Genomic DNA, 90,475 nt, shown 5'->3' on the forward strand with positions numbered 1-90,475 from the left:
GCCTGCGCCCGACGCCGGATCGCGTGCGCGAAACCCTGTTCAACTGGCTCGCGCCCTATGTAGCCGGGGCCAAGGTGCTGGACCCGTTCGCAGGAAGCGGCGCACTGTTTCTGGAGGCATTGTCCCGCGGCGCGGCCATGGGCCAGGCGCTGGATGCCAGCAACGTTGCAGTATCAAGCCTGAAGGAACACCTCGGCACCCTGCGCTGCACCAACGGCCAGGTGCAGACCGCCGACGCGCTGCGTTATCTGGAAACCCAGGTCGCCACGCCGTTCGATCTGGTATTTCTCGATCCGCCGTTCAACCAGAACCTGTTGCCAGCCGTCTGCACTTTGCTGGAAGAACGCCAATGGCTGGCGCCGGATTCGTGGATCTACACTGAAAGCGAGACCGCGCCTTCGACGCTGGGCCTGCCGGGCAACTGGCGCCTGCACCGCGAGCAGAAATCCGGGCGGGTGTACTACGCGTTGTGGCAACGTATGGCAGTCAACTGAACGTATTGAACAACCCTGTGGCGAGGGAGCTTGCTCCCGCTGGACTGCGCAGCAGTCCCAAAAAAGGGCCGCTTCGCGCCCCAGCGGGAGCAAGCTCCCTCGCCACAAAAGGTGTGTGCACTCTGGAAACTGAACGCTTCACCCCCGCCTTCGGCCTCGGCAATCCGCACCTGCAAACCTTGTGGGGGCCGCTGTGGCGCAAAACCGTCCACCTTGATCGCCAGCGCGAACGCCTGTGGCTGGACGACGGGGACTTCCTCGACCTCGACTGGCATGGTCCGCACAGCGCCGACGCGCCGCTGGTGCTGGTATTGCACGGGTTGACCGGTTCTTCCAATTCGCCCTACGTCGCCGGAATTCAGGCCGCCCTCGCCGCACAAGGCTGGGCCAGCGTCGCGCTGAACTGGCGCGGTTGCTCCGGCGAACCCAATCTGCTGCCGCGCAGCTACCACTCCGGTGCCAGCGAAGACCTCGCCGAAGCCATCCAACACTTACGTGCCAAACGCCCGCTGGCGCCGCTGTATGCGGTCGGTTATTCCCTCGGCGGCAATGTGTTGCTCAAGCATCTCGGCGAGACCGGCAGCGACAGCGGCGTGCTCAGTGCGGTGGCGGTGTCGGTGCCGTTTCGCCTTGATCAGTGTGCGGACCGGATCGGTCAGGGTTTCTCCAAGGTCTATCAGGCGCATTTCATGCGCGAGATGGTCGCCTACATCAAGAACAAGCAACGGCAGTTCCAGCACGACGGGCGCGAGGATGGCCTGGCGGCTCTGGCGGCGCTCGGTTCGCTGGAGAACATGCGGACTTTCTGGGACTTCGACGGCCGGGTCACCGCGCCGCTGCACGGTTTTACCGATGCCGAGGATTACTATCGCCGGGCGTCGAGTCGCTACTTTCTCGGCGAGATCCGCACCCCGACCCTGATCATTCAAGCCGCTGACGATCCGTTCGTATTCCCCCACAGCCTGCCGACGGCCGAAGAGCTGTCCGCCACCACGCAGTTCGAGCTGCAGGCCAAGGGTGGACATGTCGGGTTTGTCGATGGCACGTTGCGCCAGCCCGGTTACTACCTGGAACGGCGCATCCCGCAATGGTTGGCCCGTGTGACGTCATGAGCGACCAGGGCGAGTCGATCCGTTTCTGGCAGACCGCGCCACTGGCCGGGGTCGAGTTGCTGTCGGCGCGTTACATCGAGCATCGCTTCGCCCCGCACGTCCACGAGGGTTATGTGATCGGCATGATCATGGCCGGCGCCCAGCGTTATCGCTATCGCGGTGCCGAACACCTGGCCGGCAGCGGCACCCTGGTGCTGATCAACCCGGACGAATTGCACACCGGGCACAAGGGCACCGAGGACGGCTGGCTATACCGGGCGTTTTATCCCGATACCGGAAAGATCGTTTCACTGCTCGAAGAACTGGAACTGCCCACCGCACCGATGCCGGCGTTTGGCGCGACGCTGTATCGCGACCCGGATCTGGTCAACGGTTTCTGTCAGCTGCATCGCTTGCTGGAAAGCCCCGCCACCGCGCTGCAACAGCAAACGGTATGGCGCGAGATGATGATGCTGCTGTTGCAGCGGCATGCGGCGGTGCAGATCAACGGTAAACCGGGCAAGGAACACCGCGCGGTGGTGATGGCCAAGGAGTTGCTGCATGCGCAACTCGCTGCGCCGCCGTCGCTGGAAGAACTGGCGGCCGCAGTGAATCTGTCGCCCTTCCACTTCGCCCGGGTATTCCGCCGCGCCACCGGCATGCCACCGCACACCTGGCTGATGCAGCAGCGCATCGCCACGGCCCGGGGTTTATTGCAGCACGGTTGCCTGCCGGTGGAAGTCGCCATGCAACTGGGCTTTGCCGACCAGAGTCATCTGAGCCGGCAGTTCAAGCAGGTGTATGGCGTGGGGCCGGCGGCGTATCGCAGTGCCAGACAACCTGTTAGCGGCGATTAACCCCTGTGGGAGCGGGCTTGCTCGCGAAAGCGGTGTTTCAGTCGACAATGATGCCTGCTGATACACCGCTTTCGCGAGCAAGCCCGCTCCCACATTGGGGGTATGGTGACTTTATTCGCCGGTGGCGATGCCCCGAGAAGGCTCGTTGATCCACTCACTCCACGACCCGGCATACAACGAACCCAGCGGATACCCCGCCAGGCACAACGCGAACAGGTTGTGACACGCCGTCACCCCGGAGCCGCAATAGGCGACCAGTTCCGCAGGTGAACGCTCGCCGAGTTTCGCGGCAAAGCGCTGCTTGAGCTGCTCCGCCGGCAGGAATCGCCCGTCGCTGCCGAGGTTTTCGGTAAACGCTGCGCATTGCGCGCCGGGAATGTGCCCGCCGATCGGGTCAATCGGCTCCACCTCACCCTTGAAACGCGGCAAGGCCCGGGCGTCGATCAGGGTCAGGGACGGCTGACCGAGGCGTTGCTGCAATTGCTCGGCACTCAGCAGCAGGTTCATGTCCGGCTGCCCGCTGAAGTTGCCCCGGGTGACCGATGGCGCATCCAGGCTCAGCGGCAGACCGGCCGCGTGCCAGGCCTTCAGCCCGCCGTCGAGAATGAATACGCCGTCGCGCTTGCCCAGCCACGCCAGCAACCACCAGGCGCGGGCCGCATAGGCACCGGGGCCGTCGTCGTACAAAACCACATCGCTGTCGGCATTGATGCCCCACGCCTGCAGACGCTCGATCAGCACCGCCGGCTCAGGCAGCGGGTGACGTCCGGTGACGCCTTTGATCACCTTGCCGCTCAGGTCACGCTCAAGGTCGGCGAAGCGGGCGCCGGCGATGTGCCCTTCGGCATAGCTGCGCTGCCCGTAGTCCGGGTCTTCGAGGGCAAAACGACAATCGAGAATCACCAGCCCCGGCTGCTCCTTGCGGGCATCCAGTGCATTCGGGCTGAGCAGTTGCGCAATCGGCATAACGGACTCCTGTGAGCGACTTCGAAATGGTTTACCGCCCTTCCTCGAGGGCCTGGGCCAGCGGCACGTAGAACTCGTCGAACAAGGCATTCACCTCTTCACGGGCCTGATCGGTGACGAATCCGGCTTCCAGCACCAGCACCTGATACACGCCACGCTTGATGGCCTGTTCGCTGAGGTGATTGGAGTTTTCCCGGGTGGTGCACAGAAAGCGCACCCACGAGGTGAGGATGATCCAGGCATTGATCGTCAGGGATTCGATCTGCACCCGATCCATCTTGAGGATGCCGGCGGCGACGAAGCCCTCGTAGATCGCCATGCCCTGGATCACGCAGCGCTGGGAAAAACGCCGGTAGCGCGCGGCCAGGTCCGGATCGCTGTCGAGCAGGTGCTCGAGATCGCGATGCAGAAAGCGGTAGCCCCACATCGCCGACAGCAGTTCCTTGAGGTAATAGCGCTTGTCTTCGACAGTGGCGGCACGCCCCTGCGGCGGGCGCAGAAAGCTGTCCACAAGCGTCTCGTACTCACTGAACAGCACGGCGATGATCGCCTGCTTGTTCGGGAAGTGGTAGTACAGATTGCCCGGAGAAATCTCCATGTGGGCGGCGATGTGATTGGTGCTGATGCTGCGCTCGCCCTGCTGATTGAACAGTTCGAGGCTGTTCTGCACGATGCGCTCGCTGGTTTTTATTCGTGGGGCCATGGCTTGAGCTTTAATTCAGAGTGCGGTGAGGGGCATCTTACGACCTAACCGGAACGGGATAAAACAAAGCTGTGTCGGGAAGTCATTTGACTTTCTAGAGCATAGACTCTAGAACGTCATCACTACAATAAATCCGGAGCCGACGATGACTGCCGACATTGCTTATCTGCAAACGCTGCAACAGCCCCTGGAAGAGCTGGATCGGCTGTTCGCGGCACAGCGCGCCGCCTATGCCGCCAACCCGATGCCGCCGGCAGATCAGCGCCAGCAGTGGCTCAAGGCGTTGCGCGAATTGCTCAGCCATGAGCGGCAGGCGCTGGTCGAGGCCATCAGCGCGGATTTCAGTCATCGCAGCGCCGATGAAACCTTGCTCGCCGAATTGATGCCCAGCCTGCACGGCATCCATTACGCCAGCCGCCACCTCAAAGGCTGGATGAAGTCGTCGCGGCGCAAAGTCGGCATGGCCTTTCAGCCGGCGTCGGCCAAAGTCGTGTACCAGCCGCTTGGCGTGGTCGGCATCATCGTTCCGTGGAACTACCCGTTGTATCTGGCCATCGGTCCACTGGTCGGCGCGCTGGCAGCGGGCAACCGGGTGATGCTCAAGCTCAGCGAATCGACCCCGGCCACCGGCCAGTTGCTCAAGACCCTGCTGGGACGGATTTTCCCCGAAGATCTGGTCTGTGTGGTGCTTGGCGAGGCCGACATCGGCGTGGCGTTCTCCCGCCTGCGTTTTGATCACCTGCTGTTCACCGGCGCCACCAGCATCGGCAAACACGTGATGCGCGCTGCGGCGGAAAACCTGACCCCGGTGACCCTCGAACTGGGCGGCAAGTCCCCGGCCATCGTCTCTCGCGACGTGCCACTCAAGGACGCCGCCGAACGCATCGCCTTCGGTAAAACCCTGAATGCCGGGCAGACCTGCGTCGCCCCCGATTACGTGCTGGTGCCGCAAGACCGCGTCGGCGCGTTCGTCGAAGCCTATCGTCAGGTGGTCAACAGTTTCTATCCAACCCTCGCCGACAACCCGGACTACACCGCGATCATCAACGAGCGCCAACTGGCCCGGCTCAACGGTTATGTCAGCGACGCCACGAGCAAGGGCGCGCTGCTGATCCCGCTGTTCGAACAGGGCCAGGGCCGGCGCATGCCGCACAGCCTGCTGCTCAATGTCACTGACGAGATGACCGTGATGCAGGACGAAATCTTCGGCCCGCTGCTGCCGATCGTGCCGTATCAAGACCTCGATCAGGCGTTTGCCTACATCAATCAGCGCCCTCGTCCTCTGGCGCTTTACTACTTCGGCTACGACAAGCGCGAACAGGATCGCGTGCTGCACGAAACCCACTCCGGCGGCGTGTGCCTGAACGACACCCTGCTGCATGTGGCGCAGGACGACATGCCGTTCGGCGGCATCGGCCCGTCAGGCATGGGCCATTACCACGGCCACGAAGGCTTCCTGACCTTCAGCAAGGCCAAGGGCGTGCTGATCAAACAGCGCTTCAATGCAGCGAAGCTGATTTATCCGCCCTACGGCAAATCGATTCAGAAACTGATCCAGAAGCTGTTCATCCGCTAATCGTCGTCACCGCCGGGTAATAACAACAATGCACCCAAGCCTGACCGAAACACCTGCCCTGTCGCGCCGTGGCCTGCTGAAGTTCAGCCTCGGCGCCACGGCTTTTCTCGCCACCGCCGGCCTCGGCGCCAGCCTCAGTGGCTGTTCATCGAGTGTCGCGGCCAACGGCTTCATCACCTTGCGCGACGGCGACCTGCTGTTTCTGCGCGCACTGATTCCGGTGATGCTCGAAGGCGCCGTGGCCGCCGAGAAAATGCCCGGTGCGGTGGATGGCACCCTGAAGTCGCTGGACTACAGCCTCGATCACCTGTCGCCGGAAATGCTCAAGCTCACCCGGCAATTGTTCGATGTGCTCGGCATGGCGGTCACCCGTGGCCCGCTCACGGGCATTTGGGGCAGTTGGGAAAACGCCAGCCCCGAGGCGCTGCGCCACTTCCTCGAGCGCTGGCAGAACAGTTCATTGAGCCTGCTGCGCATGGGCCACAGCTCATTGCAGCAGATGGTGATGATGGCCTGGTACACCCGCGCCGAGTCTTGGGGCCATTGCGGCTACCCCGGCCCGCCCAAGGTCTGAAATCGAGTCGCGCCGTTCGCGAGCAAGCTCGCTCCCACAAGGGAATGCATTTCAATGTGGGAGCGGGCTTGCTCGCGAAGAGGCCCGCAAGAACAACAAAAACAAGAGAACCTGATCCATGCCCGTACCCGACCCGTTCCGCGAAGGCCTCGCCCGTGGCTGGAAAACCTACAACGGCGCCCAACTGACCGGTGACCTGACGCTGCAAGCCGACGTGGCCATCATCGGCAGCGGCGCCGGTGGCGGCACCACGGCAGAAATCCTCAGCGCCGCCGGTTACAAAGTGCTGCTGATCGAAGAAGGCCCGCTCAAGACCAGTTCCGACTTCAAGATGCTCGAAGACCAGGCCTACAGCAGCCTCTATCAGGAAGGCATCGGCCGCATGAGCAAGGACGGCGCGATCACCATCCTCCAGGGCCGTGCGGTCGGTGGCACCACGCTGATCAACTGGACCTCGAGTTTCCGCACGCCCGAGCCGACCCTCGAGCACTGGGCCAAGGAACACAACGTCAAAGGCCACAGCCCGGCCGAAATGGCGCCGTGGTTCGAAAAAATGGAGCAGCGTCTCGGCGTCGCGCCATGGATGGTCCCGCCCAACGCCAACAACGACGTGATCCGCAAGGGCTGCGAGCAACTCGGCTACAGCTGGCACGTGATCCCGCGCAACGTCCGTGGCTGCTGGAACCTTGGCTACTGCGGCATGGGCTGCCCGACCAACGCCAAGCAGTCGATGATGGTCACGACCATACCGGCGACGCTGGAAAAGGGCGGCGAGCTGCTGTACCTGGCCCGTGCGGAAAAGCTGTTGATCAGCGGCGACAAGATCACCGGCCTGCAATGCGTGGCGATGGACGAGCGCTGCGTCGAGCCGACCGGACGCAAAATCACAGTCAAGGCCCGGCATTACGTGCTGGCCGGCGGCGGCATCAACAGCCCGGCCCTGCTGCTGCGTTCGGATGCACCGGATCCGCATCAACGCCTCGGCAAACGTACCTTCCTGCATCTGGTGAACATGTCCGCCGGGCGTTTCGACGAGGTGATCAACCCGTTCTACGGCGCGCCACAGTCGATCTACTCGGATCATTTCCAGTGGAAGGACGGCACCAGTGGGCCGATGGGCTACAAACTCGAAGTGCCACCGCTACAACCGGCGCTGGCCGCGACGCTGCTCGGCGGCTTCGGCCAGCAGAACGCCGAACACATGGCCGACCTGCCGCACACCCACGCGATGCTCGCGTTGCTGCGCGACGGTTTCCACCCGGACAGCCCCGGTGGCAGTGTCGAATTGCGCGGTGACGGTTCGCCAGTGCTCGACTATCAAGTCTCGCCTTACGCCTGGGAAGGCTTGCGCCGCGCCTTTCACAGCATGGCCGAGATCCAGTTTGCCGGCGGCGCCAAAGCCGTGATGCCGATGCACGCCGATGCGCGTTACGTGAAAACCCTGGCCGAAGCCCGCACTTTGATCGACAGTTTGAGCCTTGAGCTGTACCGCACGCGCCTGGGCAGTGCCCACGTGATGGGCGGTTGTGCGATGGGCGAAGAGCCGAAAAACGCGGTCACCGACAGCCTCGGCCGGCATCATCAACTGAGCAATCTGTCGATTCACGACGGCTCGCTGTTCCCCACCAGCATTGGCGCCAACCCGCAATTGTCGGTGTATGGGCTGACTGCACAATTGGCGACGTCCCTCGCTGATCGGCTGAGAAATCCGTGAAAAAACCGGTTTATCGCGTCGTCTATAGTGCTTTCTTACCCAACAGGCGACTTGGCCGACCGGGACGGCTGCGATACCATCCGACTCCCCAACGGACTCCCGCCAGGACGACGCGATGAACCGAGTGTTGTACCCAGGTACCTTCGACCCTATTACCAAGGGCCATGGCGATCTGGTCGAACGCGCCTCGCGCCTGTTCGATCACGTGATCATTGCGGTCGCCGCCAGCCCGAAGAAAAATCCGCTGTTCCCGCTGGAACAACGGGTTGAGCTGGCTCGCGAGGTCACCAAACACCTGCCCAACGTCGAAGTGGTCGGCTTCTCGACGCTGCTGGCGCATTTCGCCAAGGAGCAGAACGCCAATGTGTTCCTGCGTGGCCTGCGTGCGGTGTCGGACTTCGAATACGAATTCCAGCTGGCCAACATGAACCGCCAGTTGGCCCCGGACGTCGAGAGCCTGTTTCTCACCCCGTCCGAGCGTTATTCGTTCATTTCCTCGACGCTGGTGCGGGAAATCGCCGCGCTGGGCGGCGATATCAGCAAGTTCGTGCACCCGGCCGTGGCCGATGCCCTGACGCTGCGCTTTAAAAAGTAGGAACTGCCGCAGGCTGCGATCCTGGCTTTTGATTTCAGCCCTTGATCGCAGCCGCGTGCACTGCGCTCGCCAATGCGGCACAATTGCGCGCATTGATTTATAGCGCCCGGGCCTGCCGCCCCGGCTGGAGTTAGCATGTCCCTGATCATCACCGACGATTGCATCAACTGCGACGTCTGCGAACCCGAGTGCCCGAACGCCGCCATTTCCCAAGGCGAAGAGATCTATGTGATCGACCCGAACCTGTGCACCCAGTGCGTCGGTCACTACGACGAACCGCAGTGCCAGCAGGTCTGCCCGGTGGATTGCATTCCACTGGACGAGGCGCATCCGGAGACTGAAGAACAGTTGATGGAGAAGTACCGCAAGATCACCGGCAAGGCCTGATCCGGCAATTTTGTAGCGCTCTTTCGGGCCTCTTCGCGAGCAAGCTCGCTCCCACATTTGAAATGCGCTCCAATGTGGGAGCGAGCTTGCTCGCGAAAGGGCCATCAGCAGCAGCGCAAAACCCGGATCAGCTCACTCGCGCTGCTCAAACCCCTCCCCTGTACACCCCAGACACCGCACAAACGCCGCTTTCGCCGGATCCACCACCAGCGCCTGTCCCGCATCGCCCACCCCGCCACCCAGCGCGGTGAACGGCAATGACACCACAAACACCCCCGCACCCAGCACCGTTGCCACCACCAATAAAGGTCGGGCAATCAGCAAATCGCCGATCATGGCGTAGGCGGGAGGGTTCTGGATGGTGTAGCGCGGATCACCACTGCCGTTTTCCGTGGCCTGAACGGCCAGGCTGGAACACAGCAGCAGTGCGGCAAACAGGACTTGCGAGGACTTCATGGCACGATCCTTCGGGCTGAACAGTGAGACAACTCACTATAGACCGTAGGACTTTTTCAGCTTTTTGCCTCAGGTCTGGCAACGCGGACAGAAGACACTGGCCCGTTGACCCAGCTTCACTTCGCGCAGGCCGGTGCCGCAGACCTTGCAGTGCTCACCGCCGCGACCATAGACAAACAGTTCCTGCTGGAAGTAGCCGGGCTGCCCGTCGCCGCCGATGAAATCCCGCAACGTGGTGCCGCCGCGCTCGATGGCTGCAGCGAGAATCCGTTTGATCTCGATCGCCAGCTTCAGATACCGCGCCCGGGAGATGCTTTTGGCTTCGCGGCGCGGATCGATCCCGGCAGCGAACAGCGCTTCGGTTGCGTAAATGTTGCCGACGCCCACCACCACCGCGTTGTCCATGATGAACGGCTTGACCGCCATCGAACGCCCGCGCGACAACTGGAACAGGCGCTCGCCGTCGAACAGATCGGTCAACGGCTCTGGCCCGAGGCGAATCAGCAGTTCGTGATTGAGCGGGTCGGTACTCCACAGCATCGCGCCGAAACGGCGTGGATCGGTGTAGCGCAGCGCCAGACCGGATTCCAGCTCGATATCGACGTGCTCGTGCTTGAGCGCCGGCAACCCGACTTCCACCAGCCGCAGGTTGCCCGACATGCCCAGGTGACTGATCAGCGTGCCGACCTCGGCATTGATCAACAGGTACTTGGCCCGCCGCTCGACCAGCACGATGCGCTGCCCGGACAGGCGCACATCGAGGTCTTCAGGGATCGGCCAGCGCAGCCGGCGGTCACGCACGATCACCCGGCTGACGCGCTGGCCTTCAAGGTGCGGGGCAATACCCCGGCGGGTGGTTTCGACTTCCGGCAGTTCAGGCATGGTGTCCTCGAATCAATGCGCGCCGAGGTCGCGGATCGTTTGTTTGAGGGTTTCGAAGTCGTAATCCGATAGTCCCACATAGTCGAGTACCAGTGGACCGACGGCGTTCCATTCGAAGTCTTCGGTCTGATTGCCCAGCACCCGGTAGGACGCGCAGATGTGCTCGGCCATCTTCAGGATCGCCAGCAGGTTTTTCAGCTGGCTGTTGCGTGACGACTCGTCGCTGAAGATCGCCAAGGCGTTGTGGTGATTGGCAATCGCCGCGCTGACGTGCTCCGGCAGGCGCCACGACTTGGCGGTGTAGTAACCGACCACGGCATGGTTGGTGTTGAACTCGCTGTTTTCGGTGTCCACCACCCGGCACTCGGCGCTGGCATTGGCATAGGCCTTTTCCAGCACCGACATGTAATTGGGGAAACGCTGCAGCATCAACGGCACGCCACAGTCATGGAACAGACCCAAGGCATAGGCTTCATCACCGGCCTGGGTGCCGATGCGCTTGGCCAGGGTCAGGCAGGTCATCGCCACGTCCTGAGCGGTGTCCCAGAAACGGTTGAGGGTGACGATGGTGTCGTCGTTCATCTCGCCCTTGATCGACTGCGCGTTGATCAGGTTGATGATCGAGCGGCTGCCCAACAGGTTCACCGCACGCTGGATCGAAGTGATCTTGTTGCTCAGGCCGTAATACGGCGAGTTGACGATTTTCAGCAGCGAGCCGGACAGACCTGGGTCCTGGGAGATCAGCTTGGCGATCACCTCCAGGTCCGGGTCGGGCATGTACTGCTCCATTTGCAGATCCACCATGATCTGCGGCTGCGCCGGCACACTGATGCCTTGCAGGGATTGTTGAATCTGTTCGGTGGTCAGCTCTTGGGACATAAGTACACACTCTGGGACAGGCGGCGATTCTAACCTCTAAAAACCGCACGACGACACACCAGTGGGCATTTGTCAGGAACTTTCATTCCCGCTCAGGCTTCGGACTTTGTAAGGCCGACCGGACACTCAAGCACCGGCTCGGCGGCAATTTCCCGCAGACTCAGGAGCTTAATCATGGCTAATTCCCTCAGCGGCAAGCGTGTCGCCATTTTGGTAACAGACGGTTTCGAACAGGTCGAACTGACCGGTCCCAAGCAAGCACTGGAGCAGGCCGGCGCCCAGGTCGACATCCTCTCGGCCGAGGCCGGCAAGGTCAAAGGCTGGAACCACGACAAACCGGCGGATGACTTCAAGGTCGATCAGACCTTTCAAGGCGCCAGCAGCGAGCAGTACGACGCGATCGTCCTGCCGGGTGGCGTACAGAACTCCGACACCATCCGCATCGACCAGGATGCCCAGCACCTGGTCAAGACCGGCGCCTCCGCCGGCAAACCGATCGCGGTGATCTGCCACGGCAGCTGGCTGCTGATTTCCGCCGGGCTGGTCAACGGCAAGACCCTGACCAGCTACAAGACACTCAAGGACGATCTGGTGAATGCCGGGGCCAACTGGGTCGACAAGGAAGTGGTCAAGGACGGCCACCTGATCAGCAGCCGTCAGCCGGACGATATTCCGGCGTTCAACCGTGAGTTGATCGACGCGCTCTCTGCCTGACGCGCCTCTGTGGCGAGGGAGCTTGCTCCCGCTCGGCTGCGCAGCAGTCGCAAGCCCTGCCAACCGGTTCTTCCTGATGAATCGAGTTGCATGAATTGGGGCCGCTTCGCAGCCCGGCGGGAGCAAGCTCCCTCGCCACATGTCCAGCGCTGAACCTGCACACGCATCAACACGGTATACTCCCGCTCTTTTTTCCGGAGCGACGTCATGTCCCTGCCTAGCCTGCGCCTCAAAGCCAACGCCGACCGTCGCCTGCGCAACGGCCACTTGTGGGTCTACAGCAACGAAATCGATGTGGCCGCCACGCCACTGCACGGCTTCAAGGCCGGCGATCAGGCGATCCTCGAAGCCGCCGGCGGCAAGCCGCTGGGCATCGTAGCTATGAGCCCGAACAACCTGATCTGCGCTCGCCTGTTGTCGCGCGACATCAAGCTGCCTCTGGACAAGTCGCTGCTGGTGCATCGTCTGAACGTGGCCCTGTCGCTGCGCGAGCGCCTGTTCGACAAGCCGTTCTACCGCCTGGTGTACGGCGATTCCGACCTGCTGCCGGGTCTGGTGGTCGACCGTTTCGGCGACATCCTCGTGGTGCAGATTGCCTCGGCGACCATGGAAGCGCACAAGGATGACGTGATCGCTGCACTGACCCAAGTGCTCAAGCCAAGCGGCATTCTGTTCAAGAACGACTCCGCCGCCCGTGACGCCGAAGGCCTCAACCGCTACGTCGAAACCGTGTTCGGTCTGGTGCCGGAGTGGGTCGCGCTGGAAGAGAACGGCGTGAAGTTTGAAGCGCCGGTGATCGGCGGCCAGAAAACCGGCTGGTTCTACGACCACCGCATGAACCGCGCCCGCCTGGCTCCCTATGCCAAAGGCAAACGCGTGCTCGACCTCTATAGCTACATCGGTGGCTGGGGCGTGCAGGCTGCAGCGTTCGGCGCCAGCGAAGTGTTCTGCGTCGACGCATCCGGCTTCGCCCTTGACGGCGTTGAGCGTAACGCTGCACTGAACGGCTTCGCCGACAAGATGACCTGCATCGAAGGCGACGTCTTCGAAGCCTTGAAAGAACTCAAGGCCAGCGAAGAACGTTTCGACGTGATCGTTGCCGACCCGCCAGCGTTCATCAAACGCAAGAAAGACATGAAGAACGGTGAAGGCGCCTACCGTCGCTTGAACGAGCAAGCCATGCGCCTGCTCACCAAGGACGGCATTCTGGTCAGCGCTTCGTGCTCCATGCACCTGCCGGAAGATGATCTGCAGAACATCCTGCTGACCAGCGCCCGTCACCTGGACCGCAACATCCAGTTGCTGGAACGTGGCGGTCAAGGCCCGGATCACCCGGTACACCCGGCCATCGCCGAGACCCGCTACATCAAGAGCATCACCTGCCGTCTGCTGCCGAACAGCTGATTGGCCATGAAACGGGGAGCCTGCGGGCTTCCCGTTTGCTTACGGCGATGCAATGTCGTCGAATTCCTTGGCTTTTTCCTACAACCAACTTCCTACATGTACGCAGGACATTTCCCTGCGCATTAAATTTTAAGAATTAAAACTTACAAGCCCGCCCGTGCAGCATGCCCGCTCCGACAAAATTAATAGAAATTTCCTACCCAAGTATCGCTTGCCAATAATTCATTACAACCTATTATTAAGTTGTCACCACGACGGTGACATTCACTCTCAATGAACAAGGAGTTCATACTTATGAAAGCAATTACTCTGGAAACCAACAAAATCGCAAACCTGGCCTTCCTGGTTGCGCCTAAAGCCCGCTAAGTGAGCCAGAACGCTGGGGAGTGCCGGCACCCCAGCGTTCTTTCGACCCTTTCCAGAGCGATCTATACAACATGCACATCAATCCTTACTTATTCATATTGCCGCGCACACCCGGACAAATAGTCTGGAATTATAAAGACCATACTCAGCATGAGCTGGACCTGACTTATTCTTGTCGACTTGCACAACTTATCAACAACCCGGAGCAATTCGACAGACGCAACATAATAGACTCACAACTTCTGAATGCGGGCATATTAACCGTTGCAAAAATAGACAGCCCGCCATGGGGCTGGGATGAGTTGTCGAAGATTTATCATATCGGCACCCAGAACATTCCCTGCGAACAGATACCCCAGAATATTCATGAGTGGTCCAGGCAATACCTGAACCATTGCAGCGCCGTGCTGACCACACCGGCACCCGCGCAAGATCGTCCGATACAACAGGACGAACCCCGAATCGCCCTCCCAGCCTCCGCCGCCCTGACCGTTGCCAGTCTTGGCAATGTCCTGCGCCTGAGAAAAACCTGCCGCTCCTTTACTGGCGCATCAATCAGCCTCGGTGACGTCGGCACACTGATGTATCTCTCGCTGGGTTTTCTTCGCCACCGCGACCATGACCGCGACGAGAGCATCGCCGAGGGCCTCGGCGCCCGTCGCAGCAGTCCTTCGGGAGGCGGGTTGAATGCCTGTGAAGGGTTTCTCCTGGCTCGCAATATCGAGGGCCTGGAACCCGGCATCTATGCCTATCACCCGGCAGAACATGCGCTCAGCCGGGTCAATCCCTTGCCCGAACCCGCGCTCGGCCATTTGCTGGCGGGCCAGCATTTCATCAATAACCTGCCGCTGGGTCTGTTCATCACCGCCCGCTTCGACAAGCTCTGGTGGAAGTATGAACACTCGCGCGCCTATCGCATGGCGTTCGTCGAAGCGGGTCACCTGTCGCAGACCTTTCAACTGGTGGCCACGGCGCTGGGCCTGGGAACGTGGCTGACCGGCGCGTTCGCCGATCGTCAGGTCGAAGCCCTGCTCAAACTCGAAGGCAGCGCTGAACAACCGTTGTTCTTTGTCGGCTGCGGCGCCAGCGACGGTCAGGCGATGTGTCAGGAAATGCGTGACCTGTTGCAGGAGACGCGTACATGAACGTGCCAACCGCGGAACAGCCCGAAACACCTGAGTCCTGGATGCTTCGCTTCACGCTTGGCGATTGGGACAACCGCGCTTCGGTGCGTACGAGCCGGCACGACTACCAGTTGCCGGCAGACCTGCAGTTACAACTGCAGACCCGCTTCTGGTTTCCGCCGGCCTTCCTGCCGTACCTGTCCCACCCGGCCATCGAAGCCGCAGGCAGCAGGGTCATGCATCGACTGGCGGCCAATCACCTGGTGCACTTCCTCGACTACACCACGCTGCTTGAACACCGCATCGTCAACCGCGCCGTGGAAACCATCGTCCACGGCGAGTTACCTGCCTACATTCCTTCACGGATGAAAACCGCCGCGCTGCAGCTCTATACCGACGAGGGTTATCACGCGCTGTTCTCCCATCGTCTGGCCGAACAGATCGCCGAACTGCATGGTTTCACCGGCCGACCGCAGATGCCCCTGCGCATTACCCGCCTGACCGGTCTGATCGCCCGAACACCGGAGAGCAAACGCCCACTGGCGTGGTTTCTGCTCGGTTTCGTCTCGGAAACCATCATTGCCCGGGAGCTGCTGGATGTGTGCCGGGAGACGCTGGTGACCAGCGTGAATGACATGTTGCGTGATCACCTTGCTGACGAAGCGCGCCACAGCCGGTTTTTCTCCGAAGTCTTTCACTACCTCTGGCTGACCCTGAACAGCCGTCAGCGCGCCTTCGCGGCCAGAACCTTGCTGGAGACCCTGGCGACCTTCTTCGAAGTCGACGAGCAATGGCTACATCAGAGCCTGCGCCGCGCCGGCATTGGCGAAGGCGCAATCAAGGAGATTCTCGATGACCTGACCAACGAACAGGCCAGCCGCCAGCGTGCCAGATCCGGAGCCACGGCTACGCTTGCTGCACTCGAAAGGGCCGGATTCTTCGCGCACCCCAACAACCGCAAACTTTTCGCCAAGGCAGGACTGATCGATGCTTGAAGGAAGAACGGTGGTAACGACCCGACAACGACGCGGGGCGGTCAGTCTGCTGTTGGCCATGGTGCTGCTGGGAGTGTTTCCGCTGGACGTCCTGCTGCCGTCGTTCCCGGCGCTGGCCGAACACTTCGCCAGCACCCCGACCGACATCGCCCTGTCGATCAGCCTGTTCGCGGTGGGCATCGCCTTTGCCCAACTGCTGATCGGGCCATTGTCCGACGTCATCGGGCGCAAGGGCTTGCTGCTCGCCGGCATGGCTGTCTCGATCCTTGGCGCCATCGGCTGCGTCATGACCAGTGACTACACACTGTTCATGACCTTTCGCATCGTGCAGGCCATCGGCTGCGGCTGTTTCGTCCTGTCACAGGCACTGGTGCAGGACCTGTTCGAGGGCGAACAGCGCGATCGCCTGCGGATCCTGATGGTGACCGCCACCGGGATCTTCATCTCGGTATCGCCGCTGGCCGGGACCTTTCTGCAGGCGACCCTGGGCTGGCGCGGCAGCTTCTGGCTGTTCATCGCACTGGCGGCTGTGGTGTTGCTCAAAGCCTGGGTGTTTCTGGACAACAGTCGGCCCGCTGTCAGAGATACACCGATCCATTTTCTCAAGGCTTACCGACGGGTGCTGGGGGACTTCGACTTCGTTGGCTACTGGCTGATCTCGGCTTTCGCATTCGCCTGCCACTTCTCGTTCATTGTCATTTCGCCGCTGATTTTCATGGATCAATTGCAGCTGTCAGCCTATGACTTCTCGCTGATCCTGCTGATCTACGGCGCGGCCTATGTCGCTGGCGGCATCGTCGCCACGCTGCTGAGCCGGCGCATTTCGCCCGGGCAGCAAATGCTGGTCGGGCTGAGCCTGATCCTGCTGGCGGGGCTGGTGATGCTGTTCATGGCCAGGCACCTGGCGCTCTCGGCGGCCACGGTGCTGATCCCGATGCTGATCTGCACCGCCGGTACGACCATCGCGCGCCCTGCTGCCACTTCGCGGGCCATGAGCCTGTTCCCGGAAAATGCCGGCACTTCGGCCTCCGCAGGCAGCACGATCATTTTCATCTGTGGCGGCCTGATCAGCGCCCTGATCAGCCTGAGCCCAAGCAACCTGCAAGCCACCCTCGGCTACTGTTTTATCCTGCTCAGCTGCATCGCACTGGCGTTGAACAAGCGGATCAGCCACCGCGCCAGAGTCATCGAAACCAGTGCCATCACGCCCTCTGGCAGCGATTGAGCCTGCCGGTCGTCATGCCACACGCACCGTCGGCACTGGAACAACGCTTTGCGCCATTCCCTCCAGACGCCAGCGGTGTAGAATCGGCTGATTCATCGCCATTCATCCCCCGGCGGGTTTATGAGCTCAGGCTGAGGCAAGCGGCGATCCCGCAAAGTCATCGGCAACATCCAGGACACACGGCCATTTCTGAGTGTTCCAGACGTCAATAGAAGCTCACTCCCTTTTGATACCTGATTAGCCGCCCGGAGTGCTCCATGCCAGATTACCGCTCGAAAACATCCACCCACGGCCGCAACATGGCCGGCGCCCGCGCACTGTGGCGCGCCACCGGGATGAAAGATGACGACTTCAAGAAGCCGATCATCGCCATTGCCAACTCCTTCACCCAGTTCGTGCCGGGCCACGTGCACCTCAAGGACCTCGGTCAACTGGTTGCCCGGGAAATCGAACGCGCCGGTGGCGTCGCGAAGGAATTCAACACCATCGCCGTGGATGACGGCATCGCCATGGGTCACGACGGCATGCTGTATTCGCTGCCGAGCCGCGAGATCATCGCCGACTCCGTCGAGTACATGGTCAACGCCCACTGCGCCGACGCCATCGTCTGCATCTCCAACTGCGACAAGATCACCCCGGGCATGCTGATGGCCGCCCTGCGCCTGAACATTCCGGTGATCTTCGTTTCCGGCGGCCCGATGGAAGCCGGCAAGACCAAACTCGCTGCCCACGGTCTCGACCTCGTCGACGCCATGGTGATCGCCGCCGACTCCAGCGCTTCTGACGAGAAGGTTGCCGAGTACGAGCGCAGCGCCTGCCCGACCTGCGGTTCGTGCTCAGGCATGTTCACCGCCAACTCGATGAACTGCCTGACCGAAGCCCTCGGTCTCGCATTGCCGGGCAACGGTTCGACCCTCGCGACCCACAGCGACCGCGAACAACTGTTCCTGCAGGCTGGCCGCACCATCGTCGAGCTGTGCAAGCGTTACTACGGCGAGAACGACGAGTCGGTGCTGCCGCGCAACATCGCCAACTTCAAGGCGTTCGAGAACGCGATGATGCTCGACATCGCCATGGGCGGTTCGACCAATACCATCCTGCACTTGCTGGCTGCGGCTCAGGAAGCCGAGATCGATTTCGACCTGCGCGACATCGACCGTCTCTCGCGCAGCGTGCCGCAACTGTGCAAGGTCGCGCCGAACATCCAGAAGTACCACATGGAAGACGTGCACCGCGCTGGCGGCATCTTCAGCATCCTCGGTTCGCTGGCCCGTGGCGGTCTGCTGCACACCGACCTGCCGACCGTGCACAGCCGCAGCATGGAAGAAGCCATCGCCAAGTGGGACATCACCCAGACCGACGATGAAGCCGTGCACCACTTCTTCAAGGCCGGCCCGGCAGGCATCCCGACCCAGACCGCGTTCAGCCAGTCGACTCGTTGGGAAACCCTCGATGACGACCGTGAAAACGGCTGCATCCGCAGCTTTGAACACGCCTACTCGAAAGAAGGCGGCCTGGCCGTGCTGTACGGCAACATCGCCCTCGACGGCTGCGTGGTGAAAACCGCCGGCGTCGATGAGTCGATCCACGTCTTCGAAGGCAACGCGAAGATCTTCGAAAGCCAGGACAGCGCCGTGCGCGGCATCCTCGCCGACGAAGTGAAGGAAGGCGACATCGTCATCATTCGCTACGAAGGCCCGAAAGGCGGCCCGGGCATGCAGGAAATGCTCTACCCGACCTCGTACCTGAAGTCCAAAGGTCTGGGCAAAGCCTGTGCGCTGCTCACCGACGGTCGCTTCTCTGGCGGTACTTCCGGCCTGTCGATCGGCCACGCTTCGCCAGAGGCTGCGGCCGGTGGCGCGATCGGTCTGGTGCAGGACGGCGACAAAGTGCTGATCGACATCCCGAACCGCTCGATCAACCTGTTGGTCAGCGATGAAGAACTGGCCGCGCGCCGGGTCGAACAGGACAAGAAAGGCTGGAAACCGGTCGAGCAGCGTCCACGCAAAGTGACCACCGCCCTGAAGGCCTACGCCCTGCTGGCGACCAGCGCCGACAAGGGTGCGGTGCGTAACAAGGCGATGCTCGACGGGCTGTAAGTTTTAGCCGCCGAATAAAAATGCCCCGCCAAGTGCGGGGCATTTTTTTGCCCGACCAAAATATCCCAGACACAGAAGATCAAAACGGTGGGAGTGGGCTTGCTCGCGAAAGCGGTCTACCGGTCAAAAAACCTCTTGCCTGACACTCCCTCTTCGCGAGCAAGCCCGCTCCCACAGGGGACTGTCAGTGATTCTGGAATCTGCGCTCCAACACAGAATTGGGTCTTACTGAATTTCCTCGGGTTTAACGATCACCCAGTTCTTGTCCGCCGTCACCGGCAACCCTTCCTTGGCCTGCGCTGCCGCGTTCTTGGTCATCATGCCGTTGAGCTGGGTCATGTATTTGTCTTTGCGGTTGACCCACAAGTGGATGCCGCCCTTGGCCACGTCAACACTGTGGAACAACATGTAACCGTCGCTGGTCGGGGTATCGCCGCCCACCAGTACCGGTTTTTTCCACTCGTCGATGTAGGTCAGGATCGCCGCGTGCTTGCCGGCCATCCAGGTCGCCGGGGTCCACAGGTACGGGGTCAGTTCGAGGCCGAGGTTGGCCTTCTCGTCATACTTGCCGGCGGTGATCTGTTTGCGCGCGGTGGTCAGCTCGCCGGTTTCGCGGTTCTTCAGCAATGTGCTCACGCCGATCACATTCTGCGGTTTGACGTTGTAGCCGTACTTCGGATCTGCCGCGACCATGCGCACCAGCTCTTCGGAGGCGGCGGTCATCACGTAAACCTCAATCCCGTTCTCCATCAGCTTGTTGTACAGCTCGGCCTGACCGGTAAAGACTTTGGGTGGCTGCACCTCAAGGTTCTTGACCACGTCACCGTCGTAATAAGTGGTCGGCACCGGTTTGCCCGAGGCCATCAGCTCATCGACGTAGCCTTTGAGTTCCTTGAGGGTAAAGCCAGAGAACACCTGCGCCACCCACGGGTAGCAGACCATGTCGTCGACTTCGCACAGGCGATAGTAATAGCTGAACAGGCTTTCCTTATGGTCAGCGGTGTCCTTGAACGGCATCAGTTTCAGGGAGGGATCAAGCGTCTCGCGGGTGATCAGCCCCTTGTTTTCCATGAACGGCAACAAGGACTCTTCGAGGTCATAGCGGTAGCTGGTGTTGTCCATGTCGAACACCGCGTAGTTACCCTTGTTGGCGTTGGCCGCGATCATCGCGTCCAGTGCCTTGGCCTGATCCGCCGGCCAGTGCTTCAGATCGGTGGCGAATGCGTGAGCGGCCAAGCCCAGTCCAAGAACCACAGCGAGCATTTTCGGTGCGAACTTCATCGGCGTTTTCTCCCTGACTGAAAGACATCGACGCTAACAAATAAGTGTGACAGTCCTCGTCTGTCAGCGACCGCTTACGTCTCCTCAACGCCAGCTGCATTGCCGAGAGCGACAGGCGCTTATTCCAAAAACGACGGACGACCTGCGATTTCGGTATTAATTCATTGGAAATCAAACTGTTAGGCTTGCCGGTTCGCAGTTGCCCAAGAAGGCGACTGGCACAAGTCTTATCGGAGTCTTCATGAATCTGCCGCTGATCCTCAATCTGCTGGTGTTCCTCGCCCTGCTCTTCGGTCTGGCGCAAACCCGCCACACTACGTGGAGCCTGGCGAAAAAAGTCCTGCTCGCGCTGGTGCTCGGCGTGGTATTTGGTGTTGCCCTGCACACCGTTTACGGTGCCGGCAACCCGGTGCTGAAAGCCTCGATCGGCTGGTTCGATCTGGTCGGCAACGGTTACGTGCAGTTGCTGCAAATGATCGTGATCCCGCTGGTGTTCGCCTCGATCCTCAGCGCGGTGGCACGGCTGCACAACGCCTCGTCGCTGGGCAAGATCAGCTTCCTGACCATCGGCACGCTGTTGTTCACCACCGCGATCGCGGCGCTGATTGGTATCGGCCTGACCAACCTGTTCGGCCTCACTGCCGAAGGTCTGGTCGCCGGTACTCAGGAAATGGCCCGTCTGCAAACCATTCAGACCGACTACGCCGGCAAGGTTGCCGACCTGAATGTGCCGCAGCTGCTGCTGTCGTTCATTCCGCAGAACCCGTTCGCCGACCTGGCCCGGGCCAAGCCGACCTCGATCATCAGCGTGGTGATCTTCGCCGCGTTCCTCGGGGTCGCGGCGCTGCAACTGCTCAAGGATGATGTCGAGAAAGGTCAGAAAGTGATCAACGCCATCGACACCCTGCAAGCCTGGGTGATGCGTCTGGTGCGTCTGGTGATGAAGCTGACCCCGTACGGCGTGCTGGCGCTGATGACCAAAGTGGTCGCCGGTTCCAACCTGCAGGACATCATCAAGCTCGGCAGTTTCGTGGTGGTCTCGTACCTCGGTCTGGGCCTGATGTTCGTGGTGCATGGCCTGCTGGTGTCGGCGGCCGGGATCAATCCGCTGCGATTCTTCCGCAAGATCTGGCCGGTGCTGACGTTCGCGTTCACCAGCCGTTCCAGCGCGGCGAGCATTCCGCTGAGCATCGAAGCGCAGACCCGTCGCCTGGGCATTCCGCAGTCGATCGCCAGTTTCGCCGCCTCGTTCGGTGCGACCATCGGCCAGAACGGTTGCGCCGGTCTGTACCCGGCGATGTTGGCGGTGATGGTTGCGCCAACCGTCGGCATCAACCCGCTGGACCCGCTGTGGATCGCGACGCTGGTGGCGATTGTGACCCTGAGTTCCGCCGGTGTGGCCGGTGTTGGCGGTGGCGCGACGTTTGCTGCGCTGATCGTGCTGCCGGCGATGGGCTTGCCGGTGTCACTGGTGGCGCTGCTGATTTCGGTGGAGCCGCTGATCGACATGGGTCGTACGGCGTTGAACGTGAGTGGTTCGATCACGGCCGGTGCGATTACCAGCCAAGTGATGCAGCAGACCGATAAAGCACTGCTGGATGCGGATGAGCATGCGGAGCTGGCGCAGGCCTGACAGCAACACAGTCTTGTGGCGAGGGAGCTTGCTCCCGCTGGGTTGCGAAGCGACCCCGACATCTTGGGCCTGTTGCGCAGGCCAGCGGGAGCAAGCTCACTCGCCACAGGTTAATTAAGCTTTTTCCCAGACTTCGAAGCTGTACGCGGGCTTGTCGCCCTCAGCCGGATTCGGCACATTCGACACCAGTCTCCACTGGTTCGGATCGAACTCCGGAAACCACGCATCACCCTCCGGGCTCAGCGCCACTCGGGTCAGGTACAGACGATCCGCCTGCGCCAGCCCTTGCGCATACAACTGCGCGCCGCCAATCAGCATCAACTCATCGACACCCTGCGCTTTCGCCCATTCCTCGGCGCGAACCACCGCGGCTTCCAGCGACGGATACACCTCCGCCCCTTCCAGCAGCAGATCCGGCTGACGGCTGACCACGATGTTCAAGCGCCCCGGCAGCGGACGGCCGAGGGAATCCCAAGTCTTGCGACCCATGATGATCGGCTTGCCGAGGGTCGTGGCCTTGAAGTATTTGAAGTCCCCCGGCAGGTGCCAGGGCATGCTGTTGTCGACGCCGATCACGCGGTTTTCACCGAGGGCTGCGATCAGGCTGAGGGGGAGTGATTTAGTCATGCCGGCGAGGATACCAGAGCCTCGCTTGACCCGATAAGCGCCACAGCGGTTATGCTCACTGCTCAATCGAGCAACGGAATGGCGCGTGACTGAACTGACTCCACTGCAAAACCTCTGGCTGACCGAAACCATCCGCCTGCGCGAAGAACACGCAGGTCCCCTGGAGGATCTGGAAGCCAATCGACTGGCCCGCGCGGCCGGCGGCTATCTGGCGGGCCGTATTCAGCGCCGCGCCGTGTGGCTGGCCGAGCGCGACGGGCTGAGCGCAGCACTCAAGCACTGGCTGCAAGGCGCGCGTCTGGCGCTGGTGCTGCTGGTCATTTTCGCGCTGCTGAGCGGCGCCGGGCTGGCCTTCGCCGCACTGAGCCAGACGCCGGTCAATGTGTTCTGGGCCCTGGGCAGCCTGCTCGGGCTGAACCTGATTCTGCTGCTGAGCTGGGCGCTGGGGCTGATCTTTGCCGGTGAACACGGCGCCACCCTCGGGCGCTTGTGGCTGTGGCTCAGCGAAAAACTCGCCCGCGATGCCAAAGCCGCGCAACTCGCGCCGGCCCTGCTGCTGATGTTGCAGCGCAGGAAACTCAATCGCTGGGCGCTCGGCACTTTGGTCAATGGCCTGTGGTTGCTGGCGATGCTCAGCGCACTGCTGTTGCTGCTGACACTGATGGCGACCCGGCGCTACGGTTTCGTCTGGGAAACCACCATTCTCGGCGCCAACACCTTTATCAACCTGACCCAAGCCCTCGGCGCGCTGCCGGCGCTGCTCGGCTTCAACGTGCCGACCGTAGAGATGATCCGCGCCAGTGGCGGTGCAGCGCTGGATATCGAAAGCGCGCGACAGGCCTGGGCAACCTGGCTGGTCGGCGTGCTGGTGGTCTACGGCGTACTGCCGCGTCTGCTGCTGGCGCTGTTGTGTTTCTGGCGCTGGAGTCGCGGCAAAGCCGCGCTGACGCTGGACCTGAACCTGCCCGATTACGCCCAGTTGCGTGAGCGGCTGATGCCAACCAGCGAACGCCTCGGCATCAACGACGCGGCGCCTGCGCAGTTGCATCGTGTTGAAAGCAGCGTCAGCGAACACGCCAGCGACGGCGCTTTGCTGGTGGCCATCGAACTCGACGATCAGCGCCCGTGGCCACCGGCCCTGCCGAAAACCGTGAGCAACGCCGGAATCCTCGACAGCCGCGAATCGCGGCACAAACTGCTCGAACAGCTCAGCCGTTTCCCTCCGGCGCGCCTGCTGATTGCCTGCGATCCACGGCGCTCGCCGGATCGCGGCAGCCTCGCGCTGATCGCCGAACTGGCGCGCAACGCCAGCGCCACCCGGGTCTGGCTGCTGCAAGCACCGCCCGGCGAAGCGCTGGACAGTGCCCGTCTCGGCGACTGGCACGTTGCGCTGCAACAACTGGAGTTGCCGTTCGCCGATTGCGCACCGATGAACTGGCTGGAGAGCGGTCATGACTGATGCCCGGAAAGCGCCGCTGAAACTCGCGGTGGTCGGCCACACCAACGTCGGCAAGACCTCGCTGCTGCGCACCCTGACCCGCGACGTCGGCTTCGGCGAAGTCTCGCACCGGCCGAGCACCACTCGACATGTCGAGGGTGCGCGGTTGTCGGTGGACGGCGAGCCGTTGCTCGATCTCTACGACACGCCGGGGCTGGAAGACGCCATCGCCCTGCTGGATTTCCTTGAGCGTCTGGAACGCCCCGGCGAACGTCTCGACGGCCCGGCGCGACTGGCGCGGTTTCTCGACGGCAGCGAAGCGCGTCAGCGGTTCGAACAGGAGGCGAAAGTGCTGCGACAGCTACTCGCCTCCGACGCCGGCCTGTATGTGATCGACGCCCGCGAACCGGTGCTGGCCAAGTATCGTGACGAACTCGAAGTGCTCGCCAGTTGCGGTAAACCGCTGCTGCCGGTGCTGAATTTCGTCAGCAGCGCCAACCATCGCGAGCCGGACTGGCGCGAAGCGTTGGCGCGGCTCGGCCTGCACGCGCTGGTGCGTTTCGACAGCGTTGCGCCGCCGGAAGATGGCGAGCGGCGCCTGTACGAAAGCCTTGCGCTGCTGCTGGAAAACGCCCGTCCGCAACTGGAGCGCTTGATCGCCGATCAACAGGCCCAGCGCCTCGCCCGCCAACAAAGTGCGGCGCGTTTGATCGCCGAATTGCTGATCGACTGCGCCGCGTGCCGACGCAGTGTGGTCAGCGAGGCCGAGCAGGAACAGCAAGCGATCAGCGAACTGCGCAAAGCCGTGCGCCAGCGTGAACAGAAATGCGTCGAAGCGTTGCTCAAGCTCTATGCGTTTCGCCCGCAGGATGCGGCGGCCAGTGATCTGCCGTTGCTCGATGGGCGTTGGGGCGATGATTTGTTCAACCCGGAAACCCTGAAGCAACTCGGCGTACGGGTGGGCGGCGGGATTGCGGCCGGTGCCGCTGCCGGGGCTGGGGTGGATCTGCTGGTCGGCGGCATTACCCTCGGTGCGGCGGCATTGGCCGGTGCGATTGCCGGCGGCGCCCTGCAAACCGCGCGCAGTTATGGCAGCCGCTTGCTGGGCAAGATCAAGGGACAGCGGGAATTGACCGTGGATGACGGCGTGTTGCGGCTGTTGGCGTTGCGTCAGCGCCAACTATTGCTGGCGCTCGATCAGCGCGGGCATGCGGCGATGGAAGCGGTTCAGGTCGCCACCCCGCAGGACAAGACCTGGCGCGAAGGCAAGCTGCCTGAAGCGTTGCACAAGGCACGGGCGCATCCGCAGTGGTCTTCGCTCAATCCGCATCCGAAGCTGAATCAGGCGGAGCGGCAGGAGCAGATTGATCTATTGGCTGCAGATTTGTAGCGCCTGATCTGGCCTCTTCGCGAGCAAGCCCGCTCCCACAGTTTGATCGCATTCCTTATGGTGGAACTCGGTCGAATGTGGGAGCGGGCTTGCTCGCGAATGGCGCGACTCGGTGACACGGATTACGCCGCCAGCAGGCGCACCGCCTTCTTCTTCAATACTCCCAGATCCATCACCGGCACCGCCCTCTCCTTGGCCAACTCATCCCACTGCCGCATGCGCAAACTCACGGTACACAACGGATCGCGCTCAAACGCATCCGCCTCAGCCTCGCTCATCACCCCGCCCTGATATTCCAGAGTCCGGCGACTGGCTTCACTCAGGCGCTCGAAATACCCCGGTTCACGTAGCGTCAGATAGCGCTTGGCCTGCACGTGATATTCCACCAACCGCGCCATACGCTCGCTGAATCCCGCCTCACGCAAATAATCCGCGCCCAGCCGCTCATGGCTGACCACGCCATAACCGCCCATGTTCTCGGCACCTTCGGCACACAAATGGCCGATGTCGTGGAAGAACGCGGCGAGCACCACTTCATCATCGAAGCCTTCAGCCATCGCCAACTGCGCTGCCTGAGACATGTGTTCGATCTGCGACACCGGCTCGCCGATGTAATCACTGGCACCAAAGCGTTCATACAGCGCAAACACCCGGTCAACGACTTGCGCATGCCCGGCCATCACATTTCCTCCAGCAATTGCGCCACGTTGCGCTCGGCCAGTGCCGGACCGACGCTCATGCCGACGCCGGTGTGCATCAGCGCCACACTCAAGCCCGGTGCCGGCCGCAGGAATGAGAACGGCCCCGGCCCACGGGAACCATAGACGCCCTGCCAGCGCTCGACCACTTGCACCTTGCAGCCCAGCGTGTGCTCGGCCAGTTCGAGCATCCAGTTGTCCACTTGCTCGGCGTTGAACGGCGACGGATCGCTGCCGTAATGGTGCGAGTCGCCGATGATCAGCTCGCCATACGGCGTCGGGCTGATCAGCAGGTGAATGCCGTTGTCGTGCAGGTGCGGCTGTTCGCGCAGGATCTGTGCCTGCACCGCTGCCGCTTCTGGCAAATCGGCGAAGGCGCCGTAGTGCACGCAGCTCAAACCGGTGAGCAAGGCGTGTTGCAGATTCAACTCGATCTGCGGTTTGGCGCGGAGCATTTGCAGGCGGCAGATCTGCGGGTCGAGCGTGGCAATCGGCTCGGACAGCAGGGTCTGATAATCGTGGCCGGAGCAGACGATGATTTGCTTCGCCGTGAAACTGCCGGCAGTGCTGTGCAGACGTCCTGGCTCGACGTCACGCACCAGCGTGCTGAAGTGAAACTCGACGCCGAGGTCGCGGCGCAGATAATCGATCAGCGCCGGGATCGCTTCCCGCGAGTACAACTGTTGATCGTCCACGCCGTGTAACGCAGCGCGATGATGGCTGAACTGACCGTGGTACAGATCACGCAAGGCGGCGCCACGCAGCAAGGCGACGTTGTAACCGTGCTCCACGGCGCGGCCGTTGCAAAAGGCTTCGAGAAATTGCTCTTCGGCTTCGCTGCGGGCGAACAGGTACGAGCCGTTGCGCTTGATCTGCAGACCGGCGAGTTGCGCCCAGTCGCCCCAGATCTCGCGGCTGGCCTTGGCCAGTTCGAGCATCGGCCCGGGTGGCTGGCCGGTGACCAGCGCCTGACCGAAGTTGCGCACCGAGGCGCCGAGGGGCGTGGCGGTGCGTTCGAAAACGCTGACCTTGAGGCCGCGCTTGGCGGCGGCGTAAGCGTGGGACAGGCCGAGGATGCCGGCGCCGACGATGAGCAGGTCTTTGTGTTGAGTCATGGAGATTTTCCCTGAATGGGAGGCCGCCTTCGCGAGCAAGCCCGCTCCCACAGGGGATTTTTGGTGCCCACAAAATAGGTGTTCACTGAAGATCCAATGTGGGAGCGGGCTTGCTCGCGAAGAGGCCCTGTCAGTCGATAAAGATCTTACTTGGCGACGACTTTCTCGGACTTGCCGTCATAACGCTTGCGCCATTCGGTCAGGATCTCGTCGCGGTTCTTCGAGGCCCAGGCGAAGTCGTTCTTGATCAGACGCTGCTCGTAGTCGGCCGGCAGTTCGGTCTGCGGCTTGGCGATGCCCGGCTGGGCGAGGACGGCGAAGTTCTCCTTGTACAGATCCATCGCCTCGGCGCTGGCGGAGAAGTCCGCGAGTTTTTTCGCCGCGTCTTCATGCGGGGTGCCTTTGATCACGGCAGTCGCCTCGATCTCCCAGCCCAGGCCTTCTTTCGGCAGGATGATGTCCAGCGGCGCGCCCTGGCGTTTCAGCTGTACCGCCGGATATTCGAAGGAAATGCCGATCGGGAATTCGCCCGCCGCCGCCAGTTTGCAAGGCTTGGAACCGGAGTGAACGTACTGGCCGATGTTCTGGTGCAGACCGTCCATGTAGGCCCAGCCCTGCTTCTCGCCGAAGGTTTGCAGCCAGGCGCTGACGTCGAGGAAACCAGTGCCGGAGGACGCCGGGTTCGGCATGACGATCTTGCCCTTGTACTCAGGCTTGGTCAGATCCTGCCAGCTCACCGGTTTGCTCAGGCCCTGCTTCTCGGCTTCGACGGTGTTGAAGCAAATAGTCGCGGCCCACACGTCCATACCGACCCAGGCTGGCGGGTTGGCGGCGTCGCGGTAGTTCGCGCCGATCTTGCCCAGATCCTTCGGTGCGTAGCTTTGCAGCATGCCCTGCTGATCGAGGATCGCCAGGCTCGAAGCGGCCAGCCCCCACACCGCGTCAGCCTGCGGACGGGCCTTTTCGGCCAGCAACTTGGCGGTGATGATCCCGGTGGAATCACGCACCCACTTGATCTCGACGTCCGGGTTGGCCTTCTCGAACGCGGCTTTGTAAGCGGTCAGTTGCTCGGCTTCGAGGGCGGTGTACACCGTCAACTCGGTTTTTGCCGCGAAGGCATTCAGGCTGAAAGTAGCGAGCACAGCAGCGGCCAGGGCCATAGGCTTGAACATGATCGTTTTCCTGTCGGTGAGTTGAGGCTGTAGGGATAAATCGTCAATCAGTGACCGGGCGCGGTTTGCCGCCAGGCCTGGGAACGGCGCAGCAAGCCGCGCGAAGCCCACGCCAGCAGCAAGGACACGCCTGCCGAGGTGAACAGAATCAGGGTCGACATCGCTGCCGCGCCGCCGACGTTGCCGGCGTCATCCATGTTCAGCACCGCCACCGCCGCGAGGATGGTGTCGGGGCTGTAGAGGAAGATCGCCGCCGACACCGTGGTCATCGCCGAGACGAACAGGTAGCGCACGATGTCCAGCAACGCCGGCAGGCAGATCGGCACGGTGACGCGCAGGTAATGGCGGTACAGCGGCGCCTTGAGCGACAGCGCGGCGGCTTCGAACTCGGCGTCGAGCTGGCGCAGCGCGGTGGTCGCGGTCATTTGCGCGGTGGTCAGATAGTGCGCAATGGTGCAGACGATCAGCAGCGTCATCGTGCCGTACAGCACGTGCAGCGGGTTGCCGCTGAGGTTGAAGAAGAAGACGTAACCCAGGCCGAGCACCAGCCCCGGCACCGCCATCGGCACGAAACTGAGCATGCGCAGGGTCAGGTTGAGGCCGCGTTGGCTGCGGGTTTTCTCCATCAGATAAGCGCCAGTGAAGATCAGCACGCTGCCAATCAGCGCCGTGCCCAACGCCATCTTCAAGCTGTTGCTGTACGCCAGCCAGCCACCGCCGGCGGTCTCGTTGAACTGATAGTGATTGAGCGACAGCGACAGGTTGTACGGCCAGAACTTCACCAGCGAGGAAAACACCGCCATGCCGAACACCAGCAGCAACGCCGCACTGATCAACAAAACAATCGCCAGATAGCAGGCATCGCGCCGCTTCGACGGCGCCGGTTTGAACACCTGGGCGCGGCCGCTCATGGAATCGCCGTGACGGCGGCGCAGCCAGGCATCGACGCCGAAGCTGAACAGCGCCGGCAGCAACAGCACCATGCCGATCAGCGCCCCGCGACCGAATTGTTGCTGGCCGACCACGGCTTTGTAGGCTTCCAGCGCCAGCACTTGATAGTCGCCACCAACCACCACCGGCACGCCGAAATCGGTGATGGTCAGGGTGAACACCAGACAGAACGCAGCGAATACCGCTTGGCGGGTCGCCGGCCAGGTGATGCTGCGAAAGGCTTTCGCCGGACTGGCGCCCATGCTCGACGCCGCATCGAACAGCCGCGCATCGGCCAGCGACAACGCCGACAGCAGAATCATCAGCGCATGCGGAAAGGTGTAGATCACCTCACCCAGCACGATCCCCCAGAAACCGTAGATGTTGTCCGAGAGCAGCCCGCGCAACATGCCCTGATTGCCGAACAGATAGACCAATGCGATACCCGGCAGCATCGACGGCGCCATCAATGGCAGCAGGGAAATCCCGCGCCAGATGCCCTTGGCCGGAATCAGTGTGCGTTGCAGGGCGTAGGCAAACAGGTAGGCCAGCGGTACGACGATGGCCGCGACGCTGAGGGAAACTTTCAGGCTGTTGCCGAGCAGCCAGTGGAAATTCTCGCTGGTCACCAGCTCCTTGGCGGCGAGCCAGCCACCGCCCTGCCCGGCCTCGCTGCTGAAGCCGCGCCAGAAGATCGCCAGCAACGGCAGCAGCACAGCGACACCGAGCAGTAACAGCAGCAGGAGTTTGCCGCCGAGGACGAAGATCCGGTCACCGACCTCGGCCCCGGACACTCGCCGCGCCTGCTTGTGCGGTAGCGGCAGTGCGATGTTCGCGCTCATCAGGCAAACACCTGCAGGCTGCGCGGTGGCAAGGCGACCATGATCTGCTGGGCGCCGAGGCGCGGCATGGCTTCCGGCGCCAGTTCAGCGAGCAGCGCGTGGCCCGGCAATTGGTCGAGTTCGAAGCTCATGCGGCAGCGGTTGCCGAGGAAAGTGATCTCGCGAACCTTGGCCGGGAACAGGTTTTCTTCGTGCACCAGCGGATTGACGCTGATCGCTTCCGGACGGCAGAACAGTCGGCCCGAGGCGCCGCTGACGCTGCCATCGGCCAGACGCACATCCATCCCGCCAACCCGGGCATGACTGGCGCTGCTGCGCTGGAACGGCAGCCAGTTGCCCTGCCCGACGAACTCGGCCACGAACGGCGTGGCCGGGCGATTGTAGATTTCCTGCGGGGTGGCGTACTGCTCGACCCGACCGTTGTGCATCACGGCGATACGGTCGGCCATCAGCATGGCTTCGTCCTGATTGTGCGTGACCATCAGGGTGGTGATGCCGAGGTTGCGCTGCAGTTGGCGCAGTTCGGTGCACAGATGCTCGCGCACTCGGGCGTCCAGCGCCGACATCGGTTCATCGAGCAACAGCAGCGACGGCGCCGGGGCCAGGGCACGAGCCAGTGCGACTCGCTGTTGCTGACCGCCGGACAACTGGCCCGGGTACTTTTTCTCACTGCCGGTGAGGCCGACCAGTTCCAGCATCTGACCGACGCGACGACGCACTTCGTCACGACCACTGCCGGCGAGGCCGTAGGCAATGTTCGCTTCGACGGTCAGATTGGGGAACAGCGCGTAGGACTGGAACAGGATGCCGTAGTCCCGGGCTTGCGGCGCGAGGTGCGAAACATCGCGATCTCCGAGGTACAACTCGCCGCTGTCCTGCTTCTCCAGCCCGGCGATGCAGCGCAGCAGCGTGGTCTTGCCACAGCCCGACGGGCCGAGCAGACACACCAGCTCACCGGCCGCGACATCGAGGGAGACGTTATCCAGTGCGGTGAACGCGCCGAAGCGCTTCTGCACGCCGCGCACTTTCATCGGCGCACCGGGGTTGGTCAGGGCAGTTGCGATTGCAGGATTCATGGACAGACCTCATCAAGCTGATGGGGCCAATCCTAGAGTTGTAATGCGTCCGTCATGTGGCAGTGAGGCAAAAACGGCTGATAGTGGTATTCGGGGATTTTGGTTCAGGTTTCAAGTCATGTGTTGCCTGGCCTGACGCCTTCGCGAGCAAGCCCGCTCCCACATTGGATTTGTGTTGTGAACACTATCCCCTGTGGGAGCGGGCTTGCTCGCGAAGAGGCCGGCATGGGCACTGAAGAAATCAGGCCGGGGACATTTCCTGGGCCAACCCCAGAAACGCCGCCGGCAACCGCGCGCCCTTGCGCTCCTTGAGGCAATACAGATACTCGGGAATCTGCGGCGCATTCTCGATGGTCAGCACCCGCAATTGCGGATCATGCGGGACTTCCTGGCGGGCAATGATGCTGATGCCGATATTGCGCAGCACCGCCTCACGGATCGACTCGCGGCTGCCAATTTCCAGCAACGGGCCGAAACTGACTCCGGCGCTTTGCAGCAACTCCTCGGTCAGGCGCCGGGTGGTCGAACCGGACTCGCGCATCAGCAAGGTATGCCCGGCCAGCGCGCTCAACGCCACATGCTCCTGCGCCGCCAGCGGATGGTTGCGATGCACCGCCAGCACCAGCGGATCGCTACCCAATACCCGGCGAATCAAGCGCGCATCCTCAAGCAACTGCGACGACGCCGCGACATCCACCCGGTAATCCTCCAGCGCTTCGAGCACCTGCTGCGAGTTGCCGATTTCCACCGACACTTCCACCTGCGGCAAGCGCTCGCGGAAGGTTTTCACCAGATCGAGGATGTAATACGGCGCGGTGGCAGCGATGCGCAACGTGCCCTGCACCTGACCGCTGTTGCGCAGGAAGAACTCGATGTCGGCCTCCTGCTGCAACAGCGCCTTGACCATTGGCAGCAGCCGCGCGCCTTCGTCGCTGACACTCAGGCGCCGACCGCCACGGTAGAACAGCTCCACCGAGTACTGACTTTCCAGATTACGGATCTGCGTGGTCACGGTGGGTTGGCTGAGGCCGAGCTTTTTCGCCGCCAGCGTAATGCTGCCCAGGCGGGCGACCATATAAAACGCTTTCAGCTCGGCACTCAGCACAACCATCCCTCATCGTTTATTTGCGCAGCAGGCGCAAACCGTTGAACACCACCAGCAGGCTCACGCCCATGTCGGCAAACACCGCCATCCACATGGTGGCGAGTCCGGCAAAGGTTACCCCAAGAAAGATAGCCTTGATCACCAGTGCCAACGCGATGTTCTGTTTCAAGATGCTCGCGGTGTCGCGCGACAGGCTGATGAACGCGGGGATCTTGCGCAGATCGTCATCCATCAGGGCGACATCGGCGGTTTCAATCGCGGTGTCGGTGCCGGCGGCCGCCATGGCGAAACCGATCTCGGCGCGGGCCAGTGCCGGCGCGTCGTTGATACCGTCGCCGACCATGCCGACCCGATGGCCTTTGCCGTAAAGCTCTTCTATAGCTTGCAGTTTGTCGGTCGGCAGCAAGTCGCCCTTGGCCTGATCGATGCCGACCTGCGCCGCAATGGCTTGCGCGGTGTGCACGTTGTCACCGGTGAGCATCAGGGTTTTCACGCCCAGCGCGTGCAACTGGCGGATCGCTTCGCGGCTGGATTCCTTGACCGTGTCGGCCACGGCGAACAGTGCCAGCGGGCCGGAACTGTCGAGCAGCAACACCACGGACTTGCCCTGTTTCTCCAGCGCAAACAGCTTCTCTTCCAGTTGCGGCGAGCACAGGCCCAGCTCTTCAACCAGACGGTGGTTGCCCAAGTGATAGGTCTGGCCGTTGATCTGGCCCTTCACACCACGCCCGGCCAGCGCTTCGAAGTTATCCACAGTCAGCACGGCGAGGTTTTTATCCACAGCCGCATTGGCGATGGCCAGCGACACCGGGTGATCGGAACGCCCGGCCAGCGCGGCGGCAATCGCCGGGGCTGTGGCGTCAGCGGTCGGGTCCAGCGACAGGTAATCGGTCTGCACCGGTTTGCCGTGGGTGATCGTGCCGGTCTTGTCCAGCGCCAGATAATCGAGCTTGAAACCGCCCTCCAGATACACGCCACCCTTGACCAGAATGCCTTTGCGCGCCGCTGCCGCGAGGCCGCTGACGATGGTCACCGGGGTGGAAATCACCAGTGCACAGGGACACGCCACCACCAGCAGCACCAGCGCACGGTAGATCCAGTCGAACCACACTGCGCCCATGAACAGCGGCGGAATGATCGCCACGGCCAGCGCCAGCACGAACACCACCGGGGTGTAGATTTTCGAGAACTGATCGACAAAGCGCTGAGTCGGTGCCCGTGCGCCTTGAGCCTGCTCAACGGCGTGGATGATCCGCGCCAGGGTCGAGTTGTTCGCCGCCGCAGTCACCGTGTACTCCAGCGAGCCGGCCTGGTTGATGGTGCCGGCGAAGACTTTATCGCCGATGGTTTTCTCCACCGGCAGGCTTTCACCGGTGATTGGCGCCTGATCGATGGTCGAGCTGCCGCTGACGACTTCGCCGTCCAGCGCAATGCGCTCGCCGGGTTTTACCCGCACGCGGGCGCCGAGTTCGACGCTTTTAACCTCTTTTTCGACCCAGTTGCCGTCGGCTTGCTGCACCGTGGCCTGTTCCGGGGTCATCTGCATCAGGCCACTGATGGCGTTGCGCGCACGATCCAGCGAACGCGCTTCGATCAACTCGGCCACGGTGAACAGGAACATCACCATCGCCGCTTCCGGCCACTGCCCGATCAGCACCGCACCGGTCACCGCGATGCTCATCAGTGCGTTGATGTTGAGGTTGCGGTTCTTCAGGGCGATCCAGCCCTTTTTATAGGTGGTCAGGCCGCCGCTGAGGATCGACACCAGCGCAATGATCGCCACCACCCAGGTCGGCGCGGCGTTGGTGAAGTGGATCACTTCAGCCGCCAGCGCACCAACGCCGGACAGCGCCAGGGGCCACCAGTGTTTTTTCACCGGCGCCGGGGCCGGGGTTTCGACGCCCGCCTCCAGCGGTTCGGCGTGCATGCCCAGCGAGGTAATCGCCTCGGTAATCGGCGCGGTGTCCGGCAGATTGTGGGTCACGCCGAGCACGCGGTTGATCAGGTTGAATTCCAGCTGCTGCACACCGGCCAGTTTGCCGAGCTTGTTCTGGATCAGCGTCTGCTCGGTCGGGCAGTCCATCGCCTCGATGCGGAAACTGCTCAGTCGGGCGTCAGCGCTGGTCTTTTCGCTCAGTTGCACCAACGCAGGCGCAGCGGCCTTCGACGCGCAGCAGGAATCGCCACCGTGGTCATGCTTATGCACAGGCTGCAATTTGTGGCTGTGGTCGTGTCCCGCGTGGGATTTGTGGTTGTGCTGGGAATCGCTCATTGGTCGCGTCCATAAAGGTGCCTGTTGCCAAGTAAAGACCCTGTAGCCACTATAGGGTCAAGCACCCTTTTGGAGATTGCCGTCATGAAGATCGGAGAACTGGCGAAACTCACCGACTGCGCCGTGGAAACCATCCGCTATTACGAGCGCGAAAACCTGCTGCCGGAACCGGCGCGCAGCGACGGTAACTACCGCGTTTACACCCAGGCCCACGCCGAACGCCTGACTTTCATCCGCAACTGCCGCACCCTCGACATGACCCTCGAAGAGATCCGCAGCCTGCTGACCTTGCGCGACAGCCCGCAGGACCAGTGCGAAAACGTCAATGCGCTGATCGACGAGCATATCCAGCATGTGAAGGCGCGAATTGATGGCTTGCTGGCGTTGCAGACACAACTGCTCGACCTGCGCCAACGCTGCGGCGAAGGCCCGGGGGCGGATCAGTGCGGGATCTTGCAACGGCTGGAGGTGAGTGGCGGAGTCGTCGCAACCGAAGTCGAACACTCCCACGTAGGCCGTAGCCACGGCCATTAAGAACACCCTAAAACACTGTGGGAGCGAGCTTGCTCGCGAAAGCGGTAGTTCAGTCAATATTTCTATCAACTGACACTCCGCCTTCGCGAGCAAGCTCGCTCCCACAGGTTTTTGTATTGCTTGTCAGACCGCCATCGGCGCGGTCATTGGCGCGTGGTGCTCATAGCCTTCCAGCGAGAAATCGCTCGGTTCCACCAGCTCCAGCCACTCCGGCTGATAAACGCCAGTCTTGGCAAACTCCGGCACACGATCCGAAATCTTCAGCTTCGGCATGGCGAACGGCTTGCGCTTGAGCTGTTCGTTGAGCATGTCCAGGTGGTTCTCGTAGACGTGCGCATCACCGATGAAATAGGTGAACCAGCGCGGCGTGTAGCCGGTCAGACGCCCGATCAGGCTCAGCAGCGCGGCGCCTTCGGTGAGGTTGAACGGCGTGCCCAGACCCAGGTCGTTGGAGCGGATGTACAGGGTCAGGGAGATCTCTTTGGTCTCGACGTTCGGGTGGAACTGGTACAGCAGATGGCACGGCGGCAGGGCCATCTCATCGAGCTGGGCGCAATTCCAGCCGTGGAACAGGATACGGCGACTGCCCGGATCCTTGATGATCGTGTCGACGCACTGGCGTACCTGGTCGATGGCTTTGTACAGCACCACGTAAGCCTGGCCGTCTTCTTCGCCCTGGGCGATCTGCTTGTAGCCGCTGCTCAGGGTTTGTTCGATGGCGGCGGTGTTGCTCAGCGGGATCTGCTTGTACGCCGGCCATTTGCGCCATTGCACGCCGTAGATTTCGCCGAGGTCGTCTTCGCCCTGACGGAACGGGTTGGCCAGCCACTGCGCATTTTCGTTGGCGTTCTGGTCCCAGACCTTGCAACCCAGCGCACGGAATTCAGCAGCGTTGTTCACGCCACGCAGAAAACCGCACATCTCGCCGATGGCCGATTTGAAAGCCATCTTGCGGGTGGTGATCGCCGGAAAGCCTTCCTGCAGATCGAAACGCAGCATCGCACCCGGAAAACTGATGGTGTTGATGCCGGTGCGGTTGGCCTGTTTGGTGCCGTTCTGGATGACGTGCGAGACCAGTTCGAGATATTGCTTCATGAGTTACCTGTGTCCTTTGAGCCCCGGCGTCGCGCGCCGGGGTTCGTAGTTTAAGCGGTCGGCGCGAGCGGTGCTGCCGGCGCGCGACGATAGGCCAGCCAGATCAGGAACAGTCCGGCGACGATCATCGGTACGCACAGCACTTGCCCCATGGTCAGCCAGTTCCAGGCCAGGTAGCCCAGTTGAGCGTCCGGAACGCGGACGAACTCGACAATAAAACGGAAAATTCCGTAAAAAAGCGCGAACATGCCGGATACGGCCATGGTCGGACGCGGTTTACGCGAGAACAGCCACAGGATCAGGAACAGCGCGACGCCTTCGAGCGCGAACTGATACAGCTGCGACGGGTGACGCGGCAGCTGCGCCGGATCGCTGAACGGCGGGAAGATCATCGCCCACGGCACGTCGGTCGGCTTGCCCCACAGCTCGGCATTGATGAAGTTGCCGATGCGCCCGGCGCCCAGACCGATCGGCACCATCGGTGCAACGAAGTCCATCAGCTGGAAGAAGGTCTTGCCGTTACGCTTGCCGAACCACAGCGCGGCAAGCATCACGCCGATGAATCCGCCGTGGAACGACATGCCGCCCTTCCACACTTCGAAAATCAGCGTCGGGTTGGCGATGTACGCGCTCAGGTCATAGAACAGCACGTAACCCAGACGTCCACCGACAATCACCCCCATCGACAACCAGAACACCAGGTCGGAGAGCTTCTCCTTGGTCCAGGTCGGGTCGAAACGGTTGAGCCGGCTCGACGCCAGCAGCCATGCGCCGCCGATGCCGACGAGGTACATCAGGCCGTACCAGTGGATTTTCAGCGGACCGATGGCCAGGGCCACCGGGTCGATCTGCGGGTAAGGCAGCATTGCGACTCCTCGTTAGAGTTGAAACCAAAATTCCCGGGCGACGCTGCCACCTCAGGATTAAGCCAGGATTGCGGGCTGCTCTGAACCAGCAGGTCAGAGCAGGAAATTCAGGCCCACGCAGAACAGCAAAGCGGCGAACAGCCGTTTCAGCAAGCGCGGCGACAATCTGTGGGCCAGGCGCGCGCCGAGACGGGCGAAGACCATGCTGGTCAGGGCAATGCCCAGCAGCGCCGGCAAATAAACAAAACCGAGACTATGCGGCGGCAACAACGAATCGTGCCAGCCCAGAATCATGAAACTTAATGCACTGACCAGGGCGATCGGCAGGCCACAGGCTGACGAGGTCGCCACGGCTTGCTGCATCGGCACGCTGCGCCAGGTCAGAAACGGCACGGTCAGCGAACCGCCGCCGACGCCAAAAATCGCCGACGCCCAACCGATTACGCTCCCGGCCACGGTCAGACCTAGTTTGCCGGGGACGGTTCGACTGGCCTTGGGTTTGATGTCCAGCGCCAACTGCAGCGAGATCACCAAGGCAAACACGCCGATGATCTTTTGCAGGTTCGGCCCGGAAATCGCCTCGGCCGTCAGCGCACCGAAACCGGCGCCGAGCAGTATGCCAACCGCCATCCACTTGAAAATCGGCCAGCGCACGGCGCCACGGCGGTGGTGTTCGCGCACGGCGTTGACCGAGGTGAAGATGATCGTCGCCAGCGACGTGCCAACCGCCAGATGTGTAAGGATCGACTGATCGAAACCCTGCAAGGTAAAACTGAACACCAGCACCGGGACAATAATGATCCCGCCGCCCACCCCGAACAGCCCGGCCAGCACGCCTGCACAGGCGCCCAGCGCCAGATAGAGCAGAAATTCCACGGCCGTCTCCCAGACGCATCCCCAAAACCGGAGCGGCATGGTAACGGATGCACACCCTCTGGCGGAACTGGCGATGGATGCACGGACGCTGACTGCGTAGAGTGAGCAAAAAACACACAAGGACCACCTTATGTGCCTGATTGTTTTCGCCTGGCGCCCGGGCCATGCCCAGCCGCTGATCGTCGCGGCCAACCGTGACGAGTTCTACGCCCGCCCGAGCCTGCCGCTGGCGCCATGGGCCGACGCGCCGCACGTGCACGCGGGGCGCGATCTTGAGGCTGGCGGCACGTGGCTGGGAATCGGCGCCAATGGGCGCTTTGCCGCGCTGACCAATATCCGCGATCCGCACCAGCCACCGGCGCGCAAGTCGCGGGGGGAGCTGGTGGCGCGGTTTCTCACGGGCGATACGTCGATTGATGATTATATGCGCGATGTGGCCGCTCGCGCGCCGGAATACGCCGGGTTCAACCTGCTGCTGGGCAATGCCCATGAGCTGTGGCACTTCAATGCGCGGACGTCCGAGCCGGTGATGCTTGAGCCGGGGATCTACGGGCTATCGAATGCCGGGCTGGATACGCCGTGGCCGAAGTTGCTCAAGGCCAAAGCTGCACTGAGTACGGTGCTGGATGATCCACAGCCTGCGCGGTTACTGGAGCTGCTGGGCGATGCGCAGACCGCGCCGTTTGCCGAACTGCCGGATACCGGGGTCGGGCTGGCCACCGAATCGTTGCTGTCGAGTGTGTTCATTGCCAGCCAGAGTTATGGCACACGGGCGAGTACAGCGTTGATTGTGCAGGCGGACGGCACGCGGCGAATGGTCGAGCGCAGTTTCGGGCCGTATGGCGGGCATTTGGGTGAGGTGGAGATAACAGCTTAAAAGCCTACCCTCACCCCAACCCTCCCGAAACGTCGGACCGCCCGTAGGGAGAGGGGGCCGACCGTGGTGTCATGAGCAATACTTTGACCTGAAAGACCGAGTTGATTATGGATTCAGCAAAGCACTTTCAGGTCGGCGGAGTTCTGCAGCATCCCCCAATCAGTCCCCTCTCCCTCTGGGAGAGGGTTAGGGTGAGGGGCTTTTGATCTTCAGAGGGCCTTGTTGACCGCCGGCGGATTCATCTTCGACAACCCGAGATTCTTCAGCGCCAGTTGCAGCGAGCTGTGGATCACTTGCGGGTTGTCGATGGTCATCAGCTCGGCCAGCAGATCCTTGGCCTTGCTCAGGTTGATCTGACGCAGCATCCACTTCACTTTCGGCAGGTTGGTGGCGTTCATTGACAGGCTGTCGAAGCCCATCGCCATCAACAGCACCGCCGCCGCCGGATCACCGGCCATTTCGCCGCAGATACTCACCGGTTTGCCTTCGGCATGCGCGTCGCGCACCACGGTTTGCAGGGCTTGCAGCACTGCCGGGTGCAGGTAGTCGTAGAGATCGGCCACCCGCGGGTTGTTGCGGTCGACGGCCAGCAGGTACTGGGTCAGGTCGTTGGAGCCTACCGACAGGAAGTCCACCTGCCGCGCCAGTTCCTTGGTCTGGTACACCGCGGCCGGAATTTCGATCATCACCCCGATCGGCGGCATCGGCACGTCGGTGCCTTCGTCGCGCACTTCGCCCCAGGCCCGGTGGATCAGGTGCAGGGCTTCTTCGAGTTCGTGGGTGCCGGAGATCATCGGCAGCAGGATCCGCAGATTGTTCAGGCCTTCGCTGGCCTTGAGCATCGCGCGGGTCTGCACCAGGAAGATTTCCGGGTGGTCGAGGGTCACGCGAATCCCGCGCCAGCCGAGGAACGGGTTGTCTTCCTTGATCGGGAAGTACGACAGCGACTTGTCACCGCCGATGTCCAGGCTGCGCATGGTCACCGGTTGCGGGTGGAACGCGGCGAGCTGTTCGCGGTAGATCGCCAGCTGTTCCTTTTCGCTCGGGAAGCGCTGATTGATCATGAACGGCACTTCGGTGCGGTACAGGCCGACACCTTCGGCGCCACGCTTCTGTGCCCGCGCCACATCGGCCAGCAGGCCAGTGTTGACCCACAGCGGCATGCGGTGGCCATCGAGGGTCACGCACGGCAGATCACGCAGGGTGTCGAGGCCCAGCGCCAGTTGTTTCTCTTCTTCGACCACCTCGGCGAACTGCTTGCGCAGGACGTCGCTGGGGTTGGTGTAGACCTCGCCGCGAGTGCCATCGACGATCACCTCGATGCCGTCGACCTTGGCGTACGGCAGGTCGACCAGGCCCATCACCGTCGGAATGCCCATGGCCCGGGCCAGGATCGCGACGTGGGAGTTACCCGAACCGAGGACCGACACCAGACCGACCAGCGTGCCTTCCGGCACCTCGCCGAGCATGGCCGGGGTCAGCTCTTCGCTGACCAGAATGGTTTTTTCCGGGTAGACCAGGTTCTGCTGACGCTCTTCCTGCAGATACGCCAGCAGGCGCCGACCGAGGTCTTTGACGTCCGACGCGCGCTCGCGCAGGTAGGCGTCGTCCATCAGTTCGAAACGGTTGACGTGATCGGTGACCACCTGACGCAGTGCGCCCTGGGCCCATTGGCCGGTCTTGATCACGGTGGTGACTTCGCTGCCCAGCGAGGCATCGTCGAGCATCATCAGGTAAACGTCGAACAGCGCGCGCTCTTCCGGGCGCAGCTGGGTCGCGAGCTTGGCGGACAACGCGCGCATGTCGGCGCGCACGCCTTCGATGGCGGTCTTGAACAGCGCCAGCTCAGCGTCGATGTCGGTGATGTGCTTGTCCGGCACCACGTCCAGATCCGCTGGCGGCAGCATGACCACCGCGGTACCGACGGCAGCACCCGGCGAACCCGGTACGCCGACGAACTTGGCTTCCTGAATGCCCTTGCCCTGACGGCCCAGACCGCGGATCGAGCCGGTGGCCTCGGCGTGGGCGATAACGCCGGCGAGCTGCGCGCTCATGGTCACGAGGAAGGCTTCTTCACCTTCGTCGAACTGGCGACGTTCTTTCTGCTGGATGACCAACACGCCGACGACGCGGCGGTGGTGAATGATCGGCGCCCCGAGGAACGAGGCGTAGCGCTCCTCGCCGGTCTCGGCGAAGTAGCGGTAGCGCGGGTGATCCGCGGCGTTTTCGAGGTTCAGGGGTTCTTCACGCGTGCCGACCAGACCCACCAGACCTTCGTTGGGTGCCATGCTGACTTTGCCGATCGAGCGCTTGTTCAAGCCCTCGGTGGCCATCAGGACGAAGCGGTTGGTCTCGGGATCAAGCAGGTAGACCGAGCAGACCTGGCTGCCCATGGCCTCTTTGACGCGCAACACAATAATCCCCAACGCCGCCTTGAGATCCTTGGCGGAGTTAACTTCCTGGACGATCTTGCGCAGCGTATTGAGCATGGCTCGGGGTCGAACTCCGTCGTCAGTCGCGCGCTAAAAGGCGCGGGGCAAGCTCTTTGAGGGCGCGTCGATACACCTCGCGCTTGAATGTCACCACCTGGCCCAACGGATACCAATAACTGACCCAGCGCCAGCCATCGAACTCCGGTTTACCGGTCAAATCCATCCGCACCCGCTCCTCGTTGGAGATCAGGCGCAGGAGAAACCATTTCTGTTTCTGGCCGATGCACAGCGGTTGGCTGTGGGTACGCACCAGACGTTGCGGCAAACGATAGCGCAACCAGCCACGAGTACAGGCCAGTATTTCAACATCTTCACGTTCCAGGCCAACTTCTTCGTTCAGCTCGCGGTACAAGGCGTCCTCCGGCGTCTCCTCGGGGTTGATTCCCCCTTGTGGAAACTGCCAGGCATCTTGATTGATACGGCGAGCCCATAGCACCTGGCCGGCGTCATTCGTCAGAATGATCCCGACATTGGGGCGGAAACCATCGGGGTCGATCACGGCAACAACCTCGCAAACGCATGTCGCCGCATTGTTCCACAAAGCTTGATAAGGCGGCAACGAAGGTTCCTACCTTATGTGCACTCTTGTGAAAAGACCGTATTCTTGTCGCCTTTTTACTGACTTTTCAGCGGGTAACTGCAATGCGCCTGGCTCTATTCGATTTGGACAACACCCTTCTGGGCGGCGACAGCGATCACGCTTGGGGCGACTATCTGTGCGAACGCGGCTTCCTTGACCCGGTGGCGTACAAGACGCGCAACGACGAGTTCTATCAGGATTACCTGGCCGGCAAGCTGGATAACGCCGCGTACCTGAACTTCTGCCTGGAAATCCTCGGCCGCACCGAAATGGCCGTGCTCGAACAGTGGCACAACGACTACATGCGCGACTGCATCGAGCCGATCGTGCTGCCCAAGGCGCTGGAACTGCTGAAACAGCACCGCGACGCCGGTGACAAACTGGTGATCATCACCGCCACCAACCGCTTCGTCACCGCCCCGATTGCCGTGCGCCTGGGCGTTGAAACCCTGATTGCCACCGAGTGCGAGATGGTCGATGGCCGCTACACCGGGCGCAGCACCGATATTCCGTGCTTCCGTGAGGGCAAGGTGACGCGCCTGAATCGATGGCTCGAAGAAACCGGGTATTCGCTGGATGACAGCTATTTCTATAGCGATTCGATGAATGACCTGCCGCTGCTGGAGCAGGTGGCGAACCCGGTGGCGGTGGATCCGGATCCGAATCTGCGCGCCGAGGCCGAGAAGCGTGGCTGGCCAGTTATCTCGTTGCGCGACTGATTACGCCTTCGCGAGCAGGCTCGCTCCCACAGGGGACCGTGTTCACAGCACAAATCCAATGTGGGAGGGGGCTTGCTCCCGAATGGGGCCAACGCGGTGTGAAGCCTTAAACAGGCTTGGCCCCCATCAACCCGGCAATGGCGATAAAGCAGACGAAACTGAACAACGCCAAGGCAAAGGTGAACTTGCCAACGCCACCCGGCGCCTTGCGCAACCGATTCAACCGCACCAACAACCAAAACCACGCCAGTGCCGCCACGGTGTACAGCACGCTGGAGGCCAGCAACCAGGTTTGTCCCAGCGGCCAGCCAACCAGATGCACCATGCCCCAGCCAGTGAACGGCATGCTCAACAGCGCCAGGCCCATCAACAACCAGATGAACACCCGTGGCCGTTGCAAGGTGCGGCTGCCCGCCGTGGCATCACCTTTGCGCCGCGCGAGAAAAACCCAGATTCCCAGACCCAGCGCACTGGCCAGCAACACCACGGTGGCGACCATGTGCGCGGTTTTCAGGGCAGTTAACGTTTCCATTGTTCGATTTCCTTATGGCCTGCCCATCAGCGTAGCCGCTCAGCCAAGAAACAGCTTATAGGCCGGGTTGTCGCTTTCGTCCCAGTACGGGTAGCCGATTTCCGCCAGCGCTGCCGGCACCAGATGACGCTCGTCATGCGGCACTTGCAGGCCTGCGACCACCCGGCCATCCGCCGCGCCATGGTTGCGGTAATGGAACATCGAGATGTTCCAGCGCCCGCCGAGCTTGTTGAGGAAGTTGAACAGCGCCCCCGGGCGTTCCGGGAATTCGAAGCGCAGCACCACTTCATCGACCACCTGCGCCGCGCGCCCGCCGACCATGTGGCGGATATGCAGCTTGGCCAGTTCGTTGTCGGTCAGGTCGAGCACCGGGAAGCCCTGCCCGGTCAGGCTCGCCAGCAGTGCGCTGCGCGGGTCGTTTTCCGGGTGAGTCTGCACGCCAACGAAGATGTGCGCTTCGCTGCCGGTGTTGTAGCGGTAGTTGAATTCGGTGATCTGGCGTTTGCCGATCGCTTCGCAGAAGGCCTTGAAGCTGCCGGCCTGCTCCGGGATGGTCACGGCGATGATCGCTTCGCGGCCCTCGCCCAGCTCGGCGCGTTCGGCGACGTGGCGCAGGCGATCAAAGTTGACGTTGGCCCCGGAATCGATGGCGACGAAGGTCTGGCCGCTGACGCCACGCAACTCGACGTACTTCTTGATCCCGGCCACACCCAAGGCACCGGCAGGTTCGGTGATCGAGCGGGTATCGTCGTAGATATCCTTGATTGCCGCACAGATCTCATCAGTGCTGACGGTGATCACTTCGTCGACGTAATCCTTGCAGATGTCGAAGGTGTGCTGGCCGATCTGCGCCACGGCCACGCCGTCGGCGAAGATGCCCACGGTCGGCAGCACCACGCGCTCGCCGGCGGCCATGGCCGCTTGCAGGCAGTTGGAGTCATCCGGTTCGACGCCGATGACCTTGATGTCCGGACGCAGGTATTTCACGTACGCCGCGATGCCAGCGATCAGCCCGCCGCCGCCGACCGGCACGAAAATCGCGTCCAGCGGTTGCGGGTGCTGGCGCAGAATTTCCATCGCCACGGTGCCCTGCCCGGCAATGGTGTGCGGATCGTCGTACGGGTGGATGTAGACGTAGCCCTTTTCATCGACCAGTTTCAGCGAGTAGGCCAAGGCTTCCGGGAAGGAATCGCCGTGCAGCACCACTTTGCCGCCGCGCGAACGCACGCCTTCGACCTTGATCTCGGGAGTGGTCTTGGGCATCACGATGGTCGCTTTCACGCCCAGCACTTTCGCTGCCAGCGCCAGACCCTGCGCATGGTTGCCCGCCGACGCGGTGACCACGCCACGGGCGCGCTCTTCGTCAGATAGCTGGGTCAACTTGTTGTACGCGCCGCGAATCTTGAACGAGAACACCGGCTGCAAGTCTTCGCGCTTGAGCCAGATGTCATTGCCCAGCCGCTCGGAGAGCTGGCGAGCGTTCTGCAGCGGGGTTTCTACGGCAACGTCATAAACGCGCGAGGTGAGGATCTTTTTGACGTACTGTTCGAGCATCGGAAAGCATCACTGGCGATTGGGCGGGATCGACGAGTCTAACCCGGCTTTTGGGCGCACGACCACACTGAACAGGGGGATTAGGGTGCAGAGAACCGTTGTGGCGAGGGAGCTTGCTCCCGCTCGGCTGCGCAGCAGTCGTAAATCAGAACACACGATTCGTCTGAAAGAATGCAAAGGACCGCTTCGCGCTCCAGCGGGAGCAAGCTCCCTCGCCACAGGGGTGTTTCCCCCTTCACCACCGCGGGGCCTATAATGCCGGCCTTTCCGCACTCACCTTACCCGCTTCCGGAGCCCGCATGACCCAGGATCAACTCAAACAGGCAGTGGCTCAGGCCGCCGTCGACTTCATCCTTCCGAAACTCGACGACAAGAGCATCGTCGGGGTCGGCACCGGCTCCACCGCCAACTGCTTCATCGACGCACTGGCCCAGCACAAGGGCGCGTTCGATGGCGCGGTCGCCAGCTCCGAAGCCACTGCGGCGCGCCTCAAGGGCCACGGGATTCCGGTGTATGAGCTGAACACCGTCAGCGACCTGGAGTTCTACGTTGACGGCGCCGACGAGAGCGACGCGCACCTGAACCTGATCAAGGGCGGCGGCGCCGCCCTGACCCGCGAGAAGATCGTCGCGGCCGTGGCCAAGACCTTCATCTGCATCGCCGACGCCAGCAAACTGGTGCCAGTGCTGGGCGAGTTCCCGCTGCCGGTCGAAGTGATCCCGATGGCCCGCAGCCACGTGGCCCGTCAACTGGTGAAACTGGGCGGCGACCCGGTGTACCGCGAAGGCGTGCTGACCGACAACGGCAACATCATCCTCGACGTGTTCAACCTGCAGATCACCAACCCGGTGGAGCTGGAAGCGCAGATCAACGCGATCGTCGGCGTGGTCACCAACGGTCTGTTCGCGGCGCGGCCGGCGGATCTGCTGTTGCTGGGCACCAGCGAAGGTGTGAAGACGCTGAAGGCTGAGTAAGCCCGGCCGCCCCATTCTTAGGGTAATTGCATCACCCCCTGTGGGAGCGGGCTTGCTCGCGAATGCGGTGTGTCAGATACATTATTTTGTCTGATACACCGCATTCGCGAGCAAGCCCGCTCCCACATTTGGTTTTTTGGGGTGTCAGTCAGTTTTGTGCAGGTTTCTTGAAGATGTAAAACAAGTTCGGTTCACTCACCAGATACAACGTCCCATCGTCATCCATCGCGATGCCCTCGGCCTGCGGTACGCTCTTCTGTAAACCCTGCCGTCCCTTGTTCAGTGACAGTGTGCTCAACGGCCGCCCGTCCACATCCAGCTCCAGAATCAGCCCCGACTCGTCGGACAGCGCCAGCAAATGGCCGCTGCGCTCGTCGTATTGCAGGCTCGACAGATCGCGCACGAACATCCCGGCATCGCGCTTGGGATTATTGATCACGTGCACCGCGTAAGACTTTTCCGGATTGAAGTGCGGAAATCCGTGCACTTCATAAATCAGCATCGGATCGCGCTCCTTGGCGACGAACAGGCGCTTGCCCACCGAGTCATACGCCAGGCCTTCGAAGCCCTTGTTGCCACTCATGTGTACGCCGAGGGTCATTTGTTCGGCGTCCGCCGCATCGAGGAAGGTCGTGCCCTGCTCCAGATGGACCTTGATCAGCCGTTGCTGACGCTCGTCGGTGATCACGTAGGTGTCGGCGCTGATGAACTCCACCGCCTCCGCATCGCCAAAGCCGATCAACGCGATACGCCGCAGGATCTTGCCTTCAAGCGACAACTCGACCAGTTCGGCATTCTTGTTGGTCACGGTGAACAGGCTCTTGCGCACCGGGTCGTAGGTCAGCGCCGAAACATCGTCGTTCAGCCCTTCGATGACCCGAGCTTCGACCTCGACCCGGTATTGACCCAGACCAATGGCCTCGCTGCTCATCGGCTGCCACAAGGTATGCAGATTGAACCAGGCGCGCTCGAACAGGCGCAGGTATTGGCCGATCGCAATCAACGCGATCAGGGCAACAACCGACAGGATGACAAACAGGGGCTTGGGGCGGGCAAGTCGACGCATTCGGGCAGGCTCGGGATCAAAACAGGCGGATGAAATATCACGCCTGTCTGAACTGAAGCTTAATGGCCACTTGCCCTTGCCCACAACAGAACCGTGTAGGAGCTGCCGCAGGCTGCGATCTTTTGATCTTGAAAAACAAAATCAAAAGATCGCAGCCTGCGGCAGCTCCTACAGGGAGAGGTTCAGGCTGCTACTTCTGCTTTTCGAAGCGGTAGAACAGGTTCGGCTCACTGACCATGTACAACGTACCCGCGTCGTCCATGGTCACGCCTTCGGCACGGGGAATGGTGTTCTTCAATCCGTTGAAGCCGCCGAGCAGGGTCATGAAGCTGACTTGCTCGCCCTTCTCGTCCAGCTCCAGCAACAGGTGCGAATCGGCGGACAGCACCAGGGTGTGGCCGGTACGCGGGTCGATGGCCAGTGCCGAGAGGTTGCGGATATCCAGTTCATCATTGGCCAGCTTCTGCTTGTCGCCCTTGAGGATCTGGCTGCCGTCGCTTTTCCAGGTGAACAGCGCCGGTGGCCGTTCTTCGCCCAGCAGCAACTGCTGGTTGCGCGGATCCCAGGTAATTGCCTCGAACGCCTTGTTCTGGTTTTTCGACGGACCGAGATCGTATTTCGGGAAGTCGGCGATATTCAGCTCGCGGGTATTGGCATCGACCTTGACGATAGTCAGCAGGTGCTCGCGCTCGTCGACAATCGCCATCAGGCCGTTTTCCATCACGGTCACGCCTTCAGGATTGATCCAGCCCACCAGTGGCATCTTGCGCAGCACATCACCCTGCAGGGTCAATTCGACCAGGAACGGGTTCTTGCCCATCACCGAAAACAGGGTTTTGGTCTGCGGGTTGTAGGACAGGTCCGAGGCCTCGTCCTTTTCCATGCCCGGCAGCAGCTTGCCATCGATGACCGCCCGATAATCCGGCAACCAGATGCTCGCCTTCTGCTCGGCCTGGCTCTCGAAACGTTCGCGCAGCCACAGCAGGCCACGGTCGTCCCAATGCATGATGTGCGCCAGGCCATAAACGACGGCGAGCACCAGCAATAGCCAGACATACCAGCGCAGGGCAAAACGTGAGCGACGGGAAGTTTTGAGCTGAGTTTGAGCTGACATCAGGGACGCGTTCCGAAAATTCAGGCTATGGGTAATAGCACAAAGAGGCCGGCTCAGACGCCAGAATGAAAGGAATTATCCGGACAGGATGTGAAAAAAACGGCAAATGACGGGATTGTCGTGCGGCTTTGCGAGCCGCGACACAGAGCCAATGCAGGATCGGCACTTGTGGCGAGGGAGCTTGCTCCCGCTGGGGCGCGAAGCGACCCTGCTTTTCACTTCAAAAAGCAGGGGCCTGCTGCGCAGTCCAGCGGGAGCAAGCTCCCTCGCCACAGTTGCTGTGTATCGAATGCGTTCGGTCAGCGCACGCTGCTGCTGAAGCGGCTCGCGCCAACCAGTTCCAGGACGATGTCGTCACCGACATTCAGCGGGCCGACGCCCACTGGCGTGCCGGTGAGGATTACGTCGCCGGCCTGCAGCGAGAAGCAGCCGGCCATGTGCTGGATCATCGGCACGATCGGGTTGAGCATCGCGCTGCTGTTGCCGTCCTGGCGTACTTCACCGTTGATGGTCAGGCGGATGCCGATGTCGGTCAGGTCGGCGAAGGTGCTGCCGACCACGAACGGGGCAATCACCGCCGCGCCGTCGAACGACTTGGCGATTTCCCATGGCAGGCCCTTGGACTTGAGCTCGGCCTGCTTGTCGCGCAGGGTCAGGTCCAGCGCCGGAGCGAACCCGGAGATCGCGTCGAGCACTTCTTCACGGCTCGGCTTGGTCGACAGCGGCTTGCCGATCAACACCGCGATTTCCGCTTCGTAGTGCACCGAGCCGCGCTCGGTCGGAATGCTGAAGCCGCCTTCCAGCGGCACCACGCAACTGCCCGGCTTGATGAACAGCAGCGGCTCGGTAGGCACCGGGTTGTCCAGTTCCTTGGCGTGTTCGGCGTAATTACGGCCAATGCACACGACTTTCCCGATCGGGAAGTGAATGCGCGTGCCGTCGACATACTGGTGCTGATAGCTCATTTACCGACTCCTGCCTTCATTGATTCAGGGGATTGCCAATCAAACCGCGAAAATCTTGCCCGGGTTCATGATGCCGTTCGGATCGAACACCGCTTTGACCGCTTTCATGTACTCGATTTCGACCGGAGAGCGGCTGTACGTCAAGTAGTCGCGCTTGGTCATGCCCACGCCGTGTTCGGCGGAGATCGAACCGTTGTACTTCTCGACGGTTTCGAACACCCACTTGTTGACGGTGGCGCACTTGGCGAAGAACTCGTCCTTGCTCAGGTTATCCGGCTTGAGAATGTTCAGGTGCAAGTTGCCGTCGCCGATATGGCCGAACCAGACGATTTCGAAGTCCGGGTAGTATTCGCCGACGATCGCGTCGATTTCCTGCAGGAATGCCGGGACTTTCGACACGGTGACCGAGATGTCGTTCTTGTACGGCGTCCAGTGCGAGATCGTCTCGGAGATGTACTCGCGCAACTTCCACAGATTCTGCAGCTGGGTTTCGCTCTGGCTCATCACACCGTCCAGCACCCAGCCCTGCTCGACGCAGTGTTCGAAGGTTTCCAGCGCCGTGTTGGCCACTGCTTCGCTGGTCGCTTCGAATTCCAGCAGCGCGTAGAACGGGCAGTCGGTTTCGAACGGCGCCGGTACGTCGCCACGCCCCAGCACTTTGGCCAATGCCTTGTCGGAGAAGAATTCGAACGCGGTCAGATCAAGCTTGCCCTGGAAGGCGTGGAGCACCGGCATGATCGAGTCGAAGTCGGCGGTGCCGAGCACCATGGCGGTCAGGTTTTTCGGCGCGCGATCCAAACGCATGGTCGCCTCGACCACGAAACCGAGGGTGCCTTCAGCGCCGATGAACAACTGGCGCAGGTCGTAGCCGGTAGCGTTCTTGATCAGGTCCTTGTTCAGCTCCAGCACATCGCCCTTGCCGGTGACCACTTTCAGGCCGGCGACCCAGTTACGGGTCATGCCGTAACGAATCACCTTGATCCCGCCGGCATTGGTGCCGATATTGCCGCCAATCTGGCTGGAACCGGCCGAAGCGAAGTCCACCGGGTAGTACAGGCCATTTTCTTCGGCGACGTTCTGCAGGTGCTCGGTGACCACGCCCGGCTGACACACGGCGGTGCGGTCGGTGAGGTTCACGTCGAGAATCTGGTTCATGTAGTCGAACGACACCACCACTTCGCCATTCGCGGCCACGGCGGCAGCGGACAGCCCGGTGCGCCCGCCCGACGGCACCAGCGCCACTTTATGGGTGTTGGCCCAGCGGACGATGGCCTGCACCTGCTCGATGGTCTTGGGAAATACGATGGCGCTCGGCGCGGGGGCGAAGTGCTTGGTCCAATCCTTGCCGTACGCGTTCAGGGAGTCGGCGTCGGTCAGGACCTTGCCAGGCTCGACCAGGGTCTTCAGTTCATCAATCAGGGCAGGATTGGTCATCGACAGAACTCTCGAACAATTCATGGTCATCCTGAAGACGCTTCACGTCGCAGGAATGAGTGTTTAGCGGGGTGGCTATGCTAGCATACCGACCCCGCAGGCCAGTGCCCAAGGCCAGTTCTGCGGTGACGGCTTTCTTGTCGTCCAGGTCAATGTCTGTTGACCATTTCCTGCCATTTTTCTCCGGGATACAGGTTTACGCAGATGAGCAAGACTTCTCTCGATAAGAGCAAGATCAAGTTCCTTCTTCTCGAAGGCGTCCACCAATCGGCTGTCGACGTCCTCAAGGCGGCGGGCTACACCAGCATCGAATACCTGACAGGCTCCTTGCCGGAAGCCGAGCTCAAGGAAAAGATCGCTGACGCTCACTTCATCGGCATTCGTTCGCGCACCCAACTGACCGAAGAGATCTTCGATCACGCGAAGAAGCTGGTCGCGGTCGGCTGTTTCTGCATCGGCACCAACCAGGTTGACCTGAGTGCTGCCCGCGAGCGCGGCATCGCCGTGTTCAACGCGCCGTACTCCAACACCCGCTCCGTCGCGGAACTGGTGCTGGCCGAAGCGATCCTGCTGCTGCGCGGCATCCCGGAGAAAAACGCTTCCTGCCATCGTGGCGGCTGGATCAAATCCGCAGCCAACTCCTTCGAGATCCGTGGCAAGAAACTCGGCATCGTCGGCTACGGCTCGATCGGTACGCAGCTGTCGGTTCTGGCTGAAGGTCTGGGCATGCAGGTGTTCTTCTACGACACCGTGACCAAGCTGCCGCTGGGCAACGCCACTCAGGTCGGCAACCTGCACGAACTGCTGGGCATGTCCGATATCGTCACCCTGCACGTTCCGGAAACCGCTGCGACCCAGTGGATGATCGGCGAGAAGGAAATCCGCGCCATCAAGAAGGGCGGCATCCTGATCAACGCCGCGCGCGGCACCGTGGTCGAGCTGGACGCCCTGGCGGACGCGATCAAGGACAAGCACCTGATCGGCGCGGCCATCGACGTCTTCCCGGTGGAGCCTCGCTCCAACGACGAAGAGTTCGAAAGCCCGCTGCGTGGCCTGGACAACGTGATCCTGACCCCGCACATCGGTGGCTCGACTGCCGAAGCGCAGGCCAACATCGGTCTGGAAGTGGCGGAAAAACTGGTCAAGTACAGCGACAACGGTACATCCGTTTCGTCGGTGAACTTCCCGGAAGTGGCCCTGCCGGCTCACCCTGGCAAGCACCGTCTGCTGCACATCCACGAGAACATCCCGGGTGTGATGAGCGAGATCAACAAGGTCTTCGCCGAAAACGGTATCAACATCTCCGGTCAGTTCCTGCAGACCAACGAGAAAGTCGGTTACGTGGTAATCGACGTCGACGCCGAGTACTCGGAGCTGGCGCAAGAGAAGCTGCAACACGTCAACGGCACCATCCGTAGCCGCGTACTGTTCTGATTCCGCGCTGAGCCACAAAAAAGGGAGCTCCTCGGAGCTCCCTTTTTCATGCCTGCGGAAAAGTCATTTCACCGTCACGGTGATCTTTTCCGAAACGATTGGCGGATCGAAGGCCATGTGGCCCTTGTCGCCCAGCTCCAGCTGCAAGGTGTGCTTGCCTGGGGTCAGCGTCAGTTCGGTTTCGGTCTGGGCCTTGCCGAAGTGGATGTGGTTGGCGTCTGCCGGAATCACCGCGCCCGCCGGGATGATGTCCTTGGCATCGACCAGCAGGTGATGGTGGCCGGTGTTCGCGGTCGGATCGCCTGCCGGCGCCAGTGCGATGCCTTTGACTTCAAACTTGACCTTGAATGTCTTGTCGACAACGGCGCCACTGCTTGGCTCGACGATACTCACTGAAGCGCCCGCCGGCGCCTCTGTGGCGGCGCTGGCCATCATCGAAGCACCCAACAGAAGGCCAGCCAGCGCTGCACGTGACATGAATGTTTTCATTCTCTTCTCCAGTTTTTTCGTAAAATCCGCGCGGTCATGACAACTTCATGACCATTCGTTGTCGAAGGCACTCGACAACCATAGCAAAGCGAGCCTGACTCAGAGCATCGCGATAATGATTTCAAAGGAGTGACCATGCGTTTTCTGCCTGGCCTGATCTGCCTGCTACCCCTTCTGAGCCCGCTGGCTCACGCCGAACTGATTGATGACGTCAACGACCGTGGCGAGTTGCGCATAGCCCTTGAGGCTAATACACCGCCCTTCAATTTCAAGGACGGCGACACACTCAAGGGATTCGAGGTCGAGCTTGGGCAACTGCTGGCCAACGAGCTGGATGTACGCGCCGACTTCATCGTCACCGACGATGCCGACCTGCTTCAGGGCGTTGAAAGCGGCAAGTACGACGTTGCGCTCAATCACATAGCACTGACACCTGAACTCAAGGATCGTTTCGACTTCAGCGAGTCTTACGGCAAGGTCGACTCGCAGCTATGGGCGAAGAAGGATGAGCAGCCACGGCCGATGGTGCTGGTACAGGCGCTGACCGAGGAAAAGCCGAAGGCGACCCCGGTGGAGCTGGCGATTCCGTTTCAGAAGGGCAACCCGGCGTTTCAGGCGAGCCTTGCGGGTGCGTTGCAGCGGATCAAGGCGGATGGGCGGTTGGCGGCGTTGTCCGAGAAGTGGTTCAGCGAGCCCAAATGAACACTTAAACCCTGTGGGAGGGGGCTTGCTCCCGAAGGCGTCGTGTCAGGCAATACACGGGTTGGATGACCCGCCGCTTTCGCGAGCAAGCCCGCTCCCACATGGGTTTTGTGGGTGGCTTTCAGTCGAGTTGGGTCAGGGCGATTGCGGCCTCAGGCAGTTCGAGCTCACTGAACACCTGAACCCCGTGGCGTTTGAGCAGCGCCGCCGTAACGCCTTCTCCCGAGACCTTCACCCCACTGAACGTCCCGTCATAGGTCAGCAAATTCCCGCAGGAAGGACTGTTGGCCTTGAGTACCGCAATGCGGATGTCATGCTTTTGCACCAGCTCCAGCGCTTGCCGCGCACCATCGAGAAACTGCGCGCTGACGTCCTCGCCCTCGCTGGTGATCACCGCCGCCTGGCCATCGAGCACTTCCGCGCCCTGCCCACCCGGGATCTCCGCCGCTGCCCGCGGGGTTGGCAAACCGCCAGCTACTTCCGGACACAGCGGTACCACGCGGCCCTCGGCGATCCACTGTTCGAGCAAATCGAACGGCCCGCTGGCCCCGCCGTCGTAACGCACGCGGTGGCCCAACAGGCAGCGGCTGACCAGAATCTTCTGCATGTCAGAACGGCTCGTTGCCACGGCGACGGAACCAGCCGGTCAGCGACAGGCGTTCGCGGTGCGCCGGCAGCACTTCATGCGGCACCTCGCTGGAGAGGAACACCACCAGACAGCCGCCGGTGGGTTGCACGTCGTGGACGCGCTCATCGTCCAGGTACATGCGCAGCTGACCGCCGTCTTCCGGCAACCACGCGTCATTGAGGTAGACCACCGCCGAAACCATGCGCCGGTCATCGTCGCGAAAACGGTCGACGTGCTTGCGGTAAAACGCGCCCGGCGGATAGAGGGCGAAATGACATTCGAAATCCTCAAGCCCAAGGAACAGCCCACGATTGAGCGCCTCGCGCAGACTGTCCATCAGGCTCAGATAACGGTCGCTGGCCTCGGCCTGGCCCGGGTCGATCCACTGGATGTGGTCGCCGCGAATGCCCTCGCGAATCTCCGAAAACGGCCCACGGCCTACCCCCGCCGGCGCCAGTTCACCCTCGGCCTCACGTTTGCGGCACTCGGCCGCCAGCTCACGGGTCAAACCCGCGGGCAGGAATATGTTCTGCTGCGACCAGCCATGTTCGGCCAGGTCGTCGACGATACGTAACAGCAGCGGGTGTTCAGAGGATATTTGCATGGCGCGCATAGTATGCCGGCGGCAAGAAATCCGACAGAGCCACGCAGCGGCTTGCTACGAATTCTCGACAAGTCCCGGCACCGCACGGAGAATAGTCCGCTGCTGACAGGAGTCCCTATGCGCCGTTTGCTTTTTTCACTGTTGATGTTCTGCGTTTTGCCCGCCTGGGCGGACGGCCACGATCAGTTGTACAAGATCGCCGGCTGGCCAGATCAACGTGCGCATTTCAATGATGCCCTGAGTGCCGCGCAACAGCGCTACCAGAACAATCTGCCGCCAGCGGTGTTTCAAGCCCTGGTCAACAACAGCAACCAGCGCTTCGCCCCCCAGGCCATGGATCAGCGTGCCGAAGCGCAACTGCGCCAGCACCTTGCCGATCCACAACCGGCGCTGACGTTCTTTCAATCGCCGCTGGGCAAGAAAATCGTCGCCGCTGAATTGCTCGCCACCCGTCGCGATCAACTGGCGAAGAACGCCAAGGGCTTGCCGAAAATGCAGGCCAGCGACAGCCGTCTGTTGATCATCGGCCATCTGGCCCAGGCCCTGCCCGCCCGCGAGGCCGGCGCCGAAGTCAGCCTGGCGATTGCCGGGGTGGCGGCGGACAGTTTGAGCTCGATGATCCCCGGCCTGCTCGGCGGCGGTCAGGCACAGGGCATGTTGAACGGTCAGCGCCAGCGCCTGATGGATCAGATCGGCGCCGATTTGAACAACACGCTGCTCTACGTTTATCGCGATCTGTCGGATGACGAACTGGAGCAGTTCGCGACCTTCGCCGAGTCCAGCGAGGGCAAGGCGTATTACCAGGCGGCGCTGGCGGCGATTCGGGCGGGGTTGGCGGTGGGGCAAAGCTCCTCGAACCTCAGCCAGTGATCTTCATCGCCTGACCGGCCGCCTTCGCGAGCAAGCCCGCTCCCACAGGTGATCGCGGTCTCCTGTGGGAGCGGGCTTGCTCGCGAAGAGGCCCTTACAAACACTACAAATTTCTGCCCCTGATCCGCTTGTTCAGAAACTCGAAATACTCCTCGCGCATTTCCAGCGTCTCATTCGCCAGATGATGCCGCGCCTCCGGCAGCAGCAGAATCTGCGGCCGGTCGAACTTCCACTTCAGCACCTGCAAGTTGTGCTGCCAGTCCACGGTCATGTCCGCCTGCCCCTGAATGATCAGCGGCCGTCGCGGACTTTTTTTCGCGTGTTCCACGCGGATGATCCAGCGCGACAGCGCACCGACCCACGCCGTCGGCAAGCGTTTGGGCTGCAACGGATCGGTCTGCAGAAACGGCAGGAAATCCGGGTCGTTGGAGTTCTCGCTGAAGCGCCGGGTGACGCCCCGCACGAAAGGCCTCAGCAAGTAATAACTGAGCTGTGACCAGCCCCAGGCGCGCGGACGCACCAGCGGCGCCAGCAGAATCAACTGACCCTGCGCCGGACTGTTCTCGCCATGGTTGAGCACATGATCGACGACGATCGCGCCGCCAGTGCTTTGTCCGCACAGATGCCAGGGTTGCGGCAGGGCAATCGAACTGGCTTCAGCGAACAACGCCTGCAACGTGTCCTGATATTCGGAGAAGTCGCGGATGCTCGCCCGCGGCCCACTCGACAAACCATGGCCCGGCAAGTCGCAGGCGATGACGGCAAAATCCTGATCCAGCGCCCACTCGATCACATGCCGATACAGCCCGGTGTGATCGTAAAAACCGTGCAGCAGAAACAGCGTGCCCTTGACCTTCTCCGGCCACCAGCAATGGCTGACCAGCTCATAACCGTCCACCTCGAACCGGCCCATGCCGCGCCAGACATCGCGCTCGGGAAAATCGGTTTTATAGAACTGCTGATACGCCTTGGCCTCGTCCGACAACGGCTGCCACTGGGCCAAAGGCTTGAGGCTGGCGCGTAAATGATCGGCATCGAAAGTGTCAGGCATGCGGGTATTCCAAAGCGGTAAACAGACTTTATCGGCCTGCGATATTCATCTGTTGCGGCAAGCATGGCAAGCTAGCCCACCTCTTCGGGAACGAAAACCATGCGCTCGCCCTACCGCACCGCACTGTTTGCCAGCCTGCTCGCGCTTGTGTGTGCCGGGGTGCTGTGGGCGGCGTACGACTGGTTTCAGGGGCGTTATCTGCGCGCGTTCAGTCAGCACACCGCAGTGTTTTCCGGTGATCCGTTGCGCCTGCCGGATGAACTGGCCGGCCCCGGCAAAATCCGTCTCGTGCATTTCTGGGACCCGGCCTGCCCGTGCAACGTCGGCAATCAACAGCACCTGACCGAGATGGTCGAGCAGTACGGCGCACGCGGTGTGGAATTCTTCGCCGTGCAAAAGGCTGGCAGCCACGGCCAGTTGCCCGCGACCCTGAGCAACCTGAAAACCATCACCGTGCTGCCCGGCTCCGAGCAGATCCCGGCCAGCCCCGCCGTGGCGATCTGGGACCGCAGCGGCAAACTGGCGTACTTCGGGCCGTACAGTGAAGGGCTGACCTGCAATTCCAGCAACAGTTTTATCGAACCGATCCTCAATGCCCTCACGCAAGACCGCCCGGTCAACGCCACGCACACCCTGGCGGTCGGTTGTTATTGCCCGTGGCCGGTAGTGGCGCAGTAAGGCATTCCGGACTTTTCAAGGACAGCGATGCACGGCACGGAAGGTCTGTGCTAATTGTTTGCAGCCCGACGGGCGGCAATCCCGCATGCACAAGGAGTCACCATGAAACGCGTCTTCACCGTTCTTGCCTTGCTCATCGTTATCCTGCTCATCGCCATCGGCGGTTACGTCTACAGCAAGCAACCGACGCGTCAGGGTCAGGTGGAGCTGCGCAATCTGCAGGGCTCGGTGACCGTGCGCTATGACGATCGCGGGGTGCCGCACATTCGTGCCGAGAATGAAACCGATCTGTATCGCGCCCTCGGCTACGTGCATGCCCAGGACCGACTGTTCCAGATGGAAGCCATGCGCCGCCTGGCCCGCGGCGAGCTGGCCGAAGTGCTGGGGCCGAAGCTGCTCGACACCGACAAACTGTTCCGTAGCCTGCGCATCCGCGAACGCGCCGCCAGTTATGTTGCCAGTCTCGATAAGCAGTCACCGGCGTGGAAGGCCCTGCAAGCCTATCTGGACGGCATCAATCAATATCAGGACAGCCACGCCGCACCGGTCGAGTTCGACGTGCTGGGCATCCCCAAGCGGCCGTTCACCGCCGAAGACAGCATCAGCGTCGCCGGTTACATGGCCTACAGTTTTGCGGCGGCGTTTCGCACCGAGCCATTGCTGACCTACGTGCGCGATCAACTCGGCGCTGATTACCTCAGCGTCTTCGACCTCGACTGGCAGCCCAAAGGCGTGCTCGCCAAAGGTCACGCCAACAAGACCCCGGCCCTCGCCGCTGACGACTGGAAAGACCTCAATGCCCTCGCCCGCCTCAGCGAGCAGGCGCTGATTGAAAACGGCCTGCCGCAATTCGAAGGCAGCAACGCCTGGGTGATTGCCGGCAACCGTAGCCAGAGCGGCAAGCCGCTGCTGGCCGGTGATCCGCACATTCGTTTCTCGGTGCCGTCGGTGTGGTACGAGGCGCAACTGTCGGCGCCGGGGTTTGAGTTGTACGGCCATCATCAGGCGTTGGTGCCGTTTGCGTTCCTGGGGCACAACCTGGATTTCGGCTGGAGCCTGACCATGTTCCAGAATGACGATCTGGATCTGATCGCCGAGAAGGTCAACCCGGACAACCCGAATCAGGTCTGGTACCACGGCCAGTGGACCGATCTGGTCAGCACCGAGCAGCAGATCGCGGTGAAGGGCCAGGCACCGGTGACGCTGACCTTGCGCCAGTCGCCCCACGGCCCGATCGTCAACGACGCTCTCGGCACTGCCGCCGGTAAAACGCCGATCGCCATGTGGTGGGCGTTCCTCGAAACGCCGAACCCGATCCTCGAAGGTTTCTACCAGCTCAACCGCGCCGACACTCTGACCAAGGCTCGCGCCGCAGCGGCCAAGGTGCAGGCGCCGGGGCTGAACATCGTTTACGCCAACGCCAAGGGCGACATCGCCTGGTGGGCCTCGGCGCTGCTGCCCAAACGTCCGGCGGGCGTGCGCCCGGAGTTCATTCTCGACGGCAGCGGCAATCAGGCGGACAAGGACGGCTACTACCCGTTCAGCGCCAACCCGCAGGAAGAAAACCCGGCACGCGGCTACATCGTCTCGGCCAACTTCCAGCCGCTGTCGCCCACCGGCATGGAGATTCCCGGTTACTACAACCTCGCCGATCGCGGGCAGCAGCTCAACCGTCAGCTCAGCGACAAGAGCGTGAAGTGGAGCAACGAGGCCAACCAGAAACTGCAACTGGGCACCACCACCGGTTACGGCCCGCGCACCCTGGCGCCGTTGCTGCCGGTGCTGCGTGAAGTGGTGAGTGATCCGGCACAGCTGAAACTGGTCGAGCAACTGGCGCAGTGGCAAGGCGACTATCCACTGGATTCGGTGAGCGCCACAGTGTTCAACCAGTTCCTCTACGACCTCGCCGATGCGGCGATGCGCGATGAGCTCGGCAACGACTTCTTCGAGACGCTGCTGTCGACCCGGGTGATCGACGCCGCTCTGCCGCGCCTGGCGGCGAATGCGGACTCGCCGTGGTGGGACAACCGCAACACACCGAACAAGGAGACCCGTGCCGACATCGTCAAAGCGGCGTGGCAGGCGAGCATGGCGCACCTGAAACAGACCCTCGGCGACAACCCGTCCGACTGGCAATGGGGCACGGCGCACACCCTGACCCACGGTCATCCGTTGGGTCAGCAGAAGCCGCTGGATCACATCTTCAACGTCGGGCCGTTCGCCGCGCCGGGCAGCCACGAAGTGCCGAACAACCTCTCGGCCAAGCTCGGCCCGGCGCCATGGCCGGTGACCTACGGGCCTTCGACGCGTCGGCTGGTCGACTTCGCCGACCCGGCGCACAGCCTGACCATCAACCCGGTCGGCCAGAGCGGCGTGCCGTTCGACAGCCACTATGACGATCAGGCCGAGGCGTATGTCGACGGGATGTATGTGCAGGCGCACTTCAGCGAGGAAGAGGTGACGGCCAATACCCGGAGTACCTTGAAGCTGTTGCCGGCGCGGGCTGCGCGATAGTTTTGTACTTTCTGCGCTGAACCCTTCGCGAGCAAGCTCGCTCCCACAGGGGAGTGCATTTCAACTGTGGGAGCGAGCTTGCTCGCGAAGGGGCCCTCAAGAACAACACTGGAACTCAGAGCAGCACTGCAAAATTCAGCCGAAACTGCTGCGGCGTCACGCCCAATCGACGGTTGAACACACTGCGCATGTGCTGCGCATCGCGAAACCCGCACTGATAGGCCACGGTCTTCAGCGGTGCCGTGGTGCTTTCCAGCAGCACCCGCGCCGCGTCCACTCGCGCACTTTCGACGAACTCTGCCGGGGTGACCCGAGCCTCACGGGCGAACACCCGGGAGAAGTTGCGCGCGCTCATGTTCGCCGCATTCGCCAGATCGGCAATCGTCAGATCGCCGGTGAGGTTGGCCAGCACATACAACTGCACCATCGCCACCGCTGACGTCGGCTCCGCATGCGGTGTGAGGAACGGGCTGAACTGCGATTGCCCGCCCGCGCGCTGAGTGAACACCACCAGCCGCTTGGCCACACTCAGCGCCACCTCGGCGCCGTGATCGCGGGCCAGCAGGTACAGCGACAGATCGATCCCGGCGGTGACCCCGGCCGAGGTGTAGAGCGCACCGTCCTCGACGTACAGGCGATCGGCCTCGACCCGGGTTGATGGGCACAACTGCGCCAGGGCCTCGGCGTCGTTCCAGTGGGTGGTGACCGTGCGCCCTTCCAGCAGCCCCGCCCGCGCCAGCATGAACGCGCCGTTGCAGATCGAGCCGAAACGCCGTGCACGCGCGCAGGCCTCACGCAGCCAGATATCGAAAGGCTTGCCGAAATCCATGAACGGTAACTGCGGCCCGCCGGCCACCAGCAGCAGGTCATAAGCATCGTGCGCATCACTGAAGTGTCGGTGAGCGCTGAGGTTCAGGCCATTGGAGCAAGCCATCGGCCCACGTTCGAGGCCGATCACCTCCAACTGGTAGTGATCCTCGGGCGGCAGAAACCGGTTGGCCTCGGCGAACACATCCATCGGCCCGCTGACATCCAGCGCCTGCACGCCGGGGAATACCACGATGGCGATGGTTTTGTTCATAAGCCTCCAATGTCCTCAATGCCCTGGCAAACACAAATCCCTGTGGGAGCGGGCTTGCCTTGTTGATTGAGCCAATCCTGGCCAATCCTCGTTCAACAAGCGAGATTGGCACGATTTGCAGGTCGATTGGCAAGGATCGCAGCCATGCGTTGATTGTCCGTTTAGTGCCTCGGGGAACAGACTTTGCCCATCAACGCCACGACGGCGTTTTCGATGAGGATACCTTCATGAGCACGACCATTGCCGGCATCAAGATCCCCGACAGCGCCCTCGCCCGGGCCACCACCGAGTACATTCGCGACATTGAAACCGACCTGCTCTACCACCACTCGCGCCGGGTGTTTTTGTTCGGTGCGTTGAGCGGGGAGCGCCAGCAACTGCCTTACAACCCGGAGCTGCTTTACGTCGGCGCGATGTTCCACGACCTCGGTCTGGTCGAAGGCTATCGCAGTGACGACGAGCGCTTCGAAGTGGATGGCGCCAACGCGGCGGCGGCGTTTCTCAAGCCGTACGGGCTGAGCGATGACGACATCGAGCAGGTGTGGCTGTCGATTGCCCTGCACACCACACCGGGCGTGCCCAAGCATCTGCGTCCGACCGTGGCGCTGGTGACGGCGGGTGTCGAGATGGATGTGCTGGGCATGGATTACGCGGCATTCAGCAGCACCCAGCGCGAGGCGGTGGTGCATGCGCATCCACGCGGGGAAGGTTTCAAGGAGTGCATCATCTGTGCGTTTGCCGACGGCTTGCGCCATCGTCCGCAGACCACGTTTGGCAACGTGAAGACCGATGTGCTGAAGGATCAGGAGCCGGGGTTCAAGCCGATGAACTTTGTTGAAGTCATCCGCCAATCTCCCTGGACTGTATAAAACCAACTGTGGAGTGAGCGCTGTGGTGAGGGGATTTATCCCCGATGGACTGCGTAGCAGTCCCTACTTTCAGGATCAAAAGAGGGGCCGCTTCGCAACCCATCGGGGATAAATCCCCTCGCCACAAAAGCCCGCTCCCACATTTGGATTTGGGTTGGCCCTGAGAAAAAGTGGCCAACCCGATATGGCTTAAGCCGCTTCCGGCGCAGGCGCGCGGCGTACGTCCGGTTGCTTCCACGAATCGGCGGCGCCTTCTTCGATGGCTTGCTGGATGGCTTTCTTGCGCGCTTCTTCGGCACGGCGGCTGAAGAACCACACCAGGAACGTCACCAGCGACACCGCCAGCAGAATCAGACTGGCCACGGCGTTGATCTCAGGCTTCACGCCCAGACGTACCGCCGAGAACACTTCCATCGGCAGGGTGGTCGAGCCCGGGCCGGAAACGAAGCTCGCCAGCACCAGGTCGTCCAGCGACAGGGCGAACGACATCATCCCGCCCGCTGCCAGCGACGGCGCGATCATCGGGATGGTGATCAGGAAGAACACCTTCCACGGCCGCGCACCCAGATCCATCGCCGCCTCTTCGATCGACAGGTCCAGCTCACGCAGACGCGCCGACACCACCACCGCCACATACGCCGCACAGAACGTCGTGTGGGCGATCCAGATGGTGACGATGCCACGTTCCTGCGGCCAGCCGATCATCTGCGCCATCGCCACGAACAGCAGCAACAGCGACAGACCGGTGATCACTTCAGGCATCACCAGCGGCGCGGTGACCAGGCCACCGAACAGCGTGCGGCCCTTGAAGTGGGTGATGCGGGTCAGCACGAAGGCGGCCAGCGTACCCAGCGCCACGGCAGCAACTGCCGTGTAGCAGGCGATTTCCAGCGAGCGCACCACCGAGCCCATCAGTTGGGTGTTGTCGAGCAGGCCGACGTACCACTTCACCGACCAGCCACCCCACACCGTCACCAGTTTCGAGGCGTTGAACGAGTAAATCACCAGGATCAGCATCGGCGCGTAGATGAACAACAGACCCAGTACCAGCATCAGGCTGGAGAAACGGAAGTTCTTCATTCTTTGCCCTCCATTTCCTTGGCCTGACTGCGGTTGAACAGGATGATCGGCACAATCAGGATCGCCAGCATCACCACCGCCAGGGCGGACGCCACCGGCCAGTCACGGTTGTTGAAGAACTCTTGCCAGAGCACTTTACCGATCATCAGGGTTTCCGGGCCGCCGAGCAGTTCCGGGATCACGAACTCACCGACCACCGGGATGAACACCAGCATGCAGCCGGCGATGATCCCGTTCTTGGACAGTGGAATAGTGATTTTCCAGAAGCTGTTGAAGGTGCTCGAACCGAGGTCGGAAGCGGCTTCCAGCAGGCTGTGATCGTGCTTCACCAGGTTGGCGTACAACGGCAGGATCATGAACGGCAGGTACGAGTAAACCACGCCGATATACACCGCCAGGTTGGTGTTGAGGATCTGCAGCGGCTCGTCGATCAAGCCCATGCTCATCAGGAAACCGTTGAGCAGACCGTTGTTGCTGAGGATGCCCATCCACGCATAGACGCGGATCAGGATCGCGGTCCAGGTCGGCATCATGATCAGCAGCACCAGCACCGTCTGCAGCTCTTTACGGGCACTGGCGATGGCGTAGGCCATCGGGTAGCCGATCAGCAGACACAGCAGCGTGCTGAAAAACGCCATCTTCAGCGAGCCGAGGTAGGCGGCGATGTACAACTCGTCGTCGCCGAGCATCGCGTAGTTACCGAGGTTCAGCAGCAGTTGCAGCTTCTGCTCGGCGAAGGTGTAGATCTCGGTGTACGGCGGGATGGCCACGTCGGCTTCAGCGAAGCTGATCTTCAGGACGATGAAGAACGGCAGCATGAAGAACAGGAACAGCCAGATGAACGGAACCCCGATGACCAGTTGCCGGCCATTGGGAATTATTCGGTTGAGCCGTCGTTTGAACTTGCGCATGTTCATGAGCGAAGTACCACGCCGCTGTCGTCTTCCCACCACACGTAAACCTGATCGCCCCAGGTCGGACGCTGACCGCGACGTTCAGCGTTGGCAACGAACGACTGCACCAGTTTGCCGCTCGGCAATTCGACGTAGAACACCGAGTGACCGCCGAGGTAGGCGATGTCATGCACTTTGCCGCTCGACCAGTTGTATTCGCAGGTCGGCATTTCGGCGGTGACCAGCAGCTTCTCCGGACGAATCGCGTAGGTCACGGACTTGTCCTGCACCGAGGTGCTGATGCCGTGGCCGACGTAGATCTGCCGGTCGAGGTCCTTGCAGGTGATGGTCGCGTGGCCTTCGGCGTCGTCGATCACTTCGCCTTCGAAGATGTTCACGTTGCCGATGAATTCGCAGACCAGACGGCTGGTCGGGGTTTCGTAGATGTCGATCGGGCTGCCGATCTGGGCGATCCAGCCCAGGTGCATGATCGCGATGCGCTCGGCCATGGTCATGGCCTCTTCCTGGTCGTGGGTCACCATCACGCAGGTCACGCCGACGCGCTCGATGATCTCTACCAGCTCCAGTTGCATCTGCGAACGCAGTTTCTTGTCCAGTGCGCCCATCGGCTCGTCGAGCAGTAGCAGCTTCGGCCGCTTGGCCAAGGAGCGTGCCAGGGCCACACGCTGGCGCTGACCGCCCGACAGTTGATGCGGCTTGCGCTTGGCGTACTGGCTCATCTGCACCAGCTTGAGCATCTCGGCCACGCGCGCATCGATCTCGGCGTTGGGGATCTTGTCCTGCTTGAGGCCGAAGGCGATGTTCTGCGCCACGGTCATGTGCGGGAACAAGGCGTACGACTGGAACATCATGTTGATCGGTCGCTCGTACGGCGGCATGTCGGTGATGTCGACGCCGTCGAGGAAAATGCGCCCCTCCGTGGGCCGTTCGAACCCTGCCAGCATCCGCAGCAGAGTGGATTTGCCCGATCCCGAACCGCCGAGCAGGGCGAAGATCTCACCCTTCTTGATTTCCAGGGACACATCGTCCACGGCAATCGTCTCGTCGAACTTCTTCGTGACCCGGTCGATTTTGACCAACACCTGCTTAGGTGTCTGGTCGCCCTCGAGGGCTTTCTTATAGGCGCCGGAGGCAACTGCCATTTACGAAACTCCCAGAAAAAAACAGTGCAGTTCGCCCAACGCGGACGAACCCAGGATAGTTTGTGCCTTACTTGCCCGACTTGACCTTGGTCCAGCTACGGGTCATCAAACGCTGAATATTGGGTGGCAACTCGACCGACACGTAAGTCTTGTCGAGGACTGCTTGCGGTGGATAAACCGCTTCATCGGTGCGGATGGACTGTTCCATCAGCTTGTCCGACCCTGGGTTGGGGTTGGCGTAACCGACGTAATCACTGACCTGAGCGATCACCTCAGGTTTCAGCAAATAGTTGATGAAGGCGTGGGCCTCTTTGACGTTGGACGAGTCCTTCGGAATCGCCAGCATGTCGAACCACAGCGCGCCGCCTTCTTTCGGGATCGAGTAGGCGATGTTCACGCCCTTCTTGGCTTCTTCGGCACGGTGTTTGGCCTGGAAGATATCGCCGGAGAAGCCGATGGCTACGCAGATGTCGCCGTTGGCCAGATCACCGATGTATTTCGACGAGTGGAAGTAGGTCACATAAGGACGCACGGCCAGCAGTTTGTCGGTGGCCTTGGCGTAGTCCTTCGGATTGGTACTGTTGGCGTTCAGGCCCATGTAGTTGAGCACGGTCGGCATCATTTCATCGGCCGAGTCGAGGAACGCGACGCCACAGCTGTGCAGCTTCTTGATGTTCTCAGGCTCGAACAGCACGCTCCAGGAGTCAATCTTGTCGATGCCGAGCACCGCTTTGACTTTCTCGACGTTGTAGCCGATACCGTTGGTGCCCCACAGGTACGGCACGGCGTACTGGTTGCCCGGGTCGTTCTGTTCCAGGCGCTTGAGCAGCACCGGATCGAGATTCGCATAGTTCGGCAGTTGCGACCTGTCGAGCTTCTGGAACGCACCCGCCTTGATCTGCTTGCCGAGGAAGTGGTTCGACGGCACGACCACGTCGTAACCGGTACGCCCGGCCAGCAGCTTGCCTTCCAGGGTTTCGTTGGAATCAAACACGTCGTACACCGGTTTGATCCCGGTGGCTTTCTCGAAGTCGGCCAGGGTGGTCTCGCCGATGTAATCCGACCAGTTATAAATATGCACCGTACCGGCGGCCTGGGCTCCGACTGCGATCGTCAGGCCGGCAGTGGCCAGCAGGGCTTTGCGCAAAGAAGAAAAAATAGGCAAGTGGAGGTCCTCTAAATTAGTTGGGCCCAAGTTGCCCCGCGCTACATGACAGCCATGGCTGCCCGGCAACCAAACCGGCGCGCAACTTACCCTCGAAAAACCGTTCCAGCAAAACTTTCTGTCATTTAATTGATCCGCTGGTCGCCGTCACGGCGACGACGGCCAGCGGTTGTTGCCTCAAACCGGCTTATTTACCGGATTTGATCTTGGTCCAGCTGCGGGTCAGTTCACGCTGGGTAGCGGCCGGCAAGTCGGCGATCGCATACAGCTTGGCCTGCACGTCGGCTGGCGGGTAGATGCCTGGATCGGAGGTGATGTCCTTGTTCACGTACTGGGTCGCTTCGGCGTTACCGTTAGGGAAGCGCACAGCGTTGGTGATCTCGGCCATCACTTTCGGTTGCAGCAGGTAGTTCATGAACTTGTAGGCGCCGTCGATGTTTTCCGCATCTTTCGGAATCGCGACCATGTCATAGAAGCTGCCGGCACCTTCCTTCGGAATGGCATAGCTGACTTTGACCTTGTCACCGGCCTCGGCGGCACGCGACTTGGCCTGCTGCACGTCACCCGAGTAGCCGACCGCTACGCAGATGTTGCCGTTGGCCAGGTCCGAGATGTACTTGGAGGAGTGGAAGTAAGTGATCGAAGGACGAATCTTGAGGAACAGTTCCTCGGCTTTCTTGATGTCCTCTTTCTTCTGGCTGTCGGTTGGCAGGCCCAGGTAGTGCAGCGCGACCGGGAGCATTTCGGTCGGCGAGTCGAGGAAGCTCACACCGCAGCCCTTGAGCTTGGCGATGTTCTCCGGCTTGAGCAGAGTATCCCAGGAATCGATGGTGTCGACGCCCAGTGCAGCCTTGACCTTCTCCGGGTTGTAGCCGATGCCGATCGAGCCCCACATGTACGGGAAAGCGTGCTTGTTGTCCGGGTCACTGACCGAAACCGCCTTGAGCAGCGATTTGTTCAGGTTGCCGTAGTTGGACAGCTTGGACTTGTCCAGCTCCTGGTAAACGCCCGCCTTGATCTGCTTGGCCAGGAAGTTGTTCGACGGCACAACCACGTCGTAACCGGATTTGCCCGCCAGCAGTTTGGCTTCCAGGGTTTCGTTGCTGTCGAATACGTCGTAGACGACTTTGATCCCGGACTCTTTCTCGAAGTTGGCAATGGTGTCCGGAGCGATGTAGTCGGACCAGTTGTAGACGTGCAATACCTTGTCGTCCGCGTGGACCGCGCCCGCCATCATGCCCGCAACGGACAGCGCGAGAAGAGTCTTGCCAGCAAGCTTTTTACCTAATGCCTTCATGCGTCATGCTCCAAATTTTTCTTTTTTGAACCACTTTGTTCAGCGGCCGAACCCCGACAACTGGAACTGCGGCTAGTCTGGCAAGATCGGAGGCGGTCTTTCAAGAAAAGGCCAACCTTTCTGACACCTTCGAGCGAGAGCGCCGCAGCTCCCCCGCTCGAAGCCTAGCACTTAGGCCTGCAACGCACTGAGGGTCAGGTCCAGGCACTTGCGCGCCTTGGTCACCAGCTCATCGATCTCCGCCTTGCTGATCACCAGCGGCGGCGCAATGATCATGGTGTCGCCCACGGCGCGCATGATCAGGCCGTTATCGAAGCAGAACTGCCGGCAAATCATGCCCACGCCCTTGCCTTCGTAACGTTTGCGAGTGGCCTTGTCCTGCACCAGCTCGATCGCCCCCAGCAGCCCCACCCCGCGTACTTCACCCACCAACGGGTGATCGTTGAGTTCGCGCAGACGTTTCTGCAAATACGGTGCCGTTTCGTTATGCGCGTTCTCGATAATTTTCTCGTCGCGCAGAATCCGGATGTTTTCCAGCCCCACCGCCGCCGCCACCGGGTGCCCGGAGTAGGTGAAGCCGTGGTTGAAGTCGCCGCCTTCGTTGAGCACCTTCACCACTTCGTCACGCACGATCAGGCCACCCATCGGGATGTAGCCGGACGTCAGACCTTTGGCGATGGTCATCATGTCGGGTTTCAGGTCATAGAAATCCGAACCGAACCACTGACCGGTACGGCCGAAACCGCAGATCACTTCGTCGGCGACGAAGAGGATGTCGTACTTGGCGAGGATTTCCTTGATGCGCGGCCAGTAGGTGTCTGGCGGAATGATCACGCCGCCGGCGCCCTGGATCGGCTCGGCAATAAAGGCACCGACGTTGTCCACGCCGACTTCGAGAATTTTCTCTTCCAGTTGATTGGCCGCCCAGATGCCGAATTCTTCCGGCGACATGTCGCCGCCCTCGGCGAACCAGTACGGCTGTGCAATGTGGACGATGCCCGGGATCGGCAAATCGCCCTGCTCGTGCATATACGTCATGCCACCGAGGCTCGCACCCGCCACGGTCGAACCGTGGTAACCGTTCTTGCGGCTGATGATGACTTTCTTGTTCGGCTGGCCCTTGATCGCCCAGTAGTGGCGAACCATGCGCAGCATGGTGTCGTTGCCTTCGGAGCCGGAACCGGTGAAGAACACGTGGTTCATGCCTTCCGGCGCCACGTCGGCGATGGCCTTGGCCAGTTCCAGTGCCGGCGGGTGCGCGGTCTGGAAGAACAGGTTGTAGTAAGGCAGTTCGCGCATTTGTTTAGCGGCCGCGTCGGCCAGTTCATCGCGGCCATAACCGATCGCCACGCACCACAGACCCGCCATGCCATCGAGGATCTTGTTGCCCTCGCTGTCCCACAGGTACACGCCCTTGGCGTTGGTGATGATCCGTGGACCCTTCTCTTTCAGCTGTTTGAAGTCGCTGAACGGGGCCAGGTGGTGATCGCTGCTCAGGGCTTGCCACTCACGGGTTTGCGGGTTGTTGCTGGTCATGCCAATTCTCCTTGTTATCGGTGAAGGCGCGGCGGCTGGCCACCGCGCCCGGCGTATCAGACGGCGAAGAGCAGGTATTCACGCTCCCAGGAACTGATCACGCGCTTGAAGTTTTCATGCTCGGCCCGCTTGACCGCGACGTAGCCGGTGATGAAGGTCTTGCCCAGGTATTTCTCGATGGTCGCGCTGTTTTCCATACGCTCCAGCGCGTCCTCGATGGTCAGCGGCAGGCGCAGGTTGCGGCGTTCATAGCCACGGCCTACGACTGGCGCGCTCGGGTTCAGCCCCTCGACCATGCCGATGTAGCCGCAGAGCAGGCTCGCGGCAATCGCCAGGTACGGGTTGGCGTCGGCGCCCGGCAGGCGGTTTTCCACGCGACGGTTCTGCGGGCCGGCATCCGGGACGCGCAGGCCCACGGTGCGGTTCTCTTCGCCCCATTCGACGTTCACCGGCGCCGAGGTGTCCGGCAGGAAGCGGCGGAACGAGTTGACGTTCGGCGCAAACAGCGGCAGCAATTCCGGGATCAGTTTCTGCAAGCCACCGATGTGGTGCAGGAACAGCTGGCTCATGGTCCCGTCTTCATTGGAGAACACGTTCTTGCCGGTCTCGATGTCGATGATGCTCTGGTGCAAGTGCATGGCACTGCCCGGCTCGCCCGTCATCGGCTTGGCCATGAAGGTCGCGGCCACGTCGTGCTTGAGCGCGGCTTCGCGCATGGTGCGTTTGAACACCAGGATCTGGTCGGCCAGCGACAGTGCGTCGCCGTGACGGAAGTTGATTTCCATCTGCGCCGTGCCGTCTTCGTGGATCAGCGTATCGAGGTCCAGCTCCTGCAGTTCGCACCAGTCGTAGACGTCTTCGAACAGCGGATCGAATTCGTTCGCCGCTTCGATGGAGAACGACTGACGCCCGATTTCCGGACGCCCGGAGCGGCCGATCGGCGGCTGCAACGGATAGTCAGGGTCGTCACTGCGCTTGGTCAGGTAGAACTCCATCTCCGGCGCCACGATTGGCTGCCAGCCCTTGTCGGAATAGAGCTTCAGGACTTTCTTGAGGACGTTGCGCGGCGACAGCTCGATCGGGTTGCCTTGCTTGTCGTAGGTGTCGTGGATCACCTGAGCGGTCGGCTCGATGGCCCATGGCACCAGGTACACGGCGTTCTGGTCGGGACGGCAGATCATGTCGATGTCGGCCGGGTCGAGCAGTTCGTAATAGATGTCGTCTTCGACGTAGTCGCCAGTCACGGTCTGCAACAGAACACTTTCTGGCAGGCGCATGCCCTTCTCGGCGATGAACTTGTTGGTCGGCGAGATCTTGCCCCGGGTGATCCCGGTCAAGTCGCCGATCATGCATTCGACTTCTGTGATCTTGTGGTCTTTCAACCAATCGGTGAGCTGGTCGAGGTTGTTACTCATAAATGCCTCTGGGCTGAGTCTCCTGACATCGTGTCAGGCAAAGTTTGACGCCGTGGCGTCGCGTTAAAGGGGGCTTGCTTGCGCGCAGTACCGGCTTACGCCCGGCACCGCGCATCGACAATGAAAGAGGAGCTTACCTGCCCTTTACGCTGGCGTTGCATTTCCTGTGCACATTCAAGGCGTGCAGAATCGTGAGCACGGCTCGGGGAGCGGCACAGGCTTTGGGGCTCAAAGAGATCTATATTGAAAGGAAACGCCATAAACAGGATGCTGTCGCGTGCGTCCAGAATATCGGACGTTGCCGTTTGGCCTGATGCGCACGAGAACCTCGTCGACCCGCCGCGAGCCATGCTGGCTGCATTACGGACGGATTTGTCGCCACTGATGTGATGAGCATGCAGACCGGACTGTTGCGAGCAGTCGGTGATGCCGATTAACGGCAGGCGAGACATGAAGCACCCCGGTATTATTGCTGTTATGGGTTTGGTCGGAGCTTAGCCTTGTTCATTTTTTTACACAACACCCCCGTAAAAAATACAACACGGCCTGCTCAAGCCTGCGGGTGCCACGTGTTTCAAGGACAAAAAACCGCCCCAAAGTGCCCCATAAATGCCCTTGCAGCGCTTTTTTAGGGCAAAAAAGGCCTCGCTTGACTTCGGCAGGCCGTTCGGGTTGACTGAAACCAGAAAAGATCAATGATTGATATTTTTAACAACAAAGGTGTTGCATCATGTCGGTACCCCCGCGTGCCGTTCAGCTTAACGAAGCGAACGCGTTCCTTAAGGAACATCCTGAGGTTCTGTACGTTGACCTTCTGATTGCGGATATGAATGGTGTGGTGCGCGGCAAGCGCATCGAACGCACCAGCCTCCACAAGGTTTACGAGAAAGGCATAAACCTGCCGGCCTCTCTATTTGCTCTGGATATCAATGGTTCTACGGTGGAAAGCACCGGCCTGGGTCTGGACATCGGCGACGCCGACCGGATCTGCTATCCAATCCCCGATACCCTGTGCAACGAGCCATGGCAGAAGCGCCCTACCGCGCAACTGTTGATGACCATGCACGAACTCGAGGGTGACCCGTTCTTCGCCGATCCGCGCGAAGTGCTCCGTCAAGTTGTTGCAAAGTTTGACGAGCTGGGCTTGACCATCTGCGCCGCGTTCGAACTGGAGTTCTACCTGATCGACCAGGAAAACGTGAACGGCCGTCCACAGCCGCCACGCTCGCCGATCTCCGGCAAACGCCCGCACTCGACTCAGGTCTACCTGATCGACGACCTCGACGAATACGTCGACTGCCTCCAGGACATTCTGGAAGGTGCCAAGGAGCAAGGCATCCCCGCCGACGCCATCGTCAAGGAAAGTGCCCCGGCGCAGTTCGAAGTGAACCTGCACCACGTCGCCGACCCGATCAAGGCGTGCGACTACGCAGTCCTGCTCAAGCGTCTGATCAAGAACATCGCCTACGACCATGAAATGGACACCACCTTCATGGCCAAGCCGTATCCGGGCCAGGCGGGTAATGGTCTGCACGTCCATATCTCGGTGCTCGACAAAGATGGCAAGAACATCTTTGCAAGCGAGGATCCCGAGCAGAACGCCGCGCTGCGTCACGCGATCGGCGGTGTGCTCGAGACCCTGCCGGCGCAGATGGCTTTCCTCTGCCCGAACGTCAACTCGTACCGTCGCTTCGGCGCGCAGTTCTATGTGCCGAACTCGCCGTGCTGGGGCCTGGACAACCGCACCGTGGCGATCCGCGTACCGACCGGCTCTGCCGATGCCGTGCGTATCGAACACCGCGTGGCCGGCGCCGACGCCAACCCGTACCTGCTGATGGCTTCGGTCCTGGCCGGTGTGCATCACGGTCTGGTGAACAAGATCGAGCCAGGCGCTCCGGTCGAAGGCAACAGCTACGAGCAGAACGAACAAAGCCTGCCGAACAACTTGCGCGATGCCCTGCGCGAGCTGGACGACAGCGAGGTGATGGCCAAGTACATCGATCCGAAGTACATCGATATCTTCGTCGCCTGCAAGGAAAGCGAGCTGGAGGAGTTCGAACACTCCATCTCCGACCTTGAGTACAACTGGTATCTGCATACCGTTTAAGCGAATTGCGACCAGATAAAACGCCGTCGGCTGTCTTGGCCCACGGCGTTTTTTTTATGGCCGAATTCTGATCTGAATGGCCGCCTGCGGCGGTTCGGGAGCAAGCCCCCTCCCACAGGGGATCTACAGCGCATGGAGATCTTTTGTACGCAGAAGATCAACTGTGGGAGGGGGCTTGCTCCCGAAGGCGTCCTGGCAGACAACACACGGCTCGGCTCGTACAATGCCCGCTGCCCCGCAGGAGACTTCCATGACGCGTCCCGCCACCGTTCGCAAACCCCGTGCCCGCAGCCAGGCGCGGATCGACTCGATACTCGACGCCGCGCGTACGCTGCTGGCCGCCGAGGGTGTGGCCAGTCTGTCGATCTACAGCGTCGCCGAACGCGCGCAGATTCCGCCGTCCTCCGTGTATCACTTCTTCGCCAGCGTCCCGGCGCTGCTCGAAGCCTTGACTGCCGATGTGCACGCAGCCTTCCGCGCCTGCCTGCAAGCGCCGATCGATCACGAGGCGCTGCGCGACTGGCGTGACCTGTCGCGGCTGGTCGAGCAGCGCATGCTGGAGATCTATGACGAAGACGCCGCCGCCCGCCAGCTGATCCTCGCCCAGCACGGCCTCACCGAAGTGACCCAGGCCGACCGCCAGCACGACATCGAACTCGGCGACCTGATGCACAAACTGTTCGACCATCACTTCGAATTGCCACGCCTGCCCAGCGATGTCGATGTGTTCGCGCTGGCGATGGAACTGGGCGACCGCGTGTATGCGCGCTCGGTGCAGCAACACGGGCAGATCACCCCGCGCATGGCCGAGGAAGGGATGCGGGTGTTTGATGCCTATATCGGCCTGTATCTGCCGCCGTATCTACCCAAGAGAGTTCTCTAGCGCATTCACCGGCCCCTTCGCGAGCAAGCCCGCTCCCACAGGGGAACGCATTCCAAATGTAGGAGTGAGCCTGCTCGCGATGGCAGCGCCGCCGATTCAAATCCGTGCACAAAAAGAAAAACCCCGAAGGGCTCACGCCCTCCGGGGTTTGTTTTTTTCCACAGGCTTACAACTTGGCGATCGACACCTCGGTGGATTTCACGAAGGCGATCACCTCACTGCCCACCACCAGTTCCAGCTCCTTGACCGAGCGGGTGGTGATCACTGAAGTGACGATGCCGGAAGCGGTCTGCACGTCGATTTCCGACAGTACGTCGCCGAGAACGATCTCCTTGATCGAGCCTTTGAACTGGTTGCGCACGTTGATGGCTTTGATAGTCATGGCTTTGATTCCTGTCGTTGGTTGTAACTTGAGTTATTGAGCCCAACGCAATTGCGTAGGCAGTGGTGAAACAGGTTCCGGCTCCGGCGGCTCGCCGGGCAGGGACAGAACACGGTTGAGCACTTCGGTTTCCAGCGCCGCCAGTCGGTGCGATCCGCGCACTCGCGGACGGGGCAACTCCACTTGCAGGTCGAGGCCGACTTCACCGTCCTCGATCAGAATCACCCGGTCGGCGATCGCCACCGCTTCGCTGACGTCGTGGGTCACCAACAGCACGGTGAACCCATGCTTCTGCCAGAGGCGTTCGATCAGTTGCTGCATCTCGATCCGGGTCAGCGCATCCAGCGCACCCAGCGGCTCGTCGAGCAGCAACAGGCGCGGTTGGTGGATCAGCGCCCGGGCCAGCGCCACGCGCTGCTTCTGCCCACCGGACAAGGCTGCCGGCCATTCATGGGCGCGATCCGCCAGACCGACGGATTCCAGCGCTTCCAGTGCTTGCGGGCGCCAGTTGCCTTTAAGGCCGAGACCGACGTTGTCGATGATCTTTTTCCACGGCAGCAGCCGTGCCTCCTGGAACATCAGCCGGGTGTCTTCCCGCGCATCGCTGAGCCGTGCGGCACCGGCCAGCAGGTCGCCGCCAGTCGGTTGATCGAGGCCGGCGAGCAAGCGCAGGAAGGTGCTCTTGCCGCACCCGCTGCGCCCGACCACGGCGACGAATTGCCCCGCCGGAATGTGTAGGTCGATGTCGCGCAGCACCCGCCGCGCACCGAAGGTTTTCTGCAGATTGCGCACCACCAGCGGGATCCCGCGCAGCAGGCGTGGAGGTTGTTGAGCGGTCATGCCGCACCTCCCTTGGCCACCTGATACGCCGGATGCCAGCGCAGCCACACACGCTCAAGTCCACGGGCGGCGAGGTCAGCGAGCTTGCCGAGTACCGCGTAAAGCAGGATCGCCAGCACCACCACATCGGTCTGCAAAAACTCGCGGGCGTTCATCGCCAGATAGCCGATGCCGGAGCTGGCCGAGATGGTTTCGGCGACTATCAGCGTCAACCACATGAAACCCAGGGCGAAGCGCACCCCGACCAGAATCGAAGGCAGCGCGCCCGGCAGAATCACCTGCCAGAACAGGCTGAAACCGCTCAAGCCATAACTGCGCGCCATCTCCACCAGCGCCGGATCGACGTTACGGATGCCGTGATAGGTGTTGAGGTAAATCGGGAACAACGTGCCCAGTGCGACCAGGAAAATCTTCGCCGACTCGTCGATGCCGAACCACAGGATCACCAGTGGAATCAGCGCCAGGTGCGGCACGTTGCGGATCATCTGTACCGAGCTGTCGAGCAGGCGTTCGCCCCACTTCGACAGGCCGGTGATGAAACCCAGCGCCAGACCGATGCTGCCACCGATGGTGAAGCCCAGCGCCGCGCGCCAGCCGCTGATTGCCAGGTGGGTCCAGATCTCGCCGCTGCGCACCAGACTGACACCGGCCTCGATCACTGCCACCGGTGCCGGCAGGATCCGCGTCGACAACCAACCGGCCGACACCGACAACTGCCACACCGCCAGCAGGAGCACCGGCAACGCCCAGGGCGCGAGGCTGTGGATAATTTTCTTCATGGCGCGCCTCAGCTCTGCGACGCGGCTTTGGGAAGAATGTCGTTGGCCACCATCTCGCCGAACGGGCTCACGTAACCGGCGCTTTTTGGCAGTTCCGGGCGCTCGATGTCGAGGTGCGGGAACAGCAGTTCAGCGACGCGATACGACTCTTCGAGGTGTGGATAACCGGAGAAGATGAACGTATCGATGCCCAGATCCGCGTACTCCTTCACGCGGGCGGCCACGGTCGGGCCATCGCCGACCAGTGCAGTACCGGCACCGCCACGCACCAGACCGACGCCGGCCCACAGATTCGGGCTGACTTCGAGGTTGTCGCGACTGCCGCCGTGCAGCGCCGCCATGCGTTGCTGGCCGACCGAATCGAAGCGCGCCAGCGATGCCTGCGCACGCTTGATGGTGTCGTCGTCCAGATGCGAGATCAGCCGGTCTGCCGCTTGCCAGGCTTCGGCGTTGGTTTCCCGCACGATCACATGCAGACGAATGCCGAAGCGCACGGTACGCCCGAGCTTGGCGGCTTTGGCGCGCACCTGCTCGATCTTCTCGGCGACGGCCGCTGGCGGCTCGCCCCAGGTCAGCACCATCTCGACCTGTTCGGCGGCCAGATCCTGCGCCGCTTCCGACGAGCCGCCGAAGTACAGCGGCGGACGCGGTTGCTGGATCGGCGGATAGAGCAGCTTGGCGCCTTTCACGCTGATGTGTTCGCCGTCGTAATCGACGGTTTCGCCTTCCAGCACCCGACGCCAGATGCGGGTGAATTCCACCGAGGCTTGATAGCGCTCTTCGTGGTTGAGGAACAGACCATCACCGGCCAACTCTTCCGGATCGCCACCGGTCACCAGGTTGAACAGCGCACGACCGCCGGACAGACGATCCAGCGTAGCTGCCTGCCGCGCCGCCACCGTCGGGGAAATGATCCCGGGGCGCAGGGCGACAAGGAACTTCAGACGCTGGGTCACCGGGATCAGCGACGCGGCGACCAGCCACGAGTCTTCGCAGGAGCGGCCGGTGGGAATCAGCACGCCGCCAAAACCCAGACGATCCGCCGCTTGCGCGACCTGTTGCAGATAACCGTGGTCAACGGCGCGTGCGCCTTCGGCGGTGCCAAGGTAATGGCCGTCGCCGTGGGTAGGCAGGAACCAGAAGATGTTGAGGCTCATGGAGTGGTCTCCTTGGGGATTCGATTTACTGGGCTTGGGTAACCGAGCTTTGGGCCACAGCGGCCGGTGGTGTCCAGATCACATCCTTGATGCTCAACGGCTTGGGAATCAGCTTGAGCTGGTAGAAGGTGTCGGCGATTTTCTGTTGCGCGGCGACCACGTCCGGGGTCAGGAACAGCGCACCGTAGCCCTGGCGTTTCACCGAGGTCAGGGTGATCTCCGGCGACAGGCCGAGCAGCGGCGCGACCTGTTGGGTCACGTCCTGCGGGTTGGCCTTGGACCACTCGCCCACCGCGCGCACTTCCTCGACGAGGGTCTTGATCACCTCGGGATTTTTCTGCGCGTAAGGTTTGGTCGCGAGATAGAACTGGTGGTTGTCGACGATGCCTTTGCCGTCACGCAGGGTGTGCGCCTGCAGCTGGTTTTCGGCAGCGGCCTGGTACGGATCCCAGATCACCCAGGCATCGACGCTGCCACGCTCGAACGCGGCGCGGGCATCGGCCGGCGGCAGGAATACGGTCTGGATATCGGAGTATTTGAGACCGGCGTCTTCCAGCGCGCGCACCAGCAGGTAGTGCACGTTGGAGCCTTTGTTCAGGGCGACTTTCTTGCCCTTCAGATCGGCCACCGATTTGATCGGCGAGTCTTTCGGCACAAGGATCGCTTCGCTGGTCGGTGCTGGCGGTTCGTAGGCAACGTAGAGCAGATCGGCGCCCGCCGCTTGGGCAAACACTGGTGGCGTCTCACCGGTGACGCCGAAGTCGATCGAGCCGACGTTCAGGCCCTCGAGCAGTTGTGGGCCGCCGGGGAATTCAGTCCATTGCACGTCCACGCCTTGTGCGGCCAGACGCTTTTCCAGAGTGCCTTTGGCTTTGAGCAGCACCAGCGTGCCGTATTTTTGATAACCGATCCGCAAGGTCTCGGCTTGAGCTTGAGTAATGGCGCCGAAGGACACAGCCGCAGCAAACAGAGCGACCAGACCGCGACGCAAAAATACAGTGCGCATAGCGCTCTCCTTTTTGCTGTTGGGTTGTGGCTGCACCTGCTTGCCCGTTGGCGGGCGAGTAAGGCCAGTACTTCAATTCCGGTGAGGCTTAAATGCTCCAGCGAGCACTCAACAAACGTTCATTCAACAGCCCCGGCTCCAGCGGCTTCGGCCGGCGAGCCATGGCACTGACAAACTGATCCAGCGCTTCATGCAGACGCTGCTCCAGCGCGGGTGCCAGTTGCGCCGCGGCACTGCCTTCGCCGTAAGCGATCTGGCTGTCCTCGGCAAAAATTCCTTGCAGCATTTCCTGCGCCTTCAATGCCGACAGAACCGGTTTGAGCGCGTAATCGACCACCAGCATGTGGGCGATACTGCCGCCCGTGGCCATCGGCAAAACGATCTTGTGGTTCAGGGCGCGTTCCGGCAGCAGATCCAGTACGGTTTTCAGCGCACCGGAAAACGACGCCTTGTACACCGGCGTGGCGATCAGCAGGCCATCGGCGTTTTCAATCTGCGCCAGCAGGTCGAGTACTTTCGGGCTATCGAAGCGGGCATGGAGCAGATCTTCGGCCGGGAAGTCCCGCACCTGATAACTCACCACTTCGACCCCTTGCTGCCGCAACCAGTGTTGCGAGCGTTCCAGCAGCACCCCGGAACGGGAGCGCAGGCTGGGACTGCCACCGAGTGAGACGACCAGCATTCAGACGATTCCTTACGCGTTACAGGCGATTCGCGGGTTGCGATCTCGCTTCGATGGGAGTGACCTTACCAGCTGATTTATATATCCATAAATCATATTTATTCATTTGGTTATGCGTTTTAGAGATATGTTATTTGCTTTGTTCCGGGCAAAAAAACAGGCCGTGAAAACGGCCTGAAATTCCCTGCTTTGTGGTTCTGAATTTTGTGTCGGCTGTGCCGACGCCTTCGCGAGCAAGCCCGCTCCCACATTTGGAATGCGTTCCCCTGTGGGAGCGGGCTTGCTCGCGAAGGCGGCGGTAGCTACAGCCCAAATTTCACTGATTCACTTGTTCGGTTGCGGCGTCAGACGCAGGTACGGCTTCACGGCGCGATAACCTTTCGGGAAACGCCGCTTGATCTCTTCCTCATCCTTCAACGACGGCACGATCACCACTTCATCACCGTCCTGCCAGTTGGCCGGGGTCGCCACCTTGTAGTTGTCGGTGAGTTGCAGCGAATCGATCACCCGCAGGATCTCGTGGAAGTTGCGCCCGGTACTCGCCGGGTAGGTGATGGTCAGGCGAATCTTCTTGTTCGGATCGATCACGAACAGCGAACGTACGGTCAGGGTGTCGTTGGCGTTCGGATGGATCAGGTCGTAGAGGTCGGAAACCTTGCGATCGGCGTCGGCCAGGATCGGGAAGTTGACGAGGGTGTTCTGGGTTTCGTTGATGTCCTCAATCCACTTGTGGTGCGAGTCCACCGGGTCAACCGACAAGGCGATGGCTTTGACCCCGCGCTTGCTGAACTCATCCTTGAGCTTGGCGGTGAAGCCCAGCTCGGTGGTGCACACCGGGGTGAAGTCGGCCGGGTGGGAGAACAGCACGCCCCAGCTATCGCCCAGCCACTCGTGAAAACGAATCTTGCCGGCGCTGGAATCCTGTTCGAAGTCGGGGGCGATGTCGCCGAGTCTGAGGCTCATGGTGCTGCTCCTGATGAGTTGTTGGAGAACTCAACTGTAGCTCGGGATTCGACATCATGAAAAAGAATAAATAAATAGATATCTAGAATCTAAAGGAATATTAAACATCGTTCACTGGACGCTCGACGGCATCGCGACGAACATCGTTCTCAAGGTTCGAGAAGGCCTTGAGTTGTTGCAAAGAGGGAATTTCGGGACAGGCTTACGGGGGTGAGCCTGACTCGAAAACGCAAAAGCCCCGTCCGGCACGGTGCCGGACGGGGCTTTTTTTTACATCAGCAGTTTGAACGCGCTATTACAGCAGCGGGATCGAGTAGCTGACGATCAGGCGGTTTTCGTCCTGGGAACGGGTGTTCGCCAGATCGGTACGCCACATCGCGTTTTTCCAGGCTACGCCGAGGTTCTTCAGCGGGCCTTCCGGGATTACGTAACCGATGGTCAGGTCGCGTTCCCACTCCATCTTGTCGCCCAGCGGGGTGTCGATGTTATCGCCACGCAGGTAGATCACGTTGGCGGTCAGGCCAGGAACGCCGATCTTGGCGAAATCGTAGCCGTAGCGAGCCTGCCAGGTTCGCTCACCGGCGCGACCGAACTTCTGGATCTGCATGTCGGTGATGGTGCTGTTGGACGAGCCGTCACCCTGGTTCAGCCAAGGGAAGTCGCTGTCGCCGTTGGTGTACTGGTAACCCGCACCGAAGGTGTGACCTTCAACCGAGTACAAAGCCAGGTAGCTGTACAGGTTGTTGTCGACTTTGCCCTTGGTGGTAGTGCCACCGTAGTAACCGCTGGTGTAGTAAGCGGCAGTGTCACCGTTGGCACCGTTGTCACGGCTGCGGTAGTAACGCAGGTCACTTTTCAGTACGCCCGGGCCGATTGCCCAGTTATGTACCAGACCCAGGAAGTTCTGCGAGTAGAAGTCCTTCAGCTCGCCGTAGTAGTACGAGGCGGTCAGGTCTTTGGTGATTTTGTAGTCAGCGCCGCCGTAGTAGAACTTGTTGCTGAATTTGCCAGCATCATAGTTCGAGTTTTGGTTTGCACCGGCAATCGACATGTTTTCGTTGTTGCTGGAGTTACGACCCTTCACGGCCTCAACCTGACCGGCAGTCAGTGTCAGGTCCTTGATTTCGTTCGAAGTGATCGCCGCACCCTGGAAGGTTTGTGGCAGCAGACGACCATCGTTGTACTTGATGACCGGGTTGTTCGGCAGCAGAGTACCGACCTTCAGCTCGGTTTGAGAGACTTTGACCTTGCCGGTCAGGCCCAGGCTGGCGAAATCATCTACAGCACGGTCGCCATCGCTTGGGAATACAGTACCGCCCGAAGCAGTACCGGTGTAGTTGCCATGGGTACCGCGACCGGAGTCCAGACGCACGCCATACAGGCCGATAGCATCAACACCGAACTGAACGGTGCCTTGGGTGTAACCGGAGATGAAGCGCAGATCGAAACCCTGGCCCCATTCGGAGTTCTGACTGCGGGTGTTCGACGTCTTCGATGGCGTGCCATCACGGTTGTCGGTGTCGATGTAGAAGTTGCGCAGGCCCAGAGTGGCCTTGCTGTCTTCGATGAAACCGGCGGCGCCTGCCTGCTGCGCCAAAACCCCTACGGCCACAGCCAGGGCCAAGGTGGACTTGTTCATGTAAAGCTCCTCTCGTTTCTAATTCTTGTGTTCCTGGTCCTGGTCGAATGCCCGGATCCGTAGGTTCGCGATTAGCGCCAGAGCGTGACTGACAAGTCAATCGTAACCTTGTGTGTCTACGACCAAGGTCTAATCGCAGTATTTGGGTCCCTGCACAGTACTGACTTTCCTGATAACCCCAAAAAGAATTATTTCATTCTTTTTTATACTATCTAGCTATATGGCCCAGTAATGGCCACCTGCAGCGCAACACAGGATATCGGCTACTAAGCTAATTACTAAATGGTATTTGTTCGCCCTTTTTTAGATCGCTTAGCGTTGACGTATGCAAATCACGTCAAACCCTATCCAAAAGGCGACGCCATCATGGCCAAACGGGCACTATCTAGTCAATTTGTTACAGTTTGTGTGTCAGCGATAATTTCTTTCTCCGCTCAAGCCGCCAACCTCACGGTGGGTTATCAAACCGGTATCGACCCGAGCAAAGTCCCTCAGGCCGACGGTACTTACGAAACCACCATCGGCCAGAAGATCGACTGGCGACGCTTCAATAGTGGCCCGGAAGTTGTGACAGCCATCGCATCGGGCGATGTGCAGATCGGCAATCTCGGCTCCAGCCCTTTGGCAGCGGCCGCCTCACGCAATCTGCCGATCGTCGCCTTCATTGTTTCAGCGCAGATCAATGCCGCCGAGGCCTTGGTGGTGCGTAATGGCAGCGGCATCAATAGCCCTCAGGATCTGGTCGGCAAGACCATCGCCACGCCCTTCGTTTCCACGTCCCATTACAGCCTGCTCGGCGCACTCAAGCACTGGGGCCTGGACACCTCGAAAGTCAAAGTGGTGAACCTGCAACCGGCGGAAATCGCTGCGGCATGGAAGCGTGGCGACATCGACGGCGCATTTGTCTGGTCACCGGCACTGGGCGAAATCCGCAAGACCGGCAAGACCCTGACCGATGCTGCACAAGTCGGCCAATGGGGCGCCCCGACGTTCGAAGTCTGGGTCGCACGCAAGGACTACGCCGAGAAGCATCCTGAGGTGGTGGCCAAATTTGCCAAGGTCACTCTAGACGCGTTTGCCGATTACGCCAGCCATAAAGACAGCTGGACCGCCGAATCCGAGCCGGTACAGAAAATCGCCAAATTGACCGGTGCCAACGCCGCCGATGTGCCGGAACTGCTCGCCGGTTCGGCGTTCCCGGACGCCAAGGCGCAGCAATCCACCGCGTTGCTGGACGGCGGCACGGCGAAGGCGATTGGTGAAACCGCGAAGTTTTTGAAGGAACAGGGCAAGGTTGAAACGGTGCTGCCGGACTATTCGCCGTATGTCAGCGCGAAGTTTGTAACTGAATAAAGATACATATGTGGCGAGGGAGCTTGCTCCCGCTGGAGGCCGAAGGACTCCCAATTCCGGCAAACACCGGTTTGGGGCCGCTTCGCAGCCCAGCGGGAGCAAGCTCCCTCACCACAAGAATCACTCGCTAATCGTCAGAGGGTCTTTTCGAAGATCTTCGAGTTGCGCTGATAGTTGTACAGCGACGCCCGCGCCGCCGGCAGGCGCTCGACGCTGCTAGGCTCGAAGCCACGCTCGCGGAACCAGTGCGCCGTGCGGGTAGTGAGGACGAACAGGGTCTTCAACCCTTGCGCCCGGGCACGGGTCTCGATGCGCTCAAGCAGCTCATCGCCGCGACCACCATGGCGATACTCCGGATTCACCGCCAGGCACGCCAGCTCACCGGCATCCGAATCGGCGATCTGATACAGCGCCGCACAGGCGATGATCATCCCTTCACGCTCGACCACGCTGAACTGCTCGATCTCGCGCTCCAGCACTTCGCGCGAACGGCGCACCAGAATCCCCTGCTCTTCCAGCGGACTGATCAGGTCAAGCAAACCGCCGACGTCTTCAATCGCCGCCTCGCGCACCAGTTCGAATTGCTCCTGGGCCACCAGCGTACCGCCACCGTCACGGGTGAACAGTTCGGTCAGCAGCGCACCGTCCTCGGCATAACTGACGATATGGCTGCGCGCCACGCCGCCACGGCAGGCTTCGGCGGCGGCATCCAGCAATTCCGCCTGATAGTTGTTGCCCAGACGTTGCAAATGCGCCGGCACCTGCTGCGGACGCAGTTCGCGCACCAGTTTGCCGTTCTCGTCGATCAGACCGAGGTCGGCGCCGAACAGCAGCAGCTTGTCGGCACCGAGGTCGATGGCGGCGCGGGTAGCGACGTCTTCGCAGGCCAGATTGAAAATTTCACCGGTCGGCGAATAACCCAGCGGCGATAGCAGCACGATCGAACGCTCGTCCAGCAGACGGTTGATACCTTTGCGATCGACCCGGCGCACTTCGCCGGTGTGGTGATAGTCGACGCCTTCGAGCACGCCGATCGGCCGCGCGGTCACCAGGTTGCCGCTGGCCACGCGCAGACGCGAACCCTGCATCGGCGACGAAGCCATGTCCATCGACAGCCGCGCTTCGATGGCGATGCGCAACTGGCCGACCGCGTCGATCACACATTCCAGCGTCGCCGCGTCGGTGATGCGCATGCCGTGATGGTAGTGCGGAGTCAGGCCGCGGGCGGCGAGACGGGTTTCAATCTGCGGGCGCGAACCGTGGACCAGCACCAGGCGCACCCCGAGGCTGTGCAACAGCACCAGGTCGTGGACGATATTGCCGAAGTTCGGATGCTCCACGCCGTCGCCGGGCAGCATGACGACGAAGGTGCAGTCGCGGTGGGCATTGATGTAAGGGGACGCGTGACGAAGCCAATTAACGTATTCGGGCATGAACCTGGGCCTGTAATAAATAGCAGCCGGAAAAAGGGCGAAACGGAAAACGCACAGCGGGCTGATGGTTATCGTCGGAACAGGCTTGGCGACACGCGCGCTCTCCTCATGAATACGGGTTGGGGTGCTGGCAATTTACAGCGTTTGGTCAGACAAAACACAATCCCTGTGGGAGCGAGCTTGCTCGCGAAAGCGGTGTATCAGATACATCAATGTCGACTGACCCGACGCCTTCGCGAGCAAGCTCGCTCCCACATCGACATTGTTCAATTCATAGAACTTTGTCCGGGCTCAGGCAGTAATGTTCAATCAACTGCCGCAATAGATGCACGGTAGGCTGCAAACGTGACATTTCAAGGTATTCGCCGGGCTGGTGCGCACAGGCAATGTCGCCGGGGCCGAGCACGATGGTTTCGCAACCCAGGCGCTGAAGATAAGGCGCTTCGGTGCCGAACGCTACTGCTTCGGCACTGTGACCGGTGAGCTTTTCGGCGATGCGCACCAATTCGGTGTCTGCGGCCTGCTCGAATGGCGGCACTTCCGGGAACAACGGCTTGTAATCGATCTTCACCTGATGCCGTTCGGCCACCGGATTGAGCTTGCGCAGGATTTCCGCACGCAGGACATTGGGGTCCATGCCCGGCAGCGGACGCAGGTCGAACTCCAGTGAACACTGGCCGCAAATGCGATTCGGGTTGTCGCCGCCATGAATACAGCCGAAGTTCATGGTCGGTTGCGGCACGCTGAACTGCGGGTTGTTGAATTCACGCTGCCACAACAGACGCAAACCGCGCAGTTCGCCGATGGCATCATGCATCGCTTCGAGGGCGCTGTGGCCCAGGCGCGGATCCGACGAATGGCCGCTTTGCCCGAGGATGTCGATGCGCTCCATCATCACACCTTTATGCAGGCGGATCGGTTTGAGCCCGGTCGGCTCGCCGATCACCGCCGCACGCCCCAGCGGCTTGCCGGCCTCGGCCAGTGCCCGGGCACCGGACATCGAGCTTTCTTCATCGCAGGTGGCGAGGATCAGCAGCGGTTGCTTGAACGGTTGATCGAGCAGCGGCTGCACGGCCTCGATGATCAGTGCGAAAAACCCCTTCATGTCGCAACTGCCCAGCCCGACCCAGCGGCCGTCGACCTCGGTGAGTTTCAGCGGATCGGTCTGCCACAGCGCATCGTCGTACGGCACCGTGTCGCTGTGCCCGGCCAATACCAGACCGCCGGGGCCGCTGCCGAAACTGGCGAGCAGGTTGAATTTGCCAGCGCTGACCTGCTGGATATCGCAGCTGAAGCCCAGATCGCCCAGCCAACCGGCAAGCAAATCGATCACCGCCCGGTTGGACTGATCCAGGCTCGGTTGGGTGCAACTGACCGACGGTGCGGCGATCAGTGCAGCGAACTGGTCTTGCATGGATGGCAAAGGCATCGCTGACTCCAACTCCCGATTTGAAGTCCATCATAGAGCCATCCGGCGCTCGGAATAAACCGCCGCAGGGCGTAGGAAGTTTGAGTCCTGTACACTGCACGGCCTTGGCAGCCACACATTCCCCCGGCTGCGCTCCCGATCCTGGATTTTCCGGCCATGCAGAAAGAAACCGAAATCAAACTCCGCGTCAGCCGCGAAACCCTCGCTGCCCTGCGCGAGCACCCGCTACTGAAGAAACGCAACAAAAATGGCTGGGAACGCCGTGAGTTGATGAACCAGTACTTCGACACCCCCGAGCGCGATCTGGCTCAAGCCAAAGTCGCCCTGCGCCTGCGCAAGGACGGTGATGAAGTAATTCAGACCCTCAAGACCCGTGGTCAGAGTGTTGCCGGTCTGTCCGAGCGTAACGAGTACGACTGGAAGTTGCCCAAAGCCAAGCTCGACGTGAAGAAACTCGACGGCGAATGCTGGCCCGAGTCGCTGGCCGAGCTGGACAAGAAAACCCTGAAGCCGATCTTCACCACCGATTTCGTCCGCGAGCGCGCGGAAATCGCCTGGGGCCGCGGCAAGGCCAAAGTGGTTATTGAAGCCGCGCTGGACCTCGGTCACGTGGTGGTCGGCAAACAGAAAGAAGAAATCTGTGAGCTGGAACTGGAACTGCGCGAAGGCGAGCCTGCCGCGCTGCTGGAACTGGCCGCCGAACTGGCCGAGACCCTGGCCCTGATGCCGTGCGACATCAGCAAGGCCGAGCGCGGCTACCGTCTGTACGACGCCAACAGCTACTCGCTGAGCCTGCCGGCGCCGCAACTGACTCCGGAAACCCAACTCGACGACGCCTTCGCCGCGCTGGGCTGGCACTTGCTCGGCAGCAGCCAGCGTCTGGCTGAACAGTATCGTTTCAACGGCCACTGGCGCCTGCTGCAGGACTGGGTCGAGAACCTTGCGGAAATGCGCGCCCTGCTCAGCAGCCTCGGCCAGGCCGCACCGCGTCCGGCCACTCACGACCTGCGCGTGGCGCTGGACGCATTGCTCGAAGACTGGCGCCCGCTGGTTCAGGTCGGCATCGAAGACGAAGACGTGCGCAAAGCGGCGCCGGAACAGTTCCTTGAGGAGCTGGAAGACCCGCGTTGGGGTCTGTTCTCGCTGACTGCGTCGCGCTGGTTGCTGGCCCGCACCTGGACCGCCGAGCGCAACACCCGCGGCAACCGCCAGGGCGCCGCGCAACTGCACAGCTGGCTGCCGCGCCTGCTCGGCGAGGAAGCCACGTCCCTGCAACTGCAGCGTTATCAGCAGCAGCCGGAAGATCTGGCCGAGCAACTGCCGCGCATCGAACGCATCCAGGTCTGGCTGCACCATGCGCGTAACGTGCTGGAGATCGCGGAAATGGATCGCCTGTACGGCGAGCTGAACAAACTGGCGCAACTGGCCAACGAACCGACGATCACTGACGAACTGCTCGATGCGCGCAAGCAGCAGGCGATTGCGGTTTACCAGAATCGTGCGTGGAAAATGCTGCTGCGCATGTAATGCTCAGCAACACCTGAAAACTGTGGCGAGGGAGCTTGCTCCCGCTGGAGGCCGAAGGACTCCCGATTCCTGCAATTGCAGATTTTGGGGCCGCTTCGCAGCCCAGCGGGAGCAAGCTCCCTCGCCACAGAGGCCATCCGTGCTAGACCGGGAGGCTGGTCGTCGACTTGATCTCCGACAACGCCACAATCGAGTTCACTTCCTGAATCCCCGGCACCAGCGACAGCTTCTCGAAAAAAAACCGCTCATACGCCTCGATGTCCGCCGCGACAATCCGCAACAGAAAATCCACCGCGCCCATCAGCACATAACACTCCAGCACTTCCGGAAAACCGCGAATCGCCTCGGTGAATTCGGTGAAGTTCGAACGCCCGTGGGCGTTGAGTTTGATCTCGGCGAAGATCTGCGTGTTCAGGCCGATCTTCTTGCGCTCAAGCAAGGTCACCTGCCCGCGAATGATCCCCTCCTCCTTCATCCGCTGAATCCGCCGCCAGCACGGCGATTGCGACAGCCCCACCAGCTCGGCGATCTGCGCGCTGGACAGTGACGCATCCTCTTGCAGCAGGGCGAGAATCCGCCGGTCGTAGCTGTCCAGCTCGCTATGCATAACCAATCCTCAAAATAATCTTTTTGCGAATCGTTCCAGTCGAGCAATCCGCGAATCCGCTCATCTTAGACAAGAAATGCCCGACACCGAATGTAAAAATTCCTCCACTGACTCTGGAGACCGGACATGCCTCACCTCGAAGCCGTGAATACCCCTGCGCCCCGCGCCGATGTGTGGAACGTCAACAACGCCCACTGTTGTGCGCGTTATCAGCTGCTCGCCGAAGCCGAGCCGGATCTGCTGGTGCGGGTGCTGAACCTGTTCGCGCTGCAGTTCCTCACACCGCAGCAGGTCCACGCCGAACGGCTCGACGATCTGCTGTCGATCGACATCGTCATCGACGGGCTCAGTTGGCATCGCGCGCAGGTGATTGCGGAAAAACTTCGTAACCTGATCAGCGTCTGCTCGGTGAATCTGCAAAACGCCGACACGGCGTGGGCTGCGCCAGCCCAGGCGGCTGGCTGACAAATCCGGCAACGGCTTTGTCGGGTAGTGGCCCAACAGTCTGCGGGGCCACGACTATCCTTTGCGCACAGTCGTTCAAAAGGAGCCCGCATGTCCGTTCAACTTGCCACTCAGGACCGCTGGCTGGATCTCAACGATGTGTTGCGTGAACTGGTCGCCCAGGGCTTTATCAGCCAGGATTCGGCGGAGCAGGCGCTCAATGCCCGGCGCCGCCACGCGCCCCACGGCCAGCAGCATCCGCTGGAATTCATTGCCAGCCAGCAACTGGATGACCTCAGCCGTCCGGGCAAGCATCTGGATCTGGAAAGCCTGACCCTGTGGCTGGCGCAACAGGCCGGCCAGCCGTACATGCGCATCGACCCGTTGAAGATCAACGTTGCGGCGATCACCCCGCTGATGTCCTACGCCTTTGCCCAACGCCACAAGATTCTCGCGGTGGCGGTCGACCGCGACGCGGTGGTCGTGGCCAGCGCCCAGCCCTACGTCACCGGTTGGGAGGCTGACCTGACCCACGTGCTGAAGCTGCCGATCAAACGGGTCGTCGCCAACCCGGCGGATATCCAGCGTTTCAGCGTCGAGTTCTTCCGCCTCGCCAAATCGGTCAGCGGCGCCAGCAATGCCGACGCGCATAGCGGCAGCCTCGGCAACTTCGAACAACTGCTCAACCTCGGCGCCAGCGATCAGGAGCCGGACGCCAACGATGCGCACATCGTCAACATCGTCGACTGGCTGTTCCAGTACGCCTTCCAGCAGCGCGCCAGTGATATCCATATCGAACCGCGCCGCGAACAGGGCACCGTGCGTTTCCGCATTGATGGCGTGTTGCACAACGTCTATCAATTTCCGCCGCAGGTGACCATGGCCATTGTCAGCCGCCTGAAAAGCCTCGGGCGGATGAACGTCGCCGAGAAGCGCAAACCCCAGGACGGCCGGGTCAAGACCAAGACCCCGGACGGTGGCGAGGTGGAGCTGCGGCTCTCAACGTTGCCCACCGCGTTTGGCGAAAAAATGGTCATGCGGATTTTTGACCCGGAAGTACTGCTCAAGGACTTCGATCAGTTGGGTTTTTCCGCCGACGAACTGCGCCGCTGGCAGGACATGACCCGCCAACCCAACGGCATCATTCTGGTCACCGGGCCAACCGGTTCGGGCAAGACCACCACGCTCTACACCACGCTGAAGAAACTGGCGACGCCGGAGATCAACCTCTGCACCATCGAAGACCCGATCGAAATGGTCGAGCCGGCGTTCAACCAGATGCAGGTCCAGCACAACATCGACCTGAGTTTCGCCGCCGGGGTACGCGCGCTGATGCGGCAAGACCCGGACATCATCATGATCGGCGAGATCCGCGATCTGGAAACCGCGGAAATGGCGATTCAGGCAGCACTCACCGGCCACCTGGTGCTGTCGACCCTGCACACCAACGATGCCCCCAGCGCGATCAGTCGGCTATTGGAACTCGGCGTGCCGCACTATCTGATCAAGGCTACGGTGCTCGGGGTCATGGCCCAGCGTCTGGTGCGCACGCTGTGCCCGCACTGCAAGGCGCCGCTGACGCTGGAAGAGGAAGACTGGCAAACCCTGACCCGGCCCTGGCAGGCGCCGCTGCCGGGCAATGCGCAACGCGCTATCGGTTGCCTGGAGTGTCGCGACACCGGTTATCGCGGACGCGCCGGGGTCTACGAAATCATGCAATTGAGCGACAGCCTCAAGGCCTTCATCACCCCCGACGCCGACCTCACCGCGATCCGGCGGCAAGCCTTCAAGGAAGGCATGCGCAGCCTGCGCCTGTCGGGCGCACAAAAGGTTGCGGCGGGGCTGACCACCATTGAGGAGGTGCTGCGGGTAACACCGCAGAGCGAACAGAAATAACCGGCTACCAGTCGAGATCATTAATCTCGGCATTGGGTTTGATCCATAGCACCTGCCCATTTGGCACACGTTGCAGGATCGAGTAGTTGGGCTTCAGGGTCTCACCGGTGCGCACATTTTTCGCGGTATACGTCTGGCTCGACGTCATGCGCAATGTTTGCGGCTTGCCCTGGGCTGCCCGAGTGCCTCGGGGGTACCGCCAATCACCCAGCGCCATTGGATTGCTCAGTTGACCACTCCAATGCAGAGGATTGCGTTGCTGATCGAGCTCCACGGTCGCGGTCATCAACTCAATGCCCTGAATCGAAACGGACTCCGATGCCTGCCAATAGCTGACACTGTATTCGTTGCCCTGCTTCTGCACTCCACTCTTGGTTGGCCAGGCCAAACCGGCGACTTTTGCACCGGCGACCAAAGTACAGCCGTCAAACTGCCAGAGGTCGGGGCGCAACCGGGTTTCTTCGCTGAAGTTCACGGTCAGCAACGTGTCGCGGGCACAGGGCCAGCCATCAATTATCTGGTCACCGACGAGGCGCATCTCTCCGCTCGTCAGGTGATACATCTGCAGTGAAGAAACCCGCGCCCCCATGAGGGTTTGCGGCGCAGGAAACCTGGCAGTGTCCAGACTCGCCAGGCCATGGATCTGCGGTTGACCGTTCGCGTCCAGTGGATCGATGGTCATTAGATGCAACCACGTGCCCGCAGGCAATTTGAGACCCTCGACCTGAACCTCGTGCTTCAGTCTTAAATTGCGGGCAAGAGTGTCTGCGATGCTGCTGGTGATCTGGTTGATGGTCACACCGACAACCGATAGACAAAGCAGCCCCAGAACACTCACTTTGCGTGGATGACGCAACAGTGCACGACGCCACGTCGGCACACACAGCATGATCACCAGCACCGTGAGCCCGATAAAGGCCGCCGTGCATACTGTCCACACCATCACGTACATCAGAGAAATAAAAGCCAAGGCAGCGTCCATGCATGAAAAACCGGGGTGCATGGTGCCAAACTACCCTGCGTACCTCCAGCTCATCAGCTCCATGACTGAGCAGTCATGGAACCGGATCGGGTAAATGACGATCCAACGCCTTAGATAACCCCCAGGAGTCACTCAATCATGCGTCTCAAACTTGCTGTCGCGACCCTTGCCTTGCTGTCCCTTCCCGTTGGTTCAGCGATGGCCGACGGCTTTTGGCGTAACGTCATTTCCTCCGGTGCCACCACCGGTTCGACCTACCTGACCTTCAAGGATCACAAGCTGATCGTCGCCGCGCAGGACGACGCCGGCAGCTTCGTCGCCAGCGACGGCGGTATCCGCGGGCCGTACCTGGAAGCGGCGATGCAGAAAGTCCGCGCCGACAACCCGGGCCTGCAGGCCACCGACATGGAACTGGCGAATGCGATTCTGGCGAAGAATGCGGTGGAATCCGAGTAAGCCTTGCGCCGACAAAAATGCCGCTCGATCGAGCGGCATTTTTTTGCCCGTAATTCCGGATTCACCACGCCACCCTGTGGGAG

At 61.3% G+C, this 90,475-nt stretch carries 84 protein-coding genes (1 of these 84 cut by a window edge); 34 read left to right on the top strand and 50 right to left on the bottom strand.

Going from position 1 to position 90,475, the window contains the following annotated elements:
• The 3 genes from rsmD to AC27VU_RS14415 form a co-directional block, all read left to right on the top strand.
• Nucleotides 1-494 carry the 3' portion of a 16S rRNA (guanine(966)-N(2))-methyltransferase RsmD gene (gene rsmD / locus AC27VU_RS14405; protein ID WP_083367657.1) on the top strand. The gene continues 112 nt to the left of window position 1, outside the view, so 494 of the gene's 606 nt are visible here — the last part of the coding sequence; its start codon lies beyond the left edge, outside the window; the stop codon is at nt 492-494.
• 113 nt (nt 495-607) lie between these two features.
• Nucleotides 608-1,606 carry a hydrolase gene (locus AC27VU_RS14410; protein WP_488724312.1) on the top strand — a complete coding sequence of 333 codons (999 nt, stop codon included), beginning with the start codon at nt 608-610 and terminating at the stop codon, nt 1,604-1,606.
• Nucleotides 1,603-2,442 carry an AraC family transcriptional regulator gene (locus AC27VU_RS14415; protein ID WP_201137064.1) on the top strand — a complete coding sequence of 280 codons (840 nt, stop codon included), beginning with the start codon at nt 1,603-1,605 and terminating at the stop codon, nt 2,440-2,442. Before AC27VU_RS14410 ends, AC27VU_RS14415 begins: the two co-directional genes overlap by 4 nt.
• Before the next feature lie 111 nt (nt 2,443-2,553).
• On the opposite strand, the gene AC27VU_RS14420 is transcribed toward AC27VU_RS14415, so the two are convergent.
• Together AC27VU_RS14420 and AC27VU_RS14425 are read right to left on the bottom strand one after the other, a co-directional pair.
• A complete protein-coding gene (locus AC27VU_RS14420; RefSeq protein ID WP_488724313.1) occupies nt 2,554-3,408 on the bottom strand; it encodes a sulfurtransferase in 855 nt (284 codons plus the stop codon).
• A gap of 31 nt (nt 3,409-3,439) precedes the next feature.
• Entirely contained in the window at nt 3,440-4,111 is a 672-nt protein-coding gene (locus tag AC27VU_RS14425) for a TetR/AcrR family transcriptional regulator (protein ID WP_027610562.1), read from the bottom strand.
• Between the two features lie 145 nt (nt 4,112-4,256).
• On the opposite strand from AC27VU_RS14425, the gene AC27VU_RS14430 reads away from it, so the two are divergent.
• From AC27VU_RS14430 to AC27VU_RS14450, 5 genes are all read left to right on the top strand, one after another.
• Entirely contained in the window at nt 4,257-5,687 is a 1,431-nt protein-coding gene (locus AC27VU_RS14430; protein WP_003229154.1) for a coniferyl aldehyde dehydrogenase, read from the top strand.
• 28 nt (nt 5,688-5,715) lie between these two features.
• Nucleotides 5,716-6,261: a twin-arginine translocation pathway signal protein gene (locus AC27VU_RS14435; RefSeq protein WP_488724314.1), complete on the top strand. Its 546-nt coding sequence runs from the start codon at nt 5,716-5,718 to the stop codon at nt 6,259-6,261.
• Nucleotides 6,262-6,379: 118 nt separating this feature from the next.
• A complete protein-coding gene (locus tag AC27VU_RS14440; RefSeq protein WP_400497341.1) occupies nt 6,380-7,975 on the top strand; it encodes a GMC family oxidoreductase in 1,596 nt (531 codons plus the stop codon).
• Nucleotides 7,976-8,090: 115 nt separating this feature from the next.
• Entirely contained in the window at nt 8,091-8,570 is a 480-nt protein-coding gene (coaD, locus tag AC27VU_RS14445) for a pantetheine-phosphate adenylyltransferase (protein ID WP_003229157.1), read from the top strand.
• Between the two features lie 135 nt (nt 8,571-8,705).
• Nucleotides 8,706-8,957 (top strand): YfhL family 4Fe-4S dicluster ferredoxin, encoded by a 252-nt coding sequence (locus AC27VU_RS14450; RefSeq protein ID WP_003195146.1) that lies wholly within the window; start codon nt 8,706-8,708, stop codon nt 8,955-8,957.
• Nucleotides 8,958-9,089: 132 nt separating this feature from the next.
• Here AC27VU_RS14450 and AC27VU_RS14455 read toward each other — a convergent pair whose 3' ends face one another.
• The 3 genes from AC27VU_RS14455 to AC27VU_RS14465 form a co-directional block, all read right to left on the bottom strand.
• A complete protein-coding gene (locus AC27VU_RS14455; protein WP_400497328.1) occupies nt 9,090-9,413 on the bottom strand; it encodes a multidrug transporter in 324 nt (107 codons plus the stop codon).
• Between the two features lie 69 nt (nt 9,414-9,482).
• Entirely contained in the window at nt 9,483-10,295 is an 813-nt protein-coding gene (mutM, locus tag AC27VU_RS14460; RefSeq protein ID WP_003229159.1) for a bifunctional DNA-formamidopyrimidine glycosylase/DNA-(apurinic or apyrimidinic site) lyase, read from the bottom strand.
• Between the two features lie 12 nt (nt 10,296-10,307).
• Nucleotides 10,308-11,120, bottom strand: coding sequence for an HDOD domain-containing protein (locus tag AC27VU_RS14465; protein ID WP_177434710.1), 813 nt, complete (start codon nt 11,118-11,120; stop codon nt 10,308-10,310).
• Nucleotides 11,121-11,348: 228 nt separating this feature from the next.
• Here AC27VU_RS14465 and AC27VU_RS14470 point away from each other — a divergent pair, with 228 nt between their 5' ends.
• The 6 genes from AC27VU_RS14470 (at nt 11,349) to ilvD (ending at nt 19,101) form a co-directional block, all read left to right on the top strand.
• Nucleotides 11,349-11,888: a type 1 glutamine amidotransferase domain-containing protein gene (locus tag AC27VU_RS14470; protein WP_003229161.1), complete on the top strand. Its 540-nt coding sequence runs from the start codon at nt 11,349-11,351 to the stop codon at nt 11,886-11,888.
• A gap of 207 nt (nt 11,889-12,095) precedes the next feature.
• Nucleotides 12,096-13,292, top strand: a complete 1,197-nt coding sequence (locus AC27VU_RS14475; RefSeq protein WP_003229162.1) for a class I SAM-dependent rRNA methyltransferase — start codon at nt 12,096-12,098, stop codon at nt 13,290-13,292.
• Between the two features lie 437 nt (nt 13,293-13,729).
• Nucleotides 13,730-14,803, top strand: a complete 1,074-nt coding sequence (locus AC27VU_RS14480; protein WP_103521867.1) for a SagB family peptide dehydrogenase — start codon at nt 13,730-13,732, stop codon at nt 14,801-14,803.
• A complete protein-coding gene (locus AC27VU_RS14485) occupies nt 14,800-15,777 on the top strand; it encodes a diiron oxygenase (RefSeq protein ID WP_488724315.1) in 978 nt (325 codons plus the stop codon). Before AC27VU_RS14480 ends, AC27VU_RS14485 begins: the two co-directional genes overlap by 4 nt.
• Complete coding sequence (locus AC27VU_RS14490) at nt 15,770-17,002, top strand: multidrug effflux MFS transporter (RefSeq protein ID WP_103484303.1); 1,233 nt, start codon at nt 15,770-15,772, stop codon at nt 17,000-17,002. The genes AC27VU_RS14485 and AC27VU_RS14490 overlap by 8 nt, the downstream gene beginning before the upstream one ends.
• A 257-nt stretch (nt 17,003-17,259) precedes the next feature.
• Nucleotides 17,260-19,101 carry a dihydroxy-acid dehydratase gene (ilvD, locus tag AC27VU_RS14495; RefSeq protein WP_003229166.1) on the top strand — a complete coding sequence of 614 codons (1,842 nt, stop codon included), beginning with the start codon at nt 17,260-17,262 and terminating at the stop codon, nt 19,099-19,101.
• A 225-nt stretch (nt 19,102-19,326) separates the two neighbouring features.
• Here the strand turns inward: ilvD and AC27VU_RS14500 are convergent, their stop codons facing one another.
• Entirely contained in the window at nt 19,327-20,382 is a 1,056-nt protein-coding gene (locus AC27VU_RS14500; protein WP_003229167.1) for an HAD family hydrolase, read from the bottom strand.
• Between the two features lie 241 nt (nt 20,383-20,623).
• Here AC27VU_RS14500 and AC27VU_RS14505 point away from each other — a divergent pair, with 241 nt between their 5' ends.
• Entirely contained in the window at nt 20,624-22,015 is a 1,392-nt protein-coding gene (locus AC27VU_RS14505) for an L-cystine transporter (RefSeq protein WP_003229168.1), read from the top strand.
• Between the two features lie 114 nt (nt 22,016-22,129).
• Here the strand turns inward: AC27VU_RS14505 and AC27VU_RS14510 are convergent, their stop codons facing one another.
• On the bottom strand, nt 22,130-22,642 hold the full coding sequence (locus tag AC27VU_RS14510) for a dihydrofolate reductase (RefSeq protein ID WP_003229170.1): 513 nt from the start codon (nt 22,640-22,642) through the stop codon (nt 22,130-22,132).
• Between the two features lie 85 nt (nt 22,643-22,727).
• Here AC27VU_RS14510 and AC27VU_RS14515 point away from each other — a divergent pair, with 85 nt between their 5' ends.
• The gene (locus AC27VU_RS14515) at nt 22,728-24,101 is read left to right on the top strand and encodes a DUF2868 domain-containing protein (RefSeq protein WP_488724316.1); all 1,374 of its coding nucleotides are present in this window, start codon (nt 22,728-22,730) and stop codon (nt 24,099-24,101) included.
• Nucleotides 24,094-25,470: a GTPase/DUF3482 domain-containing protein gene (locus tag AC27VU_RS14520; protein ID WP_103484307.1), complete on the top strand. Its 1,377-nt coding sequence runs from the start codon at nt 24,094-24,096 to the stop codon at nt 25,468-25,470. The genes AC27VU_RS14515 and AC27VU_RS14520 overlap by 8 nt, the downstream gene beginning before the upstream one ends.
• A 122-nt stretch (nt 25,471-25,592) precedes the next feature.
• On the opposite strand, the gene AC27VU_RS14525 is transcribed toward AC27VU_RS14520, so the two are convergent.
• From AC27VU_RS14525 to AC27VU_RS14555, 7 genes are all read right to left on the bottom strand, one after another.
• Complete coding sequence (locus AC27VU_RS14525) at nt 25,593-26,150, bottom strand: phosphonate degradation HD-domain oxygenase (RefSeq protein WP_488724317.1); 558 nt, start codon at nt 26,148-26,150, stop codon at nt 25,593-25,595.
• A complete protein-coding gene (locus tag AC27VU_RS14530) occupies nt 26,150-27,283 on the bottom strand; it encodes a TIGR03364 family FAD-dependent oxidoreductase (RefSeq protein ID WP_488724318.1) in 1,134 nt (377 codons plus the stop codon). Before AC27VU_RS14530 ends, AC27VU_RS14525 begins: the two co-directional genes overlap by 1 nt.
• 146 nt (nt 27,284-27,429) lie before the next feature.
• Nucleotides 27,430-28,455 carry a putative 2-aminoethylphosphonate ABC transporter substrate-binding protein gene (locus AC27VU_RS14535; protein ID WP_003229178.1) on the bottom strand — a complete coding sequence of 342 codons (1,026 nt, stop codon included), beginning with the start codon at nt 28,453-28,455 and terminating at the stop codon, nt 27,430-27,432.
• Between the two features lie 47 nt (nt 28,456-28,502).
• Nucleotides 28,503-30,227, bottom strand: coding sequence for a putative 2-aminoethylphosphonate ABC transporter permease subunit (locus AC27VU_RS14540; RefSeq protein ID WP_103521528.1), 1,725 nt, complete (start codon nt 30,225-30,227; stop codon nt 28,503-28,505).
• A complete protein-coding gene (locus tag AC27VU_RS14545; RefSeq protein ID WP_201136312.1) occupies nt 30,227-31,303 on the bottom strand; it encodes a putative 2-aminoethylphosphonate ABC transporter ATP-binding protein in 1,077 nt (358 codons plus the stop codon). Before AC27VU_RS14545 ends, AC27VU_RS14540 begins: the two co-directional genes overlap by 1 nt.
• A 241-nt stretch (nt 31,304-31,544) precedes the next feature.
• A complete protein-coding gene (locus tag AC27VU_RS14550; RefSeq protein ID WP_027610541.1) occupies nt 31,545-32,408 on the bottom strand; it encodes a LysR family transcriptional regulator in 864 nt (287 codons plus the stop codon).
• A gap of 16 nt (nt 32,409-32,424) precedes the next feature.
• Nucleotides 32,425-34,680 carry a heavy metal translocating P-type ATPase gene (locus AC27VU_RS14555; protein ID WP_488724319.1) on the bottom strand — a complete coding sequence of 752 codons (2,256 nt, stop codon included), beginning with the start codon at nt 34,678-34,680 and terminating at the stop codon, nt 32,425-32,427.
• 84 nt (nt 34,681-34,764) lie between these two features.
• Between AC27VU_RS14555 and cadR the strand changes: the two genes are divergently transcribed.
• Complete coding sequence (cadR, locus tag AC27VU_RS14560; protein ID WP_003229189.1) at nt 34,765-35,214, top strand: Cd(II)/Pb(II)-responsive transcriptional regulator; 450 nt, start codon at nt 34,765-34,767, stop codon at nt 35,212-35,214.
• A 123-nt stretch (nt 35,215-35,337) separates the two neighbouring features.
• Here cadR and AC27VU_RS14565 read toward each other — a convergent pair whose 3' ends face one another.
• The 3 genes from AC27VU_RS14565 to AC27VU_RS14575 form a co-directional block, all read right to left on the bottom strand.
• Complete coding sequence (locus tag AC27VU_RS14565) at nt 35,338-36,309, bottom strand: thymidylate synthase (RefSeq protein WP_488724320.1); 972 nt, start codon at nt 36,307-36,309, stop codon at nt 35,338-35,340.
• Nucleotides 36,310-36,359: 50 nt separating this feature from the next.
• The gene (gene lgt, locus AC27VU_RS14570) at nt 36,360-37,175 is read right to left on the bottom strand and encodes a prolipoprotein diacylglyceryl transferase (RefSeq protein ID WP_003229193.1); all 816 of its coding nucleotides are present in this window, start codon (nt 37,173-37,175) and stop codon (nt 36,360-36,362) included.
• A gap of 93 nt (nt 37,176-37,268) precedes the next feature.
• Nucleotides 37,269-38,051 carry a sulfite exporter TauE/SafE family protein gene (locus AC27VU_RS14575; protein WP_003229195.1) on the bottom strand — a complete coding sequence of 261 codons (783 nt, stop codon included), beginning with the start codon at nt 38,049-38,051 and terminating at the stop codon, nt 37,269-37,271.
• A 130-nt stretch (nt 38,052-38,181) separates the two neighbouring features.
• Here AC27VU_RS14575 and AC27VU_RS14580 point away from each other — a divergent pair, with 130 nt between their 5' ends.
• Entirely contained in the window at nt 38,182-38,928 is a 747-nt protein-coding gene (locus tag AC27VU_RS14580) for an NRDE family protein (protein WP_488724321.1), read from the top strand.
• 209 nt (nt 38,929-39,137) lie between these two features.
• On the opposite strand, the gene ptsP is transcribed toward AC27VU_RS14580, so the two are convergent.
• Both ptsP and AC27VU_RS14590 read right to left on the bottom strand, forming a co-directional pair.
• The gene (ptsP, locus tag AC27VU_RS14585) at nt 39,138-41,417 is read right to left on the bottom strand and encodes a phosphoenolpyruvate--protein phosphotransferase (protein ID WP_003229199.1); all 2,280 of its coding nucleotides are present in this window, start codon (nt 41,415-41,417) and stop codon (nt 39,138-39,140) included.
• Nucleotides 41,418-41,439: 22 nt separating this feature from the next.
• Nucleotides 41,440-41,919, bottom strand: a complete 480-nt coding sequence (locus tag AC27VU_RS14590; protein WP_488724322.1) for an RNA pyrophosphohydrolase — start codon at nt 41,917-41,919, stop codon at nt 41,440-41,442.
• A 143-nt stretch (nt 41,920-42,062) separates the two neighbouring features.
• Here AC27VU_RS14590 and AC27VU_RS14595 point away from each other — a divergent pair, with 143 nt between their 5' ends.
• The gene (locus AC27VU_RS14595) at nt 42,063-42,719 is read left to right on the top strand and encodes a histidinol-phosphatase (protein WP_103484318.1); all 657 of its coding nucleotides are present in this window, start codon (nt 42,063-42,065) and stop codon (nt 42,717-42,719) included.
• Nucleotides 42,720-42,825: 106 nt separating this feature from the next.
• On the opposite strand, the gene AC27VU_RS14600 is transcribed toward AC27VU_RS14595, so the two are convergent.
• Nucleotides 42,826-43,251, bottom strand: coding sequence for a DUF2269 domain-containing protein (locus tag AC27VU_RS14600; RefSeq protein ID WP_226500881.1), 426 nt, complete (start codon nt 43,249-43,251; stop codon nt 42,826-42,828).
• Nucleotides 43,252-43,290: 39 nt separating this feature from the next.
• Nucleotides 43,291-44,805, bottom strand: coding sequence for a threonine ammonia-lyase, biosynthetic (gene ilvA / locus AC27VU_RS14605; RefSeq protein ID WP_488724323.1), 1,515 nt, complete (start codon nt 44,803-44,805; stop codon nt 43,291-43,293).
• 299 nt (nt 44,806-45,104) lie between these two features.
• Here ilvA and rpiA point away from each other — a divergent pair, with 299 nt between their 5' ends.
• Complete coding sequence (rpiA, locus tag AC27VU_RS14610; protein ID WP_007913886.1) at nt 45,105-45,779, top strand: ribose-5-phosphate isomerase RpiA; 675 nt, start codon at nt 45,105-45,107, stop codon at nt 45,777-45,779.
• 148 nt (nt 45,780-45,927) lie between these two features.
• Here rpiA and AC27VU_RS14615 read toward each other — a convergent pair whose 3' ends face one another.
• From AC27VU_RS14615 to AC27VU_RS14630, 4 genes are all read right to left on the bottom strand, one after another.
• Nucleotides 45,928-46,845: an SdiA-regulated domain-containing protein gene (locus AC27VU_RS14615; protein ID WP_488724324.1), complete on the bottom strand. Its 918-nt coding sequence runs from the start codon at nt 46,843-46,845 to the stop codon at nt 45,928-45,930.
• A 190-nt stretch (nt 46,846-47,035) separates the two neighbouring features.
• Entirely contained in the window at nt 47,036-47,959 is a 924-nt protein-coding gene (locus tag AC27VU_RS14620; protein WP_103521539.1) for an SdiA-regulated domain-containing protein, read from the bottom strand.
• Between the two features lie 299 nt (nt 47,960-48,258).
• Nucleotides 48,259-48,924, bottom strand: a complete 666-nt coding sequence (locus tag AC27VU_RS14625; protein ID WP_003229216.1) for a fumarylacetoacetate hydrolase family protein — start codon at nt 48,922-48,924, stop codon at nt 48,259-48,261.
• A gap of 39 nt (nt 48,925-48,963) precedes the next feature.
• Nucleotides 48,964-50,358 carry an FAD-binding oxidoreductase gene (locus AC27VU_RS14630; RefSeq protein WP_027610529.1) on the bottom strand — a complete coding sequence of 465 codons (1,395 nt, stop codon included), beginning with the start codon at nt 50,356-50,358 and terminating at the stop codon, nt 48,964-48,966.
• 204 nt (nt 50,359-50,562) lie between these two features.
• Here AC27VU_RS14630 and serA point away from each other — a divergent pair, with 204 nt between their 5' ends.
• The gene (gene serA, locus AC27VU_RS14635; RefSeq protein ID WP_003229219.1) at nt 50,563-51,792 is read left to right on the top strand and encodes a phosphoglycerate dehydrogenase; all 1,230 of its coding nucleotides are present in this window, start codon (nt 50,563-50,565) and stop codon (nt 51,790-51,792) included.
• A gap of 63 nt (nt 51,793-51,855) precedes the next feature.
• On the opposite strand, the gene AC27VU_RS14640 is transcribed toward serA, so the two are convergent.
• A complete protein-coding gene (locus AC27VU_RS14640; RefSeq protein ID WP_338800261.1) occupies nt 51,856-52,281 on the bottom strand; it encodes a DUF4399 domain-containing protein in 426 nt (141 codons plus the stop codon).
• A gap of 135 nt (nt 52,282-52,416) precedes the next feature.
• Between AC27VU_RS14640 and AC27VU_RS14645 the strand changes: the two genes are divergently transcribed.
• Nucleotides 52,417-52,983 (top strand): transporter substrate-binding domain-containing protein, encoded by a 567-nt coding sequence (locus AC27VU_RS14645; RefSeq protein WP_473018392.1) that lies wholly within the window; start codon nt 52,417-52,419, stop codon nt 52,981-52,983.
• Nucleotides 52,984-53,104: 121 nt separating this feature from the next.
• On the opposite strand, the gene AC27VU_RS14650 is transcribed toward AC27VU_RS14645, so the two are convergent.
• Nucleotides 53,105-53,590: a 2-thiouracil desulfurase family protein gene (locus AC27VU_RS14650; RefSeq protein WP_473018393.1), complete on the bottom strand. Its 486-nt coding sequence runs from the start codon at nt 53,588-53,590 to the stop codon at nt 53,105-53,107.
• Between the two features lies 1 nt (nt 53,591).
• The gene (locus AC27VU_RS14655; protein ID WP_473018394.1) at nt 53,592-54,224 is read right to left on the bottom strand and encodes a 2OG-Fe(II) oxygenase; all 633 of its coding nucleotides are present in this window, start codon (nt 54,222-54,224) and stop codon (nt 53,592-53,594) included.
• Between the two features lie 108 nt (nt 54,225-54,332).
• On the opposite strand from AC27VU_RS14655, the gene AC27VU_RS14660 reads away from it, so the two are divergent.
• A complete protein-coding gene (locus AC27VU_RS14660; protein ID WP_201136304.1) occupies nt 54,333-55,085 on the top strand; it encodes a DUF2059 domain-containing protein in 753 nt (250 codons plus the stop codon).
• Between the two features lie 103 nt (nt 55,086-55,188).
• Here the strand turns inward: AC27VU_RS14660 and bipL are convergent, their stop codons facing one another.
• Nucleotides 55,189-56,136, bottom strand: coding sequence for a phospholipase BipL (gene bipL, locus AC27VU_RS14665; protein WP_103522202.1), 948 nt, complete (start codon nt 56,134-56,136; stop codon nt 55,189-55,191).
• Between the two features lie 99 nt (nt 56,137-56,235).
• Between bipL and AC27VU_RS14670 the strand changes: the two genes are divergently transcribed.
• Complete coding sequence (locus AC27VU_RS14670; protein ID WP_488724325.1) at nt 56,236-56,814, top strand: DUF6436 domain-containing protein; 579 nt, start codon at nt 56,236-56,238, stop codon at nt 56,812-56,814.
• A 102-nt stretch (nt 56,815-56,916) separates the two neighbouring features.
• Complete coding sequence (locus AC27VU_RS14675) at nt 56,917-59,328, top strand: penicillin acylase family protein (protein ID WP_488724326.1); 2,412 nt, start codon at nt 56,917-56,919, stop codon at nt 59,326-59,328.
• A gap of 115 nt (nt 59,329-59,443) precedes the next feature.
• Here AC27VU_RS14675 and AC27VU_RS14680 read toward each other — a convergent pair whose 3' ends face one another.
• Nucleotides 59,444-60,409 (bottom strand): GlxA family transcriptional regulator, encoded by a 966-nt coding sequence (locus AC27VU_RS14680; protein ID WP_488724327.1) that lies wholly within the window; start codon nt 60,407-60,409, stop codon nt 59,444-59,446.
• Between the two features lie 227 nt (nt 60,410-60,636).
• Here AC27VU_RS14680 and AC27VU_RS14685 point away from each other — a divergent pair, with 227 nt between their 5' ends.
• Nucleotides 60,637-61,278 (top strand): HD domain-containing protein, encoded by a 642-nt coding sequence (locus AC27VU_RS14685; protein ID WP_488724328.1) that lies wholly within the window; start codon nt 60,637-60,639, stop codon nt 61,276-61,278.
• A gap of 189 nt (nt 61,279-61,467) precedes the next feature.
• Here the strand turns inward: AC27VU_RS14685 and AC27VU_RS14690 are convergent, their stop codons facing one another.
• The 8 genes from AC27VU_RS14690 to AC27VU_RS14725 all read right to left on the bottom strand — a co-directional run bounded on the left by AC27VU_RS14690 (nt 61,468) and on the right by AC27VU_RS14725 (nt 70,279).
• Nucleotides 61,468-62,358: an ABC transporter permease subunit gene (locus tag AC27VU_RS14690; protein WP_003229242.1), complete on the bottom strand. Its 891-nt coding sequence runs from the start codon at nt 62,356-62,358 to the stop codon at nt 61,468-61,470.
• Nucleotides 62,355-63,236 (bottom strand): ABC transporter permease subunit, encoded by an 882-nt coding sequence (locus AC27VU_RS14695; protein ID WP_262141165.1) that lies wholly within the window; start codon nt 63,234-63,236, stop codon nt 62,355-62,357. The genes AC27VU_RS14690 and AC27VU_RS14695 overlap by 4 nt, the downstream gene beginning before the upstream one ends.
• 35 nt (nt 63,237-63,271) lie before the next feature.
• Nucleotides 63,272-64,414, bottom strand: coding sequence for an ABC transporter ATP-binding protein (locus tag AC27VU_RS14700; RefSeq protein ID WP_003229245.1), 1,143 nt, complete (start codon nt 64,412-64,414; stop codon nt 63,272-63,274).
• Nucleotides 64,415-64,481: 67 nt separating this feature from the next.
• A complete protein-coding gene (locus AC27VU_RS14705) occupies nt 64,482-65,579 on the bottom strand; it encodes a polyamine ABC transporter substrate-binding protein (protein ID WP_103485651.1) in 1,098 nt (365 codons plus the stop codon).
• A 187-nt stretch (nt 65,580-65,766) separates the two neighbouring features.
• The gene (locus tag AC27VU_RS14710; protein WP_098966147.1) at nt 65,767-66,876 is read right to left on the bottom strand and encodes a polyamine ABC transporter substrate-binding protein; all 1,110 of its coding nucleotides are present in this window, start codon (nt 66,874-66,876) and stop codon (nt 65,767-65,769) included.
• 171 nt (nt 66,877-67,047) lie between these two features.
• A complete protein-coding gene (locus AC27VU_RS14715) occupies nt 67,048-68,412 on the bottom strand; it encodes an aspartate aminotransferase family protein (RefSeq protein ID WP_103485652.1) in 1,365 nt (454 codons plus the stop codon).
• Between the two features lie 56 nt (nt 68,413-68,468).
• Nucleotides 68,469-69,827, bottom strand: coding sequence for a glutamine synthetase family protein (locus AC27VU_RS14720; protein ID WP_003229252.1), 1,359 nt, complete (start codon nt 69,825-69,827; stop codon nt 68,469-68,471).
• 95 nt (nt 69,828-69,922) lie between these two features.
• Nucleotides 69,923-70,279: a gamma-glutamyl-gamma-aminobutyrate hydrolase family protein gene (locus AC27VU_RS14725; RefSeq protein WP_488724329.1), complete on the bottom strand. Its 357-nt coding sequence runs from the start codon at nt 70,277-70,279 to the stop codon at nt 69,923-69,925.
• A gap of 278 nt (nt 70,280-70,557) precedes the next feature.
• On the opposite strand from AC27VU_RS14725, the gene AC27VU_RS14730 reads away from it, so the two are divergent.
• Nucleotides 70,558-71,934 (top strand): glutamine synthetase family protein, encoded by a 1,377-nt coding sequence (locus AC27VU_RS14730; RefSeq protein WP_003229254.1) that lies wholly within the window; start codon nt 70,558-70,560, stop codon nt 71,932-71,934.
• Nucleotides 71,935-72,184: 250 nt separating this feature from the next.
• Nucleotides 72,185-72,817: a TetR/AcrR family transcriptional regulator gene (locus tag AC27VU_RS14735; protein ID WP_045122665.1), complete on the top strand. Its 633-nt coding sequence runs from the start codon at nt 72,185-72,187 to the stop codon at nt 72,815-72,817.
• 166 nt (nt 72,818-72,983) lie between these two features.
• Here AC27VU_RS14735 and AC27VU_RS14740 read toward each other — a convergent pair whose 3' ends face one another.
• The 8 genes from AC27VU_RS14740 to AC27VU_RS14775 all read right to left on the bottom strand — a co-directional run bounded on the left by AC27VU_RS14740 (nt 72,984) and on the right by AC27VU_RS14775 (nt 80,265).
• Nucleotides 72,984-73,199, bottom strand: coding sequence for a TOBE domain-containing protein (locus tag AC27VU_RS14740; protein WP_003229256.1), 216 nt, complete (start codon nt 73,197-73,199; stop codon nt 72,984-72,986).
• A 33-nt stretch (nt 73,200-73,232) separates the two neighbouring features.
• Entirely contained in the window at nt 73,233-74,039 is an 807-nt protein-coding gene (gene ssuB / locus AC27VU_RS14745; RefSeq protein WP_488724330.1) for an aliphatic sulfonates ABC transporter ATP-binding protein, read from the bottom strand.
• Nucleotides 74,036-74,818: an aliphatic sulfonate ABC transporter permease SsuC gene (gene ssuC, locus AC27VU_RS14750; RefSeq protein WP_093429771.1), complete on the bottom strand. Its 783-nt coding sequence runs from the start codon at nt 74,816-74,818 to the stop codon at nt 74,036-74,038. The genes ssuB and ssuC overlap by 4 nt, the downstream gene beginning before the upstream one ends.
• 8 nt (nt 74,819-74,826) lie before the next feature.
• Nucleotides 74,827-75,975 carry an FMNH2-dependent alkanesulfonate monooxygenase gene (ssuD, locus tag AC27VU_RS14755; RefSeq protein WP_003229262.1) on the bottom strand — a complete coding sequence of 383 codons (1,149 nt, stop codon included), beginning with the start codon at nt 75,973-75,975 and terminating at the stop codon, nt 74,827-74,829.
• 25 nt (nt 75,976-76,000) lie between these two features.
• Nucleotides 76,001-76,981, bottom strand: a complete 981-nt coding sequence (locus AC27VU_RS14760; RefSeq protein WP_338800272.1) for a sulfonate ABC transporter substrate-binding protein — start codon at nt 76,979-76,981, stop codon at nt 76,001-76,003.
• Between the two features lie 88 nt (nt 76,982-77,069).
• Nucleotides 77,070-77,663 (bottom strand): NADPH-dependent FMN reductase, encoded by a 594-nt coding sequence (gene ssuE, locus AC27VU_RS14765; RefSeq protein ID WP_003229266.1) that lies wholly within the window; start codon nt 77,661-77,663, stop codon nt 77,070-77,072.
• A 324-nt stretch (nt 77,664-77,987) separates the two neighbouring features.
• On the bottom strand, nt 77,988-78,626 hold the full coding sequence (locus AC27VU_RS14770; protein ID WP_103521769.1) for a peroxiredoxin: 639 nt from the start codon (nt 78,624-78,626) through the stop codon (nt 77,988-77,990).
• Between the two features lie 295 nt (nt 78,627-78,921).
• Nucleotides 78,922-80,265, bottom strand: a complete 1,344-nt coding sequence (locus AC27VU_RS14775; RefSeq protein WP_488724331.1) for an OprD family porin — start codon at nt 80,263-80,265, stop codon at nt 78,922-78,924.
• 366 nt (nt 80,266-80,631) lie between these two features.
• Between AC27VU_RS14775 and tauA the strand changes: the two genes are divergently transcribed.
• On the top strand, nt 80,632-81,618 hold the full coding sequence (gene tauA / locus AC27VU_RS14780; RefSeq protein WP_226500996.1) for a taurine ABC transporter substrate-binding protein: 987 nt from the start codon (nt 80,632-80,634) through the stop codon (nt 81,616-81,618).
• A gap of 134 nt (nt 81,619-81,752) precedes the next feature.
• Here the strand turns inward: tauA and argA are convergent, their stop codons facing one another.
• Both argA and argE read right to left on the bottom strand, forming a co-directional pair.
• Nucleotides 81,753-83,051 carry an amino-acid N-acetyltransferase gene (gene argA / locus AC27VU_RS14785; RefSeq protein WP_003229273.1) on the bottom strand — a complete coding sequence of 433 codons (1,299 nt, stop codon included), beginning with the start codon at nt 83,049-83,051 and terminating at the stop codon, nt 81,753-81,755.
• Nucleotides 83,052-83,322: 271 nt separating this feature from the next.
• Nucleotides 83,323-84,480: an acetylornithine deacetylase gene (gene argE / locus AC27VU_RS14790; RefSeq protein ID WP_488724332.1), complete on the bottom strand. Its 1,158-nt coding sequence runs from the start codon at nt 84,478-84,480 to the stop codon at nt 83,323-83,325.
• A gap of 156 nt (nt 84,481-84,636) precedes the next feature.
• Between argE and AC27VU_RS14795 the strand changes: the two genes are divergently transcribed.
• Entirely contained in the window at nt 84,637-86,007 is a 1,371-nt protein-coding gene (locus AC27VU_RS14795; protein ID WP_003229277.1) for a CYTH domain-containing protein, read from the top strand.
• Nucleotides 86,008-86,149: 142 nt separating this feature from the next.
• Here the strand turns inward: AC27VU_RS14795 and AC27VU_RS14800 are convergent, their stop codons facing one another.
• The gene (locus AC27VU_RS14800; RefSeq protein ID WP_488724333.1) at nt 86,150-86,614 is read right to left on the bottom strand and encodes an Lrp/AsnC family transcriptional regulator; all 465 of its coding nucleotides are present in this window, start codon (nt 86,612-86,614) and stop codon (nt 86,150-86,152) included.
• Nucleotides 86,615-86,740: 126 nt separating this feature from the next.
• Between AC27VU_RS14800 and AC27VU_RS14805 the strand changes: the two genes are divergently transcribed.
• Both AC27VU_RS14805 and tfpB read left to right on the top strand, forming a co-directional pair.
• Nucleotides 86,741-87,079, top strand: a complete 339-nt coding sequence (locus AC27VU_RS14805) for a hypothetical protein (protein ID WP_003229279.1) — start codon at nt 86,741-86,743, stop codon at nt 87,077-87,079.
• A 90-nt stretch (nt 87,080-87,169) separates the two neighbouring features.
• Nucleotides 87,170-88,954 carry a type IV pilus assembly ATPase TfpB gene (gene tfpB / locus AC27VU_RS14810; protein ID WP_488724334.1) on the top strand — a complete coding sequence of 595 codons (1,785 nt, stop codon included), beginning with the start codon at nt 87,170-87,172 and terminating at the stop codon, nt 88,952-88,954.
• A gap of 4 nt (nt 88,955-88,958) precedes the next feature.
• Here tfpB and AC27VU_RS14815 read toward each other — a convergent pair whose 3' ends face one another.
• Complete coding sequence (locus tag AC27VU_RS14815) at nt 88,959-89,936, bottom strand: hypothetical protein (protein ID WP_488724335.1); 978 nt, start codon at nt 89,934-89,936, stop codon at nt 88,959-88,961.
• Between the two features lie 138 nt (nt 89,937-90,074).
• Here AC27VU_RS14815 and AC27VU_RS14820 point away from each other — a divergent pair, with 138 nt between their 5' ends.
• Nucleotides 90,075-90,392 carry a DUF2388 domain-containing protein gene (locus AC27VU_RS14820; protein ID WP_003229284.1) on the top strand — a complete coding sequence of 106 codons (318 nt, stop codon included), beginning with the start codon at nt 90,075-90,077 and terminating at the stop codon, nt 90,390-90,392.
• The last annotated feature ends 83 nt before the right edge of the window (nt 90,393-90,475 follow it).

The sequence above is a fragment of the Pseudomonas sp. 14P5.3.2 genome, assembly GCF_057799175.1.

What these genes read in the sequence shown, in the direction of transcription:
- AC27VU_RS14740 (WP_003229256.1), bottom strand. Translation starts at nt 73,199, where the DNA reads ATGACTATCAAAGCCATCAACGTGCGCAACCAGTTCAAAGGCTCGATC.
- ssuB (WP_488724330.1), bottom strand. Translation starts at nt 74,039, where the DNA reads ATGACCGCTCAACAACCTCCACGCCTGCTGCGCGGGATCCCGCTGGTG.
- AC27VU_RS14620 (WP_103521539.1), bottom strand. Translation starts at nt 47,959, where the DNA reads ATGTCAGCTCAAACTCAGCTCAAAACTTCCCGTCGCTCACGTTTTGCC.
- AC27VU_RS14540 (WP_103521528.1), bottom strand. Translation starts at nt 30,227, where the DNA reads ATGAGCGCGAACATCGCACTGCCGCTACCGCACAAGCAGGCGCGGCGA.
- AC27VU_RS14420 (WP_488724313.1), bottom strand. Translation starts at nt 3,408, where the DNA reads ATGCCGATTGCGCAACTGCTCAGCCCGAATGCACTGGATGCCCGCAAG.
- AC27VU_RS14645 (WP_473018392.1), top strand. Translation starts at nt 52,417, where the DNA reads ATGCGTTTTCTGCCTGGCCTGATCTGCCTGCTACCCCTTCTGAGCCCG.
- AC27VU_RS14730 (WP_003229254.1), top strand. Translation starts at nt 70,558, where the DNA reads ATGTCGGTACCCCCGCGTGCCGTTCAGCTTAACGAAGCGAACGCGTTC.
- AC27VU_RS14505 (WP_003229168.1), top strand. Translation starts at nt 20,624, where the DNA reads ATGAATCTGCCGCTGATCCTCAATCTGCTGGTGTTCCTCGCCCTGCTC.
- AC27VU_RS14520 (WP_103484307.1), top strand. Translation starts at nt 24,094, where the DNA reads ATGACTGATGCCCGGAAAGCGCCGCTGAAACTCGCGGTGGTCGGCCAC.
- AC27VU_RS14525 (WP_488724317.1), bottom strand. Translation starts at nt 26,150, where the DNA reads ATGGCCGGGCATGCGCAAGTCGTTGACCGGGTGTTTGCGCTGTATGAA.
- rpiA (WP_007913886.1), top strand. Translation starts at nt 45,105, where the DNA reads ATGACCCAGGATCAACTCAAACAGGCAGTGGCTCAGGCCGCCGTCGAC.
- AC27VU_RS14690 (WP_003229242.1), bottom strand. Translation starts at nt 62,358, where the DNA reads ATGAAGAACTTCCGTTTCTCCAGCCTGATGCTGGTACTGGGTCTGTTG.
- argA (WP_003229273.1), bottom strand. Translation starts at nt 83,051, where the DNA reads ATGCCCGAATACGTTAATTGGCTTCGTCACGCGTCCCCTTACATCAAT.
- AC27VU_RS14565 (WP_488724320.1), bottom strand. Translation starts at nt 36,309, where the DNA reads ATGAAGCAATATCTCGAACTGGTCTCGCACGTCATCCAGAACGGCACC.
- AC27VU_RS14640 (WP_338800261.1), bottom strand. Translation starts at nt 52,281, where the DNA reads ATGAAAACATTCATGTCACGTGCAGCGCTGGCTGGCCTTCTGTTGGGT.
- lgt (WP_003229193.1), bottom strand. Translation starts at nt 37,175, where the DNA reads ATGCTGCCTTACCCGCAGATCGACCCGGTGGCCCTGGCCATCGGTCCG.
- AC27VU_RS14425 (WP_027610562.1), bottom strand. Translation starts at nt 4,111, where the DNA reads ATGGCCCCACGAATAAAAACCAGCGAGCGCATCGTGCAGAACAGCCTC.
- ilvD (WP_003229166.1), top strand. Translation starts at nt 17,260, where the DNA reads ATGCCAGATTACCGCTCGAAAACATCCACCCACGGCCGCAACATGGCC.
- ssuD (WP_003229262.1), bottom strand. Translation starts at nt 75,975, where the DNA reads ATGAGCCTCAACATCTTCTGGTTCCTGCCTACCCACGGCGACGGCCAT.
- AC27VU_RS14725 (WP_488724329.1), bottom strand. Translation starts at nt 70,279, where the DNA reads ATGTCTCGCCTGCCGTTAATCGGCATCACCGACTGCTCGCAACAGTCC.
- AC27VU_RS14490 (WP_103484303.1), top strand. Translation starts at nt 15,770, where the DNA reads ATGCTTGAAGGAAGAACGGTGGTAACGACCCGACAACGACGCGGGGCG.
- AC27VU_RS14450 (WP_003195146.1), top strand. Translation starts at nt 8,706, where the DNA reads ATGTCCCTGATCATCACCGACGATTGCATCAACTGCGACGTCTGCGAA.
- AC27VU_RS14670 (WP_488724325.1), top strand. Translation starts at nt 56,236, where the DNA reads ATGCGCTCGCCCTACCGCACCGCACTGTTTGCCAGCCTGCTCGCGCTT.
- AC27VU_RS14685 (WP_488724328.1), top strand. Translation starts at nt 60,637, where the DNA reads ATGAGCACGACCATTGCCGGCATCAAGATCCCCGACAGCGCCCTCGCC.
- AC27VU_RS14595 (WP_103484318.1), top strand. Translation starts at nt 42,063, where the DNA reads ATGCGCCTGGCTCTATTCGATTTGGACAACACCCTTCTGGGCGGCGAC.
- AC27VU_RS14625 (WP_003229216.1), bottom strand. Translation starts at nt 48,924, where the DNA reads ATGAGCTATCAGCACCAGTATGTCGACGGCACGCGCATTCACTTCCCG.
- AC27VU_RS14775 (WP_488724331.1), bottom strand. Translation starts at nt 80,265, where the DNA reads ATGAACAAGTCCACCTTGGCCCTGGCTGTGGCCGTAGGGGTTTTGGCG.
- AC27VU_RS14815 (WP_488724335.1), bottom strand. Translation starts at nt 89,936, where the DNA reads ATGGACGCTGCCTTGGCTTTTATTTCTCTGATGTACGTGATGGTGTGG.
- AC27VU_RS14715 (WP_103485652.1), bottom strand. Translation starts at nt 68,412, where the DNA reads ATGACCAGCAACAACCCGCAAACCCGTGAGTGGCAAGCCCTGAGCAGC.
- AC27VU_RS14655 (WP_473018394.1), bottom strand. Translation starts at nt 54,224, where the DNA reads ATGCGCGCCATGCAAATATCCTCTGAACACCCGCTGCTGTTACGTATC.
- ssuC (WP_093429771.1), bottom strand. Translation starts at nt 74,818, where the DNA reads ATGAAGAAAATTATCCACAGCCTCGCGCCCTGGGCGTTGCCGGTGCTC.
- AC27VU_RS14545 (WP_201136312.1), bottom strand. Translation starts at nt 31,303, where the DNA reads ATGAATCCTGCAATCGCAACTGCCCTGACCAACCCCGGTGCGCCGATG.
- AC27VU_RS14480 (WP_103521867.1), top strand. Translation starts at nt 13,730, where the DNA reads ATGCACATCAATCCTTACTTATTCATATTGCCGCGCACACCCGGACAA.
- AC27VU_RS14820 (WP_003229284.1), top strand. Translation starts at nt 90,075, where the DNA reads ATGCGTCTCAAACTTGCTGTCGCGACCCTTGCCTTGCTGTCCCTTCCC.
- AC27VU_RS14600 (WP_226500881.1), bottom strand. Translation starts at nt 43,251, where the DNA reads ATGGAAACGTTAACTGCCCTGAAAACCGCGCACATGGTCGCCACCGTG.
- AC27VU_RS14650 (WP_473018393.1), bottom strand. Translation starts at nt 53,590, where the DNA reads ATGCAGAAGATTCTGGTCAGCCGCTGCCTGTTGGGCCACCGCGTGCGT.
- argE (WP_488724332.1), bottom strand. Translation starts at nt 84,480, where the DNA reads ATGCCTTTGCCATCCATGCAAGACCAGTTCGCTGCACTGATCGCCGCA.
- AC27VU_RS14555 (WP_488724319.1), bottom strand. Translation starts at nt 34,680, where the DNA reads ATGAGCGATTCCCAGCACAACCACAAATCCCACGCGGGACACGACCAC.
- AC27VU_RS14535 (WP_003229178.1), bottom strand. Translation starts at nt 28,455, where the DNA reads ATGTTCAAGCCTATGGCCCTGGCCGCTGCTGTGCTCGCTACTTTCAGC.
- AC27VU_RS14735 (WP_045122665.1), top strand. Translation starts at nt 72,185, where the DNA reads ATGACGCGTCCCGCCACCGTTCGCAAACCCCGTGCCCGCAGCCAGGCG.
- AC27VU_RS14440 (WP_400497341.1), top strand. Translation starts at nt 6,380, where the DNA reads ATGCCCGTACCCGACCCGTTCCGCGAAGGCCTCGCCCGTGGCTGGAAA.
- cadR (WP_003229189.1), top strand. Translation starts at nt 34,765, where the DNA reads ATGAAGATCGGAGAACTGGCGAAACTCACCGACTGCGCCGTGGAAACC.
- serA (WP_003229219.1), top strand. Translation starts at nt 50,563, where the DNA reads ATGAGCAAGACTTCTCTCGATAAGAGCAAGATCAAGTTCCTTCTTCTC.
- AC27VU_RS14700 (WP_003229245.1), bottom strand. Translation starts at nt 64,414, where the DNA reads ATGGCAGTTGCCTCCGGCGCCTATAAGAAAGCCCTCGAGGGCGACCAG.
- AC27VU_RS14455 (WP_400497328.1), bottom strand. Translation starts at nt 9,413, where the DNA reads ATGAAGTCCTCGCAAGTCCTGTTTGCCGCACTGCTGCTGTGTTCCAGC.
- bipL (WP_103522202.1), bottom strand. Translation starts at nt 56,136, where the DNA reads ATGCCTGACACTTTCGATGCCGATCATTTACGCGCCAGCCTCAAGCCT.
- ilvA (WP_488724323.1), bottom strand. Translation starts at nt 44,805, where the DNA reads ATGCTCGAACAGTACGTCAAAAAGATCCTCACCTCGCGCGTTTATGAC.
- AC27VU_RS14415 (WP_201137064.1), top strand. Translation starts at nt 1,603, where the DNA reads ATGAGCGACCAGGGCGAGTCGATCCGTTTCTGGCAGACCGCGCCACTG.
- AC27VU_RS14720 (WP_003229252.1), bottom strand. Translation starts at nt 69,827, where the DNA reads ATGAGTAACAACCTCGACCAGCTCACCGATTGGTTGAAAGACCACAAG.
- AC27VU_RS14435 (WP_488724314.1), top strand. Translation starts at nt 5,716, where the DNA reads ATGCACCCAAGCCTGACCGAAACACCTGCCCTGTCGCGCCGTGGCCTG.
- ptsP (WP_003229199.1), bottom strand. Translation starts at nt 41,417, where the DNA reads ATGCTCAATACGCTGCGCAAGATCGTCCAGGAAGTTAACTCCGCCAAG.
- AC27VU_RS14470 (WP_003229161.1), top strand. Translation starts at nt 11,349, where the DNA reads ATGGCTAATTCCCTCAGCGGCAAGCGTGTCGCCATTTTGGTAACAGAC.
- tauA (WP_226500996.1), top strand. Translation starts at nt 80,632, where the DNA reads ATGGCCAAACGGGCACTATCTAGTCAATTTGTTACAGTTTGTGTGTCA.
- AC27VU_RS14795 (WP_003229277.1), top strand. Translation starts at nt 84,637, where the DNA reads ATGCAGAAAGAAACCGAAATCAAACTCCGCGTCAGCCGCGAAACCCTC.
- AC27VU_RS14630 (WP_027610529.1), bottom strand. Translation starts at nt 50,358, where the DNA reads ATGACCAATCCTGCCCTGATTGATGAACTGAAGACCCTGGTCGAGCCT.
- AC27VU_RS14800 (WP_488724333.1), bottom strand. Translation starts at nt 86,614, where the DNA reads ATGCATAGCGAGCTGGACAGCTACGACCGGCGGATTCTCGCCCTGCTG.
- AC27VU_RS14760 (WP_338800272.1), bottom strand. Translation starts at nt 76,981, where the DNA reads ATGCGCACTGTATTTTTGCGTCGCGGTCTGGTCGCTCTGTTTGCTGCG.
- AC27VU_RS14485 (WP_488724315.1), top strand. Translation starts at nt 14,800, where the DNA reads ATGAACGTGCCAACCGCGGAACAGCCCGAAACACCTGAGTCCTGGATG.
- AC27VU_RS14530 (WP_488724318.1), bottom strand. Translation starts at nt 27,283, where the DNA reads ATGACTCAACACAAAGACCTGCTCATCGTCGGCGCCGGCATCCTCGGC.
- AC27VU_RS14615 (WP_488724324.1), bottom strand. Translation starts at nt 46,845, where the DNA reads ATGCGTCGACTTGCCCGCCCCAAGCCCCTGTTTGTCATCCTGTCGGTT.
- AC27VU_RS14770 (WP_103521769.1), bottom strand. Translation starts at nt 78,626, where the DNA reads ATGAGCCTCAGACTCGGCGACATCGCCCCCGACTTCGAACAGGATTCC.
- AC27VU_RS14510 (WP_003229170.1), bottom strand. Translation starts at nt 22,642, where the DNA reads ATGACTAAATCACTCCCCCTCAGCCTGATCGCAGCCCTCGGTGAAAAC.
- tfpB (WP_488724334.1), top strand. Translation starts at nt 87,170, where the DNA reads ATGTCCGTTCAACTTGCCACTCAGGACCGCTGGCTGGATCTCAACGAT.
- AC27VU_RS14805 (WP_003229279.1), top strand. Translation starts at nt 86,741, where the DNA reads ATGCCTCACCTCGAAGCCGTGAATACCCCTGCGCCCCGCGCCGATGTG.
- AC27VU_RS14475 (WP_003229162.1), top strand. Translation starts at nt 12,096, where the DNA reads ATGTCCCTGCCTAGCCTGCGCCTCAAAGCCAACGCCGACCGTCGCCTG.
- AC27VU_RS14680 (WP_488724327.1), bottom strand. Translation starts at nt 60,409, where the DNA reads ATGAACAAAACCATCGCCATCGTGGTATTCCCCGGCGTGCAGGCGCTG.
- mutM (WP_003229159.1), bottom strand. Translation starts at nt 10,295, where the DNA reads ATGCCTGAACTGCCGGAAGTCGAAACCACCCGCCGGGGTATTGCCCCG.
- AC27VU_RS14500 (WP_003229167.1), bottom strand. Translation starts at nt 20,382, where the DNA reads ATGAAGTTCGCACCGAAAATGCTCGCTGTGGTTCTTGGACTGGGCTTG.
- coaD (WP_003229157.1), top strand. Translation starts at nt 8,091, where the DNA reads ATGAACCGAGTGTTGTACCCAGGTACCTTCGACCCTATTACCAAGGGC.
- ssuE (WP_003229266.1), bottom strand. Translation starts at nt 77,663, where the DNA reads ATGCTGGTCGTCTCACTCGGTGGCAGTCCCAGCCTGCGCTCCCGTTCC.
- AC27VU_RS14580 (WP_488724321.1), top strand. Translation starts at nt 38,182, where the DNA reads ATGTGCCTGATTGTTTTCGCCTGGCGCCCGGGCCATGCCCAGCCGCTG.
- AC27VU_RS14430 (WP_003229154.1), top strand. Translation starts at nt 4,257, where the DNA reads ATGACTGCCGACATTGCTTATCTGCAAACGCTGCAACAGCCCCTGGAA.
- AC27VU_RS14710 (WP_098966147.1), bottom strand. Translation starts at nt 66,876, where the DNA reads ATGAAGGCATTAGGTAAAAAGCTTGCTGGCAAGACTCTTCTCGCGCTG.
- AC27VU_RS14675 (WP_488724326.1), top strand. Translation starts at nt 56,917, where the DNA reads ATGAAACGCGTCTTCACCGTTCTTGCCTTGCTCATCGTTATCCTGCTC.
- AC27VU_RS14660 (WP_201136304.1), top strand. Translation starts at nt 54,333, where the DNA reads ATGCGCCGTTTGCTTTTTTCACTGTTGATGTTCTGCGTTTTGCCCGCC.